Source organism: Polaromonas sp., from assembly GCF_029945895.1.
Classification (GTDB): domain Bacteria; phylum Pseudomonadota; class Gammaproteobacteria; order Burkholderiales; family Burkholderiaceae_C; genus Polaromonas.
Map to the genome: position 1 here is coordinate 1 of NZ_JAQSDL010000110.1, position 111,966 is coordinate 111,966.

The 111,966-nt window shown below is 63.8% G+C and carries 108 protein-coding genes; 71 read left to right on the top strand and 37 right to left on the bottom strand.

Going from position 1 to position 111,966, the window contains the following annotated elements:
• From PSV33_RS17055 to PSV33_RS17100, 10 genes are all read left to right on the top strand, one after another.
• The coding region (locus PSV33_RS17055) for a HAMP domain-containing protein (protein ID WP_300563519.1) at positions 1 to 4,493 on the top strand (4,493 nt) is incomplete at its 5' end.
• Positions 4,490 to 6,646, top strand: a complete 2,157-nt coding sequence (locus PSV33_RS17060) for a response regulator (RefSeq protein WP_300563521.1) — start codon at positions 4,490 to 4,492, stop codon at positions 6,644 to 6,646. The genes PSV33_RS17055 and PSV33_RS17060, both read left to right, overlap by 4 nt.
• 10 nt (positions 6,647 to 6,656) lie before the next feature.
• Positions 6,657 to 7,148 carry a hypothetical protein gene (locus PSV33_RS17065; RefSeq protein ID WP_300563523.1) on the top strand — a complete coding sequence of 164 codons (492 nt, stop codon included), beginning with the start codon at positions 6,657 to 6,659 and terminating at the stop codon, positions 7,146 to 7,148.
• Positions 7,149 to 7,151: 3 nt separating this feature from the next.
• Positions 7,152 to 7,409 carry a DUF5985 family protein gene (locus PSV33_RS17070; RefSeq protein WP_300563525.1) on the top strand — a complete coding sequence of 86 codons (258 nt, stop codon included), beginning with the start codon at positions 7,152 to 7,154 and terminating at the stop codon, positions 7,407 to 7,409.
• 3 nt (positions 7,410 to 7,412) lie between these two features.
• The gene (locus PSV33_RS17075) at positions 7,413 to 7,679 is read left to right on the top strand and encodes a DUF5985 family protein (RefSeq protein WP_300563527.1); all 267 of its coding nucleotides are present in this window, start codon (positions 7,413 to 7,415) and stop codon (positions 7,677 to 7,679) included.
• A 270-nt stretch (positions 7,680 to 7,949) separates the two neighbouring features.
• Positions 7,950 to 8,378 (top strand): hypothetical protein, encoded by a 429-nt coding sequence (locus PSV33_RS17080; RefSeq protein WP_300563529.1) that lies wholly within the window; start codon positions 7,950 to 7,952, stop codon positions 8,376 to 8,378.
• A 36-nt stretch (positions 8,379 to 8,414) separates the two neighbouring features.
• On the top strand, positions 8,415 to 9,218 hold the full coding sequence (locus PSV33_RS17085; RefSeq protein WP_300563531.1) for an ABC transporter permease: 804 nt from the start codon (positions 8,415 to 8,417) through the stop codon (positions 9,216 to 9,218).
• 54 nt (positions 9,219 to 9,272) lie between these two features.
• Entirely contained in the window at positions 9,273 to 10,277 is a 1,005-nt protein-coding gene (locus tag PSV33_RS17090; protein WP_300563533.1) for a mammalian cell entry protein, read from the top strand.
• The gene (locus tag PSV33_RS17095) at positions 10,274 to 10,945 is read left to right on the top strand and encodes a hypothetical protein (protein ID WP_300563535.1); all 672 of its coding nucleotides are present in this window, start codon (positions 10,274 to 10,276) and stop codon (positions 10,943 to 10,945) included. Before PSV33_RS17090 ends, PSV33_RS17095 begins: the two co-directional genes overlap by 4 nt.
• Positions 10,946 to 10,986: 41 nt before the next feature.
• Positions 10,987 to 12,189: a YbfB/YjiJ family MFS transporter gene (locus tag PSV33_RS17100; protein ID WP_300563702.1), complete on the top strand. Its 1,203-nt coding sequence runs from the start codon at positions 10,987 to 10,989 to the stop codon at positions 12,187 to 12,189.
• Between the two features lie 89 nt (positions 12,190 to 12,278).
• On the opposite strand, the gene PSV33_RS17105 is transcribed toward PSV33_RS17100, so the two are convergent.
• The gene (locus PSV33_RS17105) at positions 12,279 to 12,857 is read right to left on the bottom strand and encodes a restriction endonuclease (protein ID WP_300563537.1); all 579 of its coding nucleotides are present in this window, start codon (positions 12,855 to 12,857) and stop codon (positions 12,279 to 12,281) included.
• A gap of 262 nt (positions 12,858 to 13,119) precedes the next feature.
• Here PSV33_RS17105 and PSV33_RS17110 point away from each other — a divergent pair, with 262 nt between their 5' ends.
• The 3 genes from PSV33_RS17110 (at position 13,120) to serA (ending at position 17,807) form a co-directional block, all read left to right on the top strand.
• Complete coding sequence (locus PSV33_RS17110) at positions 13,120 to 15,351, top strand: ATP-binding protein (RefSeq protein WP_300563540.1); 2,232 nt, start codon at positions 13,120 to 13,122, stop codon at positions 15,349 to 15,351.
• Positions 15,352 to 15,488: 137 nt separating this feature from the next.
• Positions 15,489 to 16,433 carry a DMT family transporter gene (locus PSV33_RS17115; RefSeq protein ID WP_300563542.1) on the top strand — a complete coding sequence of 315 codons (945 nt, stop codon included), beginning with the start codon at positions 15,489 to 15,491 and terminating at the stop codon, positions 16,431 to 16,433.
• Between the two features lie 144 nt (positions 16,434 to 16,577).
• Positions 16,578 to 17,807, top strand: a complete 1,230-nt coding sequence (serA, locus tag PSV33_RS17120) for a phosphoglycerate dehydrogenase (protein ID WP_300563544.1) — start codon at positions 16,578 to 16,580, stop codon at positions 17,805 to 17,807.
• An 86-nt stretch (positions 17,808 to 17,893) separates the two neighbouring features.
• Here the strand turns inward: serA and PSV33_RS17125 are convergent, their stop codons facing one another.
• Both PSV33_RS17125 and PSV33_RS17130 read right to left on the bottom strand, forming a co-directional pair.
• On the bottom strand, positions 17,894 to 18,490 hold the full coding sequence (locus tag PSV33_RS17125; protein WP_300563546.1) for a thioredoxin fold domain-containing protein: 597 nt from the start codon (positions 18,488 to 18,490) through the stop codon (positions 17,894 to 17,896).
• Between the two features lie 256 nt (positions 18,491 to 18,746).
• Positions 18,747 to 19,718, bottom strand: a complete 972-nt coding sequence (locus PSV33_RS17130; RefSeq protein ID WP_300563548.1) for a tripartite tricarboxylate transporter substrate binding protein — start codon at positions 19,716 to 19,718, stop codon at positions 18,747 to 18,749.
• Positions 19,719 to 20,008: 290 nt separating this feature from the next.
• Here PSV33_RS17130 and PSV33_RS17135 point away from each other — a divergent pair, with 290 nt between their 5' ends.
• The 3 genes from PSV33_RS17135 (at position 20,009) to PSV33_RS17145 (ending at position 22,418) form a co-directional block, all read left to right on the top strand.
• Positions 20,009 to 20,443, top strand: a complete 435-nt coding sequence (locus PSV33_RS17135; protein WP_300563704.1) for a hypothetical protein — start codon at positions 20,009 to 20,011, stop codon at positions 20,441 to 20,443.
• Positions 20,443 to 21,720 carry an Hsp70 family protein gene (locus PSV33_RS17140; protein WP_300563550.1) on the top strand — a complete coding sequence of 426 codons (1,278 nt, stop codon included), beginning with the start codon at positions 20,443 to 20,445 and terminating at the stop codon, positions 21,718 to 21,720. Before PSV33_RS17135 ends, PSV33_RS17140 begins: the two co-directional genes overlap by 1 nt.
• A 239-nt stretch (positions 21,721 to 21,959) precedes the next feature.
• Positions 21,960 to 22,418, top strand: a complete 459-nt coding sequence (locus PSV33_RS17145) for an Lrp/AsnC family transcriptional regulator (protein WP_300563552.1) — start codon at positions 21,960 to 21,962, stop codon at positions 22,416 to 22,418.
• 17 nt (positions 22,419 to 22,435) lie between these two features.
• On the opposite strand, the gene PSV33_RS17150 is transcribed toward PSV33_RS17145, so the two are convergent.
• Both PSV33_RS17150 and PSV33_RS17155 read right to left on the bottom strand, forming a co-directional pair.
• The gene (locus PSV33_RS17150; RefSeq protein ID WP_300563554.1) at positions 22,436 to 23,323 is read right to left on the bottom strand and encodes a DMT family transporter; all 888 of its coding nucleotides are present in this window, start codon (positions 23,321 to 23,323) and stop codon (positions 22,436 to 22,438) included.
• 236 nt (positions 23,324 to 23,559) lie between these two features.
• Complete coding sequence (locus tag PSV33_RS17155) at positions 23,560 to 24,264, bottom strand: hypothetical protein (RefSeq protein ID WP_300563556.1); 705 nt, start codon at positions 24,262 to 24,264, stop codon at positions 23,560 to 23,562.
• Positions 24,265 to 24,572: 308 nt separating this feature from the next.
• Between PSV33_RS17155 and PSV33_RS17160 the strand changes: the two genes are divergently transcribed.
• From PSV33_RS17160 to PSV33_RS17180, 5 genes are all read left to right on the top strand, one after another.
• A complete protein-coding gene (locus PSV33_RS17160) occupies positions 24,573 to 25,037 on the top strand; it encodes a DUF2721 domain-containing protein (RefSeq protein ID WP_300563558.1) in 465 nt (154 codons plus the stop codon).
• Positions 25,038 to 25,124: 87 nt separating this feature from the next.
• A complete protein-coding gene (locus PSV33_RS17165; protein ID WP_300563560.1) occupies positions 25,125 to 25,748 on the top strand; it encodes an isochorismatase family protein in 624 nt (207 codons plus the stop codon).
• A gap of 217 nt (positions 25,749 to 25,965) precedes the next feature.
• Positions 25,966 to 26,460, top strand: coding sequence for a heme-binding protein (locus PSV33_RS17170; protein WP_300563562.1), 495 nt, complete (start codon positions 25,966 to 25,968; stop codon positions 26,458 to 26,460).
• A 256-nt stretch (positions 26,461 to 26,716) separates the two neighbouring features.
• Positions 26,717 to 27,694 carry an MDR family oxidoreductase gene (locus tag PSV33_RS17175; RefSeq protein WP_300563563.1) on the top strand — a complete coding sequence of 326 codons (978 nt, stop codon included), beginning with the start codon at positions 26,717 to 26,719 and terminating at the stop codon, positions 27,692 to 27,694.
• Positions 27,695 to 27,697: 3 nt separating this feature from the next.
• Positions 27,698 to 29,638, top strand: a complete 1,941-nt coding sequence (locus PSV33_RS17180) for a propionate--CoA ligase (protein WP_300563564.1) — start codon at positions 27,698 to 27,700, stop codon at positions 29,636 to 29,638.
• Positions 29,639 to 29,785: 147 nt separating this feature from the next.
• Here the strand turns inward: PSV33_RS17180 and PSV33_RS17185 are convergent, their stop codons facing one another.
• Together PSV33_RS17185 and PSV33_RS17190 are read right to left on the bottom strand one after the other, a co-directional pair.
• A complete protein-coding gene (locus tag PSV33_RS17185; RefSeq protein WP_300563566.1) occupies positions 29,786 to 31,192 on the bottom strand; it encodes a FecR family protein in 1,407 nt (468 codons plus the stop codon).
• Positions 31,193 to 31,230: 38 nt separating this feature from the next.
• On the bottom strand, positions 31,231 to 32,559 hold the full coding sequence (locus PSV33_RS17190) for a surface lipoprotein assembly modifier (protein ID WP_300563568.1): 1,329 nt from the start codon (positions 32,557 to 32,559) through the stop codon (positions 31,231 to 31,233).
• A 368-nt stretch (positions 32,560 to 32,927) separates the two neighbouring features.
• Here PSV33_RS17190 and PSV33_RS17195 point away from each other — a divergent pair, with 368 nt between their 5' ends.
• The 5 genes from PSV33_RS17195 to PSV33_RS17215 all read left to right on the top strand — a co-directional run bounded on the left by PSV33_RS17195 (position 32,928) and on the right by PSV33_RS17215 (position 40,773).
• Entirely contained in the window at positions 32,928 to 35,807 is a 2,880-nt protein-coding gene (locus tag PSV33_RS17195; RefSeq protein ID WP_300563570.1) for a 2-oxoglutarate dehydrogenase E1 component, read from the top strand.
• A 54-nt stretch (positions 35,808 to 35,861) separates the two neighbouring features.
• Complete coding sequence (odhB, locus tag PSV33_RS17200; RefSeq protein ID WP_300563572.1) at positions 35,862 to 37,133, top strand: 2-oxoglutarate dehydrogenase complex dihydrolipoyllysine-residue succinyltransferase; 1,272 nt, start codon at positions 35,862 to 35,864, stop codon at positions 37,131 to 37,133.
• Positions 37,134 to 37,503: 370 nt separating this feature from the next.
• Positions 37,504 to 38,931, top strand: coding sequence for a dihydrolipoyl dehydrogenase (gene lpdA / locus PSV33_RS17205; RefSeq protein WP_300563573.1), 1,428 nt, complete (start codon positions 37,504 to 37,506; stop codon positions 38,929 to 38,931).
• An 88-nt stretch (positions 38,932 to 39,019) separates the two neighbouring features.
• The gene (gene zapE, locus PSV33_RS17210) at positions 39,020 to 40,132 is read left to right on the top strand and encodes a cell division protein ZapE (RefSeq protein WP_300563575.1); all 1,113 of its coding nucleotides are present in this window, start codon (positions 39,020 to 39,022) and stop codon (positions 40,130 to 40,132) included.
• The gene (locus tag PSV33_RS17215) at positions 40,129 to 40,773 is read left to right on the top strand and encodes a hypothetical protein (RefSeq protein WP_300563577.1); all 645 of its coding nucleotides are present in this window, start codon (positions 40,129 to 40,131) and stop codon (positions 40,771 to 40,773) included. Before zapE ends, PSV33_RS17215 begins: the two co-directional genes overlap by 4 nt.
• Before the next feature lie 13 nt (positions 40,774 to 40,786).
• On the opposite strand, the gene PSV33_RS17220 is transcribed toward PSV33_RS17215, so the two are convergent.
• Entirely contained in the window at positions 40,787 to 41,545 is a 759-nt protein-coding gene (locus PSV33_RS17220; RefSeq protein WP_300563579.1) for a protein phosphatase 2C domain-containing protein, read from the bottom strand.
• 84 nt (positions 41,546 to 41,629) lie between these two features.
• On the opposite strand from PSV33_RS17220, the gene PSV33_RS17225 reads away from it, so the two are divergent.
• Together PSV33_RS17225 and PSV33_RS17230 are read left to right on the top strand one after the other, a co-directional pair.
• A complete protein-coding gene (locus PSV33_RS17225) occupies positions 41,630 to 41,833 on the top strand; it encodes a DUF465 domain-containing protein (protein WP_300563706.1) in 204 nt (67 codons plus the stop codon).
• Positions 41,833 to 43,839, top strand: coding sequence for an ATP-dependent DNA helicase (locus tag PSV33_RS17230; RefSeq protein WP_300563581.1), 2,007 nt, complete (start codon positions 41,833 to 41,835; stop codon positions 43,837 to 43,839). The genes PSV33_RS17225 and PSV33_RS17230 overlap by 1 nt, the downstream gene beginning before the upstream one ends.
• Here the strand turns inward: PSV33_RS17230 and PSV33_RS17235 are convergent.
• Entirely contained in the window at positions 43,802 to 44,623 is an 822-nt protein-coding gene (locus PSV33_RS17235; protein WP_300563583.1) for an outer membrane protein assembly factor BamD, read from the bottom strand. The two genes, PSV33_RS17230 and PSV33_RS17235, sit on opposite strands and share 38 nt — an antisense overlap.
• Before the next feature lie 17 nt (positions 44,624 to 44,640).
• Between PSV33_RS17235 and PSV33_RS17240 the strand changes: the two genes are divergently transcribed.
• The 23 genes from PSV33_RS17240 to PSV33_RS17350 all read left to right on the top strand — a co-directional run bounded on the left by PSV33_RS17240 (position 44,641) and on the right by PSV33_RS17350 (position 67,640).
• The gene (locus PSV33_RS17240; RefSeq protein WP_300563585.1) at positions 44,641 to 45,675 is read left to right on the top strand and encodes an RluA family pseudouridine synthase; all 1,035 of its coding nucleotides are present in this window, start codon (positions 44,641 to 44,643) and stop codon (positions 45,673 to 45,675) included.
• A gap of 104 nt (positions 45,676 to 45,779) precedes the next feature.
• Entirely contained in the window at positions 45,780 to 46,493 is a 714-nt protein-coding gene (scpB, locus tag PSV33_RS17245) for an SMC-Scp complex subunit ScpB (RefSeq protein ID WP_300563587.1), read from the top strand.
• A 10-nt stretch (positions 46,494 to 46,503) separates the two neighbouring features.
• A complete protein-coding gene (locus tag PSV33_RS17250) occupies positions 46,504 to 48,198 on the top strand; it encodes a pseudouridine synthase (protein ID WP_300563589.1) in 1,695 nt (564 codons plus the stop codon).
• Between the two features lie 111 nt (positions 48,199 to 48,309).
• On the top strand, positions 48,310 to 48,735 hold the full coding sequence (ndk, locus tag PSV33_RS17255) for a nucleoside-diphosphate kinase (RefSeq protein WP_096662563.1): 426 nt from the start codon (positions 48,310 to 48,312) through the stop codon (positions 48,733 to 48,735).
• Positions 48,736 to 48,753: 18 nt separating this feature from the next.
• Complete coding sequence (gene rlmN / locus PSV33_RS17260) at positions 48,754 to 49,899, top strand: 23S rRNA (adenine(2503)-C(2))-methyltransferase RlmN (protein ID WP_300563591.1); 1,146 nt, start codon at positions 48,754 to 48,756, stop codon at positions 49,897 to 49,899.
• Positions 49,896 to 50,708 (top strand): type IV pilus biogenesis/stability protein PilW, encoded by an 813-nt coding sequence (gene pilW, locus PSV33_RS17265; protein ID WP_300563593.1) that lies wholly within the window; start codon positions 49,896 to 49,898, stop codon positions 50,706 to 50,708. The genes rlmN and pilW overlap by 4 nt, the downstream gene beginning before the upstream one ends.
• The gene (locus PSV33_RS17270; RefSeq protein WP_300563595.1) at positions 50,701 to 51,702 is read left to right on the top strand and encodes a helix-turn-helix domain-containing protein; all 1,002 of its coding nucleotides are present in this window, start codon (positions 50,701 to 50,703) and stop codon (positions 51,700 to 51,702) included. The genes pilW and PSV33_RS17270 overlap by 8 nt, the downstream gene beginning before the upstream one ends.
• A 44-nt stretch (positions 51,703 to 51,746) precedes the next feature.
• On the top strand, positions 51,747 to 52,976 hold the full coding sequence (ispG, locus tag PSV33_RS17275) for a flavodoxin-dependent (E)-4-hydroxy-3-methylbut-2-enyl-diphosphate synthase (RefSeq protein ID WP_300563708.1): 1,230 nt from the start codon (positions 51,747 to 51,749) through the stop codon (positions 52,974 to 52,976).
• Positions 52,977 to 52,985: 9 nt separating this feature from the next.
• Positions 52,986 to 54,296: a histidine--tRNA ligase gene (gene hisS, locus PSV33_RS17280; protein ID WP_300563596.1), complete on the top strand. Its 1,311-nt coding sequence runs from the start codon at positions 52,986 to 52,988 to the stop codon at positions 54,294 to 54,296.
• Positions 54,297 to 54,347: 51 nt separating this feature from the next.
• The gene (locus tag PSV33_RS17285) at positions 54,348 to 55,058 is read left to right on the top strand and encodes a tetratricopeptide repeat protein (RefSeq protein WP_300563598.1); all 711 of its coding nucleotides are present in this window, start codon (positions 54,348 to 54,350) and stop codon (positions 55,056 to 55,058) included.
• On the top strand, positions 55,055 to 56,209 hold the full coding sequence (bamB, locus tag PSV33_RS17290; RefSeq protein WP_300563600.1) for an outer membrane protein assembly factor BamB: 1,155 nt from the start codon (positions 55,055 to 55,057) through the stop codon (positions 56,207 to 56,209). Before PSV33_RS17285 ends, bamB begins: the two co-directional genes overlap by 4 nt.
• A 148-nt stretch (positions 56,210 to 56,357) precedes the next feature.
• Entirely contained in the window at positions 56,358 to 57,701 is a 1,344-nt protein-coding gene (der, locus tag PSV33_RS17295; protein ID WP_300563602.1) for a ribosome biogenesis GTPase Der, read from the top strand.
• A 50-nt stretch (positions 57,702 to 57,751) separates the two neighbouring features.
• Positions 57,752 to 58,021 carry an RNA chaperone Hfq gene (gene hfq, locus PSV33_RS17300; RefSeq protein ID WP_293592174.1) on the top strand — a complete coding sequence of 90 codons (270 nt, stop codon included), beginning with the start codon at positions 57,752 to 57,754 and terminating at the stop codon, positions 58,019 to 58,021.
• A complete protein-coding gene (gene hflX / locus PSV33_RS17305) occupies positions 58,018 to 59,199 on the top strand; it encodes a GTPase HflX (RefSeq protein ID WP_300563710.1) in 1,182 nt (393 codons plus the stop codon). The genes hfq and hflX overlap by 4 nt, the downstream gene beginning before the upstream one ends.
• 42 nt (positions 59,200 to 59,241) lie before the next feature.
• On the top strand, positions 59,242 to 60,648 hold the full coding sequence (hflK, locus tag PSV33_RS17310) for an FtsH protease activity modulator HflK (RefSeq protein WP_300563604.1): 1,407 nt from the start codon (positions 59,242 to 59,244) through the stop codon (positions 60,646 to 60,648).
• Between the two features lie 9 nt (positions 60,649 to 60,657).
• Entirely contained in the window at positions 60,658 to 61,560 is a 903-nt protein-coding gene (gene hflC, locus PSV33_RS17315; protein WP_300563606.1) for a protease modulator HflC, read from the top strand.
• An 8-nt stretch (positions 61,561 to 61,568) separates the two neighbouring features.
• Positions 61,569 to 61,757, top strand: a complete 189-nt coding sequence (locus tag PSV33_RS17320) for a DUF2065 domain-containing protein (protein ID WP_300563608.1) — start codon at positions 61,569 to 61,571, stop codon at positions 61,755 to 61,757.
• 127 nt (positions 61,758 to 61,884) lie between these two features.
• A complete protein-coding gene (locus tag PSV33_RS17325; protein WP_300563610.1) occupies positions 61,885 to 63,099 on the top strand; it encodes an ATP phosphoribosyltransferase regulatory subunit in 1,215 nt (404 codons plus the stop codon).
• 59 nt (positions 63,100 to 63,158) lie between these two features.
• The gene (locus tag PSV33_RS17330; RefSeq protein ID WP_293592442.1) at positions 63,159 to 64,487 is read left to right on the top strand and encodes an adenylosuccinate synthase; all 1,329 of its coding nucleotides are present in this window, start codon (positions 63,159 to 63,161) and stop codon (positions 64,485 to 64,487) included.
• An 85-nt stretch (positions 64,488 to 64,572) separates the two neighbouring features.
• Positions 64,573 to 65,097, top strand: coding sequence for a phosphoribosyltransferase (locus PSV33_RS17335; protein WP_300563612.1), 525 nt, complete (start codon positions 64,573 to 64,575; stop codon positions 65,095 to 65,097).
• Between the two features lie 266 nt (positions 65,098 to 65,363).
• Complete coding sequence (locus PSV33_RS17340) at positions 65,364 to 66,047, top strand: hypothetical protein (protein ID WP_300563614.1); 684 nt, start codon at positions 65,364 to 65,366, stop codon at positions 66,045 to 66,047.
• A gap of 204 nt (positions 66,048 to 66,251) precedes the next feature.
• Positions 66,252 to 67,439, top strand: coding sequence for a PLP-dependent transferase (locus PSV33_RS17345; protein ID WP_300563616.1), 1,188 nt, complete (start codon positions 66,252 to 66,254; stop codon positions 67,437 to 67,439).
• A 27-nt stretch (positions 67,440 to 67,466) separates the two neighbouring features.
• Positions 67,467 to 67,640, top strand: coding sequence for a hypothetical protein (locus tag PSV33_RS17350; RefSeq protein ID WP_300563618.1), 174 nt, complete (start codon positions 67,467 to 67,469; stop codon positions 67,638 to 67,640).
• A gap of 153 nt (positions 67,641 to 67,793) precedes the next feature.
• Here the strand turns inward: PSV33_RS17350 and mnmH are convergent, their stop codons facing one another.
• Both mnmH and PSV33_RS17360 read right to left on the bottom strand, forming a co-directional pair.
• Entirely contained in the window at positions 67,794 to 68,849 is a 1,056-nt protein-coding gene (gene mnmH / locus PSV33_RS17355; RefSeq protein WP_300563620.1) for a tRNA 2-selenouridine(34) synthase MnmH, read from the bottom strand.
• On the bottom strand, positions 68,846 to 69,469 hold the full coding sequence (locus tag PSV33_RS17360; protein ID WP_300563712.1) for an arylesterase: 624 nt from the start codon (positions 69,467 to 69,469) through the stop codon (positions 68,846 to 68,848). Before PSV33_RS17360 ends, mnmH begins: the two co-directional genes overlap by 4 nt.
• A gap of 211 nt (positions 69,470 to 69,680) precedes the next feature.
• Between PSV33_RS17360 and PSV33_RS17365 the strand changes: the two genes are divergently transcribed.
• Positions 69,681 to 70,313 (top strand): ATP-binding cassette domain-containing protein, encoded by a 633-nt coding sequence (locus PSV33_RS17365; protein WP_300563622.1) that lies wholly within the window; start codon positions 69,681 to 69,683, stop codon positions 70,311 to 70,313.
• A gap of 73 nt (positions 70,314 to 70,386) precedes the next feature.
• On the opposite strand, the gene PSV33_RS17370 is transcribed toward PSV33_RS17365, so the two are convergent.
• Both PSV33_RS17370 and PSV33_RS17375 read right to left on the bottom strand, forming a co-directional pair.
• Positions 70,387 to 71,226 carry an adenylate/guanylate cyclase domain-containing protein gene (locus tag PSV33_RS17370; RefSeq protein ID WP_300563624.1) on the bottom strand — a complete coding sequence of 280 codons (840 nt, stop codon included), beginning with the start codon at positions 71,224 to 71,226 and terminating at the stop codon, positions 70,387 to 70,389.
• A gap of 2 nt (positions 71,227 to 71,228) precedes the next feature.
• Positions 71,229 to 71,396: a hypothetical protein gene (locus PSV33_RS17375; protein ID WP_300563626.1), complete on the bottom strand. Its 168-nt coding sequence runs from the start codon at positions 71,394 to 71,396 to the stop codon at positions 71,229 to 71,231.
• 111 nt (positions 71,397 to 71,507) lie between these two features.
• Here PSV33_RS17375 and rlmB point away from each other — a divergent pair, with 111 nt between their 5' ends.
• Entirely contained in the window at positions 71,508 to 72,257 is a 750-nt protein-coding gene (rlmB, locus tag PSV33_RS17380; RefSeq protein WP_300563627.1) for a 23S rRNA (guanosine(2251)-2'-O)-methyltransferase RlmB, read from the top strand.
• Positions 72,258 to 72,327: 70 nt separating this feature from the next.
• Here the strand turns inward: rlmB and PSV33_RS17385 are convergent, their stop codons facing one another.
• The 5 genes from PSV33_RS17385 to PSV33_RS17405 are packed head-to-tail and all read right to left on the bottom strand — an operon-like array spanning position 72,328 to position 75,902.
• Positions 72,328 to 72,900, bottom strand: coding sequence for a chromate transporter (locus tag PSV33_RS17385; RefSeq protein WP_300563629.1), 573 nt, complete (start codon positions 72,898 to 72,900; stop codon positions 72,328 to 72,330).
• Complete coding sequence (locus tag PSV33_RS17390; protein WP_300563631.1) at positions 72,897 to 73,481, bottom strand: chromate transporter; 585 nt, start codon at positions 73,479 to 73,481, stop codon at positions 72,897 to 72,899. The genes PSV33_RS17385 and PSV33_RS17390 overlap by 4 nt, the downstream gene beginning before the upstream one ends.
• A 7-nt stretch (positions 73,482 to 73,488) precedes the next feature.
• On the bottom strand, positions 73,489 to 74,406 hold the full coding sequence (locus tag PSV33_RS17395; RefSeq protein WP_300563633.1) for a DMT family transporter: 918 nt from the start codon (positions 74,404 to 74,406) through the stop codon (positions 73,489 to 73,491).
• Between the two features lie 16 nt (positions 74,407 to 74,422).
• The gene (locus PSV33_RS17400) at positions 74,423 to 75,376 is read right to left on the bottom strand and encodes a bifunctional helix-turn-helix transcriptional regulator/GNAT family N-acetyltransferase (RefSeq protein WP_300563635.1); all 954 of its coding nucleotides are present in this window, start codon (positions 75,374 to 75,376) and stop codon (positions 74,423 to 74,425) included.
• A gap of 55 nt (positions 75,377 to 75,431) precedes the next feature.
• Entirely contained in the window at positions 75,432 to 75,902 is a 471-nt protein-coding gene (locus PSV33_RS17405; RefSeq protein WP_300563637.1) for a MarR family winged helix-turn-helix transcriptional regulator, read from the bottom strand.
• Between the two features lie 86 nt (positions 75,903 to 75,988).
• Here PSV33_RS17405 and PSV33_RS17410 point away from each other — a divergent pair, with 86 nt between their 5' ends.
• The 5 genes from PSV33_RS17410 to PSV33_RS17430 are packed head-to-tail and all read left to right on the top strand — an operon-like array spanning position 75,989 to position 81,165.
• A complete protein-coding gene (locus PSV33_RS17410; RefSeq protein ID WP_300563638.1) occupies positions 75,989 to 76,522 on the top strand; it encodes a flavin reductase family protein in 534 nt (177 codons plus the stop codon).
• 19 nt (positions 76,523 to 76,541) lie between these two features.
• The gene (locus tag PSV33_RS17415; RefSeq protein WP_300563640.1) at positions 76,542 to 77,588 is read left to right on the top strand and encodes a peptidase M29; all 1,047 of its coding nucleotides are present in this window, start codon (positions 76,542 to 76,544) and stop codon (positions 77,586 to 77,588) included.
• 3 nt (positions 77,589 to 77,591) lie between these two features.
• Complete coding sequence (locus PSV33_RS17420) at positions 77,592 to 78,374, top strand: alpha/beta fold hydrolase (RefSeq protein ID WP_300563642.1); 783 nt, start codon at positions 77,592 to 77,594, stop codon at positions 78,372 to 78,374.
• A 20-nt stretch (positions 78,375 to 78,394) separates the two neighbouring features.
• Positions 78,395 to 79,681 (top strand): acyl-CoA dehydrogenase family protein, encoded by a 1,287-nt coding sequence (locus PSV33_RS17425; protein ID WP_300563644.1) that lies wholly within the window; start codon positions 78,395 to 78,397, stop codon positions 79,679 to 79,681.
• Between the two features lie 8 nt (positions 79,682 to 79,689).
• A complete protein-coding gene (locus PSV33_RS17430; RefSeq protein ID WP_300563646.1) occupies positions 79,690 to 81,165 on the top strand; it encodes an AMP-binding protein in 1,476 nt (491 codons plus the stop codon).
• A gap of 4 nt (positions 81,166 to 81,169) precedes the next feature.
• On the opposite strand, the gene PSV33_RS17435 is transcribed toward PSV33_RS17430, so the two are convergent.
• Both PSV33_RS17435 and PSV33_RS17440 read right to left on the bottom strand, forming a co-directional pair.
• The gene (locus PSV33_RS17435) at positions 81,170 to 83,329 is read right to left on the bottom strand and encodes a 3-hydroxyacyl-CoA dehydrogenase NAD-binding domain-containing protein (RefSeq protein ID WP_300563648.1); all 2,160 of its coding nucleotides are present in this window, start codon (positions 83,327 to 83,329) and stop codon (positions 81,170 to 81,172) included.
• Positions 83,329 to 84,534 carry an acetyl-CoA C-acetyltransferase gene (locus PSV33_RS17440; RefSeq protein WP_300563650.1) on the bottom strand — a complete coding sequence of 402 codons (1,206 nt, stop codon included), beginning with the start codon at positions 84,532 to 84,534 and terminating at the stop codon, positions 83,329 to 83,331. The genes PSV33_RS17435 and PSV33_RS17440 overlap by 1 nt, the downstream gene beginning before the upstream one ends.
• A 168-nt stretch (positions 84,535 to 84,702) precedes the next feature.
• Here PSV33_RS17440 and PSV33_RS17445 point away from each other — a divergent pair, with 168 nt between their 5' ends.
• Complete coding sequence (locus PSV33_RS17445; protein WP_300563652.1) at positions 84,703 to 85,872, top strand: acyl-CoA dehydrogenase family protein; 1,170 nt, start codon at positions 84,703 to 84,705, stop codon at positions 85,870 to 85,872.
• Between the two features lie 68 nt (positions 85,873 to 85,940).
• On the opposite strand, the gene PSV33_RS17450 is transcribed toward PSV33_RS17445, so the two are convergent.
• Together PSV33_RS17450 and PSV33_RS17455 are read right to left on the bottom strand one after the other, a co-directional pair.
• Positions 85,941 to 86,966: an OmpA family protein gene (locus PSV33_RS17450; RefSeq protein ID WP_300563654.1), complete on the bottom strand. Its 1,026-nt coding sequence runs from the start codon at positions 86,964 to 86,966 to the stop codon at positions 85,941 to 85,943.
• Between the two features lie 300 nt (positions 86,967 to 87,266).
• Positions 87,267 to 87,437 (bottom strand): hypothetical protein, encoded by a 171-nt coding sequence (locus PSV33_RS17455; protein ID WP_300563655.1) that lies wholly within the window; start codon positions 87,435 to 87,437, stop codon positions 87,267 to 87,269.
• 337 nt (positions 87,438 to 87,774) lie between these two features.
• Here PSV33_RS17455 and PSV33_RS17460 point away from each other — a divergent pair, with 337 nt between their 5' ends.
• The 4 genes from PSV33_RS17460 to PSV33_RS17475 all read left to right on the top strand — a co-directional run bounded on the left by PSV33_RS17460 (position 87,775) and on the right by PSV33_RS17475 (position 91,804).
• Entirely contained in the window at positions 87,775 to 88,371 is a 597-nt protein-coding gene (locus PSV33_RS17460; RefSeq protein WP_300563656.1) for a hypothetical protein, read from the top strand.
• Positions 88,372 to 88,561: 190 nt separating this feature from the next.
• Positions 88,562 to 89,761: a class I SAM-dependent methyltransferase gene (locus PSV33_RS17465; RefSeq protein ID WP_300563657.1), complete on the top strand. Its 1,200-nt coding sequence runs from the start codon at positions 88,562 to 88,564 to the stop codon at positions 89,759 to 89,761.
• A gap of 76 nt (positions 89,762 to 89,837) precedes the next feature.
• The gene (locus PSV33_RS17470; RefSeq protein WP_300563659.1) at positions 89,838 to 90,566 is read left to right on the top strand and encodes a glutathione S-transferase; all 729 of its coding nucleotides are present in this window, start codon (positions 89,838 to 89,840) and stop codon (positions 90,564 to 90,566) included.
• Positions 90,567 to 90,847: 281 nt separating this feature from the next.
• Positions 90,848 to 91,804: a PA2169 family four-helix-bundle protein gene (locus tag PSV33_RS17475; RefSeq protein WP_300563661.1), complete on the top strand. Its 957-nt coding sequence runs from the start codon at positions 90,848 to 90,850 to the stop codon at positions 91,802 to 91,804.
• A 71-nt stretch (positions 91,805 to 91,875) separates the two neighbouring features.
• Here the strand turns inward: PSV33_RS17475 and PSV33_RS17480 are convergent, their stop codons facing one another.
• The 5 genes from PSV33_RS17480 to PSV33_RS17500 all read right to left on the bottom strand — a co-directional run bounded on the left by PSV33_RS17480 (position 91,876) and on the right by PSV33_RS17500 (position 96,789).
• On the bottom strand, positions 91,876 to 92,295 hold the full coding sequence (locus PSV33_RS17480) for a hypothetical protein (protein WP_300563663.1): 420 nt from the start codon (positions 92,293 to 92,295) through the stop codon (positions 91,876 to 91,878).
• 190 nt (positions 92,296 to 92,485) lie between these two features.
• Positions 92,486 to 92,848: a hypothetical protein gene (locus PSV33_RS17485; protein ID WP_300563665.1), complete on the bottom strand. Its 363-nt coding sequence runs from the start codon at positions 92,846 to 92,848 to the stop codon at positions 92,486 to 92,488.
• Entirely contained in the window at positions 92,845 to 92,991 is a 147-nt protein-coding gene (locus PSV33_RS17490) for a hypothetical protein (protein WP_300563667.1), read from the bottom strand. The genes PSV33_RS17485 and PSV33_RS17490 overlap by 4 nt, the downstream gene beginning before the upstream one ends.
• A 182-nt stretch (positions 92,992 to 93,173) precedes the next feature.
• Positions 93,174 to 95,837, bottom strand: a complete 2,664-nt coding sequence (gene ligD, locus PSV33_RS17495; protein ID WP_300563669.1) for a DNA ligase D — start codon at positions 95,835 to 95,837, stop codon at positions 93,174 to 93,176.
• Between the two features lie 22 nt (positions 95,838 to 95,859).
• Entirely contained in the window at positions 95,860 to 96,789 is a 930-nt protein-coding gene (locus tag PSV33_RS17500) for a Ku protein (protein WP_300563670.1), read from the bottom strand.
• Between the two features lie 352 nt (positions 96,790 to 97,141).
• On the opposite strand from PSV33_RS17500, the gene PSV33_RS17505 reads away from it, so the two are divergent.
• The 3 genes from PSV33_RS17505 (at position 97,142) to PSV33_RS17515 (ending at position 98,354) form a co-directional block, all read left to right on the top strand.
• Positions 97,142 to 97,597 (top strand): CHRD domain-containing protein, encoded by a 456-nt coding sequence (locus tag PSV33_RS17505; RefSeq protein WP_300563714.1) that lies wholly within the window; start codon positions 97,142 to 97,144, stop codon positions 97,595 to 97,597.
• A 208-nt stretch (positions 97,598 to 97,805) separates the two neighbouring features.
• Positions 97,806 to 98,012 carry a hypothetical protein gene (locus PSV33_RS17510; protein WP_300563672.1) on the top strand — a complete coding sequence of 69 codons (207 nt, stop codon included), beginning with the start codon at positions 97,806 to 97,808 and terminating at the stop codon, positions 98,010 to 98,012.
• 48 nt (positions 98,013 to 98,060) lie between these two features.
• The gene (locus tag PSV33_RS17515; protein ID WP_300563673.1) at positions 98,061 to 98,354 is read left to right on the top strand and encodes a hypothetical protein; all 294 of its coding nucleotides are present in this window, start codon (positions 98,061 to 98,063) and stop codon (positions 98,352 to 98,354) included.
• Between the two features lie 116 nt (positions 98,355 to 98,470).
• Here the strand turns inward: PSV33_RS17515 and PSV33_RS17520 are convergent, their stop codons facing one another.
• Together PSV33_RS17520 and phbB are read right to left on the bottom strand one after the other, a co-directional pair.
• Positions 98,471 to 99,379 carry a hypothetical protein gene (locus PSV33_RS17520; RefSeq protein ID WP_300563675.1) on the bottom strand — a complete coding sequence of 303 codons (909 nt, stop codon included), beginning with the start codon at positions 99,377 to 99,379 and terminating at the stop codon, positions 98,471 to 98,473.
• A gap of 147 nt (positions 99,380 to 99,526) precedes the next feature.
• A complete protein-coding gene (gene phbB, locus PSV33_RS17525; RefSeq protein ID WP_300563677.1) occupies positions 99,527 to 100,246 on the bottom strand; it encodes an acetoacetyl-CoA reductase in 720 nt (239 codons plus the stop codon).
• Between the two features lie 255 nt (positions 100,247 to 100,501).
• Between phbB and PSV33_RS17530 the strand changes: the two genes are divergently transcribed.
• The 3 genes from PSV33_RS17530 (at position 100,502) to PSV33_RS17540 (ending at position 101,877) form a co-directional block, all read left to right on the top strand.
• Positions 100,502 to 100,726: a hypothetical protein gene (locus PSV33_RS17530; RefSeq protein ID WP_300563679.1), complete on the top strand. Its 225-nt coding sequence runs from the start codon at positions 100,502 to 100,504 to the stop codon at positions 100,724 to 100,726.
• Between the two features lie 120 nt (positions 100,727 to 100,846).
• Positions 100,847 to 101,389 carry an antitoxin Xre-like helix-turn-helix domain-containing protein gene (locus PSV33_RS17535; RefSeq protein ID WP_300563681.1) on the top strand — a complete coding sequence of 181 codons (543 nt, stop codon included), beginning with the start codon at positions 100,847 to 100,849 and terminating at the stop codon, positions 101,387 to 101,389.
• A gap of 5 nt (positions 101,390 to 101,394) precedes the next feature.
• A complete protein-coding gene (locus PSV33_RS17540) occupies positions 101,395 to 101,877 on the top strand; it encodes an RES family NAD+ phosphorylase (protein ID WP_300563716.1) in 483 nt (160 codons plus the stop codon).
• Positions 101,878 to 102,085: 208 nt separating this feature from the next.
• Here PSV33_RS17540 and PSV33_RS17545 read toward each other — a convergent pair whose 3' ends face one another.
• The 6 genes from PSV33_RS17545 to mltG all read right to left on the bottom strand — a co-directional run bounded on the left by PSV33_RS17545 (position 102,086) and on the right by mltG (position 107,014).
• Entirely contained in the window at positions 102,086 to 102,757 is a 672-nt protein-coding gene (locus tag PSV33_RS17545) for an ankyrin repeat domain-containing protein (protein ID WP_300563683.1), read from the bottom strand.
• Entirely contained in the window at positions 102,754 to 103,551 is a 798-nt protein-coding gene (locus tag PSV33_RS17550) for a TatD family hydrolase (protein WP_300563686.1), read from the bottom strand. Before PSV33_RS17550 ends, PSV33_RS17545 begins: the two co-directional genes overlap by 4 nt.
• 99 nt (positions 103,552 to 103,650) lie before the next feature.
• Complete coding sequence (locus PSV33_RS17555) at positions 103,651 to 104,055, bottom strand: PilZ domain-containing protein (RefSeq protein WP_300563688.1); 405 nt, start codon at positions 104,053 to 104,055, stop codon at positions 103,651 to 103,653.
• Positions 104,056 to 104,104: 49 nt separating this feature from the next.
• Positions 104,105 to 105,196: a DNA polymerase III subunit delta' gene (locus tag PSV33_RS17560; protein WP_300563690.1), complete on the bottom strand. Its 1,092-nt coding sequence runs from the start codon at positions 105,194 to 105,196 to the stop codon at positions 104,105 to 104,107.
• Entirely contained in the window at positions 105,196 to 105,882 is a 687-nt protein-coding gene (tmk, locus tag PSV33_RS17565) for a dTMP kinase (protein ID WP_300563692.1), read from the bottom strand. Before tmk ends, PSV33_RS17560 begins: the two co-directional genes overlap by 1 nt.
• Positions 105,883 to 106,012: 130 nt before the next feature.
• Positions 106,013 to 107,014 (bottom strand): endolytic transglycosylase MltG, encoded by a 1,002-nt coding sequence (gene mltG, locus PSV33_RS17570; protein ID WP_300563694.1) that lies wholly within the window; start codon positions 107,012 to 107,014, stop codon positions 106,013 to 106,015.
• 47 nt (positions 107,015 to 107,061) lie between these two features.
• Between mltG and PSV33_RS17575 the strand changes: the two genes are divergently transcribed.
• Together PSV33_RS17575 and PSV33_RS17580 are read left to right on the top strand one after the other, a co-directional pair.
• On the top strand, positions 107,062 to 108,039 hold the full coding sequence (locus PSV33_RS17575) for a folate-binding protein (RefSeq protein ID WP_300563695.1): 978 nt from the start codon (positions 107,062 to 107,064) through the stop codon (positions 108,037 to 108,039).
• A 92-nt stretch (positions 108,040 to 108,131) separates the two neighbouring features.
• Positions 108,132 to 109,004 carry an NRDE family protein gene (locus tag PSV33_RS17580; protein WP_300563697.1) on the top strand — a complete coding sequence of 291 codons (873 nt, stop codon included), beginning with the start codon at positions 108,132 to 108,134 and terminating at the stop codon, positions 109,002 to 109,004.
• Positions 109,005 to 109,043: 39 nt separating this feature from the next.
• Here the strand turns inward: PSV33_RS17580 and PSV33_RS17585 are convergent, their stop codons facing one another.
• Positions 109,044 to 111,263: an O-antigen ligase family protein gene (locus tag PSV33_RS17585; protein ID WP_300563699.1), complete on the bottom strand. Its 2,220-nt coding sequence runs from the start codon at positions 111,261 to 111,263 to the stop codon at positions 109,044 to 109,046.
• Between the two features lie 120 nt (positions 111,264 to 111,383).
• Positions 111,384 to 111,966: GNAT family N-acetyltransferase (locus PSV33_RS17590; protein WP_300563700.1), on the bottom strand; the 583-nt coding region annotated here is incomplete at its 5' end.

Sequence of the window (111,966 nt, forward strand, 5' to 3'; positions counted from 1 at the left end):
TGAAGGGCGAGATCCTTGAACTGAAAAACACCATCAACACCATGGTGGACCAGCTGCGCTCCTTCGCGTCTGAAGTGACCCGGGTGGCGCGCGAGGTCGGTACCGAAGGCAAGCTGGGCGGCCAGGCCGATGTGCAGGGCGTGGCCGGCACCTGGAAGGATTTGACCGACAACGTGAACTTCATGGCCGGCAACCTGACCAGCCAGGTGCGCAACATCGCCGACGTGACGAAAGCCGTGGCAGCCGGCGACTTGTCCAAGAAGATCACGGTGGACGTGAAGGGCGAGATCCTTGAACTGAAAAACACCATCAACACCATGGTGGACCAGCTCAGCTCGTTTGCGTCCGAGGTGACCCGTGTGGCGCGCGAGGTCGGTACCGAAGGAAAATTGGGCGGTCAGGCCGATGTGCAGGGAGTGGCGGGTACCTGGAAAGACCTGACCGATTCGGTCAACTCCATGGGCTCGAACCTGACGGCGCAGGTGCGCAACATCGCGGAGGTGACCAACGCCGTGGCGGCCGGTGATTTGTCCAAGAAGATCACGGTGGACGTGAAGGGCGAGATCCTTGAACTGAAAAACACCATCAACACCATGGTGGACCAGCTCAGCTCGTTTGCGTCCGAGGTGACCCGTGTGGCGCGCGAGGTCGGCACCGAAGGAAAACTCGGCGGCCAGGCCGATGTGCAAGGGGTGGCGGGTACCTGGAAAGACCTGACCGATTCGGTCAACTCCATGGGCTCGAACCTGACGGCGCAGGTGCGCAACATCGCGGAGGTGACCAACGCCGTGGCGGCCGGTGATTTGTCCAAGAAGATCACGGTGGACGTGAAGGGCGAGATCCTTGAACTGAAAAACACCATCAACACCATGGTGGACCAGCTGCGCTCCTTCGCGTCTGAAGTGACCCGGGTGGCGCGCGAGGTCGGTACCGAAGGCAAGCTGGGCGGCCAGGCCGATGTGCAGGGCGTGGCCGGCACCTGGAAGGATTTGACCGACAACGTGAACTTCATGGCCGGCAACCTGACCAGCCAGGTGCGCAACATCGCCGACGTGACGAAAGCCGTGGCAGCCGGCGACTTGTCCAAGAAGATCACGGTGGACGTGAAGGGCGAGATCCTTGAACTGAAAAACACCATCAACACCATGGTGGACCAGCTGCGCTCCTTCGCGTCTGAAGTGACCCGGGTGGCGCGCGAGGTCGGTACCGAAGGCAAGCTGGGCGGCCAGGCCGATGTGCAGGGCGTGGCCGGCACCTGGAAGGATTTGACCGACAACGTGAACTTCATGGCCGGCAACCTGACCAGCCAGGTGCGCGGCATCGCCAAGGTGGTGACCGCCGTGGCCAACGGCGACCTGGGTCGCAAGCTCACGGTGGAAGCCAAGGGGGAAATTGCCGCGCTGGCCGACACCATCAACGGCATGACGGACACGCTGGCGACTTTCGCCGACCAGGTGACCACGGTGGCGCGTGAGGTCGGCGTGGAAGGCAAGCTGGGCGGCCAGGCCAAGGTGCCGGGCGCTTCGGGCACGTGGAAAGGTCTGACCGAAAACGTGAACCAGCTGGCAGCGAATCTGACGACCCAGGTGCGCGCGATTGCCGAGGTGGCGACGGCTGTGACGCAGGGCGACCTGACGCGTTCCATCACGGTCGAGGCACTCGGCGAGATGGCGGCGCTGAAGGACACCGTCAACGAGATGATCCGCAACCTCAAGGACACGACCCAGGTCAACACCGAGCAGGACTGGCTCAAGACCAACCTGGCCAAGTTCAGCCGCATGCTGCAGGGCCAGAAAGACCTGGTGGCGGTGGGCCACCTGATTCTCTCGGAGCTGGCGCCCGTGGTTGGCGCCCAGCAGGCGGAGTTTTACGTGCTGCGCTACACCCAGGACAAGCCGCGCCTGCGCCTCATGGCCAGCTACGCGTCGGAAGGCCAGGGCGCCTATGGCAAGGAAATCGATCTGGGCCAGGGCCTGGTGGGCCAGTGCGCCTACGACAAGCAGAAAATCCTGCTCACCTCGTCCATGCCCGCCAGCCTGAAAATTTCCTCCGGCCTGACCGAAGTGGCACCGCTGAACATCCTGGTCCTGCCGATTATTTTTGAAGGGCAGGTCAGGGGGGTGGTGGAGCTGGCATCGCTCGAACGCTTCAACCCCGCGCACCAGGCCTTCCTGGATCAGCTGACGGAAAGTATCGGCATCGTGATCAACACGATCGAGGCCAACATGCGCACCGAAGACCTGCTCACGCAGTCCCAGTCGCTGGCGCAGGAGCTGCAAAGCCGGCAGCAGGAACTGCAGCAGACCAACGAAGAGCTGCAGGAAAAAGCCAGGCTGCTGGCGCACCAGAACCAGGAGGTCGAGCGGAAGAACCAGGAGGTCGAGCAGGCGCGCCAGGCGCTGGAGGAAAAGGCCAAGCAGCTCTCGCTGACGTCCAAGTACAAGTCAGAGTTTCTGGCCAACATGTCGCACGAGCTGCGCACGCCGCTCAACAGCCTGCTGATTCTGTCCGACCAGCTTTGCAAGAATCCCGAAGGCAACCTGCGGCCCAAACAGGTCGAGTTTGCCAAGACCATCCACTCCTCGGGCAACGACCTGCTGATGCTCATCAACGACATTCTTGACCTGTCCAAGATCGAGTCGGGGACGGTGGTGGTCGATATCAGCGAGATCCGCCTGTCCGATCTCCAGCAGTATGTGGAGCGCACCTTCCGCCACGTGGCCGAGGCGAAGAATGTCGAATTCCTGATCACCACCGGCACCGAGTTGCCCACCTCGATGATCACCGACCTCAAGCGCCTGCAGCAGATCCTCAAGAACCTGCTGTCCAACGCCTTCAAATTCACCCATCAGGGGCATGTGGCGCTCGCGATCGAAGAGGCCTATTCGGGCTGGAGTCCGGACCATGACGAGCTCAACCGCGCCCAGCAGGTCGTGGCTTTCTCGGTCAGCGATACCGGTATTGGCATTTCGGCCGACAAGCAGCAGATCATTTTTGAAGCCTTTCAGCAGGCCGATGGCTCTACCTCCCGAAAATACGGCGGGACCGGCCTGGGCCTGGCCATCAGCCGGGAGCTCTCCAAGCTGCTGGGCGGTGAAATCCGGCTGGCCAGCAGGCCCGGTGAGGGCAGCAGCTTTGTGCTTTACCTGCCGCTCAACTTTCCGACCACGCGTGCGGTCCGCAAGCTTGCCACTCTCGCCGATACCAGGACCGAGGGAGCGGGTCTGCCTGCCAGGACGCTCGCGCTGCCGCCGGCCGGGGAAATGCCGGCCATGCCGACCGATGACGCCCAGGACGACCGCCAGAACATCCAGCCCGGTGACCAGGTTCTGCTGATTGTTGAAAACGACATCGCTTTTGCCGACTTTTTGCTCGACGCTGCGCGTGCCAGGGGCTTCAAGGGCCTGGTGACATCCCGCGGGGCGGGTGCACTGACCCTGGCCACCCAGTTCATGCCTTCTGCCATCACGCTCGACATGTACCTGCCGGACATGGACGGCTGGCGTGTGCTGGACAGGCTCAAACAGGACATGGCGGTGCGGCATATTCCGGTTTGCGTCATTTCCACCGACGACGCCATGGAGCGGGCCTACCGGTCCGGCGCCTTCGCCTTTCTCGGCAAGCCGATTGCGCAGAAGGAGATCCTCGACCGGATGCTGGAGCAACTGCACATGTACGTGACCCGGCCGGGACGGAACGTGTTGCTGCACATCGGCGATGCCGATATCGGCCGGCAGATCAGCACCTACCTGGAGGACGATCGCGTCAGCACCGTGAAGGCCGCTTCCGGTCGGGACATCGCCGAGCGGCTCAGAACCGGCAGCTTCGACTGCCTGATCGCCGATGAGGCGTCCATGGATGACGGCCTGTCCCAGTGGCGCGAGGTACTCGCCGCCCGTCCTTCACTCGGACCCCTGCCTCTGGTGATTTACCGCGACGGGCTCATTGATGCGGAGGAGTCCCGCGCCTGGCATTCCCGCGGCGAGATCAGCGTGCGGGAAGCACGCTCCGTTCCCAAGCTGCTGGACCAGGTGATTCACGCGTTGCACATCAACCCGGCACGCCTGTCCATGCAGCAACATGCCCTGCTGAAAAACCTGCACGAATCCAACAAGTCGCTGGCCGGCAAGCGGGTGCTGATTGTGGACGATGACATGCGCAATATTTTTGCGCTGGCCACCGTGCTCGAGGAGGAGGCCATGGACATCGTGTGGGCCGACAACGGGCGCGACGCGATAGCGCGCATTGCCGCGGACCCGCAGATCCAGCTGGTCCTGATGGACATCATGATGCCCGAGATGGATGGCATGGCCACCATGCAGGCCATCCGAAAGCTGCCGGCCGGAAGGAATTTGCCCATGATTGCCGTCACCGCCAAGGCGATGAAAGGCGACCGGGAAAAATGCATTGAAGCCGGCGCCTGGGACTATCTGTCCAAACCGGTCAACACCGAGGACCTGCTGGCGGTGTTGCGCGCATGGTTGCCGCAATGAGCGCCGTGCTAGCACCCGCGGGGGTGTCGCAGGCTGGCGACGAGGAGCGGGTCAATATTCTGGTGGTGGATGACCTGTCGGAAAAACATGTCGTGTTTGGCAGCGTTCTTGAGGAACTTCACCAGAATGTGGTTCATGCCCGCTCTGGCAAGGAGGCCCTGCGGCTGATCCTGAAGATGGAGTTTGCGGTCATTCTGCTGGACGTCAACATGCCTGACATCGACGGGCTGGAAACCGCCAAACTGATCCGCCAGTACCGGAAAACTGCGCAGACGCCGATTCTGTTCATCACGGCCTATGCCGATGAGCTGCAGACCATCCAGGGTTATGCCCTGGGCGCCGTGGACTATATCTCGACGCCCGTGGTGCCTGAAATCCTGCGCTCCAAGGTCAGGGTGTTTGTCGACCTGTACCGCATGAATCGCCAGCTTCAGGTGCAAATGGTGCAGCGTGAGGCGCTGGCCCGTTCCGAAGCCGCCCGTTCGGCGGCCGAGGAGGCCATCAGGCGGGCCAACTACCTGTCCGAGGCGAGCCGGCTGCTCTCGCGTTCGCTCAATACCGACGACACGATCCGTACCTTGTTCCAGATTGCCCTTCCTTCCCTGGCCGATCTGGCGGCCGTGGCGTTGACGGATGATCACGGTGAACTCCGCTGCACCGGCCTGCAGGATCCGGCAAACGGCTCGTCGCCCGTTCCCGGCCATGCCCTGGCGCAGCGGCGCAAGCTTCATCCGGAGGTGGTGCAGGCGGTCCGCCTGGCCACGGCATCCCGCCAGATCGAACTGGTCCCGCCGCTGCTGTTGTGGGAGGAGCATGACAGCCTGGCTTCTTTGCCGGAAGGCATCGAGCAGACCGCGGTGTGCCCCCTTTTTGCGGGCGACCGGCCCCTGGGGGCGTTGCTGCTGTTTGGCCAGCGCCAGCACTTCGAATGCGCCCGGATGTCCCTGATCGATGAGGTTGTCAGCCGGGCCTCCATCGCAATGGAAAACGCGCGGCTTTATACCCTGGTCCAGCAGGCCGACACCCGGAAAAATGAATTTCTCGCCATGCTGGCCCACGAGTTGCGCAATCCGCTGGCGCCCATCAGCAACGCGGTCCGCATCCTGCATGGCACCGAACTGCATGATCCCACCGTGGTCTGGGCGCGCGATGTGATTGGACGCCAGGTGGACCACATGTCGCGCATGGTCGACGACTTGCTGGATGTGTCACGGTTCGCGCGCGGCAAGGTCAGCGTGAAGACGGAGCTGCTGACGCTGACAACGCTGTGCGAACGCGCGGTGGAGGCCAGCGAGCCGCTGATCCTGGCGCGCCAGCAGGAGCTGTCGGTGTCGCTTCCCGGGGAAGCCGTGGTGATCGAAGGCGATATGGTGCGCTTGTCCCAGATTCTTTCCAACTTGCTCAACAACGCGTCGAAGTTCACCCCGGCGCGCGGGAAGATTGGCCTGGCGGCTGCATTTTCGGGGCAGGAGCTGCGGATTTCAGTCAGGGACAACGGCCAGGGGATAGACCCCGCGTTCCTGCCGCATGTGTTTGACCTGTTTGCCCAGGACGATCAGGCGCTGGACCGTCCCCACGGCGGTCTGGGCATCGGGCTGACCCTGGTCAAACATCTGGTGGAACTTCACGGCGGAAAGGTCAGCGCCGTCAGCGAAGGCTCCGACCGGGGCACCGAAATGTCCGTGTTCCTCCCGGCCCGTCTCGCCACCGAGGCCGACCTCCCGTTGCCAGCGACCCGGACGCCCGCCGTGGCAGCGCGTCCGGCCGGGCTGGTTCGCGTTCTCGTGGTGGACGATTTGCTGGCGTCCGCCGACACCATGAAGGTGCTGCTGGAGTCGGAGGGGTATGTGGCCCGGATTGCCACCGACGGTGAAGCGGCCCTGGCGGCTGCCAGGGAGTTCCTGCCTGCCATCGTGATTCTCGACATCGGCCTGCCCGGCATGAATGGTTTCGAAGTGGCGCAGCGGATGCGGCAACTTCCCGAGACACGCGACGCGCTCCTGATTGCGCTGACCGGTTATGGCGAGGCCGAGAGCCGGCAACGCTCGCAGAAAGCGGGCTTTGACCATCACGTCGTCAAGCCGGCTGACATCGACTTCCTGTTGTCTGTCATCAGCCAGGCGATGCAGCAAAAAGAGGGGCTGGAGACATGACCATGGGCTCATGCTGCCGCACCAGGGAGCGCTTCGGCAAGTGATGCGCCCGACGCCGCCAGATAACCCCGACTTTGCCCTTTCCGCCGATTCCGGCGTCTCTGCGGCCCTGCCCGATGACGTCCGGCGTTTTCTGGTGACCAGTGTCAGTTCCATCCCCTACCTGGAGGCGTTGCTGCTGCTGCGCAGCCAGCCCGAGACGCGGTGGCCTGTCCGGCAGGTGGCGCAGCGGCTGTATGTGAGCGACAAGACGGCACAGGAACTGCTCGCCGAACTGGAGGCCGCAGGCGTGGTTGAAAACTCCCTGCCGGACGCCCCCCAGTTCCGCTACCAGCCGGCTTCGGAGGAGCTGCGTCAGATGCTGGACGACCTCGCAGAGGTGTATGCCCATCACCTGGTCGAGGTGACCCACCTGATTCATTCCAAGGCGGAGAAGCGGGACAAACAGGACAAACGGGCTCAGAAGTTTGCAGATGCCTTCCGTTGGCGAAAGGATGCCTGAACCATGGCCGAACTGATTTATTCCCTGTGCGCGTTGACCTCGGTCGCCTGCGCCTGGCTGTCTCTGCGCGGATACCAGCGCTCCGGTCATCGCCTGCTTTTCTGGAGCGGCCTGTGTTTCCTGGCGCTGTCGGTCAACAACGTCCTGCTGGTACTGGACAAGCTGGTGTTCACGGTGGCCGACCTGACCTTGTGGCGCCTCGTAGCCGCGCTGGCGGCTGTTGTGCTCATGCTGTTTGGCCTGATCTGGGAAGAGGAGTAAGCCATGGTCCAGGACATGCTGGCAGGAGCCATCGCGCTCGGTTCCCTCGCGGTGGGGCTGTTTTTTTTCAGGTACTGGTACACCAGCAGGGACCGCTTTTTCCTCTACTTTGCCCTGTCGTTCTGGATCGAGGGCTTCAGCCGCATCCACATGGGCCTGAACAGCGACATCCCCGAGGATGTGCCGGTGTACTACATGATTCGCATCCTGAGCTACGGGCTGATCCTGCTGGCGATCTGGGAAAAGAACCGGCCTGACGCCGGACCTTGATGTGCTTTTGCCTCCATGCCGATCGAGCGGGAGGCCGCTTGTGTCCTGCATCACCTTGCCGCGTAGGTATGGCACTGGTATGGCGCTGCGGGTCGATGTGGTCTTCGACAAGGCCGGCGAGATAGATGATTTTCTGTCCTGCTGCCGTGCCCTGGTGGGCTCTGGTAGGCCCCGTCCACAGGAGCACAGACGGCCATGTGCCGCATGCCCTAAACTTTCAGCCATCGCCGCCGCTCCGGCGGCGAACCATGGACACGGAAGACCACACGCATGAGTGCACTGTTTCGCGAGCAACTGCTGGCGGCCGCCGCGCAGGCCGCCTTTCCCGCCGAGAGAACGCTGAACCCAGCCACTGGCCAGGAGGGTTTTGATGCCTCCTCCGAGGCGATGCTGGCTCAGGTGTTTTCCCTGTTCGGGATCACCACCTTGAATCCCCAGGACGAGGATGTCGACAAGGTGATCAACACCGCCTGTACCCTGGCCACCGAGGTGGCCGCGCATGTGCAGGACCTGATTTCCGCCGGCGGCGTGCTGGATGCGCTCGAAGAAGCCGACGACTGGCACCCGGCCTACCGGGCCTACATCAGGGCCCTGTGGCAGGGCGAGCGCGACGAGGTGGCGCGCTGCGCGCAGGCGCTCCACCTGTCCGCGGGCATTCCCAATGGGTCGCTGCCGCTCGACGCGGGGCCGCTGGCCTGAGGGGCGGAGCCCGGCGGTGCGCAGTATCATGGCCGGATGACTCCCTTGGCTGATCGGCGTGGAACGCTGGCGGAACTGAACCACAGGGCGCGGAACTGGCTGGTGGGCTGGTGGCGCCTGATCCACCTCGGCGCGCTGATTCTGGTGCTGGCCCTGTCGCCGTCCAGCTACGCCCGCGACAACCGCCGGGCGCTGGCGCGCCACATCTATCTCAACACCGCGCCCAATCTGCTGGGTTTCACGCTGATGTGTGCGCTGATCACTGTGGTCATCACGCGCATTGTCATCGTCACCGCGCTCAGTTACGGCCTGTCCCAGTACGCCTTGCAGGTCGTCATTCGGGTGCTGGTGCTGGAACTGATTCCCCTGACGGCCGCCATGTTTGTGGCCCTGCGCTGCGCCATTGCCAGCGGGGTCGAGCTGTCGCTGATGCGCCAGCGCGGTGAGTTGCAGGCCCTGCAGCAGCGCGGCCTGGACCCGGTTCGGCAAGAGGTGTTGCCGCGTGTGACGGCCGGCATTTTTGCCACGGTCACGCTGGCTGCGCTGAGTTGTGTGGTCGCGCTGGTGATGGCCTACCTCGCCAGTTACGGCTTCACGCTGTCCGGCGTGGCGATGTACACCCGGCTCTTCGGCCAGGTGTTCAACCCCGACGTAACCCTGATTTTTGTGCTGAAAACCCTGTTTTTCAGCCTCGCCGTATCGCTGATTCCGATGGCGTCCGCCCTGTACGACACGGCAGAGCTGCGTTTTCGCGCCAGCGCCGAACTGCGCATGCTGGTGCGCATGTTTGCGGTGATCCTGGTCATCGAGGTGGTGTCCCTTGTGGGCAACTACTACTGACGCCTGTTTCCATCCTTCCCGACATCCGTCCCTATCCACCCTTTCTTCCAAACCATGAGTCAAGCCCTGCCACCCCCATCGCCGCCCGAGCCGCCGGAGCCGCCTCCCGGCAGCAGCGTGGCCATGCCGCCCGTCGCCAACCTCGAGTTCAAGGCGCTGCTGCTGCTGGTTTTCATGGCGGTGCTGGTCGTCGGCTCGGCGCTTTACGTGCTGTATGCGCGCGGCGCTTTCGAGAGTACCCAGAAGCTGGTGCTGCTGTCCGACGACTCCGAAGGCGTGGTGGTCGGCATGGACATGACGTTTTCGGGCTTCCCGATCGGTCGCGTGCGCCGCATCGAACTGGCCGAAGACGGCAAGGCCCGCATCATCGTGGATGTGCCGACCAAGGACGCGCACTGGCTGCGCACGTCCAGCGTTTTCACCCTGGTGCGCGGGCTGGTGGGCAGTACCAACATCCGTGCCTACACCGGCATGCTCAAGGACCCGCTGCTGCCGGACGGCGCGGTGCGCGAAGTGCTGCGCGGCGACGCCGGCGCCGAAGTGCCCAAGCTGGTAGCCGCTGCCAAGGACCTGATTGAAAACCTCAACGGCCTGACGGGCAGCGGCGGAGCGATAGGCGCCAGTCTGGCCAACGTCCAGAAACTGACTGAAAAGCTCAACGGCCCCGGCGGGGCGCTCAGCGTGCTGCTGGGCAACGAAGCCGAAGCGAAAAAGCTGATTGCCACGCTGGACCGTACCAACGCCTTGCTGACCAAACTCGACAGCCTGGCAGCCAAGACCGACACCCAGGTGTTTGGCGCCAAGGGCGTGATGCCGGAAGCGCGGGCCACGGTGGTTCAGCTCAACACCCTGCTCGGTGAAGCGCGCAACAGCCTGAAAAAAGTTGACGCGGTGCTTGTCGAGGCACAGGCCGTGGGCGCCAACGCCCGCGCTGCCACCGATGACCTCGGCGCGCTGCGCGGCGAGGTCGAGTCCAGCCTGCGCAAGGTGGACGGCCTGATCAACGAGATCAACCGCAAGTGGCCGTTTGCCCGCGACACGGAGATCAAGCTGCCATGAGCATCCTTTCACGCATCCTGTCCTTTCTGGCGCTGCTGGCGCTGGCTGCCTGCAGCAGCGGGCCGAAGGCCCCCGACTGGCAGATGGAGGCCAAGACCGCCATGGAGCGGGCGGTTGCCGCCTACCTCGAAGGCAACTCGCGCGTCGAAGCGCAGGAGTTCGCGCGCGCCCGCAGCGAACTCTCCAGCACCGGCCGCAGCGACCTGATGGCGCGGGCCGAACTGCTGCGTTGCGCCAGCCGCGTCGCCAGCCTGGTGCTCGAGCCCTGCGCCGGGTTTGAAGTGCTGCGGCCCGACGCACCGGCCGCCGAGCGCGCCTATGCCGACTACCTTGCCGGCCAGTTGCAGCCGCAGGACCTGGCCCTGCTGCCCGCCCCGCAACGCGGCGCGGCCGCAGCCGGTGCGGATGCGGCGGCTCTGAAAGCGATGGCTGATCCGCTGTCGCAACTGGTCGCCGCCGGCGTGATGTTTCGCGCCGGCCGCGCCAGCCCGGCCGTGCTGCAGCAGGCGGTGGACACGGCTTCCGGCCAGGGCTGGCGCCGGCCGCTGCTGGCCTGGCTGGGCGTGCAGTTGCAACTGGCGGAAAAGGGCGGCGATACCGAGGCAGCCGCGCACCTGCGCCGCCGCATCGCCTTGACGCAAAACCCGGCTGCGGTGGGCAAACCTTGAGCCGGGCACCTGTGAGCCGCTGGGCGGTTGCCGTCGCCGGCATGTTGTCACTGGCCGCGGCCATGGGCATAGGCCGTTTTGCCTTCACGCCGCTGCTGCCCATGATGCTGAGCGATGGCGTGATCGACCTGCCGTCGGCCAGCTGGCTGGCCAGTGCCAACTACCTCGGTTATCTGGTCGGCGCGCTGCTGTGCACCTTCCAGCCCTGGATCTGGAAACACCTGCGTTTTCTGCCGGTCGTTGCCGCCTCCAGCTGGGTGCGCGCGGGCCTGGTCGCCACCACGCTGCTGACCTTGGGCATGGCCCTGCACCTGCCGGCCGTCTGGCCGCTGCTGCGTTTTGCGGCCGGTGTGGCCAGTGCGCTGGTATTTGTCTACACCTCCGGCTGGTGCCTGGCCCAACTGGCCCGGCTGGGCGCGCCGGCGCTGGGCGGCATCATGTACGCCGGCCCGGGCGCCGGCATTGCCCTGAGCGGGCTGTTTGCCAGCGCCATGGTGGCGCTGCAGTGGACGGCCGCCACCGGCTGGCTGATTTTTGGCGTGCTCGCCGCCGTGTTGACGACAGCCGTGTGGCGAACTTTCCAGGAGCGGGGGCCGGGGCCGGGCGCCAGTGCTGCCAGCGCGCCGGTCAGCACACCAGCCACGCCCCATGCGCCAGCCGGCCGCAAACAGATGCTGCTGCTGGCGCTGGCTTACGGGCTCGCCGGTTTCGGCTACATCATCACCGCCACCTTTTTGCCGGTGATCGCGCGCGAAGCCATGCCGGGTTCGGTCTGGATCGATTTCTTCTGGCCCATCTTTGGCCTTGGTGTGGTGACCGGCGCGTTGCTGGCCACCCGCATCCCGGCCAGCGGAGACTTCCGCTACCTGCTGGCCGGCGCCTATGTGGTGCAGGCGCTGGGCATCGCGGCCAGCGTGTTGAGCCCCAACCTGGCTGGTTTCGCTTTCGGCAGCCTGCTGCTGGGCATTCCATTCACCGCCATCACTTTTTTTGCCATGCAGGAAGTGCGGCGGCTGCGGCCGGCCGCAGCCGCCAGCTACATGGGCCTGCTGACCGCCATGTACGGCATCGGTCAGATTGCCGGCCCACCGCTGGTCGCCGTGCTGCTGCGCCACAGCCGCAGCCTGGGCGAGGGGTTCACGCTGTCGCTGGAAATCGCGGCGGCGGCCTTGCTGGCCGGCGCGCTGATGTATCTGTGGATGGCCAGTGTCTACCCGGTCCTGAAGGCCGCGCGGCAGCACTGAACCGGGCTGGCTCGCGTTTTATAGCGAAAAAGGCTTCCAGCCCAATAGCCACCTGCGCAGGCAGCTACCAAAACAGGAGCAGAACAGGGCTAGGCCCTGGTGGTTTTTGCCAGCACCGGCCGAAGCATCTGGGCCAGCTCGGTGCCCTGCAGAACACGGATCTGGTGTTCGGCCGCAAACTGGCGCGCCTTGTCCGTCACCTGTCCGGTGGCGATGCACAGGGCGCTGTCGGCCTGGTGGGCGCCCAGCGCTGCCTGCAGGCCCTGGAAGGGCTCGATGCCCAGGTGAGCGGCTTTCCAGCGCTTGCAGGCCAGCAGCGTGGTGCGGCCTGCCCTGGCCAGTACAAAATCAGCCGCCGCGCTGTCGAGGCGCCGCACCGCATAACCTTCACGGACAAAAGCCTGCTCCACGGCGACCGAGAAATCGCGCCAGGACATCGCCTCCAGCTGCGCCAGCGTGCCTTCGACATGGGCGGTGCTGGGCGCGCTGAACTGCTTCCAGGCGGCAATCGCGCCGATCACGACAAAGGGCAGGCCCCCGAGCGCGCCAAATACAACATACTGCGCGGGCAACAACGCCTTGGAGGCCAGCCCGAAGGCGACGGCAATGGCCAGGCTGATCCACCAGGGCGAACGCAGCAGGATGGCAAAAAGTGACTTTTCAGCCATTTTGAATTTCAAGATATTCCTTTCGGGTGAGGAGGCAGGCTGGCAGGGGCGGCAGAGGTTGGGAAAGCGGGGTTTTGCCTTCACAATCCGCTTTGGCCTACACCCGCACGGGTCGAACTTCCTTATAGTAAAGCACCATGCAGATTGCGCTCCCGCCTGTTGGCCGCATTTCACAGCCCCCGCACCTCCAGCCGGGCCCGCGCATGCCTGTCGGCGCGGTGTGGCCGGTCCGGACCGGGGCAGAGATGCCTGAAGAAGGACGATGATGCCGGCCCCAGACGACGACGACCGCCAGCTGCGCTCCGTGGCCCTGCAGAACGCGCAGACCATCGTGCGCGCCCGCCAGCAGGCCGAAGGAGTGCAGGTGGCCGCCAGGGACGGGCTGGAGCAGAAAACGGCGGAACTCGCGCTGTCCCTGTCCATGGTCCGGGCCACCCTGGAGGCCAGCCGTGACGGCATCCTGGTCTCCGATGACAACGCGCACATCACGGGTTTCAACCAGCAATACGTCCGGATGTGGGGGCTGTCCGACGAGCTCATGGCCTTTCGCGACCACGAAAGGTTGCTGCCGGAGGTGAGCCGGCAGGTCGAGGATACCCGGCACTTCCTCGACCGGGTCCATGAGATCTACCGCCACTCGCCGGCGGAAAGTTTCGACCTGCTCCAGCTGCGCGACGGCCGGATCTATGAACGTACTTCCAAGATCCAGGTGGTGGAGGGCCAGCATGTCGGGCGGGTCTGGGTGTTTCGCGACATCACGGAACAGCGCCGCACCGAGGATGCCCTGCGCAAAAAGGCCCGCGTGCTGGAACTGCTCAACAAGACCGGCACCATCCTGACGGCCAAGCTCGACGTGCGCATGCTGGCGCAGGCGGTCATTGACGCAGCCACCGAAATCAGCGGCGCAAAAGTGGGCGTCTTTTTCTACAACACCGCCGCCCCGGGCGGCAACAGCCCCTTCCTGCGGACGGTGTCGGGCATCGCCGCGGAGGACTTCGACAGCTGCGGCCTGCCGCAGGCCGGCGCGCTGTTCGATCTCACGCTCAGCGGCGCGCCGATGGTCCATCTCGACGACCTGTCGAAGGACGCGCGCTACGAGGCAACGGCCCGGCCGGGGAGTGTGGCTATCCGCAGTTACCTGGCCGTGCCGGTGGCGTCGGGTTCCGCGGACGTGATAGGAGGGCTTTTTTTCGGCCACCCGAATGCCGGCGTTTTCGACGAACGGGCCGAAAGGCTGGTGACCGGCATTGCGGCGCAGGCCGGCGTGTCCATCGACAACGCCCGTCTGTATGAGGTGGCCCGGCAGGCTGCGCAGGAACGCGAAAAGCTGCTCGACAACGAGCGCGCCGCGCGCAGCGAGGCCGAACAGATGAGCCGCATGAAGGACGAGTTCCTGGCGATGCTGGCCCATGAGTTGCGCAACCCGCTGGCACCGCTGCGCGCCAGCGCGGAGATCCTGCGGCTGGGGGCGGACGATCCGGCGGTTCTGGAGCGTACCCGGGCCATCATGGAGCGCCAGATCGCGCACATGACACGCCTGGTCGATGACCTGCTCGATGTCAGCCGCATCAGCCGCGGCAAGCTGGAGCTGCGCCTCGAGCAGATTCCACTCGACGACGCCATACGCAGCGCGGCCGAGACCAGCCGGCCGGCCATCGCCGAGCGGCAGCACGCCTTCAGCATCACCATGCCGGAACAGCCGATCAAGGTGACGGCTGATCCGGTGCGCCTGTCGCAGGCCTTCACCAACCTGCTCAACAACGCCGCGAAATACACCCCGGAAGGCGGCTCCGTGGAGTTGCGGGTGAGCGCCAACGCGCAGGGCGTGACGGTCAGCATCGAGGACAACGGCATCGGGGTGCCGGAGCACCTGAGCACGCGCATTTTTGACATGTTTGTTCAGGGCGAGCCCAGCCCGGCCACGCCGCAGGCCCAGGGCGGGCTGGGCATCGGCCTGACGCTGGTGCGCAAGATTGTCGAGATGCATGGCGGCAGCATTCGGGCCGAAAGCCGCAGCGACGGCCCCGGCAGCCGCTTCATTGTCTGGCTGCCGGTTGCCGACGCGGCTGCGGTGGCAGGTGCCGGCGCGGTTGAGGTGCCGGCGTCGGTACAGCCCGCGGCGGGCGCTTTCGAGCCACGCCGGATTCTGGTCACCGACGACAATGTCGATGCCGCCGTGACGCTGGCAAGCCTGCTGGGCATGCTGGGCCACGAGGTACGCACCGCCCATGACGGTGCCGAGGCCATCGAGGCGGCCGCTGCCTTCCGACCCGACATCATTTTTCTGGATATCGGCATGCCGCGCATGGACGGCTACGAAGCCTGCCGCAGGATTCGCGCTCTCGGCCAGGTGCCTGCCCCGGTCGTCGTCGCCCTGACCGGATGGGGTCAGGCCGACGACAAACGCAAGGCGCAGGAGGCGGGCTTTGACCACCACTTCACCAAGCCGGTCGACCCGGCCCGGCTGGAGGCGCTGGTCGGCAGCAACTTCTAAAGCCCTGCCCGGCGCCGGCGCGGCGGCCCTGCGACATGGGCCGGAAGCTGACATGCTTCTAAATTGATAGCTGCTCCCGCACGTATCCATTGGGCTGCAGGCCTGTTTGACATCAAAATTTCACGAAACACGGCGCGATGACCCCCGAACAGAAAAAACTCCGCCGGGCGTCCATCGCCCTGGCCGCTGCGCTGGTGCTGGTGGTGATCTGGGGCATCAACTTTTCCCTGCAGAAGTTTGTCTTCAACGTGGTCGGGCCCGGCGGCTTTCTGTTTGCCCGTTACCTGATCATGCCGCTGTGTGCGCTGGCCTTGCTGGTCTGGCGTTATGGAACGCGTTTTCCGCGCATCACGCGCCGGGAGTTCTGGCAACTCGCGCGCCTGGGTTTTGCCGGGCATTTCCTGCATGTGGGCATGGTGACCTATGGCATCCACTGGTCCACCGCGTTTTCGAGCTCCCTGATCCTCGCCTGCGGGCCCATCTTCACCCTGCTGATCCTGCGCGTCATGGGGGTGGAGAAACTGCACAAGGCGCAGATCGTCGGCGTGGCCGTGGCTTTTGCCGGCGTGCTGATTTTCCTGTCCGACAAGCTGCTGGGCGGCAACTGGCGCGCCACCGGCGGCGACCTGTTCCTGCTCGTCGCGGCGAGTTTTTTCTCCTGGTACACGGTGGCCGCCAAACCGCTGATCGAGCGCCACGGCGGCGTCGTGACCATGGCCTATGCAACTCTGCTCGGCAGCGTGCCGGTGTTGCTGTTTTCCCTGCCCGACGGTCTGGCGGCGCCCTGGGGCAGCGCCTCGCTGGCGGTGTGGGCCAGCCTGGTCTGGTCGGTCACGGTGTCGGCCTTTCTCGGCTGGCTGGTCTGGGGCTGGGTCAACGCGGTGCGCGGCGTGGCCCGCACGGCGCCGCTGATGTATCTGATGCCGCCGGTCGCGGGCCTGGTGGCCTGGCTGTTTGCCGGCGAGCAGTACACCGCCATCAAGCTGGCCGGTGCCGCGCTGACGCTGGTGGGGGTGGCGCTGGCGCAGTTCACCAGCCGGCGCCAGGCCCTGGCACGCGAGGCGCCTGCACCGGTGGACTGAGAACCGGTGGACTGGAGAGGCTGGGCGGCAAAGCGCGACCGCGCAGTTGCGACAACCTTTTTGCCGTGCGGGCAAAGGCGGCCCGGGCGACCCGGCTGCAGGCCTTGGTTCATACTTCGGTCCTCCACCACCTGCCTGAGCGCCATGAGCAAAACCTCGACCGACAAGAAAAAGATCAAGTTTCTCCTGCTGGAGGGCATCCATCCCTCGGCCGTGGCAGTGCTGCAGGCGGCGGGTTACACGCAGATCGAAAGCCTGACAGGGGCCCTGGAGGGCGACGAGCTCAAGCGCAGGATCGCCGATGCCCATTTTGTCGGCATCCGTTCGCGTACCCAGCTGACGGCCGACGTGTTTGCCCATGCGACCAAGCTGGCGGCGGTCGGCTGCTTTTGCATAGGCACCAACCAGGTGGACCTGAATGCGGCGCGCGAGCGCGGCATCGCGGTGTTCAACGCGCCGTTTTCCAACACCCGCTCGGTGGCCGAGCTGGTGCTGGCCGAGGCGATTTTGCTGCTGCGCGGCGTGCCCGAGAAAAGCGCCGTCGCCCACCGCGGCGGCTGGCTCAAGTCGGCCGAGAACGCCTACGAGATCCGCGGCAAGACGCTGGGCATCGTCGGTTACGGCTCCATCGGCACGCAACTGTCGGTGCTGGCCGAGGCGCTGGGCATGCATGTGGTGTTTTTCGACGTGGTCACCAAGCTGCCGCTGGGCAATGCGCGGCAGGCCGGCAAGCTCACGGACCTGCTGGCCCAGTCGGACGTGGTCAGCCTGCATGTGCCCGAAACCCAGGCCACGCAGTGGATGATGGGCGCGGCAGAGATTGCCGCGATGAAGCCCGGCAGCGTGCTGATCAATGCCTCGCGCGGCACCGTGGTCAAGATCGAGCCATTGGCCGAGGCCCTGCGCCAGAAGAAACTGCTGGGCGCAGCGATTGACGTGTTCCCGGTCGAGCCGAAGAGCAACAAGGACGTGTTCGAGTCCCCGCTGCGCGGCCTGGACAATGTGATCCTGACGCCGCATGTCGGCGGCTCCACCATGGAGGCGCAGGAAAACATTGGCGTCGAAGTGGCGGAAAAGCTGGTCAAGTACAGCGACAACGGCACCTCGACCTCGTCCGTCAATTTCCCCGAGGTGGCGCTGCCGGCGCACCCGGGCAAACACCGGCTGCTGCACATCCACCGCAACGTGCCTGGTGTGCTGGCGGAGATCAATCGCGTGTTTTCGGACAACAACATCAACATCGCGTCGCAGTTTCTGCAGACCAATGAAGCCATCGGTTATGTGGTGATTGACATCGACGCCGCATCTTCAGACATGGCGCTGGCCAAACTGGCCGGGGTGGCGGGCACCATTCGCAGCCGGGTGCTGTTCTAGGTTTCGCCGGCAGGCAGCTATTAAAAAGAGAGCTGCTCTCGCCCGTCCCTATTGGGCTGAAGCCACTTTTTGCTAGAAAAGTTTGCCTACTGCGCTGCCGGTACCTGGAGGCCGAGCAGGGCGGCGAGCGCTGCGGTCGGCATGGAGCCTTCCTGTGTCACCAGTGCGCCGCTCTGGGCATGGGTGCCGATGATGGTCGGGATCGAAGCAAAGCCAAGGCGGGTCAGCAGCGCGGTGTTTTTTGCCACCATGTCCTTTTGCGCGGCGATGTCGCTGCCGGCACTGATGCCGCCGCCCCTGGCCTGCATGGACGCTTCGTGCTCATCCATCGCCGCCACCGGGTCTTTGGCGGCCAGCAGGGTGGCCCCTTGCGCGGTGCTCGAGGCGTTGAGAATGTCCACGGGAATCCAGACAAATCTGGCTTGCGACTTCAGGGGTTTGGCCGCCAACCATAGCGCGGTGCAGTGCGGGCACTGGGCATCAAAAAACACATACACCGTGCGTGCGCTCATGGCCTGACCGGCAGTGAAGCCCTTGGCCTCGGCGGCAATGACTGCGGTTGAAACCGGGGTGGTACCGGCTTTGGCCGTCACGTCGGGCGCGGGCGTGTCCTGGCAGGCGGTCAACAGCAGCGTGGCCGCCAGCAGCATGGCTGGAAGAATCCGGGAGGTTTGGAAAGTCATGGTGGCAGAAAAAGATGGGAGACAGTCAGCATAACGCAGGCTGGTTGTCCAGGGGCCGGCAGCGGGCAGGCGCTTGTGCGGTGGTCTCCCCGCCATGCCGGGTTGCCCACGCATTCTGTGCATGAAGCTGTGGACAAACACGCAAAAAAGCCACGAAAGGCTTGCCCGTCGTGGCTTGCGGCAGTTTGCCTGCCAATTAAGCGTCGTCAGCGTCGTCAGCGCCGTCAGTGCTGGCGGCCCGGCCGTGGGCAGCCTCTCAGCCCTTGTTGCTCATGCCCAGGCGTTCAATCGTCGCTTTTTCGGCGGAAAAGGTTTCCCGGGCGAACTTGGTGTATTGCGCGGTGTTCATGTAGATCACCGACTGGTCGTATTTGTCGAAGGTGGCCAGCACGGCCGGATCGTTCAACGTTTTCCGGAAGGCTTCGTGCAGCGTCGCCACGATGGCCGGGTCCATGCCCTTGGGGCCGCACACACCGAAAGGCGAGTCCGACACGGTGTCGTAGCCCAGCTCGGTCAGCGTGGGCACGTTGGGCCAGCGCTTGGTACGTTTGCTGCCGTAGGTGGCCAGCAGGCGAAGTTTGCCCGACTCCACGTGCGGGCCCCAGCCGGTGGCGTCGCTCGCACCCATCACGTGGCCGCCCAGAATGGCCTGCATGTTGTCGGCGTTGCCCTTGAACGGCACATGGGTGAGCTTGATGCCGGCGCGCTGCGCAAACTCCTCGACCGCCAGGTGCGGGCTGGTGCCGGTGCCGGTGGAACCATAGGTGAATTTTTCGGGGTTGGCCTTGGCGTAGGCCACCAGGTCCTTGATGCTCTTGATCGGTGAATCGGCGGGCACGACCAGGCCAAAGGTGTAGCCGGTCAGGCAGGCGATCCAGGTGAAATCCTTGAGCGGGTCGTAAGCGACTTTCTGCATGTGCGGAATGCGGAACACGCCGTGCGGCAGCTGCGTCAGTGTGTAGCCGTCGGGCTTGGCGCCCAGCATCTCGATGGCGCCCAGCATGCCGCCGGCGCCGGGCTTGTTTTCGACAATGATGGTCTGGCCCAGGGTCTTGCCGGCGCTTTCGGCCAGTGAGCGGATGACGGCGTCGGTGGAGCCGCCTGCTGGCCAGGGGCAGATGTATTTGATGGGGCGCGAGGGATAGGCCTGCGCACGGGCCAGGGTGGGCAGGGCCACACCGGCTACGGCCGCTGTGGTGCTGGCAATAAACGCGCGGCGGTTGGTCATTGATAAGTCTCCGGAGGTTGCAGGAAATCTGAAGATTCAAGCGTAGCGGCCCGCTGTCGGCGTGTCATCAAGGTTTACGCGGGGAGCGTATTCTGCAAGGCAGAACAGCCGGCCGGCGCGGGGTCGGGCCGCGGGAGGCAGGCGGTAAAATGGACGCCTGCAGACAGCGCACCGCAGCGCTTTTTTTTTGACTGAAACGACCCCCCGTGACCGATACCGCCAGCTTCCCGTCCGACCCTTCTTCCTCCGACCATCTTCCCGATCCCGACACCCCTGTCCAGCAGCCGCGCCTGTGGTGCGGCGACGGCTGGACGGCCCGTGTGCTCAAGAACGAAGACGACGACGGCTGGGCCGTCGCCATGATCAAGGACGGTGAGCCCGAGCCCGCGCTGGTGGGCCCGTGGACCATGGGGCGCGACAAGAAGAATCCCAAGCCGCTCGACGGTCCCGCCTTCAGCACCCTGGTCAAGACCGCGTCGGAGTTTGTGCGCCGCCATGAGCAGCAGCTGCATGCCACGCTGCACCAGAGCCTGGAAGTGGACTCGCGCGGTGCGCGTATCACCGTGTCGCTGGACATCGTGCCCGATGAAGACAACCCCTACGCCGTGCTGGCTGCGCGTGACGAGGCCGGCGAAAAACTCGCGCAGGTGCGTGTGTCGCCAGCCTTCAAACTGAGCCGCGCCAGCGCCACGGCCTGGGCCGACGGCGGCTTTCCCAAGCCCTGATGGCGGGCGCTTTTCCCGCCTTGCCCGATGCCTGCGGCATCGACTTCGGGACTTCCAACTCCACCGCGGGCTGCGGCGGCGCCGGCCCGGGGCAGGTGATCCTGCTGCCGCTGGAGGATGGCAAGCCCACCTTGCCATCGGTCGTGTTTTTTCACGCCGAAGGCGGGCACATCAGTTACGGCCGCGCCGCGCTGGCCGATTACCTGGCGGGTGATGAGGGGCGGCTGATGCGTTCGCTCAAAAGCCTGCTCGGCACCTCGTTGATCAACGAGCAGACCGAGGTGGCCGGCCGCGCGTTGCCGTTTCGTGCGCTGCTGGCGCAGTTCATCGGCGAGCTCAAGCGCCGCGCCGAGCGCGCAGCAGGCCGTGACTTCACCCGCGCCGTGCTCGGGCGGCCGGTGTTTTTTGTCGACGGCGATGTCGCAGCCGACCGGCAGGCGGAAAACACCCTGGCCGAGATCGCGCGCGCCACCGGCCTGAAGGACATCGCCTTCCAGTACGAACCGATTGCCGCGGCCTTTGACTACGAGTCGCAGATCACCCGCGAAGAGCTGGTGCTGGTGGTCGACATCGGCGGCGGAACCTCGGACTTTGCGCTGGTGCGCCTGGCGCCCGAGCGCGCGGGCCGGGCCGACCGTCGCGACGACATCCTGGCCAGCAGCGGCGTGCACATAGGCGGCACCGACTTCGACAAGGTCCTGAGCCTGGCCAGCGTGATGCCGATGCTGGGCCTGGGCAGCCGGCTCAAAAACGGGCTCCAGATGCCCTCGTCGATTTACTTCAACCTGGCGACCTGGCACACCATCAACTTCGCCTACACCCGGCAGGCGTGGTCGCAGATCATCGAGTTGCACCGCGAGGCGCAGGAGAAGGGCAAACTCGCGCGCCTGCAGCGCCTGGTGAGCGAACGCGCCGGCCACTGGCTGGCCATGCAGGTGGAGCAAGCCAAGATCGCGCTGTCGGATGCGCCCCGCACGTCCATGGAGTTGGGCCGCATCGCTCCCGGCGACACCCTGGTGCTGCATCGCACTGACTTTGATGGCGCCATCGCCGACCTGGTGGACACGGTGGCGCGCAGCGTGACGGGCCTGTTGCGTGATGCGGGCGTGCAGGCTGACGCGGTGGACACCGTGTTTTTTACCGGCGGGTCGAGCAGCGTGCCCCTGCTGCGGGCGCGTATCGCGGCCCTGCTGCCGCAGGCGCGCCGCGTCGAGGGGGACTTGTTCGGCAGCATTGGCACCGGGCTGGCGCTCGATGCGCTGCGCAAGTTCGGCTGAGACGGGTTGTCGTGGCGGGCCTGACCCGCCGTTCATGACGTTCATGCCGGACATGCCCAAACGCACCAGCGGGCGGTAACCCGCTGGTGCGTTTGCCTTGCAACACGGATCGGTAAATCCGTTTGCCAGAAAGAAGTATCCGCTCTGAGCTGGAGAAAGTGCTTCTGTATTTCTTCTGATTCACTGCGGATTAAGTAATAATTCCTTAACAACATGATAAATGAAGGAAATATTGCTGTATGGATAAAACAGACCGGAAAATATTGCAGGTGCTACAGGGCAATGCGCGCGCCAGCCTGCAGGAGATTGGCCAGGCGGTCGGCCTGAGCCACACGCCATGCTGGACCCGTATCCGGAAGATGGAGGAGTCCGGCGTCATCGAGGGCTACACCGTGCGCATCAACCCCGCGGCGCTGGACCTCAGCGACACCGTGCTGGTGCAGGTCACGCTGGACAGCCATTCGGACAACACGCTGGAAAAATTTGGCGAAACGCTGGCGAAAATTCCCGAGGTGATCGAGGCCTACCTGGTCTCAGGCGACTACGACTACTTGCTGCGTATCGCCGTCAGCGGCACGCGCGACTATGAGCGGTTGCTGCGCGAGCGTCTCTACAAGATCAAGGGCATACGCCACAGCAAGTCCAGCTTTGTGCTGCGCACGCTGAAGAAAGCCGACCTGCCGCTGTTCCAGGCCTGAGGCCCCGGAACAAGTCCTCAGAGACCTTCGCGCAACGCGCGGGACCGGACCCAGGCCATGCGTGCCTCGGTCAGCGCCACACCCAGACCGGCCAGGCAGATCAGCGCGATGCCCAGCGCCGTGGTCCGGCCCGGCGCCTGACCAAACACCAGCCAGCCCAAGGTGGCGGCCGCCACGATCTGCAGGTAGCTGAAGGGCGCCAGCAGGGTGGCGGGGCTCTGGCGGAAGGCGGCAATCTGCAGCCAGTGCCCGAGAAAGCCGGTGACACCGGTGGACACCAGCAGCAGCCACTGCCACGGCGACAGGTCGGGTGTGCGCCAGAACCAGGGCAGGGCCAGTGTCAGGGCGATGGTGCCGAACAGGCCGCCGTAGTAGTTGGTGGTCAGCGGATCGTCGTGGGCCACGCGGCGGGTGGCGATCTGGAAAAACGCAAAGGCCAGGGCCGTGGCCAGGCCCAGCGCCACACCGACCGGGTCCAGCTGTGCGCCGGGCCGCACCACGATCAGCATGCCGGCAAAACCGGCCAGCACGCCGAGCCAGCGGTGCAGCCGGTGCGGCTCATGCAGCAGCCACGGCGCCATCATCATCAGGAACAGGGGTGCCATGAAGTTGATGGCGGTGGCCTCGGCCAGCGGCAGGCGGCCCAGCACTGAAAAAAACAGCACGGTGGTGGTGATCATCAGCAGGCCACGGACCAGCTGGCGCGGCAACGACTTGGTCCGAAAGATGGCCCGGCCGCGCGAGGGCAGCACCACGGCCGTCATCAGTGCGGTATGCACGGCGTAACGCATCCAGGCCACCATCAGGACTGACACGCCGGCCATGACCAGCCATTTTCCGGAGGCGTCCAGGGCCGAGAGCAGCCACAGGCCGGCGATGTGAAGAAGAATGCCGCTTGTTTTCATGAAGCAGGGGGGACAGGTCGGTGGTGACGGGGATGCCGGCGCAGGGATGGAGCGATGGCCGGCTGCGACGGTTTGCTGCTCCAAGCATAACCATTGCGGGTGGCGGGCAGGGGGTCGGTGCGGGCATCCGGGCGTGCCGGTGAGCCACCGATTCAAAACTCAGAGGCAAAAATGGCCGCCAGCCCTTTTGCAGTGTGCGCAGGCAGCTATCAAAAAAAGAGCAGTCGAGGCGCTCTTCAGCCGGTCACCAGCGCCTGTTCGACCTCGCTGAACAGCATGTCGGCGTGCGCCGCGCTGTAGCGGATGCGGACATGCTCAGCGTCTGCCAGCGCCTGCACATCGTCCCAGCTCAGGGTGCGGTAGCCGCGCCCCTCGTCCGGCACCGCTTCACCCTCGGTGCGGGTAAGGGTGATGCAGACCCGCGTCTGGCCACCGGCCGCCTCGCTGCTGAGGACCACGCTGGCGGGAGCCTGAGCGGCGTCAGTCAGCGCGATCAGGCTGGCGGTGAACACGGTGCGCAGCGCAAAAACAGAGGTCATCACATCGGGCGCGTTGACCTTGTTGCTGACTGCGAAGCCGCGAAAGGCCAGATCGGTCGCCAGCATGCCCAGCGCTTCCTCGATGCCGGCCTCCAGCGCGATGCTGCCGTTTTCCTTGGGGACGACCCAGGTGATCAGATTCATGCTGGCGGTGGATGCCGAGCGGGACAGCGTGCTGATCGATTTGCTGTTGTCACGCAGCACGGCCAGGTCGGGGGTCTCTGACTGCAGCCGCCGGTCGAGGATGGCGGCAATCATGCCTATCGGCTGCAGGGTGCCCGCCAGGTGGTGTCGGATGGCCGGCGCGATGCGCCGCAGCAGGGCGTAGCGGGCGGCCTCTTCACGCAAAATGGCGGGGTCTGGGCTGGAAGCGCTCTCGGGAGGGGTGTCGGGGAGTTTCATGCGTCTTCAATCAGGGGCGAAATGGGTACGTGATGATCCTAGCACCGGTGCCGGCGGTGGTCCACGAACATGGCAGCGGGGACGCGATGTCCGGATCGGGGGTCACCATGCAGGTCTCCTTGGGCGGGCGAGGCAGCCATTGCATTGGCGCATTGGCAACGGTACAGCTGCACAGTGTGATGCATGCTGCCGTTGCACCCTGTCGGACAGTGACGATTGTTGCGTAGGAAGGGGGCCACCCCGCGGGCTCCAGGCGGCGTTTTGCGTGACAGAATACGGTCGTCCCACTGATGCACACGGAGCCCTGGATGAATTTTGCGTCGGACCTTGCAACGGTCACTCACGGCATACAGCTGGCCGTGGCCCCCGTGTTTTTGCTGACGGCCGTGTCCGGGATGATTGCCGCCGTGGCGGGCCGCCTTGCCCGCATCATTGATCGCGCCCGGTTTCTTGAGAACCGGCTCGAGAGCGGGGGCGTGGAAGAGCCCAAAGCGAACCGGATGTACGCGGAACTGGGCGAACTCCGGCACCGGGGCTGGCTGGTCAACGGCTGCCTGGCCCTGCTGACCTTTTGCGCCATCCTGATCGGTTTGACCATTGTTTTACTTTTTCTTGGCGAGACCAGCAACCTGCCCATCCTCAAAATCGCGACGGTCTGTTTTCTCTCCGGCGTGTTTTGCTTTCTGCTGGCCTTGCTGTGTTTCCTGGCCGAAACCTTGCTGGCCACGCGACTGCTCAAGTTTGCGCAACTGCCGAAACAGCCGTCGCCCTGACATTCCCCGGTTTGCGGAGAAGAGGGCTTGCCGCCCTTGCCGTGTTTGCCGGGCTGCCCTTTTTAAATACAACTTTCAGGAATAAGAATGCTGCTTGATGCCGATGACTCCCAACTCGTGCTGGTGGACTACCAGGTGCGCCTGATGCCCGCCATTTTTGAAGGCGATCTCGTCGTCGCAAATGCGCAGCGCCTGGCCGGCCTGGCCCGGCTGATGGCCGTGCCGCTGTGGGGCACGGCGCAGACGCCCGACAAGCTGGGTCCCAACGTGCCCGGGGTTGCTGCTGCCATCACGGCGGCCGGCGGCAGGACCCTGGACAAGATGCATTTCAATGCGGTGGACGATGGCCTGGCCGAATGGCTGCGGCCGCCGGCGCGCAAGGCCCCGGCTGGCGGCAATGCCCGCAGCCTGCCCAAACACCTGCAGAAAGCCGCGCCGGCGGAAGAAGAAGGGCGGGGCGTCATCGTGTTGGCCGGCTGCGAGGCGCATGTGTGCCTGCTGCAGACCGCGTTGGGCCTGCTCGAAGAAGAGTTCGAGGTCTGGGTGGTCACGGACGCCTGCAGCTCGCGCACCGAACGCAACCGCGACGCCGCCTTCGACCGCCTGGCCGGCGCTGGCGCGGAGCTGGTGACGACCGAGATGGTGGCTTTCGAGTGGCTGCGCACTGCGGAGCATCCGGCATTCAGGGACGTGCTGGCTCTGGTGAAGTAGGGCGCGCCGGAACTCATCCGGCAGGGGAGGGGACCGATTGCCAAATCGGCGTCACCCGCTAACATAGCGAAGGACTTGCCTCTCAGGCGGAAGAGGGAAGTTCGACTCCTCCCGGGGTGCCCTTTGCCGCCTTTGACTCCGCAAGAGGCGTCAAGGCCTGCCTGGCATGTGGACGCCCCGTTTATCCGTCATACCCAGCGTTCTGCAGGAGACACCGATGCGTACTTCAACTTTTCTCGCCCCTGTTCTCTTCGGGCTGGCCGGAACTGCCTTCGCGCAACAGGCGACGTTCGAAACCAAATCGCTCACCCCGGAAACGGCGTTGACAGCGGCCAGGGCGGCCATGGAGGCTTGCCGCCAGCAGGGCTATCAGGTGGGCGTTGCCATCGTCGACCGTGCCGGCCTGACCCAGGTCTTTCTGCGTGACCGGTTTGCGGGCCCACACACCGTGGACGTGGCCACCAACAAGGCGTGGACGGCCGTCAGTTTTCGCACCTCCACCCTGGTGCTGGCGGCGCAGACCGAGGCCGGCAAGCCCATGAGCGGCATTCGCGGCGTGTCGCGCATGCTCGCGGTGGGGGGTGGTCTTCTGATCGAAGGTGGCGGCTCGATTTATGGTGCCATCGGTGTTTCCGGCGCCCCTGGCGGCGAAGTGGACGAGGTCTGCGCTCGGGCCGGTATCAAGGCGATCTCAAGCGCGTTGGAGTTCTAGGTTCATCAAGGGGCAGCGTCCGCCTCCGGGTTGCGGACTTCACGTCAGGGCTTCCCCACCTTTTCCTGCAGCAAGGCCACTACAGGCTGTTCCGGCTTTGCCCGCGCTGAGACGATTCAGCGCTGGGCGGGAAGTTGGCCAGATCGAGGGAGGAAAGAAGGCCGGAGGAGTCCGGGACATCTTCAAGACTCTGTCAGCCCCACGCAAGTCTGTTATAAATAATTATGAATTCAGTTTAAAGACAACCGGAGACACCGTGTTCAAAGCCCTGCAACTCAACAAGTCCGACGCCGGCTTTTCTGCCGCGCTTGTTTCCCTGGACGAAGCCGGGCTGCCTCCCGGTGATGTGCTGGTGCAGGTCGAGTATTCGACCCTGAACTACAAGGATGGGCTGGCCATCAGCAACACCGGGCCGGTAGTGCGCAGCTGGCCCATGGTGGCGGGCATCGACGGGGCCGGCACGGTGCTGGAATCCACCCATGGGGCATGGAAAGCCGGCGACAAGTTCATCCATAACGGCTGGGGCCTGGGCGAGACGCGCTGGGGCCTGATGGCCGAGCGCGCGCGCTTGCAGGGCGACTGGCTGGTCAGGCTGCCGGCCGCTTTCAGCACGCGGCAGGCCATGGCCATTGGCACGGCCGGGTACACCGCCATGTTGTGTGTGCTGGCCCTGGAGCGGCATGGCCTGCAACCTGGTGACGGCGAAGTGCTGGTGACTGGCGCCACCGGTGGCGTCGGCAGCGTGGCGGTCGCCTTGCTTGGCAAGTTGGGCTACAAGGTCGTGGCAGCGACGGGCAAGGCCAGTGAGGAAGCCTATCTGAGGCAACTGGGCGCGGGCGCCGTGATGGACCGCGCCGAGCTGGCCGCGCCGGGCAAGCCGCTGCAGAAGGAACGCTGGGCCGCCGTGGTGGACGCGGTCGGATCACACACCCTGGCCAACGCCTGCGCGCAAACGCGTTACGGCGGGGTGGTGGCAGCCTGCGGGCTGGCCCAGGGGGCGGACTTTCCGGTCACGGTGATGCCTTTCATCCTGCGGGGGGTGACGCTGGCTGGCATTGACAGCGTGATGGCGCCCCTGGCGCGCCGCCAGCAGGCCTGGGAACGGCTGGCAACGGACCTGGGCCCCACCAAACTGGAGGCCATCGTGGAGGAAGTGCCGCTGGGCCGCGTTGCAGAAAAAGCCGCCGACTTGATGGCGGGCAAGGTTCGCGGCCGCATCGTGGTCAAAATCTGAATCGTGGAACAAAAAAACTGGAGACAGGGCATGACAAGTTACGCCGATTTTTACCGCCAGTCGATAGACCAGCCCGAGGCCTTCTGGACCGAGCAGGCCAGACTGATTGACTGGCAGCAACCTTTCACGCGTGTCTGCAACTACGACAAGCCGCCGTTTGTGCACTGGTTTGAAGGCGGTACCACCAACTTGTGCCATAACGCGGTGGACCGGCACCTGAAGGACCGGGCCAGTCAGGCGGCACTGATTTATGTGTCGACCGAAACCGGCATCGAGAAAACCTACAGCTTTGCCGAACTCCATGTCGAAGTTCAGCGCATGGCGGCCAGCCTGAAGGCACTGGGCGTGCAAAAGGGCGACCGCGTGCTGATCTACATGCCCATGATTGCGGAGGCCGCGTTTGCGATGCTGGCCTGTGCGCGCATAGGCGCCATCCATTGCGTGGTGTTCGGCGGTTTTGCCAGCGGTTCGCTCGCCTCGCGCATTGAGGATGCAACGCCCAGGGTGATCGTCAGCGCCGACGCAGGCTCGCGGGGCGGCAAGATCGTGCCCTACAAGCCGCTGCTCGACGAGGCGATCCGCCTGTCCAGCCACAAACCCGAGGCTGTGCTGCTGGTGGACCGGGGCCTCTCGCCCATGCAATGGGTGGCCGGGCGCGACCAGTTGTGGTCCGACTTGCGCGCCAGGCACCTGGATGACCAGGTGCCCTGCGAGTGGATGAAGTCCACCGACATCAGCTACACCATCTACACCAGCGGCACCACCGGCAAACCCAAGGGCGTGCAGCGCGACACCGGCGGTTACGCGGTGGCCCTGGCCGCCAGCATGAAACACATCTTCGACGGCAGGCCGGGTGAAACCTATTTCTCGACCAGCGACATCGGCTGGGTGGTGGGCCACAGCTACATCATCTACGGCCCGCTGATTGCCGGCATGGCCACGCTGATGTATGAGGGCCTGCCGACGCAGGGCCTGGACAAGCAGCCCGACGGCGGCATCTGGTGGCGGCTGGTCGAAAAGTACAAGGTCACGGCCATGTTCAGTGCGCCGACGGCGGTGCGCGTGCTGAAGAAGCAGGATCCGGCGCTGCTCAGGAAATACGACCTGTCCAGCCTGCGCGCCCTGTTTCTGGCGGGGGAACCGCTGGACGAGCCGACCGCTCGCTGGATCAGCGAAGGGCTGCAGGTGCCCATCATCGACAACTACTGGCAGACCGAGAGTGGCTGGCCGATTCTGACGATTGCCAACGCGGTCGAAAAAAAGGCCACCCGGTTCGGCAGCCCCGGCATCCCGATGTACGGCTACAACGTCAAGCTGCTGCATGAGTCGACCGGCGAAGAGCTGACGAAGCCCAACGAAAAGGGGGTGGTTGTGCTCGAGGGCCCGACGCCGCCGGGTTTCATGCAGACGATCTGGAAAGACGATGCCCGTTTCGTGAACACCTACTGGAAAAGTGTGCCCGGCAAAATGGTCTACAGCACCTTTGACTGGGGTATTCGGGACGAGGACGGTTACTACTTCATCCTGGGCCGCACCGACGACGTGATCAACGTCGCCGGCCACCGGCTCGGCACGCGCGAGATTGAGGAAAGCATTTCCGGCCATGCCGGTGCGGCCGAGGTGGCGGTGGTCGGTGTGGCGGACAGCCTCAAGGGGCAGGTGGCCATGGCGTTTGTTGTGCCCAAGGACAGCAGCGTGCTGCTTGATGCCGCCGCCGCGCTCAAGCTCGAGGGCGAGATCATGAAGCGCGTGGACCAGGATCTGGGCGCGCTGGCGCGACCTTCACGTGTGCGTTTTGTGTCGGTGCTGCCGAAAACCCGCAGCGGCAAACTGCTGCGGCGCGCCATCCAGGCCGTGTGTGAAGGGCGCGACGCCGGTGATCTGACGACCATGGACGACCCGGCGGCGCTGCAGCAGATCAGGGACCTGATGGGTGCGGCTTGAAAATCGGGTCAGATCTTCGATGCAAAAAGTGGTTCTGGCCCTGATGGCGCTTGCGCCATAAGCTATAAAAAATGTAGCGTTTCGGTTGCCTCGGTAGGCCCGAACGGTGGAGGCACTTCGTCGTGCTCGTCTGCATCCGGAGCCAGGCTATTTCTTGAACACCACAGCGCCGGTGACCAAGCCGGCACCAGGGTTCTTGGCATAGGTCAGGCCCGCATACGCTGCATTGGTCCCGACGAACATGCCCTGAATATAGGTCCCGCTGAAAGTCGGCGTGCTGCCGGATGCCGAATCCGTGAAGTTGCCGAACGAGGTGTTGATGGCCACTGAGATGGTGTAGCCCGTCTGGAAATTGACCGAGAAGGTCGCGCTGTTGAGCGTGCCGGCAACACCGTTTTGGGTGGGAGCCGTGTTCCCCGTCAGCGTGTAGTTGGCAACGCCGCTGTAGAACAGCGAGGAAAGCTCTGTCTGTGACGTGGGCCGCCCGGCGACGTAATGCACGTTGTCCAGCGAGAGGGCGCTGGGATCTTCTTTCTGGCCGGTGGTCCACATCCCCCAGCCGATGAAGTTGGCGTCGCTCACATTGCCGACAGACTTGAAACTGGTCACCGGCTGCACTGTGCCGGCTTCTGACCACTTCGGCGTGTTGGCCGCGGTGTCCTGCACCTTGAGCAGCTTGTTGTCGCTGAAAACGGTGGTGGCTCCGGTGCCTGTGGAGAGGGTGTACGCCGAGCCACTGTTGACGCCGACCGCTGCGACCTTGATATCCGTGAAGGTGCGCTCGACGGGGGGCGTTGTGGTGGTACTGGTGCTTGTGGTCGTGCTTGTGCTTGTGGTTGTGGTTGTGGTTGTGGTTGTGGTTGTGGTTGTGGCCGCTTTTTCCGTCACAACTTTTGCCTTGCCCGCTTCGTCCACCTTGTCCCCCGCGACCACGGGGTCGTTCTTTCTGTCAGGCGTTTCGATCTTGGGCTGTTCGCTGGTGCGTACCGGTGGCGTCACGTTGTCGAGAACCCTCACGGATTCCCCCGCCACGAGGCCGATACAGCCGCTTTGGTTGCAGACCTCGATTTTGTCCAGTTCGCTGGTGATACCCAGGCTACCGTCCGGGTTGTAGCCGACCTTGAAGCCCGATCCTCGAATGCCGATGGTGGCCGTGGTGGTGGTGAGGCGGTAGTTGTCGCGATTGCGTTTGCCGATCAGGCCGGTGATGGCGCGCATGCTGCCGCGCAGAAGGTCAACGAGAAAGCGGTCTTCCTTGGGGTTGTTCTGATCGACATAGCTGGCGATCTTGAACTCCGTGTTCGGCTGCAGGGAAACCAGTCCACCGTCAGTGAACCGGACCTGGGCTCGTCCGTTCGTGCCAGTCACAATGGCATTGCCGCTGTTGATATCGCCGCCCTTGGTGAGGGCAGTCACGCGGCCGTCCGTCTGGCGGAGATTTACTTCGCCCGCAGTGAACTGCGCGACGCCGGCAAGTGCGTGCGCCTGCAGCGGGTAGCCCGCCGCCAGCGCCATCAGCAGGACGGTGTTGTTGAGTCTGAAGGCTTGTTCCATGGTACGAACCTCGAAGGTCTTTGCGAAGATCTGAGCGATTAAAAGTCCCGGCGCACTGTCACGGAGAAAACACGTTTACTGAAATCAGAAATGGCGATGTTGGAGTCCGTCCGGAGCAGCGACAACTGCGGCGTGACACGCCAGTTCACAAAGGGGACCCAGGTCAGCCCGAGGTTGAGACTTGTTTGCTTGTCGCGGCGGGTGACCAGAAACAGGGGGTCTGTACCACCGTAGCGCCGCTCCTCGTAACCTGCATTGCCAAACACGTCCACGTCGGCATTGACGGTTTGCTGCAGGCCGGCGCGCAGCCCGGCCAGACGGTGGCCGAGATGCGGAACATTGGCGGCGCGCTCGTTCTCGGTTCCCGCATACACGCCGCCGAAGGCCAGCAGGCCGTTGCGGAATGCCCTGGCGTAGGACGCGCCCATCACATAACGATTGGCATCGCGCAGGTTCTGACCGGGATAACGCAAGGTGGACAACTGCAGGTAGGTGGTCCACTGACTGGCCGCATCAGGGCGGTGGGTCCATTCACCGACCATGCCGCGTTGATCCCTCACGTCGCGGTTGTCGGCCGAGAAGGTTCCGACCTGCGCTGCGGCCGTGTATTCGTTTTTTCCGACCTTGTAGCTGGCGCCGGCGCTTATATCGAACTGGTTGGTGTCGAAGTCGTTGTAATCGTTGTTGAAACGGTAGTTGCCCGAAGCGCTGGCAATCAGGGACAGGCGCGGATCGATCACAAAACGCCCCGAGACGCCGGCGCCCAGGCTGTAAAAGGAGTCCTTGAGCTTGACGCTGGTGGGACTCAAGGTCAGAACCAGTCCGCCAAGCGAGGGGACCGCGACGTTCGCGTTGCCCGGGCCGCTGTTGATGTTACTGTCGCTGCCGATGCTGCCCTCAACATAGCCCCTGATCGACGAACGTGCGGCTTCCTCGTTGCGGTCAATGGCCTGCAGGAACTCGTCAATCTTCCGGGCGGCTTCCGGGGGAATGTCGTCGCGTTTTGTTTCCTGCAGCACCTGGCGCGCCGCCTGGTTATCGCCGAGGGAAAACAGGGCTCGTCCCAGTTCGGCGCGGGCCCGCGAGTTGCCCGGCTGGACCGTCAGGACGCGTTCGAGCGCAAACACGGCGCGGGTGAACTGGCCGGTGTCGTTGGCGGCAATGCCAAGGACGGTATCAAAGTCAGGGTCACCCGCACGTGAGGCTTCTGCCGTGGCGAGCTGGTCAAACGCCTGCTGCGCCTTGCCCTGCTCCACCAGCGCCAGTGATTCACGAACCAGTGCATCTGCCTCTGCATATGCGGCGCAGGAGAACACTGCAGCAAGCCAGGCGGCAGACATCTGGAAAAAAAATCGTTTGAAGGACATAACAATCTGCCCAAAAAAAACCACTGGATGCCAGTGGTTTTATATCACGGAGTAAAACAAAAGCAGCATTTATTACAGTGACTTTATCCACGCTGGCCGTTTTTTCGGTATTCCGACCTGGCCTGGTGCGCGTCGGCTTCGTTCCATCCGTCAAATGACAGATGCATGACACAAGCCGGGCGCCCGCGGATCGGTCCGGTTTTCGCCATTTTTGTCATTCGGTGGCACAATGGAGCCTGTTTCTGAAGGCCCTTCCTTGCCACAGTCGCATCCGCTAATCGGTCCAGCCGTGTTGCGGAAGGTTAATCAACCAGCCACACCCGTTGTGGCCAGCTAATGTTTCCTCAAGGGAAACGGAGGTCAGCGTAATGAGTTCAAGCCCGGCGGCATCTTCCGTCTATTCGGCCTATCAAGGCAATACCTATCTCTTCGGCGGCAATGCGCCTTATGTCGAAGAGATGTACGAAAACTACCTGGCCAACCCCGGTAGCGTGCCCGACAACTGGCGCGAGTATTTCGACGCCCTGCAGCATGTGCCCGCCGTTGACGGCAGCAACGCCAAAGACGTTCCGCACCTGCCGGTCGTCAACGCTTTCGCCGAACGCGCCAAGCAGGGCGTGACCCGGGTGGTGGGTGCTTCCACCGCCGACTCCGAGTGGGGGCGCAAACGTACCGCCGTCCAGCAGCTGATTGCTGCCTACCGCAACGTGGGTGCCCGTTGGGCCGACCTGGACCCCCTCAAGCGCACCGAGCGCGACAACATTCCCGAGCTTGACCCGTCTTTCTACGGGTTCACCGATGCCGACCAGGAAGCGGTGTTCAACACCAGCAACACCTTCTTCGGCAAGGAAACCATGAGCCTGCGCGAGCTGCTCAACGCGCTGCGCGAGACCTACTGCGGCACCATCGGTGCCGAGTACATGTACATGACGGACCAGAACCAGAAGCGCTGGTGGCAGCAAAAGCTCGAAGCGATCCGCAGCAAGCCCAACTTCACACCGGAGAAAAAGCGCCACATCCTGGACCGCCTGTCGGCGGCGGAAGGCCTGGAGCGTTTCCTTCACACCAAATATGTCGGGCAGAAACGCTTCTCGCTCGAAGGCGGCGAAAGCTTCATCGCCAGCATGGATGAGCTGATCCAGCGCGGCGGCAGCATCGGCGTGCAGGAAATCGTGATCGGCATGGCCCATCGCGGCCGCCTGAACGTGCTGGTCAACTCGCTGGGCAAGGTGCCGGCCGACCTGTTTGCCGAGTTCGAGCACACCGCTCCTGAAGACCTGCCCAGCGGCGACGTCAAATACCACCAGGGTTTCAGTTCCGACGTCACCACCCCCGGCGGGCCGGTGCACCTGAGTCTGGCGTTCAATCCTTCGCACCTCGAAATTGTCAACCCGGTGGTCGAAGGCTCGGTGCGCGCCCGCATGGACCGCCGCGCCGACCCCAAGGGCCTGCAGGTATTGCCAGTGCTGGTGCATGGCGATGCGGCGTTTGCCGGGCAGGGCGTGGTCATGGAAACCCTGGCGCTGGCTGAGACCCGGGGTTACTCCACCGGCGGCACGGTGCACATCGTGATCAACAACCAGATCGGTTTCACCACCAGCGACCCGCGCGACAGCCGCTCCACCCTGTACTGCACGGACGTCGTCAAGATGATCGAAGCGCCCGTGCTGCACGTCAACGGAGACGACCCGGAGGCGGTGGTTCTGGCCACCCAGCTCGCGCTCGAATTCCGCATGGAGTTCCAGAAGGACGTCGTGGTCGACATCATCTGTTTCCGCAAGCTGGGCCACAACGAGCAGGACACGCCGGCGCTCACGCAGCCGCTGATGTACAAGAAAATTGCGCAACACCCCGGTACCCGCAAGCTGTACGCCGACAAGCTGTCGGCGCAGGGCATGGGCGAGACGCTGGGTGACGACATGGTCAAGGCCGTGCGCGCCGCGCTGGACGCGGGCAAAAGCACTTTTGATCCGGTGATCACCAACTTCAAGAGCAAATACGCGGTGGACTGGAGTCCTTACCTCGGCAAGAAGTGGACCGACGCCGGCGACACCGCCATTCCGATGGCCGAGTGGAAGCGTCTGTCCGAAAAGATCAGCACCATTCCGCCGACGGTGACCGCCCACCAGCTCGTCAAGAAGGTGTACGACGACCGTGCGGCCATGGGCCGCGGCGACATTCCGGTGGACTGGGGCATGGGTGAACACATGGCGCTGGCTTCGCTGGTGGCCAGCGGTTACCCGGTGCGCCTGTCCGGTGAGGACTGCGGGCGTGGCACGTTCACCCACCGCCATTCGGTGATTCACGACCAGAGCCGCGAGAAGTGGGATACCGGCACCTATGTGCCGCTGCAGAACGTGGCCGATAACCAGGCCCCGTTTGTCGTGATCGACTCCATCCTGTCGGAAGAGGCGGTGCTGGCCTTCGAATACGGCTATGCCTCGAACGACCCCAACACGCTGGTGATCTGGGAAGCCCAGTTCGGCGACTTCGCCAATGGCGCACAGGTCGTGATCGACCAGTTCATCGCCTCGGGTGAGGTCAAGTGGGGCCGTGTGAACGGCATCACGCTGATGCTGCCGCACGGCTATGAAGGCCAGGGGCCGGAGCACAGCTCGGCGCGCCTGGAGCGCTTCATGCAGCTGTCGGCCGACACCAACATGCAGGTGGTCCAGCCGACCACCGCCAGCCAGATCTTCCACGTGTTGCGCCGCCAGATGGTGCGCAACCTGCGCAAGCCGTTGATCATCATGACGCCCAAGTCCTTGCTGCGCAACAAGGATGCCACCTCTCCACTGTCCGAGTTCACCAAGGGCGGTTTCCAGACGGTGATCCCCGACAGCGGCGGGCTCAAGGCCGACAAGGTCAAACGTGTCGTCGCCTGTTCGGGCAAGGTCTACTACGACCTGGCCAAAAAGCGTGAGGAGAAGGGCGTCGACGATGTTGCCATCGTGCGTGTGGAGCAGCTCTATCCCTTCCCGCACAAGGCTTTCGCGGCCGAGCTGAAGAAGTACCCGAATGTCACCGACATCGTCTGGTGCCAGGACGAGCCGCAGAACCAGGGTGCGTGGTTCTTTGTGCAGCACTACATCCATGAAAACATGTCCGAAGGCCAGAAACTCGGTTACTCGGGCCGCGCGGCCTCGGCATCCCCGGCTGTAGGTTATTCGCACCTGCACCAGGAGCAGCAAAAAGCGCTGGTAGACGGCGCTTTTGGCAAGCTCAAGGGCTTTGTCCTGACCAAATAAGAGGGCTGCGCCGGACGGCGCACTCCATCGAACCCACAACCCGAAAGAATTCAAATGGCTATCGTAGAAGTCAAGGTCCCGCAGTTGTCCGAATCCGTGGCAGAAGCCACCATGCTGCAGTGGAAGAAAAAAGTCGGCGACGCCATCGCCATTGACGAAATCCTGATCGAGATCGAGACCGACAAGGTGGTGCTGGAAGTGCCCGCGCCTGCCGCCGGCGTCCTGGCCGAAATCCTGGTCGCCGATGGCGGCACGGTCACGGCCGAGCAACTGATTGCCCGGATTGATACCGAAGGCAAGGCAGCTGCCGCTGCGCCGGCTGCGGCGGCACCTGCGGCCGCCGTCGCGACCGCCCCGGCAGCCGCGCCCGCCCCAGCGGGTGGCAGCATGGCCGGCGTGCCCATGCCGGCAGCGGCCAAGCTGATGGCCGACAACCAACTGGCTTCCGGCTCGGTTGCCGGTACCGGCAAGGACGGCCGGGTCACCAAGGGCGATGTGCTGGTCGCGGTGGCCGGCGGTGCTCCGTCTGCTCCAAAATCAATAGCTGCCAGCGCAATACCCACGGGCGCTCCAACCACTTCCTTGCCTCAAGTGGCGGCACCGGCCAGGGCCAGCGACCTGCGCGACCGCCCCGAGCAGCGCGTGCCCATGAGCCGCCTGCGCGCACGGATTGCCGAGCGTCTGCTGCAATCGCAGTCGACCAACGCCATCCTGACCACGTTCAACGAAGTCAACATGGCGCCCGTCATGGAAATGCGCAAGAAGTTCCAGGACCAGTTCACCAAGGAGCATGGCGTCAAGATCGGCTTCATGAGCTTTTTTGTGAAAGCCGCTGTGCATGCGCTGAAGAAATTCCCGGTGATCAATGCGTCGGTGGATGGCAATGACATCGTCTACCACGGGTATTTCGACATCGGCATCGCCGTCGGTTCGCCGCGCGGCCTGGTGGTGCCCATTCTTCGCAATGCCGACCAGATGAGTTTTGCCGAAATCGAAAAGAAAATCGCCGAGTTCGGCAAGAAGGCCCAGGACGGCAAGCTGGGCATCGAGGATATGACCGGTGGCACCTTCTCGATCTCGAACGGCGGCACCTTCGGCTCCATGCTGTCGACGCCGATCATCAACCCACCGCAATCGGCCATCCTGGGCGTGCACGCGACCAAGGACCGCGCGGTGGTAGAGAACGGCCAGATCGTGATCCGCCCGATGAACTACCTCGCCATGAGTTACGACCACCGCATCATCGACGGCCGCGAAGCCGTGCTCGGTCTGGTGGCGATGAAGGAAGCGCTGGAAGACCCGGCGCGCCTGCTGTTCGACATTTGAGGTCAATTTGGCCAGGAAACGGCTATTGCCCCTTCTAACATCCGATATCGCCAATGGCTTATCGCAGATGATGTTGGGTGCAGCGATAGCTGTCTTACCCTGGCTCCTGCTGGGCCTGGTTTCCACCGTTGAAACTCTCACGAGTGGTAACTCTTCCTGCGCTGGCAGTGGTTACTCTTGCGTGTTGGGGTGGATAGCAGTGTTTGCGTCAATCGCGACCGTGCCCGTAGGCGGCGCAATTTGTCTTTTTGGATTTTTTGAGTTCGCTGGGGCTTGCCTGCAAAAAGTTTCTGCGCTGCTGCGACGGCGCTAAGTTCTTTTACCTGGACGAGCTTGATTTCTCCCGCCGTAAATATGAAAAGAGGTAGTTGTGAGCAAAAGTTTTGATGTCATCGTCATCGGTGGCGGTCCCGGTGGCTACATTGCCGCCATCCGCGCCGCCCAGCTGGGCTTCAACGTGGCCTGTATCGACGAGTGGAAAAACGCCAAGGGCGGACCGGCCCTGGGTGGCACCTGCACCAACATCGGCTGCATTCCGTCCAAGGCCTTGCTGCAATCGTCCGAACACTATGACCATGCCGCTCACCACTTTGCTGATCATGGCATCGAGGTCAAGGGACTGGGCCTGGACGTCGCGAAAATGCTGGCGCGCAAGGACACGGTCGTCAAGCAGAACAACGACGGCATCGTCTACCTGTTCAAGAAGAACAAGGTCACCTTCTTTCATGGCCGCGGCTCTTTCGTCGCGGCGAAGGACGGTCTTTATGACATCAAGGTGGCGGGAGCCTCCGAGGACACCCTCTCCGGCAAACACGTCATCGTGGCCACAGGATCGAACGCCCGTGCCTTGCCCGGTGCGCCTTTTGATGAAGAAAACATCCTGTCCAACGACGGCGCCCTGCGCATCGGCGCCGTGCCTAAAAAACTGGGCCTGATCGGCTCCGGCGTGATCGGCCTGGAAATGGGCTCGGTCTGGCGGCGCCTCGGTGCCGATGTGACCATTCTGGAAGGCCTGCCCACCTTCCTCGGCGCCGTCGATCAGCAGGTTGCCAAGGAAGCGCACAAGGCCTTTGTCAAGCAAGGGCTGAAAATCGAGCTCGGTGTCAAGGTGGGCGAGATCAAATCCGGCAAAAATGGCGTGTCCGTCGCCTGGACCAATGCCAAGGGAGAGGCCCAGACGATTGATGTCGACAAGCTGATCGTCTCGATCGGCCGGACCGCCAACACCCTTGGTCTGGCGCCCGAAACGGTGGGACTGAAGCTCGACGAACGCGGCGCCATCGTGGTCGACGAGGAATGCAAAACCAATTTGCCCAACGTCTGGGCTGTTGGTGATGTGGTGCGGGGCCCCATGCTGGCGCACAAGGCGGAGGAAGAGGGCGTCGCGGTGGCCGAGCGCATCGCCGGCCAGCATGGCCATGTCAACTTCAACACCATTCCCTGGGTGATTTACACCAACCCCGAGATCGCCTGGGTCGGGCAGACCGAAGAGCAACTGAAGGCGGCGGGCCGGGCCTACAAGGCAGGCACCTTCCCCTTCATGGCCAACGGGCGTGCGCGGGCGCTCGGCGACACCACCGGCATGGTGAAGATGCTGGCGGACGCCACCACCGACGAAATTCTCGGCGTGCACATCGTCGGCCCCTTCGCCAGCGAACTGATCGCCGAATGCGTGGTGGCCATGGAATTCCGGGCCAGTGCAGAGGACATTGCGAGAATCTGCCACGCCCATCCATCGCTCAGCGAGGCCACCAAGGAGGCTGCGCTGGCCGTCGACAAGCGGACGCTGAATTTCTGAGGATGTTTGCCCCCACGTTCCCCCACTTCGTGTGGGTCTCTGCCCCCCAGGGGGGCCCAGCCGCCTTGGGGCGGCCCGGCGGCGGCTGATGGTCGTCCCGCGAGGGTCGGTGCGTTCGGATTACGAGTCTGAACTGAAGACGCGGGGTTACACCAGTGACCCCGCCCAGTTGCGGGCTGTGGATGCACTGGAGCGTTGCGCCACCGAGTGGGCGGCGTTCAAGGAAAAACGGTCCAATCCGCTCAAGAAGCTTATCAACCGGCCCGACATCCCACGCGGGGTTTACATGCACGGCGGGGTGGGGCGCGGCAAGAGCTTCCTGATGGACTGTTTCTACAACGCGGTTCCGCTCAAACGCAAGACGCGCCTGCATTTTCACGAGTTCATGCGCGAAGTCCACCGTGAACTGCGCGACCTCCAGGGGGTGGTCAATCCGCTGGACGAGCTGGGTAAACGTATTTCCAAACGTTACCGCCTCATCTGCTTTGACGAGTTTCATGTCGCCGACATCACCGACGCGATGATTTTGCATCGCCTGCTGGCGGCGCTGTTTGACAACGGCGTGGGTTTTATCACCACCTCCAATTTTCATCCTGACGACCTGTACCCGAACGGCCTGCACCGTGACCGCATTTTTCCGGCGATTGCGCTGCTCAAGCAGAACCTCGAAGTGATCAGCGTGGACAACGGGACCGACTACCGTCGGCGCACGCTCGAGCAGGTCAGGCTCTACCACACGCCGCTGGGGCCGCAGGCAGACGCGGAAATGGAGGAAACTTTTCAGCGTCTGGCGGAGTCTCACGACGAATCGCCGGTGCTGCACATCGAATCACGGAAAATCCATGCCAGACGCAAGGCGGGCGGCGTCGTCTGGTTCGATTTCAAGACCCTGTGTGGCGGGCCACGTTCGCAAAATGACTACCTGGAAATTGCCACACAGTTTCACACGGTGCTGCTCAGCAATGTGCCGCACATGCCGGTGCGCATGGCATCCGAAGCAAGGCGTTTTACCTGGCTGGTCGATGTTCTCTACGACCGTCGCGTCAAACTCATCATGTCGGCGGAAGTCCCCCCTGAGGCGTTGTACACGGAAGGTCCCCTGGCACACGAGTTTCCCCGGACGGTGTCCAGGCTCAATGAAATGCAGTCTGCCGAGTTCCTGGCACTGGAACGCAGAAATGTGGATACCACCCTGACATGAAAAAACTGTTTCTTTTCTTGCTGTTCTCCACCCTGGGGGTTGCCTCAAGTGCTCAGACCCAGGATGAACTGGTGTCGGCCGCCACCGATCGGGAGCGACAGCGCATCAACACCGAACGCACCACGCTGGAGGCAGCATTTGATGCGGAAGAAGATGCCTGTTACAAAAAGTTTTTTGTCAACAGCTGTCTGAACGCCATCAAACCCAGGCGGCGTGAGGCGATGGCCGACCTGAAGTTCCGGGAAGTTGCCCTTAATGAGCAGGAGCGCCGCCAAAAGGCAGCCGAGCAGGTTCGCAAGACCGAGGAAAAATCGTCACCCGAGGCCGAGCGGCAAGCCGCTGAGCGTCGCGCCACGGCGCTGGAAGACACCAAGGCCCGGGAAGAGCGAACGCGTCAGAAGGCCAGCGATCGCATGGACCTCAAGCAGAACGAAGCCCTCAATGCCGCCGAGGCAGCCGGCAAGGATCAAGGTGCCAAGGAGAGGGCCCAGGCGCGCGCAGACAAGCAGGCCGCCAGTGCCAAAGAGGCCCAGATGTACAAGGACAAACAGCAGGAAGCGCAGGAGAGAAAAGCCAGCCGCGAGCAGAGGCTGCGCGAGCAGACCAAGCCGGCGGCCAAGCCCTTGCCTGCCCCCGGCTGAGGTTCGGTCACATTCAGGCCAGCGCCTCGAACTTGACGATGACCAGCGACAGGTTGTCGCCGCCGCCATGGGCACGCGAGCGTGCTTTCTGAATCAGGAATTCGGTGGCCTCACGTGGTGACAGCATGGACAGGGCCGAGCCCATTTCACTGGGACTGAAATAGTGCCAGACACCGTCGCTGCAAGCGATCAGTGAGTCGCCCGGCCCCAGCTGTGGAATGTAGTGCTGGCTCACCGGCGGCACTTCCTCGGTGCCCAGGCATCCCATCAGGATGTTGGACTGCGGATGCACGTTGGCCTCTTCCTCGGTGAGTTCGCCTTTGTCCACCAGTGTCTGGACATAGGAATGGTCGATGGTCCGATTGACCAGCTTGGCACCCCGAAAATGGTAGATGCGCGAGTCGCCAGCATGCACCCAGTGGCAGTCGCCGCCCGGGTTGATCAGAAACGCTGCCAGCGTGCTGTGCGGCTCCTGTTCGGCTGAAATGGCCGTGAGCTTGATCACGGTGTGGGCTTCTTCCACCAGCTGTTTGAGCATGGCCACCGCATCGTCTGTGTCGGGGGCATATCGCTCGAACAGTTGTTTGGCCGTCATCATGACCTGATCGGACGCCTTGCGCCCGCCACTTCGCCCGCCCATCCCATCGGCCACGATGCCGAGCATGCAGCCGGCGATGCGCGCATGGCTGAGCAGGGCCACCTGGTCCTGCTGGTAGTCGCGGTCTCCCTTGTGGATACCGGTTGACGCCGTGATTCGATAACCTTTGGACATATTGAAATGGCCGAGTCATGTGGACTCGATTAATCTCCGTAATCAACGTATTATCAGATGAAGCTGCTCGCCCGTATAAAAAACTTGGACTTCAACCTGCATTCCCCGGAGCGTCGCCTCATAGACCTCAAAATCGAACATGCGGATCTCAATGCCCTGGTGGATCTCACCGCGCATGCCGTGCCGATTGACGAGTTGATGCTCAGGCGCCTGAAAAAGCGCCGCTTGCTCTTGCGCGACCTGATCGCCCAGCTCGAACTGGCCCTTGACCCCCCCGAGCCCGCCTGATGAATCTGGAGTCTCAAGTCCTGGAGGCGTTTGCCCCCGATGGCGTGCTGGCGCGAGCAGCTGAACATTTTGTCCCGCGCAGCGGACAGACCGACATGGCGCTCGCCGTGGCGCGCGCCATCGAAGGTGCTTATCCGCTGGTGGTAGAGGCCAGCACCGGTGTCGGTAAAACCTTTTCCTACCTGGTGCCGGCCCTGCTCAGCGGTGAGCGGGTGCTGCTGTCCACCGCTACCAAGGCCTTGCAGGACCAGCTGTTCGGCCGTGACCTGCCGGCCCTGGTCAAGGCGCTGGGCGTGCCGGTCAGCACCGCCTTGCTCAAGGGGCGCGGCAGTTATCTCTGTCTGCACCGGATGGAAATGGCCCGCCATGACGCGAGTTTTCCCGAACGCAGCGCGCTTCGCGCGCTGGCCAAAGTGGAGGAATGGGCTCGCGGAACGGATACCGGTGATCTGGCCGAACTGCCCGGGCTGGATGAGCGTTCACCGGTGATTCCCTGGGTCACCTCGACCCGGGAAAACTGCCTTGGCGCTCCGTGCCCGCGGTTTCGCGCCTGTCATGTCAACCATGCACGCCGTCAAGCGCTGGCGGCCGACGTGGTGGTGATCAACCACCACCTGTTTTTTGCTGATCTGGCGGTGCGCGAATCAGGCGTGGCGGAGCTGTTGCCGACAGTTCGGATTGCGATCTTTGACGAAGCACACCAGCTCAATGAAACGGGTGTGCAGTTTCTGGGAAAAAACCTGTCGACCGGACAGATCCTCGATTTCGCCCGCGACATGCTGGGCACCGGGCTGCAGCTGGCGCGCGGCCTGCTGGACTGGCCGGCGCTGGCGGGCGCGACCGAACATGCGGCCCGCGACTTGCGCCTCTCCGTGGGCAAGGCCTATCCGGGCAGCAAGCTGCGCTGGACCGATGCTGCGCCTGAGGGCCTGGCCCCAAAAGAATGGGCAGAGGCGCTGGCGGCTGTCGGCACCGCGCTGGCGGGTGCCTGTGAAGCCCTGGACACGGTCAGTGACATCGCCCCGGACTTCGTGCGCCTGCACGAGCGCGCTGCCGAACTGGAGGCGCGCGCCCGCGCTTTTGGTCTTGAGCCTCAGCCCGGCGGGGTCCGCTGGCTGGATGTGGGCACCCAACTGCGGCTGGTGGAGTCCCCGCTGGATATCGCCGAGGCCATCCAGGCCAGGGTGTTCACCGATGACAAGGCGGCTGCCAAAACATGGATATTCACCTCGGCCACCCTGGGCGACGATGCGCAATTGAGCTGGTTCACTCAGCCCTGTGGTTTGACAGAGGCCACGGTGTTGCAGGTGGGCAGCCCTTTCGACTATGCGCGCCAGGCCGCGTTGTACATTCCGCGCAACTTCCCCAAGCCGGGCGACCCCACGCACACGGCTGCGGTCGCGGCCTCCGCAGCGGACTGGGCCCGCCGGCTGGGCGGCCGCACCATGGTGCTGACAACCACCTTGCGCGCCTTGCGGGCGATCGGCGAGGCCCTGCAGGCAAGCTTTGAGGGTTCGGTTGACATCGAGGTGCTGGTGCAGGGGGAGATGCCCAAGCGGACCCTGATTGAACGTTTCCGCCAGGCCGACAGCCACGGTGGACGCGGCTGCGTGCTCGTGGCGTCCGCCTCATTCTGGGAAGGCATCGATGTGCCGGGTGATGCACTGCAGCTCGTGATCATCGACAAACTGCCGTTTCCGCCGCCCAACGATCCCATGGTGGAGGCCAGGTCGCGGTTGCTGGAATCAACAGGCAAAAGCGCTTTCAACGACTATTTCCTGCCGGAAGCTGCCGTGGCGTTGAAGCAGGGGGCCGGGCGCCTGATACGCCGCGAAACCGATCAGGGCGTGCTGGTGGTCTGCGACAGCCGGCTGGCATCCATGGGTTATGGCAAGCGGCTGCTGCGTGCGCTGCCGCCCATGCAACGCCTGGCGTCGGAAGAGCAGTTGAACGAGCGGCTGGATCTGCTTACCAGAACTTGTACCAGGGCCCCTCAACCGACTTGAAGCCCTTGGACAGGTATTCGCTCTGGGGAAAGCTTCTTTCCATCACGCGTTTGGTGTCGTCGCGCAGTTGGGCCATGTTGAGCGCGTCATAAGACTTGTACAGAATGAACAGGGCTTCTTCGAGCACCGGCACATCGCGGTAGTCTGCAATCGCGGTTTGAGCGCGGTTGATGGCCGAGATGTAGGCGCCACGGGTGTAGTAGTAGCGGGCTACATGGACTTCATACTGGGCCAGGGAATTGACGATGTAGTTCATGCGCAGGCGCGCGTCGGCCGAATACTTCGATTCTGGAAAGCGGTTGACCAGCTCCTTGAAGGACTCGAAGGACTCCTTGGCGGCTTTCTGGTCACGCTCCGACAGGTCCTGCTTGTACAGGAAGCTGAAAAGGCCCAGGTTTTCGTTGAAGTTCACCAGACCCTTGAGGTACAGGGCATAGTCGATCGCCGGACTGGCCGGGTGCAGCTTCATGAAGCGATCCAGCGTCGCCAATGCCTGTGCCTGCTCTCCACCCTTGAACTGGGCATAGGCTTTTTCCAGCTGGGCCTGCTGGGCCAGCGGCGTGCCAGCTGCGCGGCCTTCGAGCTTTTCAAACAGAGGGACGGCCTTGTCATAGGCGCCGGAATTTGCCTCGTCCCTGGCTTCCGTGTAAATCTTGTTGGGGCTCCAGTTGGCCGTGGGGTCCTTCACGGTGGAGGAGCACGCTGAAAGCACGAATGCACAGACAAGCATGGACGCTGCCACGGGGCGTGTGGCTGGAACAACCGATAATTTGGAGGAAAACATCGCAATTGATCCTGTTAATGACTGATTCTGTACAAAGCAAATTGATTATATCGAGCGCCCTTGCGGCGGGCACTCTGGCCGATGACGTCCTGGGAGAGGGCGAGACGGCCGCCGATGCCGAGTTGCGTGAGGTGAGTGTTCCCGTGGAGAGTCACGGCGCGCGTCTGGACCGGGCATTGGCAGGCATTGTGCCCGAGTTCTCCCGCAGTTATCTTCAACAACTGATAACAGCGGGGGCCGTGCAACTCAATGGCGTCACGGTGGCCAAGGCGTCCGCCAAAGTCAAGGCCGGCGACAACCTGAAGATCGAACTCAAACCGACGCCGCAAAGCCAGGCCTTCAAGCCGGAGGCGATGGCGCTGGAGCTTCTTTTTGAGGACGAGCATCTGCTGGTCATCAACAAGCCGGCCGGCCTGGTGGTGCATCCGGCGCCCGGAAACTGGAGCGGCACGCTGCTCAACGGGCTGCTGGCGCGCGATTCCCAGGCCAGCCTGTTGCCGCGCGCGGGCATCGTTCACCGGCTCGACAAGGACACCAGCGGCCTCATGGTGGTGGCGCGCAGGCGCCAGGTGATGGACCAACTGGTGGCCATGATTGCCGAGCGCAGTGTCAGCCGCGAGTACATCGCGCTGGCCCATGGCGCGTGGGAAGGGCCGAAGTCGCGCCAGGTCGAGACGCCGATAGGCCGCGATCCGCGCAATCGCCTGCGCATGGCGGTCGTGGACCTCGAAAAAACGGCCGGCAAGACCGCCTCGACCGGGTTTTATCTGCTTCAAAACGAAGGGCCGTTTTGTCTGGTGCGCTGCCGGCTGCAGACCGGCCGGACCCACCAGATCAGGGTGCACATGGCCTCCATCGGCCATCCGCTGGTGGCCGATGATGTTTATGGCGGCAAGCCCGCCGCGGGCCTGGAGCGTCAGGCCCTGCATGCCTGCCGCCTGGCTTTCACACACCCCGTGACCGGCGAAGCCCTCGAGTTCATGGCGCCGTTGCCGATGGATCTGGCGGCGGCGCTTGCCCAGCTGGGGCTGGGATACAATCAAATCCAGTAGTTTTCTGCTACCCGCCGCATGGCGCACCCCGATATTGTGGTTGCGCATGAATGTGAACTGCGCCGCCAGGCGCCTTTATCTCGAATCATTTCGGAACCAAGACCATGAATACGACGGATGCCAAGCGCGTCCTCGAAACGGCACTTATTTGCGCGCAGCAGCCGCTGCCTTTGCGTGAGATGGGTGTATTGTTCAACGGGGCACTGACTGCCGATACCCTCAAGCTGCTGCTGGAGGATCTGCAAAACGACTGGTCCGGGCGGGGGGTGGAGCTGGTGCATGTCTCGACCGGCTGGCGGTTTCAGAGCAGACCGCAGATGCGCGAGTACCTCGATCGCCTGCATCCTGAAAAGCCGCCGCGCTACACCCGAGCCACGCTGGAAACGCTGGCCATCATCGCCTACCGCCAGCCGGCGACACGTGGCGACATGGAAGACATCCGGGGCGTGACCATCAACAGCATGATTCTCAAGCAGCTTGAGGACCGGGGTTGGGTCGAGGTCATCGGTCATCGCGAAACCGTCGGGCGTCCCGGTCTGTACGCAACAACGCGGCAGTTTCTCGACGATCTGGGGCTCGAGTCGCTGGACCAGTTGCCGGTCATGGATACCACGGAGGCGCAGGCCTCGATGCTCGATCAGATCGACTTTGGCATGCCGGCTGCTGTGGCCGCAGACGCGGCAGCGCCCGGGGATGCCGCTTTGCCCGATGATCCCGGGACCGGTTTGCTGGTCGCAGAACTTTCCGATGCGGCGCAGGCCGGCGATTCGCAGGACGCTTCGTTAACCAGCCTCACGGCCACCGATCCCAACGCCTGAACGCAAACGCATGAATCAAAAAGACAATCCGGCTCCGGCCCCCGCTCCCCCTGCCCAGGTTGAAGAGCCCATTGTGCCGCCAGCCCCCGATTCATCGGCGCAGGCAGCTCCTGATTTGATAGCGGAGGTGCCGCCTGCCGGTGATTCCGCCAAGGCGGCGCAAGGCAGGTCCGAGCGTGTGGCGCAGCTGGCGCCGGCGCTGGCCCGTTTTGAAGACGTGGTGACCGGCCAGTTCGATGCCGACGAAGAGGAAGACGTGGCGCTGGAGCTCCCCAAGCGGGTGCTGCTGCCGCAACCGGAGACCCCCAAGCTGCACAAGGTTCTGGCACAGGCGGGACTCGGCTCCCGGCTGGAAATGGAACAGCTGATTCTGGAAGGCCGGATTTCCGTCAACGGCGAACCGGCCCATATTGGCCAGCGCATCCAGTTTGGCGACACGGTCAAGGTCAACGGCAAGCCGATCCGGGTGCGCATCGACCCGCCGCCACCACGGGTCATTGCTTACCACAAGCCCTCCGGCGAGGTGGTGTCGCATGACGACCCGCAAAACCGGCCCACGGTGTTTCGCCGTCTGCCCAAGCTGTTCCAGGGCAAGTGGCAATCGGTGGGCCGGCTCGACCTGAACACCGAGGGGCTCTTGCTGCTGACCAGTTCCGGCGAACTCGCCAACAAACTCATGCATCCCCGTTTTGGCCTGGAGCGGGAGTACGCGGTGCGTGTACTGGGGGCACTCAACAACGAAGAGAAAAAGCGCCTGCTCGACGGCGTGCAACTTGACGATGGCCTGGCCCAGTTCAGCACGATTGAAGCCGGCGGGGGCGAGGGCGCCAACTGCTGGTACCGCGTGACGATTTCCGAAGGTCGCAACCGGGAGGTGCGCCGCATGTTCGAAGCGGTGGGTCATGCCGTCAGCCGCCTGATCCGCATCCGTTACGGCGCGGTGGTGCTGCCGCGCGGCCTCAAGCGTGGCGCTTTTGTCGAACTCGATGAGCGCGACATTGACGCGTTGACCAGCGCTGTTGGACGTTCGGAAGCCCGCGCCGATCCGCGCGGTGCCAACAGGAATACCGGGGAAGCAGGAGAGGCCGGGGAAGCCGGCTTCGGCGAGGGCCGTCCAGGGCGCGGGCCGCGCCGCAACGACCGCTCACGCGGCGGACGGGGACGACCTGACAGTGGCGCCCCCAGGGCACTGGATGCGCAAGCCATGCCAGACAAAAGCCGGACAGCGGAGGCGAGGGAACAAGGCGAGGAGGCCGGCCACGATCCGCTGGATCTGCAGCCGCCCATGAATCGCAACGAAGCGCCACGCGACGCCAACCGGCGCCGGGGTGCCAAGGGTGGTCGCGGCAATGGGGGTAACTCCGGAGCGGGTCCCCGTTCCGGCCCGCCTGGCAAGTTTGGCGGCAATACGGGCGGACAAGGGCCGAAGCGCCGTGACGACCGGGGCGGGGATCGCGGTGACCGCGGTGACAAGGGGCCAGGCGGTGCACAGCCGGACCCAATGAAGACTTCGTTTGGTTATATCGGCGCGGAAACCTTTACCCGCCAGCGACAGGCTCCGGGTCAGGGGCAACGTCGCGGTGGCGGGGGCGGGGGCGGGGGCGGCGGCGGCGGTAGCACTCCGGGGCCGCGCCGCAGTGGCGGTGGCGGTGGAAACCGCGGCGGAAACCGCAGTGGGGGCGGTAACCGCGGCGGAAACCGGTAACTGCCCGGCGTATCCCAACGCGCTTTGTTCAAAGGACATTGCCCGCGGGTTAAAATCAGAGGCTTTATTCGATTTGAATAAATCCCAGAAAATCAAGGTTAAGGAAATCTCATGGCGATCGAACGCACTCTCTCCATCATCAAACCCGATGCAGTGGCAAAAAATGTCATTGGTCAAATTTATGCACGTTTTGAGGCCGCCGGCCTGAAAGTGGTTGCTGCCCGCATGGCGCACCTGTCGCGCGGCGAAGCTGAGGCTTTTTATGCAGTGCATAAAGAGCGTCCTTTCTTCAAGGATCTGGTTGAGTTCATGATTTCCGGTCCGGTCATGATTTCCGCCCTGGAAGGCGAAAACGCGATCCTGAAACACCGCGACCTGATGGGCGCGACAGATCCGAAGAAAGCCGCCGCCGGTACCATTCGTGCCGATTTCGCTGACAGCATTGATGCCAATGCCGTGCATGGCTCCGATGCGGTCGAAACTGCCCAGGTGGAGATCAGTTTCTTCTTCGCGGGCATGAACATCTACTCGCGCTAAGGCGCAAGTTTCCCGCAAATGACCGCCAACCTGCTTGATTACGATCTGGACGGGCTGGCGGCCTTTTGCGAAGGCCTCGGGGAGAAACGCTTCCGGGCCACCCAGCTTTTTCGCTGGATTCACCAGAAAGGCGCGACAGATTTTGCCCAGATGACCGATCTGGCCAAATCGTTGCGTGAAAAACTTCCCGCGTCCGCCCACATCCAGAGCCTGAAGGTGGTGTCACGCCACGATTCGGCCGACGGCACCATCAAGTGGCTGTTCGATGTCGGCGCGGGAGATGTCATTGAAACCGTCTTCATTCCCGAGGCCGACCGCGGAACGCTTTGCATTTCGTCCCAGGCCGGCTGTGCTGTGGGCTGCCGTTTTTGCTCCACCGGCCACCAGGGCTTCAGCCGCAACCTGACGACAGCCGAGATCATCGGCCAGCTCTGGTTTGCAGAGCACTTCCTGCGCCAGCATCTGGGCCGGCAGGACCGTGTGGTGTCCAACGTCGTGATGATGGGCATGGGTGAACCCCTGCAGAACTATTCCCAGCTGCTGCCGGCCCTGCGCGTCATGCTGGACGACCATGCCTATGGCCTGTCGCGCCGGCGTGTAACGGTTTCGACCTCCGGCGTGGTGCCCATGATGGATCGTCTGGCGCATGATTGCCCGGTAGCCCTGGCGGTGTCGCTGCACGCGCCCGAGGACGAGCTGCGAAGCAACCTGGTGCCGCTGAACAAAAAATACCCGATCGCCGAATTGCTCGAGGCCTGCGCGCGTTACCAGGCCGCGGCACCGAGGGACTTCATCACCTTCGAGTACTGCATGCTCGACGGCGTCAATGACCAGCCCGAACATGCGCACATGCTGGTGGCCTTGATGCGCAAGCATGCAGTCAATGGTTTGTCCTGCAAGTTCAATCTGATTCCTTTCAACCCGTTTCCGGCATCGGGCCTGAAACGCTCAGGCATGCCGCAGGTGATGGTTTTCGCCAAGGTTCTGATGGATGCCGGCATGGTGACCACCGTGCGAAAAACCCGGGGCGATGACATCGACGCCGCCTGTGGCCAGCTCGCCGGCGATGTCCAGGACCGCACCGGTGTGCAGCAGCGCATGGCCACGCAGCGGCAGGGTATGCTCAAGGGCATCAAGATTGTCTCCAGAGAGGTCGGTGTATGAGTCGTGTCCGCAATGTCCTGTTGATGTCTGTCTGCTGGGCGGCCGTGCTGCTCGCCGGGTGTGCCGGCAAACCGGGTTCCGCTCCTGGCGCCGCGAGCGGGCGCGCGGAGATCATGACGGAGTCGGACGAACCGGACGTTCGCAAGCGGGCGCGCATCCGCCTGGAGCTGGCCGCCAATTATTTTCAGCAGGGGCAGACCAACGTCGCCCTCGACGAAATCAAGCAGGCCTTGGTGACCGATCCGACCTATGCCGAGGCCTACAACCTGCGCGCCCTGGTTTATATGCGCATGAATGACAATGTGCTTGCCGAGGACAGTTTCCGCCGGGCCATGACGCTCAATCCGCGGGACGGCGACGTGCTGCACAACTATGGCTGGCTGCTCTGCCAGCAAAATCGCTACAGCGAATCGACTGCGTTATTCGCCCGCGCCATTGCCTTGCCCCAGTACGGCGGCCAGGCCAAAACACTCATGACGCAGGGGCTTTGTCAGGTGAGGGCGGGGCAGAAAGCGGAGGGTGAGCGGAGCCTGTTGCAATCCTATGAGCTGGACGCCGGTAACCCGGTCACCGGCTATAACCTGGCCAACCTGCTTTTCCAGCGCGGGGAGTTGGTTCGTGCGCAGTTCTACATCCGCCGTTTGAACAACAGTGATCTGGCCAACGCCGAAACCTTGTGGCTGGGTATCAAGGTGGAGCGCAGTCTGGGCAACCGCGAGGCGATGCTGCAACTGGCCGATCAGCTTAAAAAGCGCTTCGCCCAGTCACGCGAGGCTGCAGCTTACGAACGGGGAGCCTTCAATGACTGATGTCGACGGCCTGCTGCCGGGCAACGCTGCCATGGCGCAGCGAGACCCGGCGCACCACGTCCCGCAGGATCAGGCAGATGGCGGGCCTGCGGTCAGTGCCGGTTCCCTGATCCGGCAGGCACGCGAAGCTGCAGGTCTGCATATCGCCGCACTGGCGGTGGCTTTGAAGGTGCCGGTCAAAAAGCTCGAAGCCCTGGAAGCGGACCGCCTGGACCTGCTGCCTGATGCCGTGTTCGTACGCGCTCTTGCGGCGAGCGTCTGTCGCACCCTGAAGATAGATGCGGGTCAGGTGCTGGCGCTGTTGCCACAAACCGGCAAGCCCAATCTCGGGCAGCAGAGTGCGTCCATCAACGCCCCGTTTCGTTCTCCCGGCGACGGACCCGGGCCCTCCCTGGTGGCCCAGATTTCCAGACCTGCCGTTCTGGCCGGCCTGTTGCTGGTGTTGGGTGCCCTGGTTCTGATCTTTCTGCCGGCTGTCCAGCAGCCCGGCGTCGCCACGCAGCCAGCGACACCATCACCTGCCATTGCCGATGCACCTTCTGCCCCGTCGGGGGGGCCGTCAGGGGTTGCCATGGCCAGGACCGAGCTGATCGAGGTGGACAAGCCCGCCGGGGCAGACAGCATGGCTCAGCCCGCTGCTCCTGGCGGCACGGCGCCGACGGCCCCTTTACTCGCACCGCGCCTGCCTGTAACCGATCAGGCTGCGGTGGTCATGTCGCCTGCGGTCGCCTCGCCCGCGGTCGCCTCGCCCGAGGCCGCCGGCATCATCGTGTTCCGGGCCAAAGGGGAGTCGTGGGTCGAAGTGACCGATGCCAGAGGCACGGTGGTTTTGCGTCGTACCCTGGCTGCCGGTGAGGAGGCGGGAGCATCGGGCGTCCTGCCGCTGGCCGCAGTGGTAGGCCGGGTCGATGCGACGCAGGTCGAGGTGCGGGGCAAGGCCTTTGACCTGGGTGCTGTGAGCAAAGACAACGTTGCACGTTTTGAGGTGAAGTAGTGGCAGCATGTTTTCCCGTGGAGTCGGCCGCGCCCAAGGCGCGCATGTCGTCCCAGGCGCGTGTGGTCTGGGGCTCACGTGTGGTCACGGTGGGTGGCGATGCGCCCGTGCGTGTGCAGTCCATGACCAACACCGACACCGTGGACGCGATCGGCACGGCCATCCAGGTCAAGGAACTGGCCATTGCCGGGTCAGAGATGGTCCGCATCACCGTCAACACACCGGAGGCTGCGGCGCAGGTGCCGTACATCCGCGAACAGCTCGACCGTATGGGCATCGACGTGCCGTTGATCGGCGACTTCCATTACAACGGCCACCGCCTGCTGACAGACTACCCGGCCTGTGCCGAGGCGCTGTCCAAGTACCGCATCAACCCGGGCAATGTGGGCAAGGGCGACAAACACGACCGGCAGTTCGGGCAGATGATAGAAGCCGCTGTTCGCTGGAACAAACCGGTGCGCATCGGTGTCAACTGGGGCAGCCTGGACCAGGAACTGCTGGCCGGCCTGATGGACGAAAACAGCCGCCGGGCCCAGCCCTGGGACGCCAAACAGGTGATGTACGAGGCATTGATCACTTCGGCTCTCGGTTCAGCCGAGCTGGCCGAGCAGATGGGCATGGACAGAAACCAGATCATTCTCTCCTGCAAGGTCAGCGGCGTGCAGGACCTGATCTCGGTTTACCGTGAACTTTCCAGACGCTCGCGTTATGCGCTGCACCTCGGTCTGACCGAAGCCGGCATGGGGACCAAGGGAACGGTGGCGTCCACCGCCGCGCTGGCCATCCTGCTGCAGGAGGGCATCGGCGACACCATTCGCGTCTCCCTGACGCCGCAGCCCGGCGAAGCGCGCACCCAGGAAGTGCTGATTGCCTCGGAAATCCTTCAGGCGCTCGGCCTGCGCAGCTTCGTGCCCAGTGTCACCGCCTGTCCCGGTTGCGGCCGAACGACCAGCACCACTTTCCAGGAACTGACCAAGGAAATCGACGATTTCCTGCGCGCGCAGATGCCGGTCTGGCGTGCCCGATACCCCGGCGTTGAGAAACTCAAGGTCGCGGTGATGGGCTGCATCGTCAACGGGCCTGGCGAGAGCAAACACGCCGACATCGGCATCAGCCTGCCCGGATCGGGCGAAGCACCGGCCGCACCGGTGTACATCGATGGTGAAAAAAGCGTGACCTTGCGCGGCGACCGGATCGCGCAGGAATTCCGGACGATTGTCGAAAACTACATTGAAAAGCGCTTTGGCACGCCAGCCGTTGCCCAGATCGCCTGACGGATATCCATGGCTGAAAAACTGACTGCCGTCAAAGGCATGAACGACATATTGCCGCCCGATTCGGCGCGCTGGGAATGGCTGGAGGACAAGGTACGCGCGCTGATGGCTCGTTACGCCTACCGCAACATTCGCACGCCCATCGTCGAGCCGACGGCGCTGTTTGTCCGCGGCCTCGGCGAAGTGACCGACATCGTTGAAAAAGAGATGTACTCGTTCGACGACAGGCTCAACGGCGAAGCCTTGACCCTGCGCCCCGAAAACACCGCCGGTGTGGTCCGGGCCGTGGCCGAGCACAGCATGCTTTACGACGGCGGCAAGCGCCTGTACTACATGGGCCCGATGTTCCGGCACGAGCGTCCGCAGCGGGGCCGTTACCGGCAGTTCCACCAGATCGGTGCCGAAGCGCTGGGGTTTCCCGGCGCCGAACTCGACGCCGAACTGATCCTGCTGGCCGATGCCTTGTGGAAAGAGCTGGGTCTGACGGACGTGCGGCTGGAACTCAACAGCCTGGGCCAGCCCGAAGAACGCAGGCAACACCGCGGGGCGCTGATCAGCTATTTTGAGACCAACGCCGACCAGCTCGACGAAGAAGCCAGACGTCGCTTGCACAGCAACCCGCTGCGCATCCTGGACACGAAAAATCCAAAGATGCAGACTCTGGTGGAAGCTGCGCCGCGGTTGATTGATTTTCTGGGCGAGGCATCGCTGGCCCATTTCAGCAGCGTCAAGGCCATTCTCGAGGCCAACGGCATCGCCTACAGCATCAACCCTCGGCTGGTGCGCGGCATGGACTACTACAACCTGACGGTGTTCGAGTTCATCACTGACAGCCTGGGTTCGCAGGGCACGATCTGCGGCGGTGGCCGTTACGACTACCTGATCGAGCAGATCGGTGGCAAGGCTGCGCCTGCCGTGGGCTGGGCGCTGGGCGTGGAGCGGGTGCTGGAGCTGATCAGGGAGCAGGGAGGCGCTACCGACCTGCCGGTGCCGGATGCCTACGCGATTGTTCCCGAAGCGTCGGCTTTGCCCGTGGTGCTGAAAACCCTGCAGGCCTTGCGCGCCGTGGGCGTCAGCGTGCAGATGCATGCGGCCTCCGGCGCCAGCGCTGACGGCATGGGCAGCATGAAATCCCAGTTCAAGAAGGCTGACGCCAGCGGCGCCCGCTTCGCCCTGATCTTTGGCGCGGCGGAACTGGCGCAGGGCTGCGTGGCGGTGAAGCCCCTGCGTGGCGAAAAGGTCGAGGCCGCCCAGTCCCAGACCCTGGAGCCGCTGGAGACCGTGGCGCTTTGGGCGCACGGCCTGCAGGCTGGCGCCTGACAGCGACCCCTACAATCAACACAATTCATTTGGCGGAACCAGCAGAGCTCTATGGCAAAACATCTCGATTTGGAAGAACAGGAGCAGCTCGACGAGCTGAAGCACTTCTGGAAACAGTATGGCAACCTGATCACCTGGGGCCTGATTGTCATTTTTGGTGCTTTTGCCGCCTGGAACGGCTACCACTACTGGCAGCGTGACCAGGCCGCCAAGGCGGCCATCATGTACGACGAGGTCGAGCGCGCCGCCCAGTCGGGAGACACCAGCCGGCTGGATCGCGCTATCGGCGACATGAAAGACCGTTTTGCCGGGACGGCTTTCGCCCAACAGGCCGGCCTGCTGGCGGCCAGGACCTATTACGACAAAGGCAACACCGATGCCGCCAAAGCCTCTCTGGGATGGGTGGCCGGCAAGAGCGCAGACGAGGGTTACCAGGCCATTGCCAAGCTGCGTCTGGCGGGTTTGCTGCTTGAGGCCAAAGCCTACGACGAGGCCTTGCAGCAGCTGAGCGGCGCCTTCCCCAAGGACTTTGTCGCGCTGGCGGCAGATCGCCGCGGCGACGTCCTCGCTGCACAAGGCAAGAAAAACGAAGCCCGGGCCGAATACGAAAAAGCCTTCAAGGCCATGGATGACCGCACCGAGTACCGGCGCCTGGTCGAAGTCAAACTCAATGCGCTCGGGCTGAACCCCTCGGCGGCATTGGCCCCTGCTGCAGCCAACGTTGCAGTTTCTCCCGCGTCCGCCCCGGAGGTCAAGCAGTGATTTTCAAGTCTTTTCGGCCTCTGGCCCATACGTTGAAAGCGCCTGCAGCTATCTTTTTGGTAGCATTATTGGCCGGCTGCTCGATGTTCAGCAGCTCCGTCAAAAAGCCGCAGCCGGCAGAGTTGCAGCCCGTGATGGCACTGGTGCCGGCCAAACAGGTCTGGACCGCCCGCATCGGCGAGGTTTCTTTCCCGCTCCAGGTGAATGTCTCGGGCGATACCGTGGTGGTAGCAAGCACCGACGGCACCGTGGTGGCGCTGGACGCGCGCAGCGGCCGTGACTTCTGGCGCACCAATGTTGGCGCACCGATCGCCGCCGGCGTGGGCAGCGACGGCAAGGTCGCTGCTGTGGTCACCCGGACCAACGAAGTGGTGGCCGTGTCGGGTGGCAAGGAAATCTGGCGCCAGAAACTTGCGGCTCAGGCCTTCACCGCACCTTTTGTGGCCGGTGGCCGGGTGTTTGTGCTCGCGGCCGACCGTTCGGTCAATGCCTTTGACGGCCAGACCGGGCGCAAGCTCTGGTCCCAGCAGCGTCCCAGCGAACCGCTGGTGCTGCGCCAGTCGGGTGTCATGCTGGCTGTCGGCGACACACTGGTGGTGGGCCTGGCCGGCCGCCTGACCGGACTCAATCCGCTCAATGGCAGCATCCGCTGGGAGGCCCCGATTGCTTCGCCCCGCGGCATCAATGACGTGGAGCGCCTGGTGGACCTGGTGGGCACCGTGAGCCGCACCGGCAACACGGTTTGTGCCCGGGCTTTCCAGGCCAGCGTTGGCTGTGTGGATGCCCAGCGCGGCGTGCTGCTCTGGACCAAACCCGCCAATGGCGCGCAGGGCGTCGATGGCGACGACAGCCTGGTGTTTGGCACCGAAGCCGACGGCAAGGTTCTGGCCTGGCGCCGCAGCGACGGCGAGAGCGGCTGGAGCTCGGACAGCCTGCGTTACCGCAGCCTGAGCGCGCCGCTGGTGGTGGGCCGCTCCATCGCCATTGGAGACTCTGCCGGTTTTGTGCATCTATTGTCCCGCGCGGACGGCTCGCCGCTGAACCGCCTCGTGACCGACGGCTCGCCAGTGGCAGCCACCCCGGTGCTGGCCGGCAATATCCTGGTGGCTGTCACCCGTTCAGGCGCTGTTTTCGGCTTTGCGCCTGAATAATGGCCCCCACGCTCGTCACTTCGTGTAAGTCGCTGCCCCCCGCGGGGGCGCTGCGCCCGCGGCCCGGCGAAGCCGGTTCCGCGGCCCCGGCTTGTGAAGAGGGGTTCCTCCCGCTTGTCACTTCCCTGCCTCTTTTGATCGTTATTTCGTGAAACCTGTTATCGCCCTGGTCGGTCGCCCCAATGTGGGCAAATCGACGATTTTCAACCGCCTGACCAAGTCGCGTGATGCGATCGTGGCCGACTATGCCGGCCTGACGCGGGACCGCCACTACGGCAATGGCCATCTGGGCGCGCAGGAGTTCATCGTGATCGACACCGGCGGCTTCGAGCCCAAGGCCGTCGATGGCATCTACAAGGAAATGGCCAAGCAGACCCGGCAGGCGGTGGCTGAAGCCGACGTCGTGGTGTTTGTGGTTGATGCACGCGCCGGGGTTAATGCCCAGGACCACGAGATCGCCAAGTACCTGCGCAAGCTGGGCAAGCCGACGGTGCTGACCGCCAACAAGGCCGAAGGCATGACCGAGGGCGTGCAGCTGTCCGAGTTTTTCGAGCTCGGGCTGGGTGAGGTCCTGCCGGTGTCGGCCTCGCACGGGCAGGGCATGCGCACGCTGGTCGATATGGCCCTGCAGCCCCTGAATCTGCCGGATCCGGACCTGGAGGGCGAGCCAAGCGACCCGACGGTGATCAAGCTGGCGGTGGCGGGTCGGCCCAATGTAGGCAAATCGACGCTGATCAACACCTGGCTGGGCGAAGAGCGCCTGGTGGCGTTTGACCAGCCGGGCACCACGCGCGATGCCATTTCGGTACCCTTCGAGCGCGGCGGGCAGAAATTCGAGCTGATCGACACCGCCGGGCTGCGCCGCAAGGGCAAGGTGTTCGAGGCGATTGAAAAGTTCTCGGTGGTCAAGACCCTGCAGGCCATCGAAAGCGCCAATGTGGTGCTGCTGTTGCTGGACGCGACCCAGGGCGTGACCGACCAGGACGCCCACATTGCCGGCTACATCCTGGAAAGCGGGCGCGCGGTGGTGCTGGCCGTCAACAAGTGGGATGCGGTGGACGCCTACCAGAAGGAAATCCTGCAGCGCTCCATCGAAACGCGGCTGTCCTTCCTGAAGTTCGCCACCATCCACAATATTTCGGCCATCAAACGCCAGGGCCTGGGCCCGGTCTGGAAGTCGATTGTCCAGGCCCACGCCTCGGCCAACCGCAAGATGTCCACGCCGGTGCTGACCCGCCTGCTGCTGGAAGCCGTGCAGTTCCAGAGCCCGCAGCGGGCCGGCATGTTCCGCCCCAAGCTGCGTTATGCGCACCAGGGCGGCATGAACCCGCCCATCATCATTGTTCACGGCAATTCGCTCGAACACGTCACCGACGCCTACAAGCGTTTTCTGGAAGGGCGCTTCCGCAAGGAGTTCGATCTGGTGGGCACGCCGTTGCGCATCCAGATGAAGTCGTCCAGCAACCCCTATGCGGACAAAGATTCCACTTAGGACTACAGGCGCGGTCAATCGGCTGTGGTAAGGTGAAGTCCTACCAACTCTTGAACACGGAAAATATCGTGAGCAACAACAAAGGTCAGCTCTTGCAGGACCCTTTTCTCAATACTTTGCGCCGTGAGCATGTGCCGGTGTCGATTTACCTCGTCAACGGCATCAAGCTTCAGGGTCAGATCGAATCTTTCGATCAGTACGTGGTCCTGCTGCGCAACACCGTCACCCAGATGGTCTACAAACACGCCATTTCGACCATCGTTCCCGGTCGTGCAGTCAATTTCGCTGCTGCAGAATCCCAAGAAAGCCCAGCCAGCTGAGTTCCCAGGACCTCTCCCCGGCGGTAGCGCCTCTGGCCATTCTGGTCGGGGTGGATCTGGGCCTCCCCAATTTTGATGCCGGTCTGGAAGAACTGGGCCTGCTGGCCCAGACGGCCGGCCTGCAGCCGATTGCCCGCGTGGTCTGCAAACGCCGGGCGCCCGACGCAGCGCTCTTCATCGGCAGCGGCAAGGCAGACGAAATCAAGATGCTCGCGCTGGAAACCGGCGCCAGTGAAATCCTGTTTGACCAGTCCCTGAGCCCGGCGCAGCAGCGCAATCTGGAGCGGGTGCTTGGCCTGCCCGTCAATGACCGCACCCTGCTGATCCTCGAGATTTTTGCCCAGCGCGCGCGCAGCCACGAAGGCAAGCTGCAGGTTGAACTGGCACGTCTGCAATACCTGTCGACACGCCTGGTCCGGCGCTGGTCCCACCTGGAGCGGCAGACCGGCGGTGCCGGCGTGCGCGGCGGCCCCGGCGAAAAGCAGATCGAGCTCGACAAACGCATGATCGGCGAGTCCATCAAGCGCACCAAGGAGCGCCTGACCAAGGTCAAGAAGCAGCGCCAGACCCAGCGGCGCCAGCGCGAGCGGCGCAATTCCTTCACCATTTCCCTGGTCGGCTACACCAATGCCGGCAAAACGACACTGTTCAATGCCCTCGTGAAGGCGCGCGCCTACGCGGCGGACCAGTTGTTTGCGACGCTGGACACCACAACCCGCCAGCTGTACCTGGGCGACGCCGCCCGGTCGGTGTCGCTGTCGGACACGGTCGGCTTCATTCGCGACCTGCCGCACGGGCTGGTGGACGCTTTTGCCGCCACCCTGCAGGAGGCTGCGGACGCCGATTTGCTGCTGCATGTGGTCGATGGCGCCAACCCGGACCATCTCGAGCAGATCGAGCAGGTGCAGCGCGTGCTGGCCGAGATCGGCGCTGCCGATGTGCCGCAGATTCTGGTCTTCAACAAGCTTGACGCCCTTGAAAAATCGCGCCTACCGCTGCAGTTATGTGACAGTTTCGAGGTCAAGGATGCCTTTTCGGATACCGGCAGGCGCGTCGACCGGGTTTTTGTCAGCGCACAGACGGGCGAAGGCCTGCCGCTGCTGCGCGAGCTGTTGGCCAGGCATGCCTCGCAAGCGCCCGTCGAAGATAGCCCCCCAATCAATGAGGCCGTAGCGTGATTAGGCACAATATGGGAATCATAAAAAAGTGAGCTCTATTTCATGAACCTGAACCCTGTGTTACAGACGCTGACGACGCTGCCGGGAAGGCTGAGGCAACGCGCCCGCGGAATGTTCAATCTGAACGATCCACGCTGGGGCCGCGACGACGACAACAAGACCCCGTCCGACGAGTCCAAGCCCGAGGCTGGCCGCGACGACGTGCCGCCTGTGCGCCCACCTGCGCCGAATCGTCCGCAGGGCCAAGGTCAGGGACCCAACCAGGGACCGCCCGATCTCGACGAGTTGTGGCGTGACTTCAACCGCAAGCTGGGCGGCCTTTTCGGCGGCGCCAAAAATGCCGGGCAGCGCGGGCGTGGCACCGGTGGACTCGGGGGCGGTGGCGGGCCTGGCGGTTTCCAGCCCGACATGAAAAGTGCAGGTATCGGTGTCGGCCTGATCGCCGGCGTGGCCGTGCTGATCTGGCTGGGTACCGGCTTTTTCATCGTGCAGGAGGGCCAGCAGGCCGTCATCACCCAGTTCGGCAAGTACAACTCGACCGTCGGTGCCGGCTTCAACTGGCGCCTGCCTTACCCCGTGCAGCGCCATGAAGTCGTGGTGGCGACCCAGATCCGCTCCGTTGACGTGGGCCGCGACACCATCATCAAGGCCACCGGCCTGCGTGAATCGGCCATGCTCACCGAAGACGAGAACATTGTCGAGATCAAGTTTGCGGTCCAGTACCGCCTGAACGACGCGCGCGCCTATCTTTTCGAAACCCGGGATCCAGCCGCCACGGTGGTCCAGGCGGCTGAAACCGCGGTGCGCGAGGTCGTCGGCAAAATGAAAATGGACTCCGCACTGGCCGAGGAACGTGACCAGATCGCGCCGCGCGTGCGCACCCTGATGCAGACCATTCTGGACCGCTACAAGGTCGGTGTTGAAGTGGTCGGCATCAACCTGCAGCAAAGCGGTGTGCGTCCGCCCGAGCAGGTGCAGGCCTCGTTCGACGATGTGCTCAAGGCCGGTCAGGAACGCGAACGCGCCAAGAACGAAGCCCAGGCCTACGCCAACGACGTGATTCCGCGCGCAGTTGGCTCGGCGTCGCGCCTCAAGGAAGAGTCGGAGGCCTACAAGGCCAGAGTGGTGGCACAGGCGCAGGGTGATGCGCAGCGCTTTCGCTCGGTGCTGACTGAGTACCAGAAGGCGCCGCAGGTGACGCGCGACCGCATGTACACCGATGCCATGCAACAGGTCTACAGCAACGTCACCAAGGTGCTGGTGGAGTCGCGCCAGGGATCCAACCTGCTGTACCTCCCGCTCGACAAGCTGATGCAGGCCACCGGCGTCGCCAAGAGCGGCGCGGAGCCGGCCGGATCGGTTGCCTTGCCCCCGGTCGCTCCGTCCACTTCGACCCTTGATACGCGGGCCCGTGACACCTCACGCACCCGCGACCGCGAAACACGCTAAGGAACTGCCGTGAATAGAGTTGGATTTATTGCTTCTTCGATGCTGGTGGCGCTGGCATTGCTCAGTTCCATGCTGTTTGTGGTTGACCAGCGGCAGTTCGGTGTGGTGTATGCACTGGGCCAGATCAAGGAGGTCATCCTGGAGCCCGGCCTGAACTTCAAGCTGCCGCCACCTTTCCAGAACGTGTCGTACATCGACAGGCGGCTGCTGACGCTGGACAGCACCGATGCCGAGCCGATGCTGACCGCCGAAAAGCAGCGCGTGGTCATCGACTGGTATGTCAAATGGCGCATCACCCAGCCCTCGGAGTACATCCGCAACGTGGGTCTGGACGAACGTGCCGGTGCCAACCAGCTGAACCGGGTCGTGCGCAATGCTTTCCAGGAAGCCATCAACAAGCGCACCGTCAAGGACCTGTTGTCCCTCAAGCGCGAAGCCCTGATGGCCGACGTGAAAGCCGAGGTGCTGGAAGTCGTGCGCGGTGCCAAGCCCTGGGGGATTGACGTGATCGACGTGCGCATCACGCGTGTCGATTATGTGGAGGCCATCACCGAATCGGTGTACCGCCGCATGGAAGCCGAGCGCAAGCGAGTCGCCAACGAGTTGCGCTCCACCGGTGCCGCCGAAGGCGAAAAAATCCGCGCCGATGCCGACCGGCAGCGCGAGGTGACCGTCGCCAATGCCTACCGCGAAGCGCAGAAAATCAAGGGTGAGGGCGATGCCGAGGCCGCTGCCGCCTACAGCGACGCCTTTGGCCGTGACCCGCAGTTTGCCCAGTTCTACCGCAGCCTGGACGCCTACAAGGCCAGCTTCGACAAGAAGGGCGACGTGATGGTGATCGATCCTTCGTCCGATTTCTTCAAGGCCATGCGCAGCTCCGGCAGCGGCACGGCCCCAACCGGCAAGAAGTAACAGTCCACTTGGACGGCAGCACGATCTGGCAGGCACTGGCCTTGATGCTGGTGATCGAGGGGCTGCTGCCGTTTTTCTCGCCGCGCGGATGGCGCGGCATGTTCGAGAAGATCCTCCAGCTCACGGACGGCCAGATCCGCTTTTTCGGGCTGGGCAGCATCGCTGCCGGTCTTGTGTGGATGGCCTTTCTGCTCTGATCGCCGGCCGCAGAAGCGGCAGTCTCGAGCCTGTATTTGAGTCCGCCAGCCACCTGTGTGCCGGCGCTGGCCGAAAACAGCCCGCAAGCCCGGTAAAATCCTGTTTTTAACAGCTCACGATAAATACATGCCTGCCTGGTCGTCGTCATGGCAATTGCCGGATCAAATTGCCGATGTCCTGCCCTCCGAGGCGCGTCACATCGAAGAACTTCGTCGCCTGTTTCTCGACACGGCGCGCAGCTACGGTTACGAGCTGGTCATGCCGCCGCTGCTCGAACACCTCGAATCCCTGCTCACCGGCACCGGTGAGGCGCTGGACCTGCAGACCTTCAAACTGGTGGACCAGCTCTCCGGCCGCACCCTGGGTCTGCGCGCCGACACCACGCCGCAGGTCGCGCGCATTGACGCCCACCTGCTCAACCGCCAGGGCGTGGCCCGCCTGTGTTACTGCGGCCCGGTGCTGCACACGCGTGCCGAGCGTCCGCATGCCACGCGCGAGCCGCTGCAGTTCGGTGCTGAAATTTACGGCCATGCGGGGCTTGAAGCCGACCTCGAAGCCCAGCTGCTGGCGCTGGAGGGGCTGAGCGCTGCCGGTGTCACCGAACTCTCGGTCGACATGGCCGACGTGCGCATTGTCAGCAGCCTGCTGGCCGGCGCGAAGGTCAGTCCGTCCATGCTGGCGCGCATCCACGCCGCACTGGCGGTCAAGGATGCCAGCGAGCTGACCAGCCTGATGGCCAGCCTCAACGGCGAGCTGCCTGCAGCGGCGCGCGAAGGGCTGCTGGCGCTGCTGCAGATGTATGGCGACGAGACGGTGCTGGCCGAGGCCGAAAAAACGTTCAAGGCGGTGCCTGAAGCTGTCCGGGCCTTGCAGAATTTGAAATGGCTGGCGACCCATGTGCAGGCGCTGGCCGGCCCGGTGCGCGTCGCCTTTGACCTGGCCGATCTGCGCGGCTACGCCTATTACAGCGGCACCCGTTTTGCGATTTATGGCCACGGCCAGCAGGGCGGCGGGCAGGGCGCCGAGCTGGTGCGCGGCGGCCGGTATGACGAGGTCGGCGCCGTGTTCGGGCGTAACCGTCCGGCCGCCGGCTTCAGCCTTGATTTGAAAGAGCTCGTCAGCGTGCTGACACCCAAACCCTTGCGTCCCGCCATTCGTGCCCCCTGGGGCGAAGAAGCCGGGTTGCGCAGCGCGATTGCCGCACTGCGTGCCGGCGGTGAAACCGTGGCCTGCGTCCTGCCCGGCCATGAACACGAAGTTGATGAATTTGACTGTGACCGCGAACTGGCCAGCGTGGCCGGCCAGTGGCAGGTCCAGCCGCTGGGCAACAAGCCGGCCTGAAGCCGCGCCGCCCGCATACCGTAACCCATCCTGAAAGCAGACTGAAGATGACAAAGACAATCGCCGCAACCGCCGGCCGCAACGTGGTGGTCGTGGGTACCCAGTGGGGTGACGAAGGCAAGGGCAAGCTGGTCGACTGGCTGACCGAAAGCTCGCAGGGCGTGGTGCGCTTCCAGGGCGGCCACAATGCCGGCCACACCTTGGTCATCAATGGCATCAAGACCGCCCTGCACCTGATCCCCAGCGGCATCATGCGTCCGGGCGTGAAGTGTTACATCGGCAACGGCGTGGTGCTGTCGGCAGCCAAGCTGTTCGAGGAAATCGAAGGGCTGGAAAAAGCCGGTGTCGAAGTGCGCTCGCGCCTGCGCATCAGCGAAGCCTGCCCGCTGATCCTGCCGTTCCACGCGGCGCTCGACATTGCACGCGAGACGCGCCGCGAAACCGGCGGCACCGTCAAGATCGGCACCACCGGCCGCGGCATCGGCCCGGCCTATGAAGACAAGATCGCCCGCCGCGCCCTGCGTGTGCAGGACCTGAAGTACCCCGAGCGTTTTGCCGCCAAGCTGCGCGAGTTGCTGGACCTGCACAACTTCGTGCTGACCGGCTACCTGCATGCGCCGGCCATCGAGTTTCAGCCCGTCTATGACGAGGCCATGCGCCACGCCGAGCTGCTCAAACCCATGATGGCCGACGTCTCGCGCGAACTCAACGACGCGCACCGTGACGGCGCCAACCTTCTGTTTGAAGGCGCTCAGGGCACCTTGCTCGACGTGGACCACGGCACCTACCCGTTTGTCACTTCCAGCAACTGCGTGGCCGGCAACGCGGCCGCCGGTGCCGGCGTCGGCCCGGGCATGCTGCATTACATCCTGGGCATCACCAAGGCCTACTGCACCCGTGTGGGCGGCGGTCCTTTCCCGACCGAGCTGGACTGGGAAACACCCGGCACGCCGGGCTATCACATGAGCACGGTAGGTGCCGAAAAAGGTGTGACCACCGGCCGCAGCCGGCGCTGCGGCTGGTTCGACGCGGCCTTGCTCAAGCGTTCGGCGCAGGTCAACGGCCTGTCCGGCCTGTGCATCACCAAGCTCGACGTGCTCGACGGCATCGAACAACTCGAGCTGTGCACCGGCTACGAACTCGATGGCCACATCACCGACATCCTGCCCATGGGCGCCGAAGAAATTGCCCGTTGCAAGCCGATTTATGAAACCCTGCCGGGCTGGACCCAGAGCACGGTCGGTGTGACCGACTACGACAAGCTGCCGGCCGCGGCCCAGCGCTACCTGCACCGCATTGAAGAGGTCACCGGCGTGCCGATTCACATGATCTCGACCAGCCCCGACCGCGACCACACGATCCTGTTGCGCCACCCGTTCGTGGCCTGAGTGGTTTTCGCGTAATTTTTCAGTCAAATCGTGCTCCAGCCCAGGCAGGGCGGGCGCAACCAGCTATTGAATCAGGAGCATTTTCATGTTGACCGAAGACGGCAAACACCTTTACGTCAGTTATGACGAATACCACAACCTGATTGAAAAGCTGGCCATCAAGATCCACCAGTCCGGCTGGGAGTTCGACACCATCCTGTGCCTGGCGCGCGGCGGCATGCGCCCGGGGGACATCCTCTCGCGCATCTTCGACAAGCCGCTGGCCATCATGTCCACCAGCTCCTACCGCGCCGACTCCGGCACGGTGCAGGGCAACCTCGACATCGCACGTTTCATCACCACCCCCAAGGGCGAAATCGCCGGCAAGGTGCTGCTGGTCGATGATCTGGCCGACACCGGCCACACGCTCAACGCCGTGATCCACCAGCTGCGCAACAACTACAAACCGATCACCGAGCTGCGTAGCGCCGTGATCTGGACCAAGGGCGTGTCCACCTTCCAGCCCGATTATTCGGTCGAATTCCTGCCGACCAACCCGTGGATCCACCAGCCTTTTGAGGGCTACGATGCGCTGCGGCCAGCGCAGCTCATGGAGAAGTGGAAGATCTGAGGGGTTTGCATCAATCCAATTCTCGGGTGCATGGCGGCGTTGCGCGGTGCTCGGAATCCTCACGTACCTGAGTACGTTCCGGTGTCCTGCGAAACCCTCGCATGAGCCCAAAGGGCGATGCGACACGCGCCTTGCCCTGCATCCCGACAATCGAATTGCTGCAAGCCCCTCTGCAGCCATTCAATACGTAAGCCACTGCATCAAATACTGAAACTGTGTGCCGCTTGAAGCTAAAAAAGGTGGCCGGCTGAATAGAATGGCGCAGCATGATCACGATACCTCTGTTTATCCTGACCGCCCTGTACGTCTGGCTTGGGGTTTGGCTGTGTAAAAAGCCCAAGAGTTGGCCCGCCCGCATGGCGCTGGCGCTGCTCATGGGTTCACCGGCAATTTATTGGATAGGTACATACCAATACGTGAAGTACCAACACAAAACAGCTTGTGCACGCGACGGAGGGCTGAAGGTGTTGATTCAGCCGGAGAAGGCGGATCGGATACGGCTGGATGCAAATTCATTTTCTGCGGAACATGACGCACATGACTTTCTTCGAATGTACTCACCTCGCCTCTCAGTGGTTGAAGCGTGGAATGGTACATACAAAGATTTGACCCAAACAAGGGCACAAACAAAAGACTACTACGCATACTCGATCGATCCAGCTACAACTGCCTTGCCAAAGAAGGACTGGAGGTTCAACAGAGTGCTGCTTGGTGAGCCTACTTCGGGCGTGTATGTGCTGAGTGGAGCGGCAAAAAGTGAAGGCAACCTCGATACGACAACTTGGAAGCTGGAGAGAAATGAACAGCTCTATGCCGCATGGACGATGTTGCACCACTACTGGAGCCGAAATCCAGGAATGCCCATTGGCTGGCAATGCTTTTCGCCAAGTTCGCCTGAAGCGTTAGGTAAGCAACCAAATCACATACTGATCCAATTAGTCTTGAACTAACTCTATCGCGAGCGAAAAAAGAATTCATCACCAATGAACGCCACCCGCTTAAAGGGTTTGTCCAGTTGGGTCGGGCCTCTATGCTTTCTTTACGGCAGCACATTGGGACGCCAGGACCAGATCGCCCGGCCTCCGGAGATTGCCCAGTTTGACTTGGCACACCTTCAATAGGTCGTGGCGCTTTGATACCGTTAACATGGCTGCATGAGCGATATCTCCACCCAACTGATCCACCACCCCTACAAGCCGCCCGCCGGCTTTGACGCCGTCAATCCGGCCATCCATAAGGCCTCGACGGTCATCTTTCCGAATGTGGCAGCCTTGCGCCAGCGCGACTGGAAACACAAGACCGGCTACACCTACGGCCTGCACGGCACGCCGACCACCTTCACGCTCGAGGAACGTATTGCCACGCTGGAAGGCGGGCAGTTCTGCACCTTGGTGCCCAGTGGCCTGGCGGCGGTGGCGCTGGTGGACATGGCGCTGCTCAGGGCCGGTGACGAGGTGCTGATTCCCGACAACGCCTACGGTCCCAACAAGACCTTTGCGCAGCATGAGCTGGCAGGTTGGGGCGTCAGCTTCCGTTATTACGATCCCATGCAACCAGCGGACCTGGCGGCGAAGCTGAGCCGCAGGACACGCCTGGTCTGGCTGGAGGCGCCGGGCTCGATCACGCTGGAGTTTCCGGACCTGCCGGCGCTGGTGGCTGCCGTCAAGGCGCATGGCGATGTGCATCCGCAAGGCATCGTCACCGCGCTGGACAACACCTGGGGCGCGGGCATTGCTTTCAATGCCTTTGACCTGGGCGCCGACATTTCCGTGCAGGCCCTGACCAAGTACCCCAGTGGCGGCGCGGATGTGCTGATGGGCTCGGTCGTCACGCGTAACGAGGCGCTGCATCACCTGGTGCATTTCTGCCACATGCGTGTCGGTTACGGCGTGGCCGGCAACGACGCCGAACTGGTGCTGCGCGGGCTGGGCACCATGGCCCTGCGTTATGCCGCACAGGACAGCGCCACGCGCACGCTGGCGGCCTGGCTGCAGCAGCAGCCGCAGATTGAAACCGTGCTGCACCCGGCACTGGCCGCCTCGCCCGGGCATGCGGCCTGGCAACGCGACTGCAGTGCGGCGGCCTGCCTGCTGAGCATCGTGTTCAAGGTCGGCTACCCGCAAGCTCAGGTGGACCGCTTCTGCGACAGCCTGCAGCTGTTCAAACTCGGCTACAGCTGGGCCGGCCCCATGAGCCTGTGCGCGCCTTACGACGTGCCCGCCATCCGGACCACGCCGTGGCCCTACAAAGGCGGCCTGGTGCGGTTTTCCGTAGGGCTGGAAGCCGTGGCCGACCTGCAGGCCGACCTGGCGAACGCGCTGGCTGCGATGCAGTACAGTTAGGGCATATTCCCCTGAAGAAAGCACGCTGTGGCAACTCCCAATTATTCCTACGAAAAACGCCAGAAAGAGCTGGCCAAAAAGAAGAAGAAAGAAGAAAAGCTCAAGCGCAAGGCCGAAGGCAAACCGGACCTGCCCGATGACGACACGCCCGAGGGCGAAGACGCAGGCGGCACGCCGCCACCGGCCGATGCCGCACCTTGAGGTGTCGCAGACCTTTGAAACCATGAGCCAAATCGGGCTCCAGCCCTTGATGCACAAGCGCAAGCAGCTCTCTTTTTGATAGCTGATTCGCCAACCAGGCCCCGCAGGGACAGGCAGCTGTTCCTTCGGGGCCTGTTTGTTGGCGCCTGTGTTTCAGCTGGCCAGCATGCTGGCCGCGAGTTCGGTCATCGCCGCGGCCGTGTGGTCGCGTGGCGCAAGGACCCGGGCCGCTTCATAGTGGCTGAAGTTGCGGCGCATTGACTGCAGGTACACCGGGTCGTAGTGCCTGACCAGCAACTCGCGCACCACAGAAGCCACGTCGCCGCTGCGCGCACGCGCCTGCCAGTCCTGCACGGTGTCCTTGCCGCGCGCTTCGGTCAGCGCGCCCAGGCGTTCGCAGAAAAACGCGATGTCCCTGACGAAAAAATCATAGTCCTCAAGCAGCAGTGCGACCCGCTCGTCTTCGGCCAGGTCCAGCTGCAGGCAGGGGGCGGCGCGCATGGCGGCGATCAGGCCTTCGGGCACGGCCACGTTGCCGACCTTCTTGCTTTCGCTTTCGATGTAGACCGGGCGGGCCGGGTCGAAGCTGCGCAATGCGGCCCAGATCAGGCTGTCGAAGGCCTTCTGGCTGGGCTGCGGCACGCCGGGGATCAGGCCCAGCACCGAACTGCGGTGGTTGGCCAGCGCCTCCAGGTCCAGCACCTGCGCGCCCTGGGCCTGCAGGGCCTGTAGCAGCCGGGTCTTGCCGCTGCCGGTGGTGCCGCACACCACCTGGTAGCTGTGGCGGGCGGCGAGTTGCGGCAGGTCGGCCACCAGCGCGGCCCGGAAGGCTTTGTAGCCGCCGTCCACCAGCGTGACCTTGAAGCCGATCTGGTCCAGGATCAGCGCCAGCGAGCCGCTGCGCTTGCCACCGCGCCAGCAGTACACCAGCGGCTGCCATTCGCGCGGCTTGTCCAGCACCTCGCGCTGGATGTGGGCCGCAATGTTTTTGGCAACCAGCGCGGCACCGAGTTTTTTTGCCTCGAACTGGTTGATCTGCTTGTAACGCGTGCCGACGATCTTGCGCTCTTCGTCGTTCAGGCTGGGCCAGTTGACGGCGCCGGGCAGGTGGTCTTCGGCGTATTCGCCTTCACTGCGCGCGTCGATGATGGTTGGGAAGTCGGCAAGGCGGACCACCGCCTCCTGGGCCGTGATGCGGTCGACGCTCACTTGAGAAGTTTTCCCAGTTCCGGCCAGACATTGGCGAGCATCAGGGGATGCGCCTGCTCGTTAGGGTGAATGCGGTCGGCCTGAAACAGCCGGGTGGCATCGTCGGTGTCGCCCACGCCCTTGAGCAGGAAAGGCACGAGAGCCGCCTTGCGCTCTTTCGCGACCTTGGCAAACAGGCCGGAAAACCTGGCCGCGTAGTCGCTCCCATAGTTGGGCGGAACCTGCATGCCCACCAGCAACACCTTGGCGCCGGCTTTTTGCGCTGCCTGGGTCATGGCACGCAGGTTGCCTTCGGTCATGTCCAGCGGCAGGCCGCGCAAGGCGTCGTTGCCGCCGAGCTCGATGATGACCACGCCGGGCTTGTGCTGGCTCAGCAGGGCCGGCAGGCGCGAGCGCCCGCCAGAGGTGGTGTCACCGCTGATGCTGGCATTGACCACCCGGGCCGGAATTTTTTCGCTGGCCAGGCGCTGCGCCATCAAGTTGACCCAGCCGCTGCCGCGTTTGAGGCCGTATTCGGCGCTCAGCGAATCGCCGACCACCAGAATCGTCGGGCCGGCGCCGGCCACGGGTTTGGCTGCGGCCTGAGCCTGGGCCTGCCCGTTCTGCGGCAATACCAGCATGAAACTGCAGAGCATCAGGCCGAGCAGCGCCGCGCGCCGCCCGGGCTTGGTAAAGTCAGGGCGATGCGTTCCAAAAAGAGTTCCCGAAATATCCGACAAGGCTGGCATGTTTGAACCTGTTGTTCCTGTTTCTCCGGCGCCGCCCACTTCAGCGGCGGGGGCGGGAGACCGTTCATCTTCAATTATTTCCGTCGAGCATGTTTTCAAGAGCGTGAGCGACTCGACGGGCACGCTGACCATTTTGCGCGATATTGACTTCGCACTCGCCGCCAGGGAGACTGCCGCCATTGTCGGCGCTTCCGGTTCCGGCAAAAGCACGCTGCTGTCCATCATTGCCGGGCTGGACACGCCGACCCAGGGCACGGTAAGGCTGGCCGGCCAGGACCTGTTTGCCCTCAGCGAAGACGACCGCGCGGCGCTGCGCGCGCAAAAAGTCGGTTTTGTGTTCCAGAGTTTTCAGCTCATGAGCAACCTCACTGCGCTGGAAAACGTCATGCTGCCGCTGGAACTGTCGGGCGCGAAGAACGCGCGGTCGCAGGCCACCGAGATGCTCAAGCGGGTCGGCCTGGGTGAGCGTCTGGGCCACTACCCCAAGGTGCTGTCGGGCGGCGAGCAGCAGCGGGTGGCGCTGGCCCGGGCTTTTGTGGTGCAACCGGCGGTGCTGCTGGCCGACGAGCCCACCGGCAGCCTGGACTTTGCCACCGGCGAAAAAGTCATGGCGCTGATGTTCGAGCTCAACCAGGAACTGGGTACCACGCTGGTACTCGTCACCCACGACCCCGGCATCGCCGCGCGCTGCGAGCGGCGCATCACCATCGAGGCCGGTCAGGTCGTTGCGGCTTAGGGTCAAATGGGCTGTCAGCCCTTGATGGGTGTGCGAAGAGTGCTATTGATACCGGAGCAAGTTCGGGCGGGGTCTAGTGCCTGTCCGGCTGGATGAACAGCTGCCGCGCTGACGGGTCGGGGATGCAGACCGCGAGCAGCTTGCGCAGGCCCTGGGCACTGACGGTGCGTGGCAGCGCCTTGCCGACCAGAACTTTGGCCAGCGGCCCGATGCTTCTGGCGAGTTCGGCCTCGATGTCAGCCACCGCCTCGGGGGTCAGCGTGGCCAGGGCCGCGAACGAGGCGGTGTTTTCGAACCCGCTGCTCGCCGGCGCGGCAGGTGGTGGCGGGGGTGGCCCGTCCAGCACGGCATGGATCTCGTGTGAACGCAGGTGTTTGTCCAGGTGCGGGCCGAGCGCGCTGAACATGCCGGCGGCGTTGTCCATGATGCGCGAAATGAGGTCGTGAAAAGCCCGCGAGACCACGATCTGGTTGGGCTGGGCAAAGTCCATGATGCGCTGGGCGACGTTGATGCCGTCACCGACCAGGCTGACGCGCTGGTGGGCGTCCAGCACCATGCGCACCGGCCCCAGGTGCAGGCCGATACGTAGTGCAAGCAACTGGCCGTACTTCTGCAGCAGCAGCCCGCGCAGCAGCTGCGCCGACTGCAGCGCTTCCTCGGGGTCGCCCAGAAAGCAGATGGCGACACCGTCGCCGGTGTCCGTCACGATGCGCGAGGATTCGGCCACACCCTTGAGTGCCTTGCCTATCAGTTCGTTGAAGCGTTCGCCGAGCGCCATCTGCTGGCCCACCGGACGTTTTGACGAGGTCACCAGGCGCAGGAACATCAAGGTGCCCAGCACGTTCCTGCGCAGCGCGGCCGTGTCCAGATCCGCCACGTGCAGCGGGCTGGCGGAGGCCGGCGTCAGGGTCATGCTCAATATTCCCAGGCACAGACGAACGGCACCGCGGCCATCACCAGGCGCATGTTGTGCACCAGCCCCTCATGGGCGCCGTCCTGCAGCCGCAGGCGCGCTCGCGGGCCCGCCGCGACCACGCCGGCCAGGAACATCAGCACACGATTGAATTTGAGACGTAAGCCCATGAGGCACTATCCTGAAAACATTTCGTTACTATTTTAGACAGACGCTCTTGCCGTTCATCCTCCCGGCGCCGCCCGTCGTCTGGCGGACAGGTGGTGCAGCGATAATCGGGGATGTCTTCTTCCCCCAAAGTCCTGTTCGGCTTCCATGCCGTCGGCGTGCGCATCAAAACCGCCCCGCAATCCGTTTTCGAGGTGTTTTTTGACGTGTCGCGGCGCGACGCGCGCATGCGCCAGTTTGTCGACCGTGCCCGTGAGGCCGGCATCCGGCTGATCGAGTCGGACGGGCTGCGGCTGGCCAAGATGTGCGGCAGCCACGGCCACCAGGGCGTGGTGGCGCGGGTTGATGCCGTGCCGCAGGTCAAGTCACTGGACGAACTGCTCGAGCAGCTTGAGGCCGCCGGGGGCGAGGCGCCGCTGCTGCTGGTGCTCGACGGCGTGACCGATCCGCACAACCTGGGCGCCTGCCTGCGCGTGGCCGACGGTGCCGGGGCCCACGCCGTGATTGCGCCCAAGGACCATGCGGCCGGCATCAATGCCACCGTTGCCAAGGTGGCCAGTGGCGCCGCCGAAACCATGCCTTATTTCATGGTGACCAACCTGGCGCGTACCCTGGGCGAGCTCAAGGAACGCAACATCTGGTGCATAGGCACCAGCGACGATGCCGAAAAAACCATTTACGACGTGGACCTCAAGGGCCCGGTGGCGCTGGTGCTGGGCGCCGAAGGCGAGGGCATGCGCCAGCTGACCCGCAAGACCTGCGACGAACTGGTCCGCATCCCGATGCACGGCGCGGTCGAAAGCCTCAACGTGTCGGTGGCCAGCGGCGTCTGCCTTTACGAGGCGCTGCGCCAGCGCCGCTGAATGCGTTGCAAAAGCTATCTTTTTGATAGCTGCCGGCGCATGTTCCGTATGGGCGCAAGCCCGTTTTTATTTAAATCCAGCCAAACCAGCCCAGCAGGGCGCCGGCACCCAGCAGCCACAGCAGATGCGTGCGGGTGCGCCAGACCACCAGCGCCGTCACCACGGTCAGCAGCGCCACCGGCCAGTCTTTGAGGCTGCTGACGTTGGCGCTGGCCAGGATCCAGCCGGTGGCAATCAGCAGCGCAATCACGATGGGGGCCATGCCCTGCTTGAAGGCGCGCACCCAGCGCAGGTTGCGGTTGCGGTGGCCCCAGCTGGCGGCCAGGTAGGTCAAGGTGGTGCTGGGCAGCATGATGCCCAGCATGGTGACCAGCACGCCGAGCAGGCCCAGCAACGGGCCACCCGCGTTCAGCCCCACATGCCAGCCCATCAGCGCAACAAACAGCACGTTGGGGCCGGGCGCGGCCTGCGCGATCGCCACCGAGGCATTGAACTGCGGGTCGGTCAGCCAGTGCTGCCGGTCCACCAGGTAGCGGTGCATGTCGGGCGCGGTGGTGATGGCCCCGCCGATGGACAGCAAGGACAGCGACAGGAAATGCACAAACATGGCGAGCCAGTCCGTCCATTGCAGGTTCAGGCTCATGGGGCGAGCTTGCGGTAGGTGAGGGTGCAGGCCAGCCCGCCCAGTCCGAGCAGCACATAGGCCAGCGGCAGGCGCAGCAGGGCGATGGCGGCAAAACATGCCACGGCCAGGCCAATGCAGACCGGCAGTCCCAGCGGGTGGGTTTTCAGCGCGCCCATGAGTTTGAGGCCGGTGGCGGCGATCAGGCCGGCCGCCACCGCCCCCATGCCGCGCAGGGCGCCGGCCACGCCGGGGTTGTCGGCGAACTGGGCATACACCAGCGCCAGCAGCAACACCACCAGCAGCGGCACCGCCAGCATGCCGGCCAGGGCCACCAGCGCGCCGCGCAGGCCGAAATAACGGTGGCCAATCATCAGCGAGAGGTTGACGACATTGGGTCCGGGCATGATTTGCGCCACGGCCCATTCCTCGACAAACTCCTCGCGCGTCATCCAGCGTTTTTTCTCGACCAGTTCACGCTGCACGACGGCCAGCACACCGCCGAAACCCTGCAGCGCCAGCAGGGTGAAGGAAACAAACAGGTCGGTCAGGGACTGGGGCTGGGGGCGGATGGCTTCCTGCGTGCCGGGCGATGCATTCATGTTCCGATTATCGCCGGGCCGGTGCTGCGCCACGGGTCGCCAGCCACAAGCCGGACGCTATTAAAAATATAGCTGCCAACGCCCATGAGGAAAGGGCTTCACCGAGAAAAAGCACACCAAGCAGGGCCGCCGTCAGCGGATTGAGCGCGAGAAACACGGTGACCCGCGTCGGCGACTCGTGCTTGAGCGCATAGAGCCACCAGAAGTAGCCGACGCCGCTGGAGATACCGATCAGGGCGACCACGGTCCAGCTCTGCAGGCTCAGGGCCAAAACCCGCGCCGGCCAGTGTTCGGCCAGGGCCAGCAGGCCGAGAAACAGCACCGACACCAGCATCGCATAACTGGACACGGCCAGCGTCGGGTAACGCTGCAGGTAAGGGCGGTACAACACGCTGCACAGTGCGCCGACGCCCGCACTGGCCAGCACCGCGGCCTCTCCCCACCAGTGGCCGGCGTGCGGCGCCTGCAGTTTGGGCCACAGCGACAAGGCCACGCCGGTGATGGACAGCAACACGCCGGCCAGCAGCGCGGTAGAAATGCGTTCGCGCCCGAGCGCGCTGGACAGCAACAGCGTCAGCAGCGGGAACAGGCTGAAAATCAGCGCCGCCTGGCCTGCACCGATGTGCTGCAGGCCGTAGTTGAGCAGCGCGATCAACACCGCAAACTGGCCGATGCCGAGCGCGGCCATCGCCAGCCAGTCTTTGGTTGCTATATTTTTAAGAGCTGCTCGCGCCCGTCCATAAAGGGCTGGAGCCATAAAAGACTTCAAGGCGAAGGGCAGCAGGCAGGCAAAACCAATCGCGTAACGCAGCAGCGCCAGCGTCAGCGGCGGGACGTCGGCAACGACAAAACGCGAGGCCACGATGGCGGCACCGACCTGCACACCGGTGGCGGCAGCGGCCAGCAGAGCCAGGTTGAGCTTCACCGGGGCGGCGGGTGGTTCACAGCCGCAGTTCCCAGGTCTCGCCCACCAGGTCTTTGCCGAAGCCGGTGTAGGGCTCGCTGTTGACCAGCTTGAAACCGCGCCTGGCATAGATGTCCCGGGCACTGCCCAGGCAGCTGTTGGTCCAGAGCACCATTTTTTTGTAGCCCTTGCTGCGCGCAAAGGCCAGGCACTCATCGGTGAGGCGCGCGCCCAGGCCCAGGCCGCGCGCCTGCGGCGTCAGGATCAGCAGGCGCAGTTGCGCCACGGTTTTTGACTTGCGGACGACAAACACCGAACCGACCCGTTCGCCATCGAGCTCGGCGATCCAGCAGCGCTCCCAGTCGGGCTGGTGCTGGCGCACATAACCCGCGACGATCTCCGCCACCAGCGCTTCGAAGCTGCTGTCCCAACCGTACTCGCGGGCGTAGACCTCGCCATGCTGCTGCACCACCCAGCCCATGTCGCCGGCTTGCGGATCGCGCAGCACGACGTTTTGTTTCGCGGGGGAAGTGGCAGGCGCCAACAGGCGCTGCACGGTGGCCAGTGCCTGGGTCAGTTGCTGCTGCGCCGGCCTGGCCAGCGGTGCCAGCAGCGCGGCCGCCTCGTCGCGCGAGCGTTGCTGCAGCGGTGCAAAAGCCTGGTGGCCGGCCTCGGTGAGTTGCAGCAGGCTTTGCCGGGCATCGGCGGGCGAAGGACTGCGGGCCATCCATCCCTGGCGCTCGAAGCGGCGCAGGATGCGGCTGAGGTAGCCCGCGTCCAGCGCGAGGTCGCGGCCCAGTTCCGTGGCCGTGGGCTGGTCGCGATGCGCCAGTTCGTACAACACACGCACCTCGGTCAGTGAAAATTCGCTGCCCAGGTAGGGGTCGAGCACGCCGATGCGCTGGGTGTAGAAGCGGTTGAAGCGGCGAACCGCCTTGACGTGGGCAGCGGAGACGGATGTGGAAGCGGTGCTCGGTGTCATGACAGCCATGATTTATCAATTACTTGACAAAGTCAAGTAATCGGCGCCGACTCGGCAACTGGTGTCAGCCCCCGTCGCCGCGGCTGATCAGGGTGCGCAGGATCTTTTTCAGGGCCGTGACGTCACGTTCGCTGAAGCCCTGCAGCAGCGAGGTTTCGTGCACCTTGGCCTGGGCCAGCAACGCGGCCACGGTGGCGCGGCCCTGTTCGGTCTCGAACACCAGGGTGCGCCGTGCGTCGGCCGGGTCTTCGCCACGCCGCACCCAGCCGGCTTTTTCCATGCGTTGCACGAGTTTCGTCAGCGTGGGTTGCTGGGCCAGGATCTCGCGCGCCAGTTCGCCAATCGTCAGGCCGTCACCGTCCGACAAGGTGGCCAGCAGCCGCCATTCCAGCTGGCTCAAACCAGCCGCCTGGACCTGGGCGTGGAATTCGCTGTACACGGTGTGGCTGGCCCGCGCGAGCAGGTAGGACAGGTAGCCGTCGATGAAGCGGCCCTCAGCCGCTGGCGCACCGGCCGGTTTGCGGGAGCGGCTCATGGTGTGCCTCGCCCAAGAGGCGGTCGGGTTGGAGGGCGGGTTGGTGCGCTTGCGTATTGCATGAATATTCATATATTATGCGACGAATGAATGTTGCCCTGCAAGCTACCCCGGGTCCCGATGCCCCTGTTCTCGCCGCCGCACCGGACAGCCGGGCCCTGCGCATCGCGCTGGGTCAGTTCGCCACCGGCATCACGGTGGTGACCAGCCGTGCCGGCAGCGGTCCCTTTGTCGGGCTCACGGTCAATTCGTTCTCGGCGCTGTCGCTGGACCCACCGCTGATCCTCTGGTCGCTGCGCTGCAGTTCGCCCAGCCTGCCGGTCTTTGAAGCGGCGGAGCGTTTTGTCGTCAATGTGCTGGCCGAAGCCCAGGTGGAGGTGTCGCGCCGTTTTGCGTCGCCCCAGGCCGACAAGTTCGAAGGGGTGCCGCATGCGGAAAACGCCTGGGGCCTGCCGCTCCTGCATGGCGCCAGCGCCTGGTTCGAATGCCGCACGGTGTCGCGGCAAATCGCCGGCGACCACTGTCTGTTCATTGCCGAAGTCGAGCGCTTCACGCTGTCCGAGGCCGCGCCGCTGCTGTTTCATGCTGGCGGGTATTTCGCGCTCGGATCACGCCTTTAGCCTTTAAGAAAGAGTTTTCATGCTGCAGGAAAGAATTGAAGCCAAATGGATAAACTGCTTCGCCGAGACTTTTGCGCTGTGTGGCGTGAAGGCCGGCGACACGGCAGCCATCCTGTCCGAGACGCAGTCGCGGCCGATCAATGTGCAGCTCGCCGAGCTGGCGCTGGCGCGCCTGGGCGCGCGGGCCTTTCACCTGGTGCTGAGCACCCCCCGGCTGGCCGCACCGGTGCCGGTGCGCTCGACGGGCGCCTCGGACGCGATCGGCCAGCTGGCCCCGGTGGTGCAGGCCCTCGCCGCCAGCACCTTTGTGGCGGACCTGACGGTGGAAGGCCTGCTGCATGCGGCCGAGCTGCCGGAGATTCTGCAGGGTGGCGCGCGCGTGCTCATGGTGTCCAACGAACACCCCGAAATCCTTGAGCGCTGTGTCCCCGATCCGGCCCTCGAGCCCAAGGTCAAGGCCGGCATCAAGCTGCTGCGCGGCGCCCAGGTCATGCGTGTGACCTCGCAGGCAGGCACCGACCTGAGCATCTCTCTGCTGGGTGCGCAGGCCGGCGGCGGCTGGGGTTACACCGCCCGGCCCGGCACCATCTCGCACTGGCCGGGCGGCCTGTGCCTGGCCTTTCCGGCGAAAGGCAGCGTCAATGGCAAGCTGGTGCTGGCCCCCGGCGATGTCAACCTGACCTTCAAGCGTTATCTCGAACAGGCGGTGGTACTGACGATTGAAAACGATTTTGTGACCGACATTGCCGGCCAGCATGTGGATGCCGACCTGATGCGCAGCTACTGGGCCGCCTGGGGCGACCGCGAGGCCTATGCCGTCTCGCACGTCGGCTGGGGCATGAATCCCAAGGCACGCTGGGACGCCATGGCCCTGTACGACAAGAAGGACTTCAACGGCACCGAGCTGCGTGCCTTTGCCGGCAACTTCCTGTACTCGACAGGCGCCAACGAGGTGGCGGGGCGCCACACCCAGGGGCACTTCGACCTGCCGCTGCGCGGCTGCACCGTGGCCCTGGATGGTCGGGTGATCGTGGACGCCGGGCGTTTGACGGGCGAGCTGGCCTGAGCCATGACACATCCGGCTTATCTTGAGCAGGGGGAGGGCGACACCGCCGTGTTCCTGCTGCATGGCGTGGGTGGCGGCAAGGAGGCCTGGGCGCACAACCAGCCGGTGTTGGCGAGCCAGGGTTTCAGGACGGTGGCCTGGGACATGCCGGGTTACGGCGCGTCGCCGGCGCTGGCCTCCTGCAGCAATGCCGCATTGGCAGGTGCCCTCAAGAACCTGATAGACCACATCGGCGCAACACGCAACGTGCTGCTGGGCCACAGCATGGGCGGCATGATCGCCCAGGAACTGGCAGCGCTGCATCCCGCGCTGGTCCACGGCCTGATTCTCTACAGCACCTCGCCGGCTTTCGGCAAGTCCGATGGCACCTGGCAGCAGCAGTTTTTGCAGAGCCGCTTTGCGCCGCTGGACCAGGGGCTGGGCATGGCGGGCCTGGCCGGCCAGCTGGTACCGACCATGTTCGCACCCGACGCGGAGCCGGCGCGTATTGCCGAAGCCACCGCGCTGATGGCCCGCGTACCCGCAGAAAGTTACCGCGCCGCGCTGTCGGCCATTGTCTCCTTCAACAGGCTGGCCGCGCTGGGCGACATCGCCGTGCCCACCCTGTGCCTGGCCGGCGAGCTGGACCTCAACGCGCCACCCGCCGTGGTGGAAAAAATGGCCGGCCGCATTCCGGCTGCCGCTTACGCCTGCCTGCCGCAGGTGGGCCACATTGCCAACCTGGAGCAGCCCGCGCTGTTCAACCAGGCTGTCCTGACATTTCTGAAACAACACTTCTTGCCCTGACCTGACCCGAGGAACCGACCATGTCTGCACTGCCTGTCTCCCCACCTCCTGCTGCCCGCTACCTGCCGCCTTCGATCGCCGGCGACTACACCGAACTCACGCCCAAACAGACCGAACTGCTGGCGATTGCCGCCCGTCTCGGGCGCGAAAAATTCGCACCGCGCGCGCAGCAGATCGACCGTGATGCGGTGTTTCCCTTCGAGAACTACGCCGACCTGCGCGAAGCCGGCCTGCTTGGCATCTGCGTGCCCGAAGAACACGGCGGCTGGGGCGCCGACTTTGCCACCTATGTGATGACCGCCGCCGAAATTGGCCGGCATTGCGGCGCAACCGCGCTGACACTGAACATGCATGTCAGCTCGACCATGTGGACCGGCTTCATTGCCGATGACCTCGACATGACGCCCGCGCAGCGCGCCAACCACGAAGCGCACCGCAAGGTGCATTACGAGCGTGTGGTGAAGCAGGGCAAGATTTATTCGCAGCCGTTTTCCGAAGGCGGTGCCGCTGCCGCCGGCAAGGCGCCTTTCGGCACCCTGGCCCGGAAGGTTGACGGCGGCTACATCGTCAACGGCAAGAAGATTTTTGCCTCGCTGGCCGGTGCGGCCGACTACTACGGTATTTTGTGCACGCTGGACAAGCCCGGTGCCACGCAGCGCGATTCGCTGTACCTCGCGGTCGACAAAAACCTGGAAGGCGTCAGCGTCACCGGCGACTGGGACCCGCTGGGCATGCGCGGCACCGTCTCGCGCACGCTGATCTTCAAGGACGTGTTTGTGCCCGAGATCGAGCGCCTGATTCCCGAAGGCCTGTATGCCCAGGCCGCGCTACGCTGGCCGCACATGTTTGCGACCCTGTCGCCGACCTATATGGGCATCTGCCAGGCGGCCTACGACTTCACGGTGCAGTATTTGCGCGGCGAGGTGCCCGGCACGCCGCCGGTGAAGCGCCGCATGTACCCGACCAAACAGATCGCCGTGGCAGAAATGAAGGTCCGGCTGGAGCAGACGCGCGCCATCTTTCTGCAGAATGCGCGCGCTGCCCGTGTTGATCCCTCCAAGGAAATACGCCTCGGGCTTTACGCGGCGCACTACACCATCATGGAAAACGCCAACGAGATCTGCCGCCTGGCGGTGCGCACTTGCGGCGGCCAGTCCATGCTCAAGACCCTGCCTCTGGAGCGCATGTACCGTGATTCGCGCTGCGGCTCGTTGATGCTGCCCTGGACCGCGGAGCTGTGCATCGACCGGCTCGGCCGCGAGTGCCTGTACGAGGCCGGTGAACAGGACGAACAGGCCGTGCTGTAGTTTTGGGCATGAACCTCGCGCAGATCATTGAGCGGCACGCGCAGTTTTCGCCGCAGCAGGTGGCTGTCCACGCGGCGGGGGAGGACATCACCTATCCCGCCTTGTGGCAGCGCATTGAACGCGCAACCGGGGTGTTGCTGGCAGCCGGTGTGCAGCCGGGCGACCGGGTGGCCTGGCTGGGTTTCAACGACCCGGTCATGCTGGTGCTTCTGTTTGCACTTTCCCGCGTCGGGGCAATTCTGCTGCCGCTCAACCACCGGCTGGCCGCGCCCGAACATGCGACCATTCTTGGGCACGCCGGAGTGAGCCTGCTGGTCAGCGACAGCGCACATGCTGCGGCAGCTGCCGCGCTGGCCGCGACCCAGGGCTGCCGTTTGATGCCTGCCGATGGTCTGGCGCTGGATGGCAGGGGTGCGGGCACCGGTGTCCTCGCGGGCGGTTACGCTTCGCCCGTGCTGCTGGTCTATACCTCGGGCACCACCGGCCGGCCCAAGGGCGCCCTGCACACGCAGTCCGGCCTGATCTGGAACTGCGTGATCTCCGCGCATGCGCATGAGCTCAGGCAGGACGACCACGTGCTGAGTGTGTTGCCCCTGTTTCATGTGGGCGGCCTGTGCATCCAGACCCTGCCGGCCCTGCATGCCGGTGCCACCGTGACCCTGCATGCGCGTTTTGATGCGGCGGCCTGGCTAGCCGATGTGGCCAGGCGGCGGCCCACGCTGTCATTGATGGTGCCGGCTACCTTGCGTGCGGTACTGGACCATGGCGATTTTGCTTCGGCCGATCTTTCTTCCCTGCGGTTTCTGGCCGCGGGTTCGTCCACGATTCCCGCGGCCATGATTGCGGCCATCCACGCACGCGGTGTGCCGCTTGGGCAGGTGTATGGCGCGACCGAAACCGGCCCGGTCTCCATCTACCTGCGCCGGGCCGATGCGATGCAGCATGTCGGTGCCGCAGGCAGGGCCGGATTGCATGTGGAAGTGAAACTCGTCAACACGCAGGGCCGGGCTGTGGCCCCGGGCGAGGTCGGCGAAATCTGCGTGCGTGCGCCCAATGTGATGTGTGGCTACTGGGCCGATACCGGCAACCCGGCTTTTGCCGATGGCTGGTTCCTCACCGGCGACCTGGCGCGTTGTGATGAATCCGGGTTTTACGAGGTGGTGGGACGCTCCAAAGACATGATCATCTCGGGCGGCGAAAACGTCTACCCCGCCGAGATTGAAAACCTGCTGGCAGATTGCCCGCAGATCCTGGAAGCCGCGGTGGTGGGCCAGCCTGACGCACGCTGGGGCGAGGTGGTGGTGGCCGTGGTGGTCAAGGCGCCCGGCGCGGAACTCGATGCGGCGCAGGTGCTGCAGCTGTTCGAGGGGCGGCTTGCCCGCTTCAAACACCCCAAACGTGTGTTGTTTTGCGACGCCTTGCCAAAAACCGCGCTGGGCAAGGTGCAGAAAACCGGCCTGCTGGCCAGCCTCGCAGCGCAATAAATCCTCAATACACCGGCTGGTGCTTGCGGATGGCGGCCTTGACTTCTTCTGTCAGTGCAAAGCCCGGCCCGTACTGGGCCGCCAGCTCGCCGGCGCGCTGCACAAAGTCGTCCACGCCCATGCTGTAGATGAACTGCATCGCGCCACCGGTCCAGGCGGGAAAACCAATGCCGAAGATGGAGCCGATGTTGGCGTCGTGCACGCTGGTCAGCACGTTTTCGCTGAGGCAGCGCGCGGTCTCCACAGCCTGGCGGTAGAGCAGCCGGTCCTTGAGCTCGGTGATGTTCCAGGCCGCGCCGGGCTTCTCGAACAGGGGCTTGAGTTCGGGCCAGAGGGTTTTCTTCGCGCCTTGCTCCTGCGGGTAGTCGTAGAAGCCGGCGCCCGCAGCGCGGCCGTTGCGGTCGAACTCCTTGACCATGCGCTCGACGATCAGCTCGCCCGGCGTGGCGATGTAGGTCTTGCCCTCGGCCACATAGTCGGCGCGGGTCTGGTCCAGCACGTGCACGCTCAGTGACAGCGCGGTCTCATCAAGCACGGCGAGTGGGCCCACCGGCATGCCGCACTGAATGCCGGCGTTTTCAATCGCCGCCGCAGGAATGCCTTCGCCCAGCATGGCCGCGCCTTCCATCACAAAGGTGCCAAAGGTGCGGCTGGTGTAGAAACCGCGCGAGTCATTGACCACGATGGGGATCTTCCCCAGGGCCTGTACGTAGTCGAAAGCGCGCGCCACGGTGTCATCGTCGGTCTGCTTGCCGCGGATGATCTCGACCAGCTTCATCTTGTCGACCGGGCTGAAAAAGTGGATGCCGATGAACTTGTCCGGGTGCGCACTCGCCGTGGCCAGCCCGCTGATCGGCAGGGTGGAGGTGTTGGACGCAAAAAAGCCGCCGGGCGCCAGCAAGGGCTCGGCTTCCTGCGTGACCTTGGCTTTCAGGTCGCGGCGCTCGAACACGGCTTCGATGATCAGGTCGCAGCCGGCCAGGTCGGCCACCTTGTCGGTGGCGCTGATGCGCGCCAGCAGAGCGGCCTGGTCGGGCGGGCTCATGCGGCCCTTGTCCACGCGAGCCTGCGTCAGTTTGGCGCTGTAGGCCTTGCCCGCATCGGCCTTGTCCTGGCTCACATCCCTGAGCACGGTGGGGATGCCGCGGCTGGCCTGGGCGTAGGCAATGCCCGCACCCATCATGCCGGCGCCGAGCAGGCCTACTTTCTGCGGCTTGTAACGCGGGACATCTTTCGGACGCGAGCGGCCGGACTTGATCGCGTTCATGTTGAAGAAGAAGGTGTTGATCATGTTCTTGGCCACCGGGCTCACGATCAGCCGGGCCAGGTAACGCGATTCGATGCGCCGCGCCGTGTCGAAATCGACCTCCGCGCCCTCGACCATGGCCGCCAGTGCATATTCGGGGGCCGGGTAGAGGCCGCGTGTCTTCTGCTTGAGCACGGCCGGCGCCACCGCCAGCATGGCGGCGATCTTGGGGTTGGCGGGTGTGCCGCCAGGCATCCTGTAGTTCTTGTCGTCCCAAGGGTGGTGCGCCGGTGCGGCGGTGCCATCATGCGTGGCGATCCAGGCCAGCGCCGCAGGCCGCAGCGCGGCGGCGTTCGGCACCAGTTCGTGCACCAGGCCCAGCTCCAGTGCTTCATGCGGGTTGAACAGCTTGCTTTCCAGAATGTAGGGCTGCGCGCCCATCAGGCCCAGCAGCCGCGTCATCTTGGTGATGCCGCTGGCGCCGGGAATCAGCCCCAGCGTGATTTCGGGCAGGCCGAACTGGATCTTTTTGTCATCGACGGCAATGCGGTAATGGCCAACCAGCGCCACCTCCCAGCCGCCGCCCAGCGCCGTGCCGTTGAGGCAGCTGACCACTGGCTTGCCCAGGGTCTCCAGCGTGCGGAAGTTCTTTTTGGTCTGCTCGATTTCCTGGAACACCGCCGCCGCGTCCGATGCCTTCAGGCGCATCGTGGCCTTGAGATCGGCGCCGGCAAAAAAGGTGCTTTTGTTGGACGCCAACACGATTCCGCGAATCACGTCCTTGTCCTTGACCACCTGTGCGGTGGCTTCGGTCAGGTCTTTTTGCCACTGGGCGCACATGGTGTTGACCGGTGAACCTTCCTCATCGAAGGTGAGGGTGGCAATGCCGTCGGCCAGTTCGTATTGGATGGTTTTCATCAGACTCTTTCCACTATGGTTGCAATGCCCATGCCGCCGCCCACACACAGCGTGGCCAGGCCGTAACGCAGCTTGCGCCGGTGCAACTCATCAATCAGGGTGCCCAGAATCATGGCGCCGGTGGCGCCCAGCGGGTGGCCCATGGCGATGGCACCGCCATTGACGTTGACCTTGTCGTGCGGCACCTTCATCTCTTTCATGAAACGCATCACCACCGCGGCAAAGGCTTCGTTGACCTCAAACAGGTCGATCTGGTCTATCGTGAGCCCGGCCTTGGCCAGCGCCTTGCGCGCAGCCGGCATGGGGCCGGTCAGCATGATGGTGGGGTCAGCGCCGCTGAGGGCCGCCGCGACAATGCGTGCACGCGGCGTGAGCCCATGGGTTTTTCCGGCGGCTGCCGAGCCGACCAGTACCGCCGCCGCGCCATCGACGATGCCCGAGGAGTTGCCGGCATGGTGCACATGGTTGATGCGTTCGACCTGCGGGTAACGTGTCAGGGCGACCTGGTCGAACCCCATACCACCCATCTGTTCAAAAGCCGGCCGCAGCGAGGCCAGGCCTTCCAGGTTGGTGTGGGGCTTGATGAACTCATCCTGAGCCAGAATGGTCTGGTCGAGGAAGTCTTTAACTGGCACCACCGATCGGTCGAAGTAGCCGGCCGCACGGGCCTGGGTCGCGCGCTTCTGGCTTTCCAGTGCAAAGGCGTCCACATCGGCGCGGCTGAAACCTTCAATCGTGGCGATCAGGTCGGCGCCTATGCCCTGCGGCACGAAGGCGGTGGCGCTGTTGGTCTCCGGGTCCTGTGCCCAGGCCCCGCCGTCCGAACCGATGGGCACGCGGCTCATGCTTTCAACGCCACCGGCCACCACCAGGTCTTCCCAGCCGGAGCGCACCTTCTGCGCGGCCATGTTCACGGCTTCCAGGCCGGAGGCGCAAAAACGGTTGATCTGCACGCCCGAGGCGCGAAAGTCCCAGCCGGCTTTCAGCGCAGCGACTTTGGCAATGACGGAGCCCTGCTCGCCAATCGGCGAGACCACGCCCATCACCACGTCATCCACGTGCGCGGTGTCAAAGCCGTTGCGGCGCTGCAGTTCGGTCAGCACGCCGGCCAGCAGGTTGACAGGCTTGACCTCGTACAGGCTGCCGTCCTTTTTGCCTTTGCCGCGCGGTGTGCGGATGGCGTCGTAAATGAATGCTTCGTTCATGGGGTGCTCCTGCTGAATGGGGGGAGGGCAGTGCCGGCAAGGGACGGTGCCGGTTGCTGTGCCGAAAAGCCGCAGGAACGAGTATATTCATTTCACCAAGCAAACGCTTTGCATAAATAAACCTTTCCGCTGCCTTTTACTTTTTCAGATCCTCCAACAGGTGACACCATGATCGAACGCACACTTTTCAGCAGCGACCACGAGGCCTTTCGCGACAGCTTCCGCCGCTTCATGGACAGGGAAATCGCGCCTTTCCACGCCCAGTGGGAAGAGCAGGGCTATGTGGATCGCGCGGTCTGGAACAAGGCCGGGGAGAACGGCTTCCTGTGCATGACCATGCCCGAGGAATACGGCGGCGCCGGCGCCGACAAGCTGTATTCTGTGGTCCAGATGGAAGAACTCAGCAGCGCTGGGTTCAGCGGCATCGGCTACGGCCTGCACAGCGAGATCGTGGCGCCTTACCTCCTGCATTACGGCACCGAAGCGCAGAAGAAAAAATACCTGCCCAAACTCGCGAGCGGCGAGATGGTGGGCGCCATCGCCATGAGCGAGCCCGCGGCCGGCTCCGACCTGCAGGGCGTGAAGTCCACGGCCATCCAGCAGGCCGACGGCAGCTACCTGCTCAATGGCAGCAAGACCTTCATCACCAACGGCTGGCATGCTGACCTGGTGATTGTGGTGGCCAAAACCAACCCCGCGGCCGGCGCCAAGGGCACCAGCCTGCTGCTGGTCGAGCGCGGCATGCCCGGTTTTGCGGTGGGCAAACGCCTGAAGAAGCTGGGCCTGAAGGCGCAGGACACCTCGGAGCTGTTTTTTGACAATGTGCGTGTGCCCGCAGAGAACCTGCTGGGTGGCACAGCTCAGGAGAATCGCGGCTTCATCTGCCTGATGGAGCAACTGCCCTGGGAGCGGCTGCAGATCGCGATCGGCGCGGTCGCCGCGGCCCAGGCGGCGATTGGCTGGACGGTTGACTATGTGAAGGAGCGCAAGGTCTTCGGCCAGCCGGTCGCCAGCTACCAGAACACGCGTTACACCCTGGCCGAACTGCAGACCGAAGTGCAGGTGGCGCGCGTGTTTGTCGACAAATGCACCGAATTGCTTGCCGACGACAAGCTCGACACCGCGACGGCCAGCATGGCCAAGTACTGGTGTTCGGACCTGCAGTGCAAGGTGATGGACGAGTGTGTGCAGCTTTTCGGCGGCTACGGCTACATGTGGGAGTACCCGATCACCCGAGCCTATGCAGACGCGCGCGTGCAGCGCATCTACGGCGGTACCAACGAGATCATGAAGGAAGTGATCACGCGGGCCATGGGCCTGGGCGCCAAGCCGTCCTGACGGCGCCGCCGGACAAAAAAAAGGGTTCCAGGACAATCCCGGAACCCTTTTTCTGGTTGGTTGCTGTCTTAGTTGACGCGGCGCTCGATCACGATTTCCTCGACTTCCACGCGGCGGTTCGGTGCCAGGCAATTGATCAGGTCTGCACGCTTGCGGTCATTGCAGGTGACGACCGGGTTGGCCTCGCCCTTGCCGACGGCCGTCAGGCGATTGGCTGCCACACCCTTGCTGGTCAGGTAGTTGCGCACGGCTTCGGCGCGTTGCTGCGACAGCTTCAGGTTGTAGGCGTCCGAACCCAGGCGGTCGGTGTAGCCGGTCACGGTGACGTTGCCGTTGTACTGACCGGCACTCAGGCCCTGGGCGATTTCGTCAAGTTTGGTCTGCGGCATGCGCAACTGGGCACTGTCGAAGGCAAACAGTTCGGTGGCCGAGAGGGTCACACGCTCAAAACGTGCCGGCGCGACCGGCGGAGGAGGCGGCGGCGGGGTCATGACAGGCGCCGGTGCCGGTGGTGGCGTGTACTGAGCCACCTGTGTGCGCACTGGCTTGTCGAAGTAGTAGCTCAGACCAAAGTTGAGCGAGTTGGTCGTGAGATGGTCGGCACCGAAGGTGTTGTGGCGAACATAGGCACGGCTGCGGCGCAGGTCGGCCTGCATGAACCACTGCTCGGACAGTGCCACCTGGAAGCCGGCGCCCAGGCTCAGGTAAGGCGACGTGGCACTGGCGGTGGGCAGCTTGTCGCGCTGCGCGCCAATCCCTGCCAGCAGGAAGGGCCGGAAGTTGCTGCGGTTGAACATGTACAGGGCGTCGACGCCCAGTGTGGCCTGTTCGTAGCGGATGCCGTTCTGGGTCGACCGGCCCAGTGTGCCGCCCCCCTGGATGTCCCACGATGGCGAAACCGCTTTACCCAGGCGCAGGCCCAGCGCATTGAAGTTCTTGCCGCCGTTGAAACGGTTATCAGGGTCCACCACGCTGATGCTGGGCATGATGTAGGTGGACGGGTTGTCTACCATCTGGGCCATCAGCAATGCCGGGCTCATGCAGGAAAGTGCTGCTGCGGTGGCAGCCAGGGTTCTGATGTGGGTGAGTTTCATGGCGTGTCCTTCAAACAAGAGCCGATGCGTTGATAAGAGAGAAAAAAGCAAGAGAGGACCGCGGACCGCTGGCGCCGCGATGGTCAAGCATTGGGCCGCGCCAGGGTGTTCCGTATCAGAGGGCCCCGTGTGAAGCTGTGGGACAGCACCTACCCTTGCCCCCTGGTCGCCCGCCCGCTTGACGCCACGTCTGGCGTAAAAAAGCCCCGCTGGCAGCGGGGCCGGTGCAGACACAAAGGCCTGAATGGTGGTTGGGCGGAAAGTCCGCCGGAGCGCCAACTCAATGCGCCCGCCATCACCTCATGAGGGATCCTTGCTGCGGGTGCGGCCGACAGCGCTGAAGATGCCTATGCCCAGGATCACGAGAGCGCCGATGCCAATGTAGACGTGCGGGATGCCGGCTTCCAATGCACCCCAGATCAGGCCACCCATAAAAATTGCAAAACCGACCATATACAGCGCAAAAGACATTGTTTCCTCCAGAAGTTGATGAGCAAGTATCTGCAATGAAACTCGCCACAACTATCGGGCGCGGGCTTTTAGCCTTGTCGGAGAACGCCGACGGTCTTGCAGGTCGAATGAGCAAAAAAGTATTACTCAATGGCGCCCCCAGCGGCTCTTGAACCGGTTTTCTGATATTTATCACACCCGCATGCGATCAAATTAACCTGTATCAGAAGATGACAGCGTGTAACTAAAAGAATACGATGACTACGTTGTCAAGGCGCAACCTCTCCCGGAAGCTCCATGGCAACACCAGAGCTAAATTGACCAGGGTTGGCACCATTCATTCAACACGCAGCACGCCATGTCCTTCTTCCAAAACTTGTTTTCTTCCTCGCAGGGCCACAAGGAAGGCGGGGCGGGACCGGAGACCGGCCCCGTCAAAATGAATCTCGACGAACGCATGGCGTTTCGCCGGGAGATGCTTTTTGATTCGGTCAAGGCCACCATGGAAAGCCGGGGCATCCTCAGTGGAAGCTATCGGTTCAAGGTTGTACGCGCCGACAAGCGGGGGCACAGCTTTGTCGTGATGATGGACCTGTCCACCGATTTCATGGAGAGTGAGCAGGGCCAGCAAAAGGCCCTGGCCGCGCTCGGTGCCCTGATCGGGAAAAACGCGCTCGCCCGTTATGGCCTGGGCGTACCGGCGGTGTACTGGCGGGTCAACGAAGAACTCAAGGGCTTCGAGCCCCCACGCGCGGAAGCTGCCGCCGGGCCGGACAGCGCCAGCCCTGACGCAGTGCGGGCTTCCAACCTGCGTCGTTACGAGCGGGCCACGGCGCAGGAACTGGCAGCTTTCGAGTCTGCCTGGCAAAGCAGCAGTGAGATGACCATCGGCGACCGCACCTACTCGTCCGACCTCGCGCCGCTGACCGGCGCCGACGGCAAGGACAGCCGCTAGTAGCGCAAGCCGAAAATACCGGCGCATGAAAGCGCGCCCTCACGCCTGCGTGCTACAGACCTGGATGCCGCACCGCGCGGGATAATGGCGGTCTGTTCACCGACCGGGTTTGTCCGATGCCTCTTTTCTTCCTGCGTTTGCCTGCACGGGCAGATGCCCCCCACTGCGTCCCCGCATCGAAAGCCCAGGCATGAACGAGCCGGCCCGCATCCATTGGGTCGAGGATGGTCAGACCCGTTCCGCCCGCTGGCGTTCAGAAAGCGGCGCGGCGCCGCCCAGACGGGTGCAGGTGGCCGACGACACCCTGACGGCCGACGCGGCGTTTCGCCTGGCCAGTGAGGGCACGGCCATTTTGTGGCGCGGGGACTTCCAGAATGCACGGCAGTTGCTGCAGGCCCTGGCCAGACGCATCGACAAGCCAAAAAAGATCAAGAAAACCAAGGCCAGGGCCGACGCGGCCGCGGTCTCGTCGCTGGATGCCTTCAACCAGCACCGCCAGGCCCAGTCACATCGTGCGCGCACGCTGGCCATGCTGGTGCTCGAGTTTGATGGCGCTCATCACAGCAGCCTGCGAAGGGCGCCGGATGTTGCACAGGCCTGCAGTGAAGCCTACGGCCCGGGCGACGCGGCGCAGGACAGCTACGTGAGCTCGTTGCGCGAACTGTTGGGCCTGATCGGCGCGCACGAATGGCGCAAGAAGGGGGTGGAGATCGCCGCGCTGGGCGGCGCACGTATTCACCCGCACTACGGCGTGTTTGCGCCGGTGCGCGGCGAGTACCTCAGCCTGGTGGCCGAAACCCCTTTGCCGCCGGCCGCAAGCGCCGACGGCCTGGCCTTTGACATCGGCACTGGCACCGGTGTGCTGGCGGCGATCCTGGCGCGCCGCGGGGTGCAGCAGGTGATCGCCACTGATCAGGACCCGCGCGCGCTGGCCTGCGCCCGGGAAAACCTCGCGCGGCTAGCCCTGGCCGGGCGCGTCACGCTGCAGCAAGCCAACCTGTTTCCCGACGGACGCGCGCCGCTGATCGTCTGCAACCCGCCGTGGGTGCCGGCGCGCCCCAGCTCGCCGGTCGAACACGCGGTGTACGACCCCGAGAGCCGCATGTTGCGCGGTTTCCTGCAGGGGCTGGCGACACATCTGGCGCCGGGCGGGGAGGGCTGGCTGATCCTGTCGGATCTGGCCGAACACCTGGGTCTGCGCTCGCGCAGCGAGCTGCTGGAGTGGATCGCCGCGGCGGGGCTGCAGGTGTTGTCGCGAGTGGACATCAAGCCGCAGCATCCGAAGGCAGCCGATGCCAGCGACGCCCTGCACGCGGCCCGGGCGGCGGAAGTCACCTCGCTCTGGCGACTGGCTGCCAGGACGGAGGAAACGTCTGTTGCTATGAATTAGATAGCTGCTTTCGCTCATGGATAAAGGGCTGCAGGCCTTTTTCTCATGATTTTCTGGCTCACACAAGGAGATGCCCGTGCCGTATGAGTTGCATTACTGGCCCACCATCCAGGGGCGCGGCGAGTTTGTGCGGCTCGCACTGGAGGCGGCCGGCGCCGACTACGTGGACGTGGCGCGCGGTGCAGAAAGCCGGGGGCAGGGCGTCGCGGCCATGATGCATTACCTCGACAGCCCGACGGTGCCGCACCCGCCGTTCGCGCCGCCCTTCCTGGTGAACGGCAAGGCCGTCATCGGCCAGACGGCGGCCATCCTGCTTTACCTCGGCCCACGCCTGGGTCTGGTTGCCAAAAATGAGGTGCAGCGCCTGTGGACCCACCAGCTGCAGCTGGCCATTGCCGACGCGGTGATGGAAGCCCACGACACCCACCATCCGATAGCCACCGGCCTGTATTACGAAGACCAGAAGAAAGAGGCCGCACGGCGGGCCAAGGCCTTTCGGGAAGAGCGCATCCCGAAATTTTTTGACTGGTTCGAAAGCGTGCTGGCGCGCAACCCCCGGGGCAGCGCCTGCCTGGTGGGCGGCCGCCTGAGTTACGCCGACCTGTCGCTGTTCCAGCTCGTGGCAGGACTGCTCTACGCTTTTCCGCTGGCCACGGGGCGAGCCCTGCAGCAAGCCCCGTTGGTGGCCAGCCTGCATGCCCGGGTGGCGCAGCACCCGCACGTGGCCGCCTATCTCGCCAGCGCGCGCCGCATTCCCTTCAACGAAGAAGGCATTTTCCGGCGTTATCCCGAGCTGGATGACTGAACTGCGTGCCTGAACTTCCCGGCTGAGCCTGGTGCGTGAACCCGAGGCCGGCGCATGCGAACCGGCCCTGGATGCAGGGGGCGAGCGTACGGCGTCCTCTCCTACAGGCTGGGTTGTCCCTGCCTGACCGCGAGCGGCTGGAGCGCGTTCCACGATGGACTTCTGAACTGGAAAAAACTGCGTTGGCAGCAGGGCACCCCCGGCATCACCGGGGGCCCGTCCAGTCCACACAAGCTGACCATCATCACCCTTGCCATCCATATCTCTGAAGGAGCTTCACCATGTCACTTGACGAACACGACAAGAACCTGAATCTGGACCCGATCACTGACGCCCCTGGCGCCCACCCGGTCGGTACCGGTCTCGGAGCTGCCCTGGGCGGCGCTGCCGCGGGGGCCGCTGCCGGCGCATTTGGCGGACCGGTGGGCGCTGCGGCCGGAGCGGTTGTTGGCGCGGTTGCCGGCGGCTTGGGCGGCAAGGCGGTGGCCGAAGCCGTCAACCCCACCGCTGAAGAAGCCTACTGGCGCGAGCAGTACATCCGGGAGCCTTACTACGATGCCAACCGCAACTACGAAGACTACGCGCCGGCCTACCGTCTGGGCCTGTACGGGCGCAGCAATTACGCCGGCACCTTTGACGATGCGCAAAGCGACCTGTCTGTCCATTGGGACAGTCACAAAGAACGCTCCACCCTGAGCTGGCCCGAAGCCGAAGCGGCCAGCCGCGCCGCGTGGACACGGGTGGACGAGCAGCTGGCGTCACGCCAGACCCTGTCCGGCGAAGTGGCCGACAACGACGACGTGATCGATACGCTCAACGAGCTGCTGGAGTCCTGCCGCGACGGCGAGTTCGGCTTCACCGAATGTGCCGAACATGTGAAGGCGCAGGACCTCAAAACCCTGCTGCTGCGACATGCCGACGAATGCCGCGGTGCGGCTGCCGAGCTCACCTCGCAGATTCGCCAGCTCGGTGGCGAGGCCGAGGAGGGCGGCACCACCAGCGGTGCCATGCATCGTGGCTGGGTGTCGGTGCGCGGCACCCTCAGCGGGTACACCGACCTGGCCATGCTCGATGAATGCGAGCGCGGCGAGGACGCGGCCAAGGCCCGCTACCGCAATGCCCTCAAGGAGAATCTTCCCCCGGCGATCAGGAGCATGGTGGAGCGCCAGGCCCAGGGCGTGCAGCGCAACCATGACCAGGTCAAGGCACTGCGTGACGCGCTGAAGACCGCCGACTGAACGGTGAATCAACCATGAAAAAAGCTGGCACCTGTGCCAGCTTTTTTTTGCCGTGATGGCGGGGTCAACGATCAGTTATGCGGGCCGTGGCCTTTTCCGTGACCCTTGCCGTGGCCTTTGTCATCATGCTTGTCGTATTTGTCCTTTTTCGGCTTTTTGTCCTTGACGTACACATAGTTCGTCTCACGCACCCAGGTTCCGGGCTGGCGGTAGTAGGCGTTGCCACGCTGCTCCCAGCGGTCTGGCGCCCAGCGGTAGCCATCGCGCTTCTGGATGGCGTGACCGCGCACCCACACATGGCGCTCGCCGGTCCAGGCCCAGTAGCCCGGTGCCCAGACCTGCGCGGGTGCGAGTGCCGGCACCGCCTCGTACTGAGGCGCGGGCGGTGCCAGGTTGATGTTGATGCTGACTTGCGCGAGGGCAGGTGCAGCAGCAGCGCCGGCCAGCACGATGGCAAGCATGATTTTTTTGAGCGGGGGACTGATGATCATGAAGATCTCCTTGGGTTACTGATGCGAGTTTGAGACGAGTGTGGAGGGATGTTTGCGCCGCCGTACCGCACGACGCGTAAAGTTGCGTCCCCCGCGAGTGCGAAGGTGTAAAGCTTTGTGCGAGGTCCGAGACCGCTATTATTTCAGTAGCAGTCTGCGCAGAAGGGATAAGGGCTGGGGCGCGATTCGTCTAGTTTTTCAGTCTGCTGCCGCAATCCACCTGGGCATTCAGTGCGCTGCCCCCGGTGCCATAGCTGCTGTCGGTCACCTTGCAGTTCGAGGCCTTTTCAACGGCCCGGACCAGGTTGGCCGTTTTTTGCGGCCCGTCCGGCAGGTGACGCGGCGCCTGCGCTGACCAGGTGCTCGCCGTGATCTGCTCGACCCGGTAGGCGTCGCCGTCGAGCTGTACGGTTTGCGGCGGTGACTCCAGCTGGGACGCCGGGCCCACGCATCCGGACATCAGTACGGCCAGGCAGGCCAAGGCCAGCCCGGCCGCAGGTGTGCGCCAGGGTTGGGCCGCTTGGCAGGGAAGGCGGGAAGTGGGTGATTTCAAAGGGACGACTTTGGTGAGTGTTGGTTCATGCTTGCCTTGGGCTCGGGAACCAGCGAGGGTTTGTCCGGCACCTTCGACTGCGGGCAGCCGGTGAGCAGCGTCAGTGCAAAAAGTACAGGCAGTGCCGTTAAAAAGTGCGTCATGGCAGGCTCCTGAAAGAATCAACAATGGTCCAAACCGCCGGTCGTACGGGGCGCATGCTGCATGCCGCCGGTACCTGGTACGAAGATACGCGGAGACCTGCCAGCGGCGTAGCCGGCCGCCACCCGAGCCCTTGTCAGGAAGGCGCGCGTGAGCCTGTCAAGACGGTCCTACACCGCGGTGCTCAGACTTTGCGGGGTGTCCCGGTTTTGGCCCCGGCCCGCGCCCGGGCCGCTCTGGGCGATGAGACGGACTTTTCCGCCTTGAAGCCTAGCGCTTTCATGGCGGCCGACAGCGTGCAGCGGGCCTTCTCGTAGCCGTCCCAAGGCGAGTTGCCGATGGCGACGCGATCGGCAATGTTGGCCGCTGTCCAGTGCGCCGGGCCGCTCAGGCTGTCCAGCTCCTCCCAGCCGACCGGTACCGACACGCCCAGTCCGGGCCGGGCTCGTAGCGACCAGGCGCACACCGTTGTGGCGCCGAAACCGTTGCGCAGGTAGTCGGGGAAAATTTTTCCGACACGGTTGCGTGGCCCGCTTCTTGCCACAAACCGGTCGGGAATCACCGCGGAAAGATGCCGCGCGATGGCCTGTGAGAAATCCTTTACCGTGTCCCAGCCGAAGGCCGGCTTCAGAGGCACCACCACATGCAGGCCCTTGCCGCCGCTGGTCTTTAAAAACGCCGGCAGGCCGAGCTCCTTCAGCAGGGCGTGGACCAGTTGCGCGGCCTCACGGATCTGCGCCCACGACACCCCTTCACCGGGGTCCAGGTCAAAAATCATGCGGTCCGGTTTCCCGATGGACCGCGTGGTGGCGTTCCAGGTGTGGAACTCCATCACATTGAGCTGGGCGGCGGCCAGCAGCGCCTCTGCCTTGGTGATTTCCAGCAGGGGGGCATGGCCGGGATCCAGCGCCTGGTTCAGCAGCTTGATGCCGGGGATGGCGGTTGCCTGTGCATGTTTCTGGAAAAAAAGTTCGCCTTGCACACCGTCCGGGGCCCGCACCAGCGCCACCGGCCTGGCCCGCAGGTGCGGCAGGATCAGTGGTGCCACCTGCGCGTAGAACTGCACCAGGTCGAGTTTGGTCAGGCCGCTTTCCGTATCGATGACGCGTTCGGGATGTGTCACGCGCAGCGTCCCGGTGTCCGCCGCGGGGCGGCTGGTGTTGCGCTTGCCGGACGCTGCGCTGGCGGGAGATGGCGCCGGTTTTTTGTTCGCCTTCATGAGGTCCTCGATGGGTTGCGCCGATTCACGCTTGACCTTGCGCGCGTCCTTGTCGGTGCGCAGGCCCTGGAACACGGCGTGGCGGATGCGCCCGGTGTGGGTCCATTGTGCAAAACTGACCTCGGCCAGCAGCACCGGTTGCACCCAGTGCCCTTTGACCGACGCGGGCAGGTCGGCAAAAGCAGGGCGGGGCGCTGCCAGTGCGGCGAGTTTGCCCTGCAGGTTTTTCAGGGTGTTGTCGTCAAATCCGGTGCCCACATTGCCGGCGTAACGCAGTGCGCCCTGGTCGTCATACACGCCCAGCAGCAGGGCGCCCAGGCCGGCGCGCGAGCCTTTGGGGTCGGTGTAGCCACCAATCACGAACTCCTGGCGCAACTGGGTCTTGAGCTTGATCCAGCTCGGTGAGCGGCGCGACACATAGGGGGACGCTGCACGTTTGCCGATCACGCCCTCCAGCCCCAGGCGGCGTGCGGCAGCCATCAGGTCCGACGTGCCGGCATCGAAGGTTTCGCTGAAACGAATGGCATCCTGCGCGGCCGCCTGCACCAGGGTCCGCAGGAGCTTGCGCCGCTCCACCAGCGGCATCGCGCGCAGGTCGTAGCCGTTGTAATACGGCAGGTCGAAAACGTAGTAAATGATCTGCGCGGTGCTGCCGCTGTCAAAGGCATTCTGAAGTGCGCCGAAATCAGGCAGCCCTTTGCCGTCGAGCACCACGATTTCGCCGTCCAGCCAGGCGGAGCGCAGGCCCAGCCGTGACAGGGCGTTCACCAGTGTCGGCAGCCTGGCGCTCCAGTCATGCCCGTTGCGCGTGAAGCAGCGGATGGAGGGGCCCTCCAGACGTGTCAGCAGGCGGTAGCCGTCGAACTTGATCTCGTACACCCAGTCCTGGCTGTCAGTCGGCGCCTGCGTGACCAGCGTTGCCAGCTCCGGGGCCAGCGTGCGCGGCAGCGCGTCCTTCACCGCGCCGGGCAGCTCGCGGGGTGTGGCGGCGCTCTTTTTTCTGGCGCCGGTGCTGCCGGTGGATGCGGCCCTGGCCGGCGCTTTTTGGGCGGTGGTTTTTTTGCGCGGTGTCAGCGGGTTGCCGGTGATCACGCTGTCGGGCAGCGCCTGCAGCACGTCGTAGTCGCTGGCCGGCCGTGCCGCGTCGTCCCTTTCCTTGATCAGCAGCCAGGGCGCCTGTCGCTCTTCGCTTTTGCCGTGCATGCGCACCAGCGACCAGCGGCCATGGAGTTTTTCGCCCTGCAACTCGAACTTGAGTTTTCCGCTTTGAAGTCCTGCCCCCGGGTCGCCGTCAGGCCGCCAGGTGCCGCGGTCCCAGACGATGACATTGCCGGCGCCGTAATGCTTGTCGGGAATGGTGCCTTCGAAGCCTGCGTAGGAAAGCGGATGGTCTTCCACCTGCACTGCCATGCGTTTGACCCCGGGGTCCAGGCTCGGGCCTTTCGGAACGGCCCAGCTTTTCAGTGTGCCTTCGAGTTCCAGCCGGAAGTCGTAGTGCAGATGGCTGGCGTCATGCTTCTGGACCACAAAGCTGCGTGCGGAAGAGCGTCTGCCTCCGGCGGCCGGTTCCGGCGTGTGGTTGAAATCGCGCTTGGCGCGGTAGGCCTGGAGCGGGTCGGCGTCAGCCATGGGTGCGCGGCCGTCTTCGTATTCAGGCGGCGCGGCGCCGACCCGCGGCCCCGGTTTTGGCGGCCGGCTTGCGGGCTGATGCGATACCGGTGGGCTTGGCCGGCGTTTTGGCGGTGGGTTTGGCGGTGGGCTTGGCGGCCGCCCCGTCTTTGTGGCGCAGGCTGCGTTGCAGCAGCTCGGTCAGGTCGATGATTTTTGCGCCCGCGCCGCCGGATGACTCAGCGGCCGCTTCCGGCTGCTCGACGCTTTCCACCTTGCCCTGCTTCACCTTCTGCTGGACCAGGGCCATGATGGCATCGGTGAACGAATCCTTGAACTGCTCCGGCTTCCAGGTGTCGGTCATGTCGTCGACCAGCTGCCGGGCCATGGACAACTCCTTCTCGGACAGGCCGGCCGCCTTGGCGCCCTCGGGCGGAAGGTCCAGTTCGTCCCAGCTGCGGATTCCGGTGCCCCAGCGCAGCAGGTTCAGAACCAGCCCCGGACCGGAGGGCACCAGCACGGCCAGGTGCTGCTTGGTCTGTATCACCACGCGTGCAATGCCCACTCTTTCAGTCTTGAGCAAGGTGTCGCGCAGCAGCGCGTAAACCTTCTTGCCCTTGTTGATGGGCGCAATGTAGTAGGGCCGTTCCAGGTAGACAAAAGGAATGTCGGTGTTGGCGACAAAACTCTCGATCTCTATCGTCTGGGTGGTTCTGGGAAAGGCGGCCGTGATCTCATCGTCGCTCAGCACCACGTACTGGCCGTCCTCGTACTGCACGCCGCGGACGATGTTTTCCTTCGTGATTTCCTTGCCGGTCTTCTTGTTGATGCGTTTGTAACCCACCGGGTCCATGCTGCGTTTGTCCAGCCAGTCGAAGTCGACGCCGCTGTCGGCGGTCGCTGAATGCAGCGACACCGGAATGTGCACCAGGCCAAAACTGATGGCTCCTTTCCACAACGCTCTTGAAGCCATGCCTATCGCCTCCTGTCTGCCATGTTGAACTCTCCTGTGCCTGTACGTGGGTACCAGTGCCTGACCTTAATTCGCGGGGGGTGCCGGGTGCTGTCGGCAGCTGTCCGTTGCTGCCGTAGGACGGCGGCGCGGCCCGGCTTCGGCCGGTGGCATCCCCTGAATTGCTATGAAATACATAGCTGTTTCCGCCCGCTCCCATTGGGCTGAGAGCCTGTTTCGTCCTTGGTTCCGAAGAAAAGGGCTGTGCGTCGGTGCGGTTGCCGGTCGTTTTGGATCAAGCCAGCGTCCTACAACGCGCCATGCGGCGCAGTCCTAAGATGGAACTCTTGCCCTTTCACTGGAGACAACCATGATGATTTCCCGCCGCCACGTCGTTCGTTCCACCCTGGCGGCTGCAGCCGCGGTGGCACTGGTTTCCGGTTGCAGCATGATGCCGTCGCAGTCCAACCTGATGGCCTTCACAACGCAATTGCGCGGCGCCAACGAGGTGCCGCCAGTCGCCTCAGGCGCCAGTGGCCAGGTTGATGCCGTGCTGAACAAGGACACCAACCTGCTGCGCTGGCAACTGAGTTACGCTGACCTGAGTGGCCCTGCGACTGCTGGCCACTTTCATGGTCCGGCTCCGGTCGGCGCCAATGCGGGTGTGGCACTGCCTTTCACCGGCCCCATCACCAGTCCGATGTCCGGTCAGGCCACGCTGACCCCGGCGCAGGTGGCCGACCTGATGGCGGGCAAGTGGTACGCCAACATCCACACCGCCAAATTCCCCGGTGGTGAAATTCGCGGGCAATTGACTGCCCGCCCCTGAGCGACTGAGTCCGGTGGGTCAGCGGAGCCCCGCCTGGGAGGCAGGCGGGCAGGGCTCCCGCCACCTTCTGGCAGTTCCCGGCAGACCGGACCACCCGTCCTACAGGCAGGGACCCTTGGCGCTGACGGGCGATTGCCTCCTCTCGCGCTAGCCTGATCTGGCAATGTCAACACCGCTGCCAGCCAGCGGGCAACACAGGAGAGCAGCCATGAGCAACCATCCCGACCCGTCCGGTCATACGCCGGCGCACAACAAGCCCAAGGGGCCTCAGCCAAACAGTGGCAGCCAGCAGGCCCTGTCCGAAAAAGCCGCCAACAGCCCCGCCAGCGTGAAGGCGCGGGTCGACTCGACCAACATGCCCGACAAGCCGCCGCTGGATCACCAGCACACACCCAACAGTTCGGGCCGGAAATAAAACGCCAGCCCAGCCACCCGTCAACCCATTGATTTCAAGGATGCCACCATGACCAGAAAACTCCCCACTTTTCTTATTTCAGCAATGCTGCTCGCCTGCGGTTCGGCCGTACTGGCCCAGCCTGTGGCCATGGAGGAACGGTTGCTCGAGCGCGGCGCTGTCGCCGACAGCACGCCGCAACAGAAATACCGCACCGCCATCAATGAGGCAGGTGGCGGCTACAAGCTTTATCTGGAAGACTGCGCAACGAAGGCTGCTGCAGAACGCACCGCATGCCGCCGTGAGGCCAAGGCGGTTTATGACCGCGACATGGCCGCTGCGCGTCAGCTGTTGCGCAAGTAAAGAGAAGCGAAGAGGGCGGGCGCAGCGCCTGCCCTCGCCCGAACCTGCTCAGCTGTGTTGCCGAAGCAACCGGATTCCGACGACTTTCCCTCCGGACGTCGCCCGCCAGGGCGGCGTTATTCAGCCGCCTGCTGGCGTCGCAGTTCGCTGCGCTTCATGGTGAGGTAGGCCGTGCGGTCGATCTCATGCAGCTGGCGTGGATAACGTTCCGTGGCGTCAAACCATTGCTGCAGGCGCTTTTCAAGTTGATCGGCGGGTGGCGCTGACAGCGATGCCATGTACGCGTCAATGGCCAGGTAGTAACGCATGGTGTTGCGCTCCACCGCACCCCGCATGCCATCCACATGGGTTTTTTCACCACCGGCCGGGTTGTCCATCCGTGTGAAGCCGGTTTTTCCGCTGCCGACCGTGGCCAGGTAACCCTGCATGGCCATGCGTCCCGCCATGCCGTAACCATAGGAATACTGCAGGTGCATGAAGGACTTGCCGGCCGCAAGCGGCACCACCCGCAGGTTGATGCGGTAGTTGTTGGTCCCCAGCGGGCCCTTGTCTGCATTGATCTGTACCGCCATGTAGTCCGGCGTGGCACTGTCCAGCTTGAAGTCAAAGGCCAGGGTGTAAGCGTCCTTGACCTCCTGCGGCACCTTCTTTCCGATGCTGACTTCCAGCCCCGACGGGCTGCCGTTGCCGCCGGTGGTGCGGCAGAACTTGGTGTTGAGGTGCAGCATCAGCACGTCGCACCAGTTATCGGGATTTTTGAAAGCCGTGGTCACGGCTGAAAACGGGTAATTGATGACCGCGTAGGCGTTGCCGCTCACGGCATTGGCGGCTTCGGTGGATTCAATGACCAGCGGCCTCTGAAACTCATTGCGCGCCAGCTGGGGGGCAAGGGCGGTGTATCTGGCCTGTAGCACCGCGGCGCTCGAGTCGCTCGAACCAGCCATGGCGCTTCCGGCAAAAGCCGTGGCGGCTATCAGGCCTGCGGCGGCTTGCCAGGAAAAAGATCTTTTGCGTGCTTGAGTCATCGTGACAGTTTGCCTTCCGCAGGGACAGTGTTTGGCGGCTTGCTCTTCCGTCCTACATGGTTTGGGCGCGAAGGCGAAAGTTAAAGTGGCAAGTCAGCGCAAAACCCTTGTTCGGGCGTCAAAAGATGCAACCAGCGGTAATTCTGCTCAGTCCAGGTATTTGCCGCCATTGACCGACAGCGTGATGCCGGTGATGAAGCCGGCTTCATCGGCGGCAAGGAAAACGACGGCGCGGGCGATTTCCGCTGGTGTGGCCAGGCGGCCGACCGGTACGGTCTTCAGGATCTGCTCCATCACCTCGGGCCGCACGGCGCTGACCATGGCGGTGTCGGTGTAGCCCGGAGCAATGACATTGACCGTGATGTTGCGGGAAGCGCCTTCGAGCGCGAGGGACTTCGTGAAGCCAATCAGCCCGGCCTTGCTCGCCGCATAGTTGGTCTGACCGGCCTGGCCGGACAGGCCGTTGACCGAACTCATGTTGATCACCCGGCCAAAACGGCGTTCGCGCATGCCTTCAATCACTGCGCGGCACATGTTGAAGCAGCCACCCAGGTTGATGTCGATGACCTCGCGCCACTGCTGGGCGCTCATCTTGTGCAGCATCACGTCGCGCGTGATGCCGGCATTGTTGACAAGCACCTCGATCGGCCCGAGGGCGGCCTCGACCTCCGCGACACCCGCGATGCAGGCGTCAGCGTCGGCCACGTTCCAGGCAAAGGCCGCCATGCCGGTGCGAGCCGTGAAAGCCTCGGCAGCAGGCTGGTTGCTTCCGTAATTGACGGCCACGCGATAGCCCGCAGCGAGCAGGGCTTCCGCTGTCGCGGCCCCAATGCCGGCGGTGCCGCCGGTGACCAGTGCGACCCGCATGTCAGGCCTTTCCGCCGAGGTGTTTCAAGATGGCCGTGTTGCCCGAGGCGGGGAGGTTGGTTATTGGGGGTTCGCTGGTGGCCATGGTTTTCTCTGCGTTGGTTTACAGGCTTGACACAGGGCTCGCACCCTTCCATGCCACTGTAGGAAAGGCCAGGGTGGCCAGCGTTGAGATGGATCAAGTCAAGAGGCAAGAGGCCCGCGCGATTGTTTTTTTTTGCGCTGTCCAGGCAGGGCAGGCGGGCCAACTCCAGCTTGCTGGCACCCGCCGAGCGCACTGCCGAGCGCGCCAAGGCCATCTCCGGGCCGATCGGGCTGGTCGATGTCTTCACCCCATTTGGCGGTGCCGGCGAGTTGCTGAAAGACCTGCGTGAGAACGTTTTCGCCGGGCAAACCCTGCATCAATTGGGACCGGTTTCAGACGGACTGGCAAAGGTCGTTGCCTGGGATGCAGTGAAGCAAGACAAACCCTTGAATTGACTTCAAGGATTTTTCCCCTTAAGTCGCTTCTCTCCTGGCAGAAATGTCCGCGGAGGATAGGGCGGTTGTGAAAAAGGCTCAAATGAGCTAAAATTAAAGATCATTTGAGGATTTTTGCTCATGACCATCGCCACATCGACATCCAAAACCCTTTTGTCGCCAGCGTCCAGGGCCGTACTCATCGGGCGGCAGAAGAAGGGCGTTTTTGCTTGGGAGCGGCTGGAAAAGAGCAGCCATACAGGCTACGCTGACATCTACGTCATGCCTCCCATCGACAGGGCCGTGTTGGTCAAGAAAGGTGCACCGTCCAGTATGGTGGGGGTGATTTCCAAAGAGATGGACATGACGAAAGAGCGTTTTGTCCGGATCATGGGCCTGCCGCGGGCGACGGTGACTCGCAAGATGGCCAACAACACCGATCTGTCGCCTGATGAAAGCGAGCGCCTGGTCGGCCTGGCCAGGCTGATCGGGCAGGTGGAAACGATTGTCAAGCAGTCCGGGGACCCTGCGGGGTTCAAGCCGGCCAAGTGGTTTGGCGAATGGATCGAACAACCAGCGGCTGCGCTGGGCGGCCGCAAACCCGAGGAACTGCTGGACACCGCTGATGGTCGGGAAGCTGTGGCCAGGCTGCTGGCGCAAATGCAGTCGGGCGCCTACGCTTGAGTGGCGTGGCTCTGTGGCGAATCGCCACCGATGCGCCGGCTTACGTGGCTGAAGATCTGGGAGGCAAGGGCGCTGAAATCACTGGAGGGCGCTGGAACGCGGCTGGAACGCCCATGCTTTACACCGCTACCAGCATCGCCTTGGCTTGCCTGGAAACCATTGTTCATCTGGATGGCAGCAAATCCTTGCCTTTGAATCGCTATCTGGTGCGCATCGACGCTCCTGCCGATGTCTGGAGCCGGGCGATCACCTTGAAGGTAAAGGGCGATGCGCATGTGGGCTGGGACGCTGTGCCTGCAGGCAAAGTCAGTATCGATTGGGGCAACGCCTGGTGTGCAAGCCGCTCCTCAGCCTTGGCGCTGGTGCCGTCCGTAGTGGTTCCCGAAGAGTTCAATGTGCTGGTCAATCCGCGCCATCCCGACGCGGCCCGACTCAAAGCCACCAAACTTCGCAAGTGGACCTATGACCCCCGGGCGTTGGGCCGCTAGTTGTAGTTTCCCAAGAGGTTGCTCACCCGAGGTGAAAGAAGCACTTTCTGCCTTATCCATTTACTATTTAACATAATATACATCGTGGAAGATAAACCAAGCAAGCCAGAACAGCAGAAATCGCTGCCAAGGCGCCCCAGCCTTGAAACCGCCAGACTCAGCCCTCCGCGTCTGGCCGTTTTTTCAGCGTCGTCCCCGATTCAACGGTTTACCACTTGCCCGTGGCTTGCCGCTTGCGGACGGCTGCGGCGATGAGGTCTGCTGAGTCTGTGCGGCTGACGCGCTGGGCAAAACCGATGGCTGTCAGGCCTTGCTGGTTTTTCAGCAAGGGATCGGCGCCGGCATCCAGCAGCAGTTTGACCGCGGGTGTGGTGCCGTATTGGGCGGCCATCATCAGCGGTGTGGTGCCGTTGGGTGATTCGGCATCAATGTAGGCGTGATTTTCAAGCAGCAGGTCCATGATGGCCAGGTGCCCCTTGCTGGCGGCGTAATGCAGCGGTGTCCAGCCGGTCTTGTTGACGTCGGCATCCCGCTTGATCAGGGCCGCTGCCATTTCCGCGTCGCCCTTGATCGCGGCCAGCATCAGCGGGCTTTCGCCATTGGCATTGAGCGCGTTGACGTTGGTTTTGGGCCAGTCCAGCAAGGCCCGGGCGGCTTTCGGCGATGGTTCCTGGATCGCCAGGGACAGGCCATGCTGGCCTTTGGGGTCGACGGTGTTGGCATCGAAACCACGGGTCAGCAGTTGCCGGATGGCGCCGGGGTTGTCCTGCTTGATGGCCACGAAGAAGTCTTCGTAGGAACCAGCATGTACTGAAATAAATCCAGTCACCACAACTAGATAGACGACTTTTTTAAAGTGATTGATGAGGTATGTTTTCATGCCAGAACGCCCGAAAAAAGCCGCTCGAAGTTGCGGCTGGTGGCCTCGGCAATGGCCTCGACCGGCATCTGCCGGATCTCGGCCACCTGCCTGGCCACATAAGGAACATAGGACGGATTGTTGGTTTTGCCGCGGTAAGGCATGGGCGCCAGGTAGGGGCTGTCGGTCTCGATGAGGGTGCGGTCCAGCGGCACAAAACGGGCCACTTCGCGCAGGTCGGCGGCGTTCTTGAAGGTCAGGATGCCGGAAAACGAGATGTAGAAGCCCAGGTCCAGTGCGGCGCGGGCCACCTCGGCGGTTTCGGTGAAGCAGTGAAACACCCCGCCGGCCCGCCCTGCTCCGTCGGCCGTTTCGCCCTCTTCCTTCAGGATCGCCAGCGTGTCGTTTGATGCACTGCGGGTGTGGATGACCAGCGGTTTTTGGGTCTGGCGCGCGGCGCGGATGTGGGTGCGAAAGCGTTCACGTTGCCAGTGCATGTCGGCGATGCTGCGCTCGCCCAGGCGGTAGTAATCCAGGCCGGTTTCGCCAATGGCCACCACCTTGGGCAAGGCAGCGCGTTGCACCAGGTCGTCCAGGGTCGGCTCGGTCACGCCTTCGTTGTCGGGGTGGACGCCGACGCTGCACCAGAAGTTGTCATAGGTGGTGGCCAGCGTGTGAACCGTCCCGAACTCTTCGAGCGTGGTGCAGATGCACAGCGCACGATCCACCTGGGCCTGCGCCATGGCTTCGCGTATCTGCGGCAACTGGGCCTGGAGTTCGGGAAAACTCAGGTGGCAATGGGAGTCGGTGAACATCGGCAGGGATTTTTCAGTATCAAAAATGGCTGTAGCCCATGCCAGACGGGCGCAGACAGCTATCAAAAATGTAGCTAGCCGAAACCGGCCGGCAAGGGCCTAGATCGTCTGCGTCGGACGGTCGGAGGCCAGGTGGGCGCCGAGGATTTCCTCGATCTTGATCTTCAGCAGGCGGGACTTTTCGTCGTTGGGAAAACGCACGCCCACACCCTGGGTTCGATTGCCGGAGGCCCGCGCCGGGGTGACCCAGGCCACTTTTCCGGCCACCGGGTAGCGCTGCGTGTCTTCGGGCAAGGTCATCAGCACATACACGTCGTCGCCGAGTTTGTAGTCCCGCGCCGAAGGGATGAACACGCCGCCTTCAGTGAACAGCGGGATATAGGCGGCGTAGAGCGCGGCTTTTTCGCGAATCGCCAGCTGGATGACACTGGGCCGGGCCGCGCTGGAACTGGTGGCGGTAGCACCGGCAGCACCGGGAGAACCAGCAGGAGGCGTTGTACTCATGAGCCTAGTTTATCGGGTTGAGCACCAGACTGTCAGCAAGAAACGGCGCTTATTTTGAATTGAGTGCCAGCTGCGCACGGCTGACCAGCGCTTCGAGCATCAGCCCGGGGTTGTAGGGGTGTTCCACGGTACGCGCCGTGGCGGCCAGTTCCTTGGCCCAGGCGCTCAATGCGGCAAAGCCGGGGCCGGTTCCGACGCCCGCCGCACCGGGTTTGCCGGCGGGCCGCATCGGCAAGTCCGCGTGGCGAAAAAACCGCGGTTCGGCGCCCGCCCGGGTGACTAGCATGTCGTGGCAGAGCTTTTGCAGCGCATCGACGGCCTGGGCCGGCCCGAAGTCGCTGAGCGCCCCGACCTCGCCCCGGGCCATGGCTTTGGGAAGGGCCTGCCAGTGCTGGGCGATGGCGCTGCTCGCCCCGGCCTGCGCGCGTTCCAGCGCGTCGGCCGGCCGGCCGCCAGCCGCGGCCAGCAGGGTGTGCAGGTCGGCGGCGGCCGGCAGTTTGCCGGCCTTGCCCTCCGGCCCGGCGCGTTCTGCCAGCCAGGCCAGGGCCTGATCAAAATCCGGCCAGTGCATGGTGTGGCCCTGGCAGCGGCTGCGGATGGTGGGCAGCAGCTGGTGCGCGGCCTCGGTGGCGAGGATGAACTGCACCGCACCGGGCGGCTCTTCCAGCGTCTTGAGCAGCGTGTTGGCGGTGATCGCGTTCATGCGTTCGGCCGGGTAGACCAGCACCACCTTGGTGTTGCCGCGCGAACGCGTGAACTGGGTGAAGGTCACCGCCTCGCGTGCCGCGTCGACCTTGATCTCCTTGCTGGGCTTGCGTTTCTTGCTGTCCAGGTCGTCCTGGGTTTTTTCATCCAGCGGCCAGCCAAGTGCCAGCGACAGGGTTTCGGGCATCAGCATGCAGAGGTCGGCATGGGTGTGGACCTCGACCGCATGACAGCTGCCGCACACGCCGCAGGCGCCCTGCGCCGTGGGTTGCTCGCACAGCCAGGCCCGCGCCAGCGCCAGCGCCAGGTCGAACTGGCCCAGGCCGGATGGGCCGCTGAGCAGCCAGGCATGGCCGCGCTGGGCCAGCAGGGTTTCCAGCTGGGTCTGCAGCCAGGGCGCCAAGGGCGGGCTGGGTGCGGGGGAATCGCTGGTCATCAGAGCCAGCCCTTGCCGGTAAACACACTGTGCACCGACTGCCACACGGCCTCGCGTGTCTGGCTGGCGTCGATACGGGCAAAACGTCCGGCGTCGGCGGCCATGCGGTCGGCATAGCCCTGGGCCACGCGGCGGAAAAACGCCACCGGCTGGGCTTCAAATCTGTCCGGCTCTCGGGCGCCTGTCAGGCGCCGGGCGGCTTCTTCAGGCGGCAGGTCGAACCAGACCGTCAGGTCGGGCTGGACAATCGGCGCCGCCTCTTCCTTTGGGCCGAGTTCAAGAACAAAATCAGGCCCCAGCCCCCGTGCGTCCTGCGCCCACAGCTCCAGTTTTGATAGCACGTCGAGGTCGAACCCGCGCCCGCCACCCTGGTAGGCAAAGGTCGCGTCGGTGAAGCGGTCGCACAGCACCACATCGCCGCGCGCCAGTGCCGGGGCGATCACGGTGGTCAGGTGGTCGCGCCGCGCCGCAAAAATCAGCAGCGCTTCGGTTAGCGGGTCCATCACGTCGTTGAGGATCAGGGCACGCAGCTTCTCGGCCAGCGGCGTGCCGCCCGGTTCGCGGCTCAGGGTCACGGCCCTGCCCTGCGCCTTGAAGGCCTCGGCCAGCGCGCTGATGTGCGTGGACTTGCCCGCGCCGTCGATGCCTTCGAAGCTGATGAACAGGCCGGTGATGTCTTTAGTCATTGTTGGTGACGCCCGGACAGGCTTTCCCCTTCAAGCAGGGGCCGCGGATCCGGCTTCGCCGGGCCGCAGGCGCAGCGGCCCCCTCGGGGGGCAGCGCATTACACGAAGTGAAAAGCGTGAGGGCCATATTTCAGCGCTGGTATTTGTTGACGGCGCGGTTGTGCTCGTCCAGGCTGCTACTGAAGTGGCTGGTGCCGTCGCCGCGCGCCACAAAATACAGGGCCTTGGTCTGGGCCGGCTGCACCGCGGCCAGCAGGGCGGCCTTGCCGGGCATGGCAATCGGCGTGGGCGGCAGGCCGGTGCGGGTGTAGGTGTTGTAGGGAGTGTCGGCCTGCAGATCGCGCTTGCGCAGGTTGCCGTCGAACTGCTCACCCAGGCCGTAAATCACCGTCGGGTCGGTCTGCAGCAGCATGCCGATGCGCAGGCGGTTGCTGAACACCCCGCCGATCTCCGGCCGGTCCGAGGGTTTGCCGGTTTCCTTTTCAACAATGCTGGCCAGGATCAGGGCTTCATCGGGCGTCTTCAGGGGCGTGTCCGCGCTGCGCAGGGCCCAGGCCCCTTCCAGGCGTTTGTCCATCGCGCGGGCTGCACGTTTGAGGACCGCCAGGTCGCTCGAGCCCTTGGCATAGGTGTAGGTGTCGGGGAAAAACCGGCCTTCGGGATGCACGCCGGGCTTGCCCAGCTGGGCCATGATGGCTTGCGCGTCCAGCCCCTGGGTGTCGGGTTTGAGGGCTTCTGCTTTTTGCAGGGCGGCGCGCACCTGGCGGAAGTTCCAGCCCTCGACCAGGGTCACGCTTTTGAGGCTTTCCTCGCCGCGCACCAGCATGCTCAGCAGCGTGCGCGGCGTGGTGCCCTGTGTGATCTCGTAACTGCCCGCCTTGATCTGGCGCGCCTGGCCCGAGAGGCGAAACCAGGCATACAGCAACACCGGCTGCACATCGGCACCGCTGGCGGCCACGACCTCGGCCACGCGCTGGGCGGGGGTGCCGGGCTCGATCTCGAGGTCCAGCACCTGGCTGCCGGGCTGCAGCTTCAAGGCCAAAGGTTCGTGCAGCCACCAGCCGACGGCACCAAACACCACCAGACCGGCGAGAAACGCCAACACGAGCAAACTCATCAAGAAACGACGCACAACCCTGTTACCTTCCAGAAAACGACTGGTCTATGATAATTCAGCCCATGTTGTCCTACCGCTCCGATTCCCCGCCCGCTTCCCTGCCATTGCCCAAGCTGCCGCCCCAGCCGTCCGGCGTTGCCGAACTGACGCACCTGGGCGTGATCCGGGTCGCCGGTGAGGAGGCCGCCAAATTCCTCCAGGGCCAGCTGACGCAGGACGTGGCGCTGCTGGGCCTGTCCGAGGCGCGCCTGGCCGCGTTTTGCAATGCCAAGGGCCGCATGCAGGCCAGCTTCATTGTTTTCAAACGCAGCGAAGGCGAGATCCTGCTGGTCTGCAGCCGCGACATTCTGGCGGCCACCCTCAAGCGCCTGGCCATGTTTGTGCTGCGCGCCAGGGCCAAGCTGAGCGACGCGACCGCGGAGTACTCCCTCTTCGGAATGGCTGGTGATGCTATCCAAACCATAGCTGGTGGCGCACTTCCCGTCTGGACCAAGCTCGATGTTGATGCTGCAAACCTGGTCTTTCTGTATCCCGGTGCCGCCCAGCCACGGGCCTTGTGGTGCGCACCGGCCGGCACGCCGGTGCCAGCCGGCGCGGTGTTGCCGCTGGCGCACTGGCATTGGCTGGACGTGCAGTCCGGCATCGCCATGATCACGCAGCCGATCTTTGAAGCCTTTGTGCCGCAGATGCTCAACTACGAGTCGGTCGGCGGCGTGAGTTTCAAGAAAGGCTGTTACCCCGGCCAGGAAATCGTGGCGCGCAGCCAGTTTCGCGGAACGCTCAAACGCCGCGCCTATGTGGCGCACACCGACGGCACGCCGCAGTTGGGCCAGGAGGTGTTTCATGCCGCCGACGCTGGACAACCCTGCGGCCTGGTGGCCGCCTGCGCACCGCACCCGGCGGCAGGTTTTGATCTGATCGTGTCGATGCAGACCGGCGCCGCGGCCGATGCCGACGGCGGCCGGCTGACCCTGGGCAGTGCCACCGGCCCCGCGCTGGCGCTGCTGCCATTGCCCTATCCGCTGCTGGAAGATATCTAGCCGATGTGCGCCGCGCCGGGCCGCCCCAAGCAAGCACGGCCCCCTCGGGGGGCAGCGAACCACGCACAGCGGGGAGCGTGGGGGCGTGATAGATGTGCCTGATCGCCTTTGCCATTGGCGCCTCGCAGCGCTGGCCGCTGGTGATTGCCGCCAACCGCGATGAATTCCTGAACCGGCCCACGGCGCCGCTGGCGCGCTGGACCACCGAGGCGGGCCAGGAAGTGATCTCCGGGCGCGACCTGCGCGCCGGCGGAACCTGGCTGGGCCTGAGTCCCGGCGGGCGGGTGGCGATGCTGACCAATGTGCGCGAGCCGCACCCCGTCGCCGGCGAACGGTCCCGCGGTGAGCTGGTCATGCGCTGGCTTGAAGGCCAGATGGATGCCGGCGAGTTCATGACGCAGACTGACAGCGCGGCCTATGGCGCCTTCAACCTGGTGCTCGGTGATTTCCAGTCATCGGCCTGGCACTGGCTCAGCAACCAGACCGACCCCGACGGCGGCCCGATCCGGGGCTGGCAATCGTGCGCGCTCAAGCCCGGCGTGTATGGCCTGTCCAACGGCGCGCTGGACACGCCCTGGCCCAAAACCCGGGCGTTGAAAGCCGCGCTGCGCAACGCGCTGGATGCGGACCGACAGGAGGACCTGCAGGCCGGGCTCTGGTCCGCCCTGCAGGACAGGCAGCGCCCCGGCGACGCCCACCTGCCGCGCACCGGTGTGCCGTTGGCACTGGAACGCGCTCTCTCGAGTGTGTTTGTCGATTTTCCCGAGCACGCTTACGGCACGCGCAGCAGCACGGTGCTGGTGGCGCGGGCCGAACAAGACGGGTCAGCGGAGGTGACATGGGACGTCCAGCTAGACGAGCAGACCCATGAATGCCTTCCAGACTTACCAGACAGCTGCGCCAAGCGGAAAATTGTAGGGTTTGCTTCCTGTTCGGTTCGTTTCGGCAAGCGACGAGACGCCTGAGCCGGGCCAAGGCGAGCCAGGCGCTGACCATGCGGGCGGCTACAGTTTCGCAAGAAAGGAAGCTGGGATTTTTTTTCGAACAGTATTCCTGTCTTCTTCCGGCGCCGCGGCAAGCGCCTCACGGTACGACGACAGCGCTTTGGCTTCATCATTTTTCTGATGTGCATAGAGGTTGCCCAGATTGAGCAACCCATCCACCCGCTCAGCGGGCCATTTCCGGTTGCGCAGTTCCATGCCCTGGATCGCCAGTTCGTAGTCACCGTTTCGCAGACCCAGCACCCACGCCCCATTGACAATGTCCCGGTCAAAGACATCTTCAGTCAGGGATTTTTTTGTGAGTCTTATGGCTTCTGATTCCTGTCCTGTCCGACTGAGCAGGATGATTTCCAGAGAACGCACGGCTGGCGCTTGTGGCTGGATTTTTTTGCATCGATCAAGGTAATAAATTGCCCTCTCCAGATTGCCTGTTTGCACATAGCCACGCGCAATATTTGCCAGAATGACGACGACGTAGGGTCGCGATGGAACGACCGTTTCCCAGATCCGAATGGCGGTTTTCCAGTCGCCCCAGCGCGCCATTTCGTCGGCCACCATTGGCGTCAGCTTCCGGTAGTGCGGGTTGATGGAAATCCCCTGGCCCAGCGAATTCAACATGGCCGATTTTGTGGCGTCCCACCGGGGATTGTTTGGGTCCCTGGACTGGGAAATTGCAAGCGCCATCTGCACGGCCTTGACTATCTTCTCCTCTGACTCCATGGCCTGATGCGAAATGTAGGCAGCGAGTGCCATCAGCAACGCCGTCGTTAACGCCAATTGCCGGGAATAGGCGGGACGCCATGTCACGGCGCTGGCGATCCACCGGCCGCTCTTGTATAAACGGGCGTCCGAGGCTGTGAGTAAAGCCAGACAGATTGCAAAGATGGCACCCGTGCTTGCCAGGCGCCAAGGAAAACCGGCGTTGCTCACGATCATCAGCGCCAGGAGGCTCGACAAAGCTGTAGCCCTCAGCGGTGCCTCGGCCAGCGCCGCGTCATCCTGGCTCTTGAATGTCCTCCAGACTGCCAGCGCGAGATACGCCATCAAGGCCAGGACAAAGAACCATCCGATCAAACCGTATTCAGCGAGCAACTGAAGAATTTCATTGTGAGCGTAATAGTCCGTCTCGAGCTGAGATTCGGCCGTTTGATAGAGCGGTGCAAAGACTTCCCATGCGCCAGCGCCCACGCCGATCAGAGGATTGGACTGAATCATTCTTCCCGTTGCTTTCCACATGGTCAGCCGGATGGAAAAGGACCCTGTTTTGAATTCATCTTTTCCGATGGCCGAAGCCGTTCGGAGTAGACCTCGTTCCAGCGCGGTCTGCCCCTTGAGCTCGCCCAGGATTTTCGGATTGCCGGTTTGGATGGAGCCCAGACCGAACACGGTCACCAGTAGCAACACAACCACGAGTACACGCTGGAACCCACTCCATGCTGGAAAGAACAGCTGCCTGCGGTACAGAAAACCAACTACTGGGAAGACGACAAACAAAAGCAGCCACATGGCGGCCAATGCGGAGCGCGTGCCTGTCATCAACAATGCGACGATGCTCAGCGCTGAGGTAAACGTGAGTCCCAGGATCAATTTTGGGTTCCTGGCCTGCACCAGAAGCCAGAACGAAAATGGCAGAGCGCAGACCACATACTCCGCAAAGAAATTGCGATTGGCGAAAGTCGAGGCTGGATTTGGTCCCTGCGCGAAATAGCTGAAATTGATCCAGAACTGGAGGGCGGCCCACACCGAAGCGACAACTGCGCCGCCGTGGATGGCCCAGGCAAGTGCAGGCAGGCGCTCGCGGGAGAGCGTATTGAGGCCAATCCACAAAAGCAGGCTGAAAACAAACCACCGTATCGCCTCGACACCGCCAAGGTAGGCATGTGACCACACCATGCTGCCGAGGGCATAAAGCATCAGTGCCACCGGGAGCCACATCAAGGGATGCCAACGCAGATTTTCGCGGCGAGCACGCTGCTGTACAAAAAAAAGCAGGCCTGCGCCCAGTGCTGAAAACGACACCACCGTGGACTTGAGGGTGTCTTGCAACAGTGTTTCCTGGGGGGCGCCGATGGCCGGTGTCAGGAACATCATGAAACAGAGAATGGCCACCACCCAGGTGCCGTTGGCGGCCTCTGTCACCACGGTCGTACCGTGAATGCCTTCAGGCGCGACGCTTTCAGCCGGTAGAGCGAGGTGCCTGGGAGACTTCTTTTTCTTGACCATGAGAAAGGGGTTTTAACAAATTACCGTGACAACGTCTTGCTGATCACATCATGAATCCGGCAATGTCGCTCTGTGTCCGGATCACGCGCAGGGGCATTTAGTTGCGGGTAAGCATGCTTCTCATAGCCTCTTGACCATCTCGATATGGGCAATCGCCACCTCATCGAAAGGCTCGCCGCGTGGCGTGAAACCCATGCGGCTGTAAAAACCCTCGGCGCTGCGCTGGGCGTGCAGCAATACCTCGGTATCGCCGCGTTGCCGCGCGTGGGCCATCAGGGCGTGCAGCAGGTCGCGTCCCAGGCGGGTACCCCTTAGCACCCGGCTCACCGCCATGCGCCCGATTTTTCCGGTGCCGGGGGCGTGTTGCAGCAGCCGGCCTGTGGCCACTGGCTGGCCCAGGCCGTTGTAGGCCACGGCATGCACGGCGCTGTGGTCGGCTTCGTCCCATTCCATCTCCAGCGGAATGCCCTGCTCTTCGATGAACACTTCGGACCGGACGGCACCCGCATGGGGGCCAAGGTCGGCCCAGGAGCCCAGCTTGAGCGAAACCATGGGCTCGCCGGCTTCATAGGCGGTCAGGATGCGGCGCAGGCCGTCGGGCACCGGCCGGGAGGTTTGTGTAACGGGGTCGGCAAACACATAGATCAGCTCGCTGGTGATCAGCAACTGCTCGCCGCGGAAAATGGCGCCGGTGAACACCATG

Coding starts and splice junctions, on each gene's coding strand:
- PSV33_RS17405 (WP_300563637.1), bottom strand. CDS start 75,902: ATGAGCCGCTCCCGCAAACCGGCCGGTGCGCCAGCGGCTGAGGGCCGC.
- PSV33_RS17545 (WP_300563683.1), bottom strand. CDS start 102,757: ATGAAAACATACCTCATCAATCACTTTAAAAAAGTCGTCTATCTAGTT.
- PSV33_RS17500 (WP_300563670.1), bottom strand. CDS start 96,789: ATGGCTTCAAGAGCGTTGTGGAAAGGAGCCATCAGTTTTGGCCTGGTG.
- PSV33_RS17425 (WP_300563644.1), top strand. CDS start 78,395: ATGTCTGCACTGCCTGTCTCCCCACCTCCTGCTGCCCGCTACCTGCCG.
- PSV33_RS17585 (WP_300563699.1), bottom strand. CDS start 111,263: ATGGTCAAGAAAAAGAAGTCTCCCAGGCACCTCGCTCTACCGGCTGAA.
- PSV33_RS17325 (WP_300563610.1), top strand. CDS start 61,885: ATGCCTGCCTGGTCGTCGTCATGGCAATTGCCGGATCAAATTGCCGAT.
- PSV33_RS17100 (WP_300563702.1), top strand. CDS start 10,987: ATGTTGTCACTGGCCGCGGCCATGGGCATAGGCCGTTTTGCCTTCACG.
- PSV33_RS17520 (WP_300563675.1), bottom strand. CDS start 99,379: ATGACTCAAGCACGCAAAAGATCTTTTTCCTGGCAAGCCGCCGCAGGC.
- PSV33_RS17390 (WP_300563631.1), bottom strand. CDS start 73,481: ATGAATGCATCGCCCGGCACGCAGGAAGCCATCCGCCCCCAGCCCCAG.
- PSV33_RS17445 (WP_300563652.1), top strand. CDS start 84,703: ATGATCGAACGCACACTTTTCAGCAGCGACCACGAGGCCTTTCGCGAC.
- PSV33_RS17560 (WP_300563690.1), bottom strand. CDS start 105,196: ATGACCAGCGATTCCCCCGCACCCAGCCCGCCCTTGGCGCCCTGGCTG.
- odhB (WP_300563572.1), top strand. CDS start 35,862: ATGGCTATCGTAGAAGTCAAGGTCCCGCAGTTGTCCGAATCCGTGGCA.
- PSV33_RS17105 (WP_300563537.1), bottom strand. CDS start 12,857: ATGGCTGAAAAGTCACTTTTTGCCATCCTGCTGCGTTCGCCCTGGTGG.
- ndk (WP_096662563.1), top strand. CDS start 48,310: ATGGCGATCGAACGCACTCTCTCCATCATCAAACCCGATGCAGTGGCA.
- PSV33_RS17230 (WP_300563581.1), top strand. CDS start 41,833: ATGAATCTGGAGTCTCAAGTCCTGGAGGCGTTTGCCCCCGATGGCGTG.
- PSV33_RS17415 (WP_300563640.1), top strand. CDS start 76,542: ATGCTGCAGGAAAGAATTGAAGCCAAATGGATAAACTGCTTCGCCGAG.
- PSV33_RS17465 (WP_300563657.1), top strand. CDS start 88,562: ATGAACGAGCCGGCCCGCATCCATTGGGTCGAGGATGGTCAGACCCGT.
- PSV33_RS17215 (WP_300563577.1), top strand. CDS start 40,129: ATGAAAAAACTGTTTCTTTTCTTGCTGTTCTCCACCCTGGGGGTTGCC.
- PSV33_RS17385 (WP_300563629.1), bottom strand. CDS start 72,900: ATGAGCCTGAACCTGCAATGGACGGACTGGCTCGCCATGTTTGTGCAT.
- hisS (WP_300563596.1), top strand. CDS start 52,986: ATGGCTGAAAAACTGACTGCCGTCAAAGGCATGAACGACATATTGCCG.
- PSV33_RS17130 (WP_300563548.1), bottom strand. CDS start 19,718: ATGACCAACCGCCGCGCGTTTATTGCCAGCACCACAGCGGCCGTAGCC.
- PSV33_RS17460 (WP_300563656.1), top strand. CDS start 87,775: ATGTCCTTCTTCCAAAACTTGTTTTCTTCCTCGCAGGGCCACAAGGAA.
- PSV33_RS17190 (WP_300563568.1), bottom strand. CDS start 32,559: ATGTCCTTCAAACGATTTTTTTTCCAGATGTCTGCCGCCTGGCTTGCT.
- PSV33_RS17160 (WP_300563558.1), top strand. CDS start 24,573: ATGAATTTTGCGTCGGACCTTGCAACGGTCACTCACGGCATACAGCTG.
- PSV33_RS17125 (WP_300563546.1), bottom strand. CDS start 18,490: ATGACTTTCCAAACCTCCCGGATTCTTCCAGCCATGCTGCTGGCGGCC.
- PSV33_RS17110 (WP_300563540.1), top strand. CDS start 13,120: ATGATGCCGGCCCCAGACGACGACGACCGCCAGCTGCGCTCCGTGGCC.
- PSV33_RS17345 (WP_300563616.1), top strand. CDS start 66,252: ATGAGCGATATCTCCACCCAACTGATCCACCACCCCTACAAGCCGCCC.
- PSV33_RS17410 (WP_300563638.1), top strand. CDS start 75,989: ATGAATGTTGCCCTGCAAGCTACCCCGGGTCCCGATGCCCCTGTTCTC.
- PSV33_RS17270 (WP_300563595.1), top strand. CDS start 50,701: ATGACTGATGTCGACGGCCTGCTGCCGGGCAACGCTGCCATGGCGCAG.
- PSV33_RS17285 (WP_300563598.1), top strand. CDS start 54,348: ATGGCAAAACATCTCGATTTGGAAGAACAGGAGCAGCTCGACGAGCTG.
- PSV33_RS17490 (WP_300563667.1), bottom strand. CDS start 92,991: ATGACGCACTTTTTAACGGCACTGCCTGTACTTTTTGCACTGACGCTG.
- PSV33_RS17145 (WP_300563552.1), top strand. CDS start 21,960: ATGGATAAAACAGACCGGAAAATATTGCAGGTGCTACAGGGCAATGCG.
- PSV33_RS17370 (WP_300563624.1), bottom strand. CDS start 71,226: ATGACCCTGACGCCGGCCTCCGCCAGCCCGCTGCACGTGGCGGATCTG.
- PSV33_RS17060 (WP_300563521.1), top strand. CDS start 4,490: ATGAGCGCCGTGCTAGCACCCGCGGGGGTGTCGCAGGCTGGCGACGAG.
- PSV33_RS17580 (WP_300563697.1), top strand. CDS start 108,132: ATGTGCCTGATCGCCTTTGCCATTGGCGCCTCGCAGCGCTGGCCGCTG.
- PSV33_RS17140 (WP_300563550.1), top strand. CDS start 20,443: ATGGCGGGCGCTTTTCCCGCCTTGCCCGATGCCTGCGGCATCGACTTC.
- rlmB (WP_300563627.1), top strand. CDS start 71,508: ATGTCTTCTTCCCCCAAAGTCCTGTTCGGCTTCCATGCCGTCGGCGTG.
- PSV33_RS17155 (WP_300563556.1), bottom strand. CDS start 24,264: ATGAAACTCCCCGACACCCCTCCCGAGAGCGCTTCCAGCCCAGACCCC.
- PSV33_RS17450 (WP_300563654.1), bottom strand. CDS start 86,966: ATGAAACTCACCCACATCAGAACCCTGGCTGCCACCGCAGCAGCACTT.
- PSV33_RS17150 (WP_300563554.1), bottom strand. CDS start 23,323: ATGAAAACAAGCGGCATTCTTCTTCACATCGCCGGCCTGTGGCTGCTC.
- PSV33_RS17550 (WP_300563686.1), bottom strand. CDS start 103,551: ATGTTCACCGACTCCCATTGCCACCTGAGTTTTCCCGAACTCCAGGCC.
- zapE (WP_300563575.1), top strand. CDS start 39,020: ATGGTCGTCCCGCGAGGGTCGGTGCGTTCGGATTACGAGTCTGAACTG.
- PSV33_RS17475 (WP_300563661.1), top strand. CDS start 90,848: ATGTCACTTGACGAACACGACAAGAACCTGAATCTGGACCCGATCACT.
- hflK (WP_300563604.1), top strand. CDS start 59,242: ATGAACCTGAACCCTGTGTTACAGACGCTGACGACGCTGCCGGGAAGG.
- PSV33_RS17165 (WP_300563560.1), top strand. CDS start 25,125: ATGCTGCTTGATGCCGATGACTCCCAACTCGTGCTGGTGGACTACCAG.
- PSV33_RS17335 (WP_300563612.1), top strand. CDS start 64,573: ATGTTGACCGAAGACGGCAAACACCTTTACGTCAGTTATGACGAATAC.
- phbB (WP_300563677.1), bottom strand. CDS start 100,246: ATGCGGGTCGCACTGGTCACCGGCGGCACCGCCGGCATTGGGGCCGCG.
- PSV33_RS17195 (WP_300563570.1), top strand. CDS start 32,928: ATGAGTTCAAGCCCGGCGGCATCTTCCGTCTATTCGGCCTATCAAGGC.
- PSV33_RS17400 (WP_300563635.1), bottom strand. CDS start 75,376: ATGGCTGTCATGACACCGAGCACCGCTTCCACATCCGTCTCCGCTGCC.
- PSV33_RS17340 (WP_300563614.1), top strand. CDS start 65,364: ATGATCACGATACCTCTGTTTATCCTGACCGCCCTGTACGTCTGGCTT.
- PSV33_RS17510 (WP_300563672.1), top strand. CDS start 97,806: ATGAGCAACCATCCCGACCCGTCCGGTCATACGCCGGCGCACAACAAG.
- ispG (WP_300563708.1), top strand. CDS start 51,747: ATGTCGTCCCAGGCGCGTGTGGTCTGGGGCTCACGTGTGGTCACGGTG.
- PSV33_RS17220 (WP_300563579.1), bottom strand. CDS start 41,545: ATGTCCAAAGGTTATCGAATCACGGCGTCAACCGGTATCCACAAGGGA.
- tmk (WP_300563692.1), bottom strand. CDS start 105,882: ATGACTAAAGACATCACCGGCCTGTTCATCAGCTTCGAAGGCATCGAC.
- PSV33_RS17455 (WP_300563655.1), bottom strand. CDS start 87,437: ATGTCTTTTGCGCTGTATATGGTCGGTTTTGCAATTTTTATGGGTGGC.
- PSV33_RS17170 (WP_300563562.1), top strand. CDS start 25,966: ATGCGTACTTCAACTTTTCTCGCCCCTGTTCTCTTCGGGCTGGCCGGA.
- ligD (WP_300563669.1), bottom strand. CDS start 95,837: ATGGCTGACGCCGACCCGCTCCAGGCCTACCGCGCCAAGCGCGATTTC.
- PSV33_RS17375 (WP_300563626.1), bottom strand. CDS start 71,396: ATGGGCTTACGTCTCAAATTCAATCGTGTGCTGATGTTCCTGGCCGGC.
- PSV33_RS17250 (WP_300563589.1), top strand. CDS start 46,504: ATGAATCAAAAAGACAATCCGGCTCCGGCCCCCGCTCCCCCTGCCCAG.
- PSV33_RS17240 (WP_300563585.1), top strand. CDS start 44,641: ATGACTGATTCTGTACAAAGCAAATTGATTATATCGAGCGCCCTTGCG.
- PSV33_RS17360 (WP_300563712.1), bottom strand. CDS start 69,469: ATGCTGGTATTGCCGCAGAACGGGCAGGCCCAGGCTCAGGCCGCAGCC.
- pilW (WP_300563593.1), top strand. CDS start 49,896: ATGAGTCGTGTCCGCAATGTCCTGTTGATGTCTGTCTGCTGGGCGGCC.
- PSV33_RS17430 (WP_300563646.1), top strand. CDS start 79,690: ATGAACCTCGCGCAGATCATTGAGCGGCACGCGCAGTTTTCGCCGCAG.
- PSV33_RS17080 (WP_300563529.1), top strand. CDS start 7,950: ATGAGTGCACTGTTTCGCGAGCAACTGCTGGCGGCCGCCGCGCAGGCC.
- PSV33_RS17515 (WP_300563673.1), top strand. CDS start 98,061: ATGACCAGAAAACTCCCCACTTTTCTTATTTCAGCAATGCTGCTCGCC.
- scpB (WP_300563587.1), top strand. CDS start 45,780: ATGAATACGACGGATGCCAAGCGCGTCCTCGAAACGGCACTTATTTGC.
- PSV33_RS17085 (WP_300563531.1), top strand. CDS start 8,415: ATGACTCCCTTGGCTGATCGGCGTGGAACGCTGGCGGAACTGAACCAC.
- PSV33_RS17185 (WP_300563566.1), bottom strand. CDS start 31,192: ATGGAACAAGCCTTCAGACTCAACAACACCGTCCTGCTGATGGCGCTG.
- PSV33_RS17070 (WP_300563525.1), top strand. CDS start 7,152: ATGGCCGAACTGATTTATTCCCTGTGCGCGTTGACCTCGGTCGCCTGC.
- PSV33_RS17555 (WP_300563688.1), bottom strand. CDS start 104,055: ATGAGTACAACGCCTCCTGCTGGTTCTCCCGGTGCTGCCGGTGCTACC.
- PSV33_RS17440 (WP_300563650.1), bottom strand. CDS start 84,534: ATGAACGAAGCATTCATTTACGACGCCATCCGCACACCGCGCGGCAAA.
- PSV33_RS17575 (WP_300563695.1), top strand. CDS start 107,062: ATGTTGTCCTACCGCTCCGATTCCCCGCCCGCTTCCCTGCCATTGCCC.
- PSV33_RS17480 (WP_300563663.1), bottom strand. CDS start 92,295: ATGATCATCAGTCCCCCGCTCAAAAAAATCATGCTTGCCATCGTGCTG.
- PSV33_RS17075 (WP_300563527.1), top strand. CDS start 7,413: ATGGTCCAGGACATGCTGGCAGGAGCCATCGCGCTCGGTTCCCTCGCG.
- PSV33_RS17065 (WP_300563523.1), top strand. CDS start 6,657: ATGCTGCCGCACCAGGGAGCGCTTCGGCAAGTGATGCGCCCGACGCCG.
- PSV33_RS17535 (WP_300563681.1), top strand. CDS start 100,847: ATGACCATCGCCACATCGACATCCAAAACCCTTTTGTCGCCAGCGTCC.
- PSV33_RS17505 (WP_300563714.1), top strand. CDS start 97,142: ATGATTTCCCGCCGCCACGTCGTTCGTTCCACCCTGGCGGCTGCAGCC.
- rlmN (WP_300563591.1), top strand. CDS start 48,754: ATGACCGCCAACCTGCTTGATTACGATCTGGACGGGCTGGCGGCCTTT.
- PSV33_RS17090 (WP_300563533.1), top strand. CDS start 9,273: ATGAGTCAAGCCCTGCCACCCCCATCGCCGCCCGAGCCGCCGGAGCCG.
- PSV33_RS17420 (WP_300563642.1), top strand. CDS start 77,592: ATGACACATCCGGCTTATCTTGAGCAGGGGGAGGGCGACACCGCCGTG.
- PSV33_RS17235 (WP_300563583.1), bottom strand. CDS start 44,623: ATGTTTTCCTCCAAATTATCGGTTGTTCCAGCCACACGCCCCGTGGCA.
- PSV33_RS17115 (WP_300563542.1), top strand. CDS start 15,489: ATGACCCCCGAACAGAAAAAACTCCGCCGGGCGTCCATCGCCCTGGCC.
- serA (WP_300563544.1), top strand. CDS start 16,578: ATGAGCAAAACCTCGACCGACAAGAAAAAGATCAAGTTTCTCCTGCTG.
- PSV33_RS17095 (WP_300563535.1), top strand. CDS start 10,274: ATGAGCATCCTTTCACGCATCCTGTCCTTTCTGGCGCTGCTGGCGCTG.
- PSV33_RS17435 (WP_300563648.1), bottom strand. CDS start 83,329: ATGAAAACCATCCAATACGAACTGGCCGACGGCATTGCCACCCTCACC.